The organism is Spongiibacter sp., assembly GCF_984394615.1.
In genome coordinates this window covers 1-113,368 of record NZ_CFHTQA010000002.1, presented here as the reverse complement: position 1 = coordinate 113,368, position 113,368 = coordinate 1, and the positions used below count along the sequence as shown (strand labels likewise).

The following is a 113,368-nucleotide window of genomic DNA, read 5'->3' as shown; positions in this document are numbered from 1 at the left end:
TGGCAATGATGATGTTCTCCTGCATCACCGCCTGAATCTCAACTTCCTCTGGCGGCACTTCCATCGGAAAGGCTCCCTTGAGATTGGAGGAAAACAATTCAGGATGCTGAGATACAAAATCCAGCGCATCGCGTTTAACCACCGCCCAACAGGGCACACCGTTCTCCGGGTCGTCCATGTAAACCATCGAACCCTGCTGACGGACTTTTGCCAGCTCCTCATAGGGCATACCGCCGACATAGGCATCCAAACTCAACAGATTAACGTGGGGACACTGACTCATAACGCTCTCCTCGACATGGGCCTAATCGGGCCATTATTGTTTTTTTAGTGGTCGTAAATCGTGGATATATCACCCTCACAAGCTAGCAGAGACACTCTGCCCCAGCGAGTTCATTTCGGGTCAGGCCACTGGTCGAAGCGGCAACATTCATCGATAATGCGCCCCTTCACGTCCCCTCCTGCGAGCACCGACCATGACCCTGGCTACCCTGCGATTGAACAAGAACGAAGAACGCCGCCTGCGGGGAGGACACCTGTGGATTTACAGCAACGAGGTGGATAAACAGGCCAGCCCGCTGAAGAGTTTCGAACCCGGACAGCAAGTGCTGGTGGAGTCGTCTCAGGGAAAGCCGCTGGGCGTCGCGTATGTGAATCCCCAGTCCCTGATCTGCGCGCGACTGTTGAGTCAGGGGCAAACACCGTTCGCTCAGCGCGATATCGAACAACGACTTCAGCAGGCGCTTGCCTTGCGAGAACAGCTTTTCGAGCACCCTTGCTATCGGCTCGTCTACGGGGAAAGCGATCTGCTTCCCGGCCTGGTCGTCGACCGCTTCGGCGATCATCTGTCGGTTCAATTCAATACGGCGGGAATGGAAGCGCTGCGTGAGCCCGTGCTGGCAGCGCTGGAAACACTGCTTGCTCCCGCCTCCATCCTGCTGCGCAACGACGCCTCGGTTCGCCAGTTGGAAGGCCTGCCCAGTGAGGTGGAGTGCGTGCTCGGTCAGTCGCCGGAGGATGTTGAGCTGGTAGAAAACGGCGTTCGCTTTGTGGCGCCGCTGGCCAGCGGCCAGAAGACCGGCTGGTTCTACGACCAGCGCCCCAACCGCGCCTGGCTGCGGGATATTGTCAAAGGCAAACGTGTACTGGACGTGTTCAGCTATGTGGGCAGCTTCGGCGTACAGGCGGGCGCCTTTGGCGCCAGCGAAGTCTGGTGTAATGATGCCTCTGAACTGGCGCTGGAAAAGGCCCACGAAAACGCTGCGCTGAACGGTATCAGCGACCGTTTTAACACGCTGCACGGCGATGCCTTCGCGGCACTGCGCCAGCTCAAGGAAGACGGTCAGCGCTTCGATGTGATTGTGGTTGATCCTCCCGCCTTTATAAAACGCAAGAAAGATCAGAAAGAAGGCATTCAGGCCTATCGCCGTATCAACGAGCTGGCGATGCGGCTGCTTGAGCCCGGCGGCTACCTGCTGTCGGGCTCCTGTTCGATGCATATGCCAAGAGAGGAACTGCTGGATATCGTTCGCGCGGCATCGAGACATATCGACCGCCACGCCCAGATTTTAGCGGAGGGCATGCAAGGCGCTGATCACCCCGTGCATCCCGCCATTCCCGAAACGCGGTATCTGAAAGCGGTGCTCAGTCGAATCTGTCGCGCCTAGTCACACGCAGCGGAAGACGGTTTTCCGCTGCAATCTACCCAATTCCTCCCATTAAAAACGCGAGTATCGACGTTTAAGCAACGGCCGCTATTTAAACCGTTACTGAGATTGCTTATTATTTGCGCCTTCACTACAAAAACCGACTCTCAGGACACCCCATGCCGCATCGCCCCTACCGCCTCAGTGCCGCCGTACTCGCTGCCAGCCTAAGCCAGCTCGGCCTTGCCGCAACGCCAACCAAGCTGGAAGAAATCCGCGTAACCGGCGAACCGATGCAACGCAGCAGCCTGGAAACCATTTCCAGCATCAGCATTGTGAGCGAGCAGGAGATTGAGGCGCGCAATATTCGCGATCTGTACGACCTGCTGCTGCGCACACCCAATGTGAACGCCGCCAAGGAAGACAAATTCTCGGTGCGCGGCATTTCCAACGAGGGTATCGGCCCCGGCGGTGCCGGACGACCGACCGTCAGCGTATTTATCGATGGTGCCCGTGCGCCGGGCCGGGGTGTAGGTAACACCTGGGATGTGGAGCAAGTGGAATTCTACCGTGGCCCGCAGTCAACAGCTTTCGGCCCCGGCTCACTGGCAGGGGCAATCTTCATCAATACCCGCGATCCCGGCGACGAGCTTAACGGACACGTCAAAGCCGGTGTCTCCAACTACGGTGGACAAGAAGCGGGCATTGCGGTTGGCGGTGCACTGGGTGGCGGCTTTTCGGCGCGCTACGCCGGCGAGACAAACCACAGCGATGGCGAAGTCACCAATACCACGCTCAACGATGACGAGTGGCAGGCCCGCACGCGGTATCTGCAACGCGCCAAACTGGGCTGGAGCAACGACCGCTATCAGGCCATGCTGAATGTGCAATCCACCAAGCTCCGCGAAGGCAATGAGTACATTCCGCCCGCCACCGCAGAGCAGCGTATCTCTACCGATAATGTTGATGGGTATTACCTCGACGACACCTTGCTGGTCAGCCTGAATCAACAGCTGCAAATCGGAGAAACCAGCCGCCTGGAGTGGATTCTTAGCCACTCCGACAGCTACAACCGCCGCAAGGGTGACTACGACGTTTCCGCCGACGATAACGGCTTTTTCGTTAACACCACCGACGCAACAAACAATGCTGCAGAGCTGCGCTTCCATATCGACCGCCCCGGATTGCGGGCCGTGGTTGGCGCTTACTATGCCGAAGACACGCTGGATGGCAGTTCGCGTACTGAAGGGCTGATTTACTCGATAAGTGGCCTTCAGGTGCGCGCCTTCGCCGATCTGCTGGCCAAGCGGGAAGCGGAAACGCAGGCGCTTTACGCTGAAGCAGACATCGACCTCAGCCAGTCGCTGACCTTGACGCTTGGCGCGCGCTATGAGGAAAACGACGCCGATAATCGCAGCGCCTTTATTGTTGACGAGGCCTACCCGGTCGACCCGATCACCGGCACAACGCTGCCCACCAATGTTGGCCCCGTACTGGCAGCGGTGCTGGACAGCGACGCAACCGCCCCCAACGGCGACGAGGTATGGTTGCCCAAACTCGCGCTCAGCTATCAGATTACCGATGTTTTCAGCGCTTTTATTACCCACAGCTACGGTTACCGTGCGGGCTCAGTGGATTTCGTCAGTGATGGACAGTCGCCCACTTACGGCCCCGAGTACACCAAGAACTGGGATCTCGGTCTGAAATATCAGGGCGAGCGCTGGTATGTTCAGGGCAGCTTGTTCCGTGTGGATTACGACGATATGCAGATTGGTGTACGCGTGGATGCCTCCACCTTCCGCACCGACAACGCCGGTGAAGCGCGTGCTCAGGGGATAGAACTGGAGTTCCGTGGCGAGCTGCTGGCCGGGCTGAGCCTGTTTGGCGGCGTCGGCTATACCGACACGGAATTTGTCGACTATATCGATGAAGAGGAAAGTTTTAACGGCAAGCACTTCCCCAATGCACCCCGCCTGACCGCCACGCTGGGATTGAATTACCAACACAACAGCGGCCTGTTTGCCGACCTGAGCTGGTCGCGCAGTGAAAACAGCTTCACCGACCGAGAGAATACGCCGACCCTGATGGCCGATGCCCGCGACCTGTTTTCCGCCCGACTGGGCTGGCAAAACGACAGTTGGCGCGCCGAGCTCTACGGCAAAAACCTGACGGATACCTTTTACGTCACCGACCGCTTCAACAACCCGTCATTGGGTATCGACGCCGTCTTTGTCGGTGACCCGAAAGAATACGGCGCCCGACTCAGCTACCGTTTCTGATCGCACACACTGATCATGGCGCGGGATTAGGATACGCCGTATGCACAGCCTCGATATCGCTTAGCACCGCCTCGCTCAGCGCCAGACCGGCGCTGTCGATATTGCTCTTGAGCTGAGTCAGGCTGGTCGCGCCGATAATATTGCTGGTCACAAATGGCTGGCGATTGATAAAGGCCAGCGACATCTGCGCAAAGTCCAAACCGTGCTTTTCGGCCACTTGCGCATAGGCCTCGGCGGCCGCGACAGCCTGGGGGTTGTTATAGCGCTGAAAACGATCGAACAGCGTCAGGCGTGCCCCCGCCGGTCGCGCCCCGTCACGGTACTTGCCCGCCAACACTCCGAAGGCCAGCGGGGAATAGGCCAGCAAGCCCACCCGCTCTCGCATCGCCATTTCCGCCAAACCCACTTCAAAACTGCGGTTAAGCAGATTGTAGGGGTTCTGAATACTCACCACCCTCGGCAGCGCATAGCGGTCAGCCAGCCTCAGGAAGTTCATCACGCCCCAGGGGGTCTCATTGCTCAGGCCGACCGTTTTAATCTGTCCGGCCGCCACCAGATCTGCCAACGTCGCCAGCAGCTCATGCTGGTTGGCGAGTACATCGTGACTGTCTTCGCTGTATTGATAGCCAAGCTTGCCGAAAAAATTCGTTTCGCGATTGGGCCAATGAATCTGATAGAGGTCGAGATAATCGGTTTGCAGACGCGCCAGACTGCCTTCAAACGCGGCGAGCAGGCTGTCACGCGTCAGCCCGGCTGCCTGTCGAATATGTTCGTGCCCCGGCCCCGTCGCTTTGCTGGCCAGCACAATATCATCGCGCTTGCCACGCTGGCGCAGCCAGTGGCCGATGTACTGCTCGGTACGGCCCTGTGTCTCGGCGACGGGTGGCACCGGATACATCTCAGCAGTGTCGAAAAAATTGACGCCACGAGACCGCGCATAATCCATTTGCGCAAACGCTTCGTCCCGGTTGTTCTGCTCACCCCAGGTCATGGTCCCCAGGCAAATTTCGCTGACCTCGATCGTCGAGTCGCCCAGCAATCGATAACGCATAATTCTTCCCTGTTTTGATCGTAAAGGTTTGGCCGCACGCTGTCGGGACACCCCTACAACGCACCTCCGCAACTGCTGCCCTGCCCGGCCGTGCAGCCAAAACAGTGCCCCGCAACTCGAATTGGCTGCTCATCCAAACTGTCCGTGAGCAAATCGCGCAGATGCCGACGTGAACCGGGAACCGCCAAGCCCAACTGCTGATTGAAATCACAGTCATAAAGGTAGCCCTGCCAATCCACACTGACCAGGCTGCGACACATCACTGAGTGCAGGTTGTCCTCACTGTAGCTGTCCCTGAGCAACTGCAGATAATCACCGAACTGCCCACGGGAAATCAGCGTAGACCCAAAACGCTGAATCGGCATATTCGCCAGCGCAAACAACTGATTGAAGACAATCCCGAAGTGCGCCTGTAACTCCCGACGGTAATCGGCCTCGAGCGCTTGCTGCTGGGGCGGCAGTGACGGCCCCTGCGGGTTGTAGACCAGATTGAGCACCCGCCCCGATCCCGGCTCACCGTAACCCAGCGAATTCAGGGCTTGCAGTGCCGCGATACTTTTGTCGAAGACGCCCTCGCCACGCTGGGCATCGACATTATCCAGAGAATAGCAGGGCAGTGACGCAACCACGTCAACCTCCTGGTCAGCCAGGAACTCTGCCAGTCCCTCCTGCCCCGGCTCAAACAGAATCGTGAGGTTACAGCGGTCGATAACCTTCACCCCCATCGCGGTCGCCTCACTCACCAGATCGCGAAACCCGGGATGCAGCTCCGGGGCGCCACCCGTCAAATCCAGCTGGGCAATATTACGTGCGGCCAAAACCTTGGGGATCAGCGCAAGATGCTCCTCCGTCATCATCTCAGTTCGGGTCGGCCCGGCATTCACATGACAGTGAAGACAGCGCTGATTGCAGCGATAACCGAGGTTCACCTGCAGCGTTTCCAGTGCCCCCCGATTCAGCGACGGAAAGTCGATAAGCTCCAGTAATGGCAGAGTTTCGTGCATGATTCTCCCAGGCGATATGGCGGCGTTGAGTGCAGTGTTCCACATGCGTTTCGCGGATGACAGTACTGCGGTATACGCGCCACAATCCGATGCAGAGCCCGCCGGATCGACTCGCAACAGCCCAAGAAAGCCAAATCCGCTCAATAAACCACCAATTCAGGCGCGCAGCGGCGAAAAATTCCTTTATAATGCGCGGTTTTCACGCGACAGGACCAAAGCGAATGTCAGCAAAAGTCGCCCTGATCATGGGCTCTAAAAGCGATTGGGACACCATGCGCCCCGCCACCGAGATCATGACCGAACTGGGCGTGGAGCATCACGTAGAAGTGGTCTCTGCACACCGCACACCGGATAAACTGATGGCCTTTGCCGAGAGCGCTGTCGATAACGGCTATTCTGTCATTATCGCCGGCGCCGGTGGCGCCGCTCACCTGCCCGGCATGGTGGCCTCCAAAACCCGCCTGCCGGTGCTGGGCGTGCCAGTACAAAGTCGCGCATTGAATGGCATGGACAGCCTGCTGTCGATCGTGCAGATGCCCAAGGGGATCGCCGTGGGCACCCTGGCGATTGGCACGGCTGGCGCATTTAACGCCGGACTGCTGGCCTGCCAGATTCTGGCGACGCACGACACTGAACTCGCCGGACGCCTCGAGCACTTCCGCAAAACCCAGACCGACGCCGTGCTAGACAACCCGGATCCGCGGGAGGCCTGATGCAGACAGTTTGGGTACTGGGCGCCGGTCAACTGGGCGCCATGCTTCAACAGGCGGCCTACCCGCTGGCCCTGCGCGTGATTCCGCTCGACCCTGACGACCGCAATCTGCCGGAAATCGGTGATGGCGATCTGGTCACCGCGGAGCGCGAACAGTGGCCGGAAACCCCGATGACCACGCTGCTCAGCCAGCACCCCAACTTCGTCAACGCCGACGTATTCTGGCGCATCGCCGATCGCTTCCACCAGAAGTCGCTGCTCGACAGCCTTGGCGTTGCCACAGCCCCGTGGCGTGACGTGGAAGCCGAAACGGCATCCCGGGAACTTCACGATGCGCTGGGCGAAAAGGTCCTGCTGAAACGCCGCACCGGCGGCTACGACGGCAAAGGGCAATACTGGCTCGACTGTGTCCAGCCGGAGCCCGTACCCGAAGACTGGCGCGGCACGGCGATTGCCGAGCAGAAAATTCCGTTTATGGAAGAACTGTCGCTGGTCGGCGGGCGCGACCATGATGGAAAGAAAGTCTTCTATCCGCTCACCCTGAATCTGCACAGTGACGGCATTCTGATGGCGTCCGTCGCACCGCTCAGCCGCGTGAACCACCTGCAGGGCCAGGCGGAAGCCATGCTCGGCAAGATCATGGATGCCATGAGCTATGTTGGCGTGATGGCGATGGAATGCTTCCGCGTTGACGATACCCTGATCGTCAATGAGCTGGCACCGCGAGTGCACAACAGTGGCCACTGGACCCAGGCGGGCGCCTGCGTCAGCCAGTTTGAAATGCACCTGCGCGCCGTCGCCGGCCTGCCGCTGAAGGCCCCGGAAGTGCGTGGCCAGAGCGCGATGATTAACCTGATTGGCATGGAGCGGGAAACCCGCTGGCTGGAAGTGCCCGCCTGTCAGGTGTACTGGTACGGCAAAGAGGTGCGCCCCGGCCGCAAGCTCGGCCATATCAATATCAACCACCCGGAAACCGCTCCCCTTCACGAGGCGCTGACCGCGCTGCGCCCCTTGCTCCCCGAGCATTACGGCAAGGCCCTGGATTGGGTGGCCGAGGCGCTCTAAGCGCCTCGCGTCACAACTGCCACTGGGCGTCTTCGGCGGCCAGTTGGCGCAAACCTGCCAGCGCTTCATTGAGCAGTGGTCGATCATCCTCCCGGCGGTATTGCAGATATATCGGATAGCTGAACTGCGGCGCCCCCGCCACGGTATGTAATTCCCCGCTATGGAGATACGGCGCCACCACCCGTTGCCGAAAATAGCCCCGACCGCCCCCGTCGAGCATGGCACGCAACGCCAGCGGCCCCAGCGTGCAGTGACTGGCCCCCTCTCGCTCATGCGGCAGGCTGGCCTCAAACTGCTCGGCGAAGCCCGGCCCCCAATCCACCAGATACAGCGGCCCGTCGCGGTGTGGCGTTTCCACCAGCAACAGCGTTTCCTCCAGCAGCAGCTCCACCTGTAAGGCGCTGTGGTAACGGGGAAGATGGACCAATGCGGCATCGAGCTGCCGCTGTTGCACCGCCTCCCCCAAACGCTCCGCCTCGTCGACCCGCGCATCAAGACGGCAGGCAGATGGCTGCCGGTTCATCCAGGCCAGCCAGCGGCTGAGCAGCGGATTCCACAGACTGGTTTCCGCGCCTACCGCCAGTCGCGGTCGCTCAACATCCACGTCACGCAATGCTTGCTGCGCCTGCTCCCAATGGATCAGGAGCTGACGAGCATGCGGCGCAAAGCGCTCACCTTCCGGCGTCAGTCGGGCACCGCTGCGATTGCGCACAAACAGGCGACAGCCGAGCTGTTCTTCAAGGCTGTGGAGTCTGGCAGTCACGGCTGTTTGGCTGATATGCAGACGTTCGGCGGCGGCCAGCAGACTGCCGGCGCTCATGATTTCCAGAAAGGTTGAGAGCAGTGAGCGATCCATTTTTAATACACAAATAGTGAATTTAAATAACAAAAACATTCATTAAACAGAACTTAATAGCCAGCGTACACTGCGCCGCTCATCACCGCCATGCTGTATCCGGAGTTTCGACGCGTGTCCCGCCTTGCCCTGCTTCATCCCGTTGCCCGCTATCTGGGCGTTGAAACCAATAGCACCTCACATCTGGAAAAGTGGCTGTCGATTGTGGGCAGTGCCTTGGGGATCGGTCTGGCGAGCCTGATGAATCAATGGTTGCTGGGAGACCACTATTTAGCCTGGACGCTGGCGTCGATGGGCGCCTCCGCCGGATTGATCTTTGCCATCCCCGGCGGCGCGCTGTCACAGCCCTGGCCGGTACTGGCCGGACATCTGGCGGCGGGCGCTATCGGCGTGGCGAGTTACCGCTATCTGCCACTGGAATGGGCAGTGATTTCAGCCACCAGTCTGTCCGTTGGCGCGATGTACTACCTGCGCTGCCTGCATCCGCCCGGCATTGCCACGGCCGTGTTTGCCGTGATGGGCGGAGACGCGATCCACGCGCAGGGTTTTGCCCTGTTGCTCAATCCGGTCTTAATCAACGCCACCTTGCTGGTGCTGCTGGGCATGCTGTTCAACAGCGTCTTTCCCTGGCGGCGCTATCCGCGATATCACCAGGCGGAGAGCGCCCCACAGGCCGGTGTCGGCGAGCAGGATATTGCTGCGGCCATGAGCCGTCTCGATACCTTCGTCGACATGAGCCCGGAGGAGTTATTGCGCGTCTATCAACAGGCCGAGCAACTGGCGGCTCAGCGCCGAACGAGCGCCACGGTAGTGCGCTTCCCCAGACGGCGGCAGCCGACGGCGATCAATTCAGATAGTCAATCTGACGGAAACGCTCGCAGAGAAAGTCGATAAACAGACTGACTTTGGCAGACAGATGGCGGTTGTGAGGGTACACCGCCCACACCGCGGTATCGGTCGGTTGATAGTCGTTCATCACCGCCTGCAGCCGCCCAGCTTGCAGGTCGTCGTAGACGTAAAACTCCGGCAACTGTACCAGGCCCAGACCTCGCCGAGCCGCCGCCAACAGTGCGTGACCATTGTTGCTGCGCCAGCGGCCCTCTACTTTTAGCTCGCTGTGCTGGCCGTCGCGTTCGCGAAATCGCCAGGTCGCCAATGATCCCACCAGGCAGCTGTGATTGCGCAGGTCGCGCAGGTTTTGCGGTATGCCGTAACGATCGAAATAGTCCCGGCTGCCACAGATCAATAAGCGTCGCTCGGCGATTCGCCGGGCAATCAACGAGGAATCCCTCAGCGTACCCGCGCGAATCGCCAGGTCGTAGCCCTCCTCGACCAAATCCACATTGCGACTGCTGAAATCGATGTGCATGTTCAGCGCCGGATGCAGGTGCAAGAATTCCGCCGCCGCAGGTGCGACATAGCGCTCGCCAAAGGCCCCGGCAACGCTGATCCGCAGATTGCCGCGCGGGGTGTCCTGCTGCTCCATTACCGCCAGCTCGGTTTCCCGCATCTGGGCAAGAATGCTTTTGCAACGCAGGTAGTAGGCCTCACCGGTTTCCGTCAGCGCCAGCGACCGGGTGCTGCGAGTGAGCAACTGCACACCGAGCTGATTTTCCAGTGCACTCAAACGGCGACTGGCGTGGGATTTGGAAATACCCAGTTGACGTGCCGCCGCCGAAAAGCTGCCGCTATCGACCACCTGCACGAGAATTTCCACCGCATCCCAATGCTTCATCTATTCCTCTCTCAGCACGCCACTGTTGCACCACAGGAACAATGAGTTTACCAAATAACGGATTTTTCTTTGAGGGATACCAATTTAGACTGTGGCAAATTGATTCATTCGAGAGGATGCCCCATGAAAACACGTGCCGCAGTCGCCTTTGGTGCTGGTAAACCCCTGGAAGTGCTGGAAGTCGATCTGGAAGGCCCCCGCGCGGGCGAGGTCATGATTGAGCTTAAGGCCACCGGTATCTGTCACACCGACGCATTTACCCTGTCGGGCGACGACCCCGAAGGCGAATTTCCCACCATTCTCGGCCACGAAGGAGCGGGCATTGTGGTGGAAGTGGGCGCGGGCGTGACCTCAGTGAAGCCGGGTGACCACGTCATTCCCCTCTACACCCCCGAGTGTCGTCAGTGCGAATACTGCCTCAACCCCAAAACCAATCTCTGTCAGTCCATCCGTACGACACAGGGCCAGGGCCTGATGCCCGACGGCACCAGCCGTTTCTCGCTGGATGGCAAACCACTGAAACACTACATGGGCTGCTCAACCTTCTCTAACTACACCGTATTGCCGGAAATCGCCGTAGCCAAAATCCGCGAAGACGCGCCTTTCGACAAGGTCTGCTACATCGGCTGTGGCGTGACCACGGGTATTGGCGCTGTGGCTTTCGACGCCAAAGTAGAGCCCGGCAGCAACGTGGTGGTCTTCGGTCTGGGCGGCATCGGCCTGAACGTGATTCAGGGCGCCCGCATGGTCGGCGCCAACAAAATCATCGGCGTGGACCTGAACCCGGCCAAGGTTGAGCTGGCACGCAAATTCGGCATGACCGATTTCATTAACCCCCGCGATGTCGACAATGTCGTCGAAGCCATCGTGGACATGACCAACGGCGGAGCCGACTACAGCTTTGAGTGTATCGGCAATGTCACCACCATGCGCCAGGCACTCGAGTGCTGCCACAAAGGCTGGGGCGAGTCAGTGATTATCGGTGTAGCCGGTGCCGGGCAGGAAATTTCCACTCGCCCCTTCCAGCTGGTCACCGGTCGCGTATGGCGCGGCAGTGCCTTCGGCGGCGCCCGTGGTCGTACCGATGTCCCCAAAATCGTAGACTGGTACATGGACGGCAAGATCAATATCGATGACCTGATCACCCACACCATGCCACTGGAAGACATCAACAAAGGCTTCGACCTGATGCACGCCGGTGAAAGTATTCGTTCGGTCGTGTTGTACTGAGCCTAAACGAAGGGAGTGACCTATGGAGCAGATTGCCGAAAACAAATGCTTTGGCGGCCTGCAACGCCGCTACACTCATCAGAGCCGCAGTCTGAACTGCCTGATGCATTTCTCCGTGTTTCTGCCACCCCAGGCCGAACACGGCAAGGTGCCCGTGCTGTACTGGCTGTCGGGCCTGACCTGCAGCGACGAAAACTTTGTGCAGAAAGCGGGTGCCCAGCAGTTTGCGGCGCGCTACGGGGTGGCGATTGTCGCCCCGGATACCAGTCCTCGTGGAGAGGGTGTGCCCGACGACCCCGATGCGGCCTATGACTTCGGTCTGGGCGCTGGCTTCTACGTCAATGCCACACAGCAGCCCTGGGCCGGGCACTACCAGATGGAGAGCTATATCAGCGAAGAACTGCCGGAGCTGATCAACGCCCACTTCCCGGTAGATGCCGAGAAGAGCGGCCTGTTCGGACACTCCATGGGTGGCCACGGCGCGCTGACACTGGGGCTGAAATACCCCCAGCGCTTCCGCAGCCTGTCGGCCTTCGCGCCCATCAGTTCACCGATGCATTGCCCCTGGGGCGAGAAAGCACTAGGCAACTACCTGGGCGATGATCGCGAGACATGGAAGCAGGCGGATAGCTGTGAACTGCTGCAACAACACGGACAGCGAGCGCCGAAGATATTGGTGGATCAGGGCAGTGCCGACGCCTTCCTGTCGGAACAGCTCAAGCCGGAGCTATTACAGGCGGCTGCCACCGCCGGTGGCGCAGACCTGACCCTGCGCATGCAGCCCGGCTACGACCACAGCTATTTTTTCATTGCGAGCTTCATGGAAGACCACATTCGCTTCCACTGCGAGCAACTTGCCTGAACCTAGCCAAAACCCAGCAAAGTGACAGCGGCGGACTCAGTCCGCCGTTTTTTCAAACAACAAATCCCACACACCGTGACCCAGGCGCTCACCGCGCTTTTCAAACTTGGTCACCGGCCGGTAATCAGGCCTCGGCGCGAACGCCCCCTCGCCCTGTGTATTGCGAAACCCTTCTGCCCCGCTCATTACCAGCATCATATGCTCGGCGTAATTTTCCCAGTCGGTAGCCAAGTGAATGACCCCACCGGGTTTGAGTTTGCGACGCAGCAGCTGCACAAATTCCGGCTGCACCAAGCGGCGCTTGTGGTGGCGTTTTTTGTGCCAGGGGTCGGGGAAGTAAATCTGCACCCGGCTCAGGCTGTTATCGGCAATACATTGCTCCAGCACCTCAACCGCATCGTCGCAGTAGGCGCGCAGGTTTTCGATCCCCGATTCATCAATCAGATGCATCAGCCGGCCCACACCCGGGCTGTGCACCTCAACCCCGATAAAGTCTTTGTCGGGCTCAGCCGCCGCCATCTGCGCCAGCGAATCGCCCATACCAAAACCGATTTCCAGCACTACGGGCGCGTCGCGACCAAACACCTCGGGCAGCACGATGGCGTCGTTTTTCAGCTCCAGACCTTTGCTGGGCCAGTGCAGATCGTAGGCGCGCTTTTGACCTTCCGTCATCCGCCCGGTGCGCAGCACAAAGCTGCGGATGCGGCGCATTTTCTTCGCAGTCTCACTCATGACAGACTCCGGAAGCCGGTGTAGGCGAGGCAGGCCCAGCCAATCAGGAACAGCACACCACCGATGGGCGTAATCGCGCCCAGAATTTTAACGCCGCTAATCGCCAGTGCGTAGAGGCTGCCACTGAACACCACGATGCCCAGCCCAAACAACCAAACCGACGCACGCAGCGCTGCGCTCTGCACCCCCTGCTGCAACATCACCGCAACCAGCAACAGTGCCAGCGTGTGATAAAAGTGGTACTGTACTGCCGTTTCATACACCGCCATCATGTCGGCAGACAGACGCTGTTTCAGCCCATGGGCACCAAATGCGCCAAGCGCCACTGCAAGAAAACCGGAAATACCCGCCAAGAGAAAAGCCATAGAGATTGATACCCCTGTGAAAACTGGGCGTATTGTAAAGTGCCGGGCGTGCCGCGCAAAGCCAGCGGCGGTCAGAAGGGCTGGCGGTACTCCACCCCTAATGCCAGATTATTCACATCCGAGCGCCGGTATTGGTTAAGGCGATACTCGGCTACCGCATACCAGCCACCGCGTATCCGCCAGCCAAGCTGCGCCTCGGCAACGATCGGGTTCGCCGGAAACCCCTTGGGCAGGGATTCATTAAAGCTGTGATCGATAAATCCAGCCAGATACAGGCGGTCGCTCAGCCAGGGAAAGTCCAGCCGAAAGCTGTGCTCCAACTGCCAGACCGATTCCGGGCGTCGATCCCACTGTTTGGCGTGCAAGGTGAGGGAGTAACGCAGATGCCAGGCACGGAGCCTCTCGCCCAGCAGTGCGCTGTCATTGATCCGCCAGCGGATACCCAAACGACTGCGATCGTTGTCACTGCCGCTGCGAAAATTATGCTGAAAGCTCAGATCAAAGGCTGACTCGGAGTGGAAACGCCAGCGCAAATTCTGCTCGCTGTAATAGCCCGGATTCCCCAATAGCGACCCCCGCCCTTCCTGCTTGTAAAGATTGATAAAACCGAAGTACGACCAGCCTGTCGGCAAGTCACTGGCCAGATTCACCGTCAATGCAGAATCGGTTTCCACATCGCTGAGATAGGGGTAGAGGTTAATATCGAGAACGCCCGCCCTGGCGGGCGACAGCAACATCACCATCGGCAACAGCAGCAGCAGCGCAACATGGCGTATCACCAAGGCAAGCCAGATCGTCATTCACCAAACCCTCTCCCACAGGGCAATGGGAGCCTTGTTATTGTGTTATGAGATCTTTTCTACCCCGCCGCGCGGCGGATCAGTATGCGTAATTGTGCGTGCCGGAGAGAGAAACAAAAACGCCCCGCATTGCGGGGCGTCAGATCAAGCTCCGAAGAGGGCGTTTAGTCCGCGTCTTCCATCGCCATTTTCAATTTTTTCATGGCCGCTTTTTCAAGCTGGCGAATACGCTCGGCAGAGACACCGTAACGATCAGCCAAGTCATGCAGTGTCGCCTTGTTGTCTGTCAGCCAGCGGCTTTGCAGAATATCGCGGCTGCGTTCATCGAGCCCTTCCAGCGCCTGAACCAGACTCTGGTGATTGCTCTCTTCCCAGTTGTCAGCCTCCAGCAGCATTGCCGGATCCTGACTGCGATCTTCGAGGTAGTGAACCGGGGCGACATAGCTGCTGTCGTCATCGGAGTCGCTGGCATCAAAAGCCACATCTACCGAACTCAGCCGACCTTCCATACGACGTACTTCAGTCACGTCGACGCCGAGATCGGCCGCCACGGCGTGCGCTTCGTCGTTGCTCAACCAGGCCAGCTGCTTCTTGGCACTGCGCAGGTTGAAGAACAGTTTTCGCTGTGCCTTGGTGGTCGCCACTTTGACGATGCGCCAGTTGCGCAGCACATATTCGTGGATTTCGGCTTTAATCCAGTGCACGGCGAACGACACCAGTCGCACACCCTTACTGGGATCAAAGCGTTTGACCGCTTTCATCAAGCCGACATTGCCTTCCTGAATCAGGTCAGCCTGTGGCAAGCCGTAGCCACTGTAGCTCTTGGCAATGTGCACAACAAAGCGCAGGTGCGACATAACCAGTTCGCGTGCCGCTTCCAGATTGCCGTGGTCGTGAAGGTCTTCCGCCAGCTCCCGCTCCCGCTCAACGCTGAGTACGGGGATGCTGCCTACCGCCTGAATATATGCAGAGAGATCACCACCCGGCACAAGTTGCTGTACTGGCTGCAGATGGGTGCTCATGCACATCCTCCTTGCTGATTCCGCGCCCTCGGGAGTGAGGGAGCCCAAAAATACCGATCGCTTATTAGATGCCTAAAAAACCAAAAGTTCAAGGCCTGTCAGCCGGGCAGAAACTCCCGAAACACGGGCTCTCCGTCGAAACGCGCATCAAGCTGGGCGATCAGCGCATACACCCCCATCAGCTTGCGCATCACATACAAAAAATCCTTGGGCGGCAAGGCAAAATAGGTACTGATTGACGCCGCCACTGCGCGCTTGGCAATCCGCTTGGGCAGATTGCTCCGCCGCCAGTTATAGAGGCCATCGTCGAGCGCTTCGGCGGGCGCCTCCGCCGCCGGACGCAGCGGTTCGGCAATATCGATGCCGATATCCACGAAGTTGTCGAGCACCGCCTCGGGGAAATCGGCTTTCATAAAACCGAGGTCAATGCTGCATTGCCGGAATGCCTCACGATCCCGGTGAAATGCCGCGACCATCATCTCGCAGAAGCGCTCGGCAAACGTCACCGGCAGCAGACGCATGGCGCCGAAGTCCAGCAGCACCAGCTTATCCCGTTCACCGTCGGGGTCGATACGCACCCGGTAGTTACCAAAGTTGGGGTCCGTCTGCATGCGTCGCCACTGGAACAGCTCAATCAGAAACAGTCGCAGCAGCGCTTTGCCCAGCTCATTGCGACGGCCTTGCGACAGCCCCGCCACTTCCGGCGCGGCCATCGGCAGCGATGCCTCATAACTCATGGTCAGCACTCGCCGAGTGCTGTAGCGAGCATAACTGCGCGACACCACGTAGCGAGGTTCGTTGCAGAGCTGCTCAAAGGCGAAGTCGAGGTCGCGGCGCTCCTGTTCGTAGTCCACCTCTTTATGCAGCAACAGGCGGATATCGCCAAACCAGTCGTCGATATTTCGAGTGGCATCCATCAGGCGCGACAGCTTTAGCAAGGCCATTACCGCCTGAAAATCGGCGTCGATGGTCTGCGCCACCCCCGGGTACTGTACTTTGATGCACAGGGTGTCGCCGGTATTGCGCTGTTCAGCAAGGTGAACCTGCCCCAGCGATGCCGCCGCCAGGGGCGCCTCGTCAATCTCAAGCTCGCTCAGTCGCACCGCGTCCAACTCGGCCTCAAGCACCTTGCGCATGGCGCGCCAGCTCATCGGCGGGGTATTGTCTTCCAGACTGTGCAGCGCCTCGGCCACTTCCGGCGGCAACAGGTAATCAGCATAAGTGGCCATCACCTGGCCTATTTTGACGACACTGCCCTTGAGTTTGCCCAGCTCGTCGATAAAGAACGCAGCATTCTGGCGCCGCTGCGCCAGCGCCGCCTCTTCATCGTGACCAAACCGCTCGCGCAGCGACTGCCGCAGAGCGCGGCTACCGTAGCGCAAACCAACCTTGGACAATTCGAGGCGTCGGGCCAGCCCCCCGGTTTTCAGCCTGTGCAGGGATTTCTCGTCGTTACTACTCATGATGGCACCGTGTCATGGCGGGAAGCGGGCTGTAAAGCGCAAATTCAGGGCCACTCGTCACCGTAGTCATGCAGCAGTTCTTCGCCCACCTGAATATCGCGTAGCGCCACCACGCTGAGGTCATCATAGTAAATCACATTGGCCGGGCGGCCGTGATTGATGTACTTGAGATCGCAGCACACATCGACCTGAGCACCATCGGCCAAGGTCAGCGTATGCAAGCCCGGCTCTCCGGTGGCCTCGGTGTCGCACCAACCGAGTACGGTATCGACCGCTATCGCGTCAGCGGCGAACAGCCCCTTGCCGTGCAAGGAACTCTTGGCCACTTTGTAGAGCCGGGTTTTCGCCACAGGATCAGTGCTCCAGCATACGCATCAGCGCCGCCCAGCTTCGCTGATCTGCCTCAACATCGTAAGCGAGAGGCATACCGTGCTTTTTGCCCAGCGCGGTCGCGCCCGGATTAGTAAAACCATGAACCACTCCGGGGAAGCTCAGTAACTCGAAGTCGACTTCCGCTGCGGACATTTCCTGAACAAACCCCGCTACCTGCTCGGGTGGAACCATGGGGTCAGCACCGCCGGTAGCCACCAGCACATCCGCATTGATATCCCCCGCCTTGGCTGGCGTCTCGGTGCCGAGGCTGCCGTGGAAGCTCGCCACACCGGCCAGCTCCAATCCGCGCCGCGCCTGATTCAGCACTACAGCACCACCGAAGCAGTACCCAATGGCGTAGAGTTTGCCGTCTGTCTGCTTGCGCAACACACTCAACGCCGCATCAAATCGCGCGTTCATTTTCTCCGGTTCCGCCAACGCCGCATTCATAAAAGCAGTCGCGTCTTTGGGGTGCGTCGTGGTTTTTCCGTGGCCGTACATATCAACAGCAATCGCGGTATACCCGGCTTCAGCCAGCATTTTGGCGCGTTTGCGAGCATAATCATTCAGCCCCCACCACTCGTGCACAACTACAACAGCCGGGGCATCCGCGCGCTTCGCTTTATACAGCACCGCACTTCCCAGCTCGTTGGGTAGCGTAATTTTCTGTTCAGTGACGGCTGCCTGCGCAACCCCCGCCACCAGCAGACAGGCCATCATAAAGAGCTGTTTGAGTCGCATAGCTTCACCCCATTGCATTGAAAAAGTGGATTCCTGTGGAGCGTGATTAAAACGCACCACTCCACGTCTGACAAATTTTGTAAGCGGTTAGAGCTACATCATTTCCCGCTCAAGATCCCGCAGTCGCCGGGAATGGTAGCGGCAGTTTTTACGCAACCAGATATCTTTATCGCGGCGGGCCTTTTTCATCGCCGAACCGCTGCTGTAGCCGCTCAGCTTCCTCCCATCCCGCAACGCTTTTTGCAGGCGCACTGATTCGCGCTTCGCATTACGGCACTCAGGCCAGTCCGCCGCCCACGACGTTGGCACCGTGACGACCACTAAGGCCATGCTAAAAAAAATCACCCTAATCATCGCAACCTCCCTGTTGCAAAACTGTGACATAGCCCCTCAAAGCTAGATCAGCATGACCGGCCTGACAAGCCGGGCCGCTGTAACTCACTGCAGGCCGCTGGCATAATAACGCCTTTAAACGACCGCCATGGAAGCCCGCCGATGTCACGCGCCACCCTGTCCGACTACCTTAGCCGCAGCAACACGCCCGCCAGTCTGGCCCAGCTTATCGAGACGCTGGCCGGCGTCAGCGTTGCCATTCGCGAAGACCTGGCCGGAGGCGCGCTCAATGACATCCTCGGGGCCGCTGGCGCCGAGAACGTCCAGGGCGAAGAGCAGAAAAAACTGGATGTGATTGCCAATGATCGCATCAAGCAGGCGCTTGGCGTGCTGCCGAGTGTGCGCGGCATCGCCTCTGAGGAAGAAGATGAGGTCGTGGCCGCCCATCACGATGGCGAGTTTCTGGTGACGTTCGACCCACTGGACGGCTCGTCCAATATCGACATCAACAGCATGGTCGGCACGATCTTTTCGGTGCTGGGCAGCCGGGGCGAAGGGGCCGTCAGCGAAGCAGAGTTTCTGCAACCTGGCCGCGACCAGATTGCCGCGGGCTATATTCTCTACGGCCCCTCGGTGATGCTGGTGCTCACCGTTGGCCAGGGCGTGGTGATGTTTACCTATGACCCACAGTCAGGCCTTTACCTGCTGACCGAAGATCAGGTGCGCATTGCCGAAGAGGCCAAGGAATTCGCCATTAATATGTCCAACCAGCGTCATTGGCACCCTGCCATGCAACGCTACATCGGCGAGTTGCTGCAGGGCGCGGAAGGCCCGCGTGGCAAGAACTACAATATGCGCTGGGTCGCCGCGATGGTGGCCGATGTCCACCGCATTCTCTGTCGTGGCGGCCTGTTCTGCTATCCCTGGGATGCCCGCAAGCCTGATCAGGCAGGCAAGCTGCGACTGATGTACGAAGCCAATCCAATGGGACTGCTGGTCGAGCAGGCCGGCGGGAAAATATGGACGCCGGAAGGCGCCATCCTCGACATTCAGCCGACACATATTCACCAGCGGGTGCCGGTGATTCTCGGCGCCGCCAGTGAGGTCGAGCTCTGCATCGACTACCACCGCGACTAAGCGACGGCTGTGCTCAGTTACCGCCACGGCTTCCATGCCGGTAATCACGCCGATGTGCTTAAACATCTGGTGGAAATTCTGCTGCTGGACTATTTGCAGAAAAAAGAGACGGGACTGCTCTACATCGACACCCATGCCGGCGCAGGCTGCTATTCGCTCGACAGTGGCTTCGCCACCCAGAACCGCGAGTACGACAGCGGCATTGCCCGACTGAAAACCGCTCGGGACCAGCGTCCTCTACCCCAAGCTCTGCAACGATACCTAGCAGTTGTCGAAGACTGCTGCCGGAGGGAAACGACTGCCGCGTATCCAGGCTCGCCGATGATCGCCCTTCAGCTTCTGCGCACACAGGACCGGGCCGCTTTGTTCGAGCTGCACCCCAGCGATTTCAGCCTGCTACAGCAGCGATTTTACCGCCAGGCAAAATTGGCGCAGAGCGACGGCTTTACCGGCCTGCGTGCCCTGCTGCCTCCCCCCAGTCGCCGCGCACTGGTACTGATTGATCCCCCTTACGAAGACAAAACCGACTACGCGACGCTACTGCGCTGTGTGCAGGATGCGGTCAAACGTTTTGCCGGGGGCGTTTACGCACTCTGGTATCCCTTGCTGCCCAGCAGTGAAAGCCGTCAACTGGAAGGCCAGCTGAAGTCGATCGTGCCCGGCAACTATCTGTCGGCGACGCTCAGCATTCGCCCGCTGACAGGCGAGCGCGGTATGGCCGGCAGCGGCATGTTTGTGATCAACCCTCCGTGGACACTGCGGGCCGAGTTGGAGAGCTGCCTGCCCCTGCTGGCCGAGCTGCTCGGCGAGCAGGGACAGGGGCAATTTACCCTGAGCGGCGTGCAGCGCTGATCAAAAACGCTTGAACACCTCGACACCGTAAACGCGGATCGCCAAGCGCCTGTGCGTACGTCCCCAGTGATTCCGCCGTGGCGACCGCCCCGATGTCATAACGCTCGTCGGTAGCATTCTTTACATACGCCGCGACCATCAGGTCATTGTCGAGATTGCTCCACCCCAGCCTCAAGTCGACCAGCACATAGTCGTCGGCATACACCAGCCCCGGATTACGCTTGGCAACGTCCCAGGATGCGTCGTCCAGCCCCATATAGATTTCGCCCTTGTAGCTGAAGTCCACCCGCGGGGTGAACAGTCCCACCGGGGTCGCAAACATATGCTGAATGCCCAATGCGGCGGTCTGCCTTGGCGACACGGCAAATTCCTCATCACTGCGATCTATCGGCACTGCGGTGCCCGATAGCGCCAGCGGTTTCAGCGCGGTGTCTTCAAACTCCACAAAGCTGTAATTATTGTTGCTGTAACTGAGGCTGATCATCGTGTTGGGCGTCGGTAGCCAGGTCAGTTCCAGCTCACCCCCTTCAATAGTGGCCTCGCCCGCGTTTTGCGACGTCACGATCAGCGAGTTAGCCGAATCGACACTGACCGTAATCAACTGCATGTTCTCGAAGACCATTGAATACAGTGCGATGTTGAGGCGCACGGAGCGTTCGAAGGCGTCAATTTTAAAACCGACCTCGCGGTTCTCCAGCAACTCAGGCTCCACCACGGCCAAGCCATCCACCCCACTGGGCTCATGAAAACCCGATTTAAAACCATTACTCCAGGTCGCGTAGACCATCGCAGAATCGAGGAAACTGTCGCTCAGCCATTGTTCCGGCAGAATCCACGACGTAGACGCCATCGGCGTAAATTCCCGAAAGGTACTGCTCTCCTCGTAGTGCGTCGGGGCACCCAGCGGCGCACCGATAATATCGGGATAGGCTTCGCGCAGAATATTCTGGGCGATGCTCAGCGGGTCTTGCGCCCAAGTACCGAGAAAAGTGTGCAAGCCCATAGACGGCTCAAGCTGAACAAAGCGCGGATCGGCGCTGGTAAGTGCCTGACTGACCGCCTCCAGATCCGCCTCGCGGGTATCAAGCTCTGAGTCACGACGCTCTTCGGTGTACCGTCCACCCAAGGTCAGCTCCCAGTCTTCGGTAATGTGCCAGGTTGCCTGGGCGAAGGCGGCCGCCGTCTCACCGTATATCTCGAAATCCTGTACGGTGGCCAGCGGTACCAGCGCGCCGATGACCGGCACCTGAGTGCCCACAGGTAAATTGAGCGAGGGCTCCTGTCCGAGCAGCAATTGCGCCAGTGTCGCCGCATCGGCGCCCACCAGAGGGCTACCCACGAGGAAGCGCTCGTTCTTGTATTCGTCCTGCCAGAACAGTCCCGCCGTATAGTCCACCGCACCATCAAACAGGCGACCGTTGAACTGCAGTTCCAAGGTCAGCGACTCCTGATCGCTGTCGCCGAGCACAATCCCGCGCAGAAACGGTGCTGGACCACCCTCGTCGGCATTGCTCTGCGGGCCACCTTTTACCGCATCGCGGTAGCCGAAGATCGCTTTAATACTGTGGTCAGCACTCAGCTCCCAGTCGAGCGTGGCCCCCAGCAGCAACACATCCTGATCTTTCACCTGATACTGGTCGTCGCCCTGATTCGTCACCAGGTCAGGCAGCGCATCGCGGTTATTGGCCTCACAATTGTCGCGGTAGGCGCTGGGGTTGGCGGAATCGGTATCGCCCGGCCACAGCAGTCCCAGCCCATCGACGAATAGAGCGTCATCGTTAATCAACTTACAGTGATACGTGGGGTAACGTTCGCGAATCTTGCCGAAGAAGGCCAAGGTATCCAGCGTCAGCGATTCACTGGCCAACCAGCGGGTTTGAAAAATCGTAGATAGCCGATCAATGGATTGAGTATCACCAATATCCCGGTCTTCCAGAAAGCCATCCCGGCGCTGGCTGTTGAACGACAAGCGCGTGAGAAAGGTATCGCTGACCGGCACGTCGACCGCCGCACGCAAGCGCTGCTCATTGTAATTTCCCAGCCCTGCCTCAACATAGCCACCCCGCTCTTCACCTGGCTTGCTGAGGGTAAAGACCAGCGCCCCACCGGTGTTGTTCTTGCCGAACAGGGTGCCCTGCGGCCCGCGCAATACCTGCACACTCTCCACGTCGATAGTATCGAGGAGCTGACCATCGGGGCGCGGAATGAAAATACCGTCAAGATAGACACTCACCGAGGGATCAAAGCGCGCCATCGGCGCACGCTGCCCGATACCGCGGATAAAAATCTGCGCCGACGTACTGTCGTTTATCTGCAGACTTGGCACCGATTTGCTCAACTCCGTGGTACTGAGAATCCCCTGAGCACGCAGATCGTCACCGCTGAGCGCGGTGACGGCAACCGGGGTTTCCTGGAGGTTCTCCGCCCGCTTCCGAGCCGTTACCAACACTTCTTCGATAGTGCCGCCACTATACTTTCGCGCAGCCGTCTCGGCCTCAGAGGGCTGGGCTTGAGGGGACTGGGTTTCAAGAGATTGGGCCTCTGCAATGACACTGGGGAACAAAAATATGGCGCCGAGCAAACCGCCCCGACAGATACGGGATACTTTGATATCCATCCAACCACCTATTCGCTGCGTTATTGTTGTTATCGCTTGCACTCAGTGGCGAGCACATATGTAGACTAGCTACATTCCCTCTAAAACACAAAACATCAAAATGAGACACAGCGTTTGCTGCCATAGCCGCAAACAAAAACGGCGCCCACAGGCGCCGTTCGAGGAGGTTTTTCAGACTAGCCTCAGAGCAGGGCCTCTGCCAGAAACTCCATCGTTTCCACGGAGGTGTCGAAATGGTCACGGTGACCGATCATCAGTGTGGTAACCGGCGACTTCTTCCAATCCTGCAAGCGCTCCTTGATACGGTCTTTCGGCCCGACCAGTGAAATTTCATCCACCAGTGCATCCGGCACCGCCTTGATGGCTTCTTCATGCTTGCCGTCGTACCACAAATCCTGCACTTTCTCGGCCTCGTCGCCAAAGCCCATACGGCCCATCAGGTTTTTGTGGAAGTTGTCTTTGCGGGCACCCATGCCGCCGAGGTACAGCGCCATCGTCATTTTACCGGGGAACATGGCCTCTTCGAGATTATCGTTAACGATGCAGTTGACCATGGCATTGATTTCAAAATCATCGGGCTTATTGGCCAGACTTTCATCGAAAATACCCATGCGGTAAGGCGAAACAAATATCGGCATCCAGCCATCAAACCGTTCGGCAGCCAGGGCGATATTCTTCGGGCCTTCAGCGCCCAGGAATACGGGAATTTTCTTGCGCAGCGGGTGCGTAATGCTCTTAAGGGGCTTGCCCAGTCCCAGACTCTCCGCCCCTTGATAAGGCAGTTGATACTGACGCCCCTGATATTCCACCGGCGCTTCGCGAGCAATCACCGCCTGAAAGATATCCAGCCATTCCCTGGTGCGCTCCAGCGGGCGCTTGAACTGCTGACCGTACCAACCTTCAACAACCTGCGGCCCCGATACCCCAACGCCCAAGCTGAGACGGCCATTGGAGATATGGTCCAGCGTCAACGCAGACATCGCGGCACAGACCGGCGTGCGCGCCGAAATCTGCATGACGCCGGTACACAGACGAATTTTAGACGTCGTCGCCGCAATCGCGGCCAGTGGAGTAAAGCAGTCTGAGCCGTAGGCCTCGGCGGTATAAACCGAATCAAACCCCAGCTTCTCAGCCGTTTGCGCCAATTCGATAAAGCGGTCGGTGGGGTGTTTTTGGAAGTACCCCAGATGCAGGCCCAGTTTCATGGTGGTTCCTCACTACCTGTGCAAATGTCGCACAAGTATATGAACCGACCGGGAAGTGACCTATGGCAAAACTGCTCATTTGCCAAATAGGAGGTGGCGAAAAAGATCAGCGCCGGGGCAGTGTGCACCGGCGCGAAGAGGGCCGCTTAGAACAAAAGACGGCAGCGAATGGTATCGGGGATCTCAGACAGTTTCTCCTGTGCCAGCGCACCGGAGGCCTTGTCGATATCGATCACCACGTAGCCGATCTTGTCATTGGTTTGCAGATACTGCCCCGAAATATTGATCTGGTTGTCGGAGAAGATCTGGTTGATGGCGCTGAGAATACCCGGCACGTTGCGGTGCACGTGCAGAATACGGTGCTTGCCCGGATGCGCCGGCAGCGCCACTTCGGGGAAGTTCACCGAGGATGTCGTGGTACCGTTGTCGGAATATTTGACCAGCTTGTCCGCCACTTCAGAACCAATATTCTGCTGCGCTTCCATGGTGGACCCACCGATATGGGGCGTCAGGAACACATTGTCGAACTCGCGCAGCGGCGAAATAAATTCGTCGTTGTTGCCACGCGGCTCTTCCGGGAACACATCGATAGCCGCCCCCGACAGGTGAGCATCGCTCAGCGCGTTGGCCAGCGCGTCAATATCCACCACCGTGCCACGCGAGGCATTGATCAGAATTGAGCCGGGCTTCATCTGCGCCAGTTCTCCCGCGCCAATCATGTCCTGCGTGGACGCGGTTTCCGGCACATGCAGGCTGACAATATCCGAGGTCGCAAGCAACTCACCCAGACTGACCTGAACGGCATTACCCAGTGGCAGCTTGTTCACCACATCGGTGAAACAGACTTCCATCCCAAGGCTTTCTGCAATGACCGACAGCTGCATACCAATCGAGCCGTAACCGATAATCCCCAGACGCTTGCCACGAATTTCGTAGGAACCGACCGCGCTCTTCATCCACTCGCCGCGGTGAGCCGCGGCATTCTTCTCGGCAATGCCGCGCAGCAACAAGATCGCTTCGGCAATCACCAGCTCGGCAACAGAGCGGGTATTGGAGAACGGCGCGTTGAATACGGCAATGCCGCGCTCGGTCGCCGCCTGCAAATTGACCTGGTTGGTACCGATGCAGAAACAGCCCACGGCAATCAGCTTTTTCGCCGCATCAAAAACGTCGTCAGTAAGCTGCGTGCGCGAGCGAATTCCCACAAAGTGGGCATCGGCAATCTTTTGCTTAAGCTCGTCGTCGGGAAGGGCCTTCTGATAGTAGTCGATGTTGCTGTAACCGGCGGCCTGCAGTGCGTCTACGGCGGACTGGTGAACACCTTCAAGCAGAAGGAATTTGATTTTTGCCTTATCGAGGGAGGTTTTTGCCATCGGATTGCGCTCTCGAAGGGGGGATAACGTGAAAGCGCAATATGGTATCATAAAACGCTTTTCCCGTAGTCAATTTCTGAGGCAATCCGCCATGTCATCTGCCCCCGCTCACCCCCACGCAGAGCGCATTATTACTGAGCTGAAAGCCATTGTCGGCGACGACAAGGTCCGCCTCGATGCCGACACCCTGCACAGCCATGGCCGAGACTGGACCAAGGCCTGGGAACCCGCCCCAATGGCCGTGGTGTTTCCGCGCAGCACCGAGCAAGTTCAAGCCATTGTCCAACTCGCCAACACCGAACAGTTGGCAGTGGTACCCAGCGGTGGCCGCACCGGTCTCAGTGGCGGCGCCGTCGCGGCCAATGGTGAGCTGGTGGTGTCGTTTGACTACATGAATCAGATCAGTGACTTCGATCCCATTGACCGCACCGTGCGCTGCCAGGCAGGCGTGATTACCGAGCAACTGCAACACTATGCTGAGGAACAGGGACTGTACTACCCCGTCGACTTTGCCTCTGCAGGCTCCTCACAGATTGGCGGCAATATCGCCACCAATGCCGGAGGCATCAAAGTCTTGCGCTGGGGAATGACCCGCGACTGGGTCGCCGGACTGACCGTAGTCACCGGCAGTGGCGAGATTCTGCACCTCAATAACGGCCTGCTGAAAAACAATGCCGGCTATGATCTCCGCCAGTTGTTTATTGGTGCCGAGGGCACGCTGGGCTTGATTTGCGAAGCGACCATGCAGCTGACCCGACAGCCAAAAAACCTCACAGCGTTTGTACTGGGCGTGGAAAACTTCGACGGTATCATGAGTCTGTTCAACCGCTTTCAGTCGGAAATGGACCTGACGGCCTTTGAATTTTTCTCAGAGCAGGCCCTGCAAAAAGTTATCGAGCACAGCAAGCTGCCTCGCCCCTTCGAATCAACATGCCCTTACTATGCCCTGCTGGAGTTTGAAAAACTTAACGACGAAACCGAAGAACAGGCCATGGCCCTGTTTGAAGCCTGCGTGGAAGAGGGTTGGGTGCTCGACGGCGTCATGAGCCAAAGCCTTGAACAGCTGAAAAACCTGTGGCGCCTGCGCGAGGATATTTCCGAAACCATTTCTCGCTGGACGCCTTACAAGAATGATATTTCAACGGTTATCTCCAAGGTCCCGAACTTCCTCAATGCCGTGGAGGACGTCGTTAATGCGGAATACCCGGATTTTGAAATTATTTGGTTTGGCCATATCGGCGACGGCAACCTGCACCTGAACATTCTAAAGCCGGACGATCTTGATAAAGCCGTATTCTTCGAACAGTGCGGCAAAGTCAGCCTCGCGGTATTCGATATTGTCAAACGCTATGGCGGCAGCGTATCGGCAGAACACGGAGTTGGCCTGCTTAAGAAGGATTACTTGCAGTACTCCCGAAGCCCCGAAGAAATTGCTTTGATGCGACAACTGAAACAGATCTTCGACCCCAAGGGCTTGATGAACCCCGGCAAAATATTCGACTGAGGAATATGCAGGATGCTCTACCAGCACCGCTTTAGCGATGACCGCCCCTGCGAATTACCCAACGGTAAAATCGTCTGTGTCGGGCGCAACTATGCCGAGCACGCAAGGGAGCTGAATAACCCAATCCCGAAGCAACCGCTGTTATTTATCAAACCCAGTACGGCTCTCGCAGCGCTTGATCAACCGCTGGCGATTCCCCGCGACCGCGGTGAATGCCATCACGAACTGGAACTGGCCTTACTGATCGGCCAGCCGCTCAGTGAAGCCCGCGCGGAGGAAACGCTGGCAGCGATTGCCGGTTATGGTCTGGCTCTGGACTTAACACTGCGTGAGCTGCAATCCCAATTAAAAGAAAAAGGCCAGCCCTGGGAGCGCGCCAAAGCCTTCGACGGTGCCTGCCCGGTATCCGCGTTTGTGCCAGCGGCAGCTGTTGGCGACTGGAAAGCCTTGCGCCTGCAATTACAGCGCAACGGCGCATTGCAACAGGACGGGCAATGCCGTGACATGCTGTTCCCCATTGAGGCACTGCTGGCAGATATCAGCCAGAGTTTTACCTTGCTGCCCGGCGATATCGTGCTCACCGGCACTCCGGCTGGCGTCGGGCCATTAAACCCGGGCGACCGGCTACGCTGCGAACTCGATGGCCTGCTGACCGTGGAAACCACTGTCGGATAAGCCCCCTGAAACGCCACCCATTAAAAAACCGCCCCTGGAGGCGGTTTTTTTATCACTTGCGACAAGCTTAAACTTCCAGCTTGCGCCAATCGAGCTTGGATTCAGCCGCCCACGCCTTAATGGTTTTATTAACCTGCGGTGCGCGAGTTTCTGTGATCTCGCCAGTCTTGGGGTTCTTGAACTTACGCAGCGGACGCGCTGCCTGCTTTTTACGCGGCTTTTTGGCTGCGGCCTTCGGTGCCGCTTTAGCAGCGACTTTTGAACCCGGCTTGCGACCGCGCTTCTTGGGAGCTGCTTCAACTGACTCGCCCAGAATTTCTTTCAGGCTTTCCGTGGTCTGGCCATGCTTTTTCATCAAGGCCTGCAGATCAGAAATAAATTTGAATTTCTGGTCCAGCGCTTTGTGCTCTTCTTCGAGTTGTTTTTGCAGCTTAGAAATGTCCATAACAGTCCTTAAATTATCGGGATAACACATTGAATGAAATTTACTGCACCATCCTGATTTAACAACATCACGATGGCTAAAAACATTTAGCATCCATTGCCAGTCATTTAAGACTTATCAATCCGTATTATCGTTCACTAATTCAGATAAATAAACTCAGCACATTGAAAAAGGCCGCATTTACCAGTAATTAGCCGACAATTTTCGCCAAATTCACAATTTTCTATACGCACTTTTCGTCGTTTTTCAGAAAACTACAACCAGCGTTTATATCTAAAGTAAACCAGCATCAATGCCGCCAGCCCCACCAGCATCGCAATAAAGATCATAAATGCCTGATCATTATCCGCGCCGGGAATCCCCCCCACGTTGATTCCCAACAACCCCGTGGCAAAACCCAACGGCAGGAATACAGCAGACACTATCGAAAGAATATACATACGCGCATTGGATTCTTCCGAAATCTGGTTAATCAGCTCCTCCTGCGTCACCGCCGCACGCTCCCTCACGCTGTCGAGCGTTTCAATATATTGCGCAAGCCGATCCCCGGCCTCCCTGACCCGCGCCCGATCTTCGGCTTCAAACCAGGCGACCCGCTCACTCAATATCCAGTTAAGCGCCTCACGTTGCGGCGCCAGATAGCGGCGCAGCGCAATCGCCTGACGCCGCAAGTCACTCAACTGACTTCGCAGCTTTACCCGCGCCGTACTCAACAGGGATTCTTCCAGTAAATCCACCTGATCTTCGGCTTCATCAATAGGGCCCGACATTCTCGACACCAGACGATCACAGAGCAAGGCGACGAACTCAGCGCTGTTACAGGGGCCCTCGCACTTGCCAAAGCGGCTGATAATGTCGTCCACTGACAACAGCTTGCGCTTGCGAGAACTGATAATGTGATATTGGTCGGCAAACAAGCGGATGGACACCATATCCTCGGGATCCGCATTGGGGTTCATATTGACGCCCCTCAGGGCCATCAGCAGCCCGCCATTGTGCGCCGCCGCACGAGGCCGGGTATCTTCCGCCAACAGCGCCGACACCGAGATATCATCCAGCGCACTGTCACTGCGCTGACTGAATTTCTGCAACCAGGGGCGAGTCTCGGGATGACTGTAGTCAAGGTGGACCCACAGCACGCCCTGCTCCGGAGTCCATGCCGACAGGGCTTTTTCATCCAACACGCTAGCACCACCCTCACCATCGAACAGATAGGCGTAAATAATGAACTGACTCATGGCATTCCCTTTTTTATGCGACCGCCGCGATCATCGCACGGTGTGCGCAACTGGCCTAGTTTTATTGGTATACGAAAATATCGCCTTTCTGGGTGAGTGTAGAACGCGGGGAAATCTCTACAATCTCTAATTAAAAATAATGTGAGTGCTGTTATGAAAATTGGTGTTTGCCTGCCGTATATGAAACGCGGTCTGAATCGTCAGACCTTTCAGGACTGGTGTCGTATTATCGATCAAGGACCGTTCTCCAGCCTGTCCTGTGGTGAGCGCGTTACCGGCTACAGCATGGAAATGCGTAATATCCTCGCCTTTGCCGCCGCCAGCACCGAGCGGGTTCGGATTATTCCCTCTCTCTATGTGCTGCCCATGCACAGTGCGGTGCAGGCGGCCAAGGAAATTGCCACCCTGGACATTCTCTCCAATGGCCGCGTAACCGTGACCGTAGGCGTTGGCGGGCGCGAGAAAGACTATCAGGCGCTGGGGGCAGAAATGAAAGGCCGCTTCCAGCGTATGGACGAACAGATCGCCTTGATGAAACGCATCTGGCGCGGCGAACAAATCGACGACTTTGACGAAATCGGCCCCGACCCGGTGCAAGCCGGTGGCCCGCCCATTCTTGTCGGCGCCATGGGGCCGAAAAGTATTCAGCGTGTATCCAAGTGGGCAGACGGCCTCTACGGTTTTGCGATGGACGGCGATGCTGGACTCATCAATCACTTTTTCAGCAGCGCCGATCGCGCCTGGGCGGAAAGCGGCCGCAAGGAAAAACCCTACCGCATGGGCGGCTTCTGGTACTCCCTCGCCGACAACAGTCAGCAGGCACTGCGCGACTATGTGTTTGATTACCTGAAAGTGTTCGGTGATGATGAAGCAGAGAAAGTCGCACGCACCATGCGCATGCATGACCCCCAAGCTATTCTCGACGGTATTGCAGCCATTGAAGAACTGGGCTGCGACGAACTGCAGCTTGTGCCCGCCAGTAGCGACATCGCCGAAGTCGATCGGCTGGCCAATTTGCTGGCGGGGCGATAAACCATCTAAAAAGCTGATTAATAGAGGCGAATAAATGCGCTTTTCTATCGATCAGCTTCTCCTATACTCAGCTCATCGATCTTGCGCAGCGGGGCAATAATGCCTCGGGTATAGGAGTTACCGGCATGCCGATGAAAAACACCCACGACCGCTACGGCTGGCTTAGTGTTGCCCTCCACTGGTCAATGGCACTGGCGGTATTCGGCATGTTTGCCTTGGGCGTGTGGATGCGCGACCTCAGCTATTACGACCCCTGGTATCGTCAGGGGCCATTTATCCATAAGAGCATCGGCATACTCCTGCTTGGCTTGCTGCTCTTCCGCCTGTTCTGGCGCGCGATCAACCCTCGTCCACAGGATGCGCCCGGCATGAAAGCCTGGGAGCGCATCACTGCTCACCTGACACACTACGCCCTTTACGCACTGCTGCTGGTCTTGATGCTGGCCGGCTATCTGATTTCGACCGCAGATGGCCGAGCCATCGACGTCTTCGGATGGTTCAGTGTCCCGGCGACCTTGCACGGGCTGGAAAATCAGGAAGATATTGCCGGCGAAATCCACGAATTCCTTGCTTGGATACTGATTATTCTCGCTGGCGTGCACGCTGCCGCTGCACTCAAACACCATTTTTACAACCGCGATAACACCCTGCTGAAAATGCTCAGTTTATCGCGCCAGCCGCGCCGCGACTAGCGGCGCAGCCACACTACCAACAAGCCACGTACTATCAATGCACCATTCATCACGACAAAGGAAACGATCATGATCAGAGCATTTGCCCTTACCCTGAGCCTGTTACTGGGCTTGAGTGGTCAGCTCCACGCCACCGAGTACAAAATCGACACTGCCGGCGCTCACGCCTTCATCCAGTTCAAAATCAAACACCTTGGCTATAGCTGGCTATACGGTCGCTTCGACGAATTTAGCGGTCGTTTCAATTACGATGCTGACAAGCCGGAAGCGTCCAGCGTCAATGTGGAAATTAACACCGCCAGCCTGAACAGCAATCACGCTGAACGTGACAAGCACCTGCGTGGCAAGGACTTCCTGAACGTAGACAAGTACCCCAAAGCCACGTTTGTCAGCACCAGCTTTACTCCCAAAGGTGACGGCAAAGCGGAGCTAAAAGGCAAGCTGACCCTGCATGGCGTGACGAAAGAAATCAGCATTGATGTCACCGAAATTGGCGGCGGCAAAGATCCCTGGGGCGGCTACCGTCAAGGCTTCCACGGCACCACTGAGTTTGCACTGAAGGACTTTGGTATCGACTACGACCTGGGACCGGCTTCGCGCACCGTGCAGCTGATCCTCGACGTGGAAGGTATCGCCCAAAGCATGATGTAACACCGGGAACTTTTGCTTACCACCCCAGTCTCAATTATCGACCTATCTCGATACCCTCTTTAGGAGCCCAACAGTGGCTCCTTTTTTTATGCGGGCGTTTTCAGGCTGGGTGCGGCCTCACCCAGTTGCAGAAAATCATCCATCGCCTGCCAGAGCTGTGCCCGATACTGCTCCCCCTCTTTGACCAGATGATGGCGCGCCCCGGCAATCATCACCTCGTGAAGCTGGCGGTACTTGCCACGCAGCACTGGCAGGTTATAGCGCCAGTCGACCGTTGCATCGGCATCCCCCTGAAGAATCAATACCGGGGTATCACAGGCCGGCTGATCGACAAACCAGCGCAGCCAGTCTTTCAGCGCGCCCACCCAGCTCAACGGCAAAATACGCGGCTGCAGCGGGTCTCGCTCACGCAGAAACTCGAGAAAAGCCTGATCATCAGAGTTGTCAGCAAAGCGCCGTGGAATGCTGTGCAAAAAGTATTTCAGCACCGCATGCAGCGGTCGCCCCCAAGAGAAATCACAGGGCCGAACCAGCGGCGCCAGCAGCACGACGTTCTCGAAGTCCTCACTCCCACCACCCAGCAAATGGGAGCCGACAATGGCGCAGCCGGTACTTTGAGCGATCGCCACTTTACGCGCTGGCAGGCTGAACTCGCCAACCGCCTCGAAGGCATTGCGCAATACACTGCGGTAGCGGAAAAAGCTGTCGATGGCTGCGCGCTCTCCCGAGGACAGGCCGTGGCCCGGCAGATCAAACGCCACAACCGATAGACCATGCTTTAAGCAGTAATTGATGACGTTATTGAACAGGCCCACGTGATCGTAGTAGCCGTGATAGACCCAGGCAGTGCGCGTCGCATTGGGCAAGCGAAACACCTGCGTGGCAATGCGCTCGCCTTCGGCGGTGAAATAACCGATAAAATGCTCGAGACCGGGGTAGTGTTGCTCGAAATCAATATCGTAGTAGGCGCAGTACTCACGGAGCCACGGCTGACTGTCCAGCGTCGCGTCCAGTCCCAGCGGCGACAGCTCCGGCAAGTGCTGTTGATCGACATTATCCGGCCAGAACATGGCTCTCTCCTTTGCGGCGACATTTCGGTGAATCAGCGATCGACAAGTTTGCCGCCTCGACGTGGAAAAAGCCAAACCCTCTGCAAGCAGCGATCATCGGGCAATAAAAAACCCGGCACAGGGCCGGGCTTTGTCGTGTCACCAAGGCTATGCTCAGCGGACTTTGGGGTCCAGCTTGCCGGCCTCGTAATCCGCGAACATCGCATCCAGGCTCACTGGCTTGATCTTGGAGGCATTGCCTGCGGTGCCAAAGGCCTCGTAGCGCGCCACACAAATTGCCTTCATTTCCTTGATGGTTTCTTTCAGATATTTGCGCGGGTCGAACTCGCTGGGGTTCTGTGCAAGGAAACGACGAATTGCACCGGTAGACGCCAGACGCAGGTCGGTGTCGATATTCACCTTGCGCACGCCGTATTTGATACCTTCCACAATCTGCTCAACCGGCACACCGTAGGTTTCCGGGATTTCACCACCAAACTCGTTGATGATCGCCAGCCAGTCCTGAGGCACACTGGAGCTGCCGTGCATTACCAGATGGGTGTCGGGAATGCGGGCGTGAATTGCCTTGATGCGGTCAATCGCGAGAATATCGCCCGTCGGCGGGCGGGTAAATTTGTAAGCGCCGTGGCTGGTACCACAGGCAATGGCCAGGGCATCAACACCGGTCTTCGCCACAAAGTCCGCAGCTTCTTCCGGGTCAGTCAGCATCTGGTCGTGAGACAGCGTACCCTCGGCACCCACACCGTCTTCCTCACCTGCTTGCCCGGTTTCCAGCGAGCCCAGGCAACCTAGCTCACCTTCCACCGACACGCCGCAAGCGTGGGCCATGTCGACAACCGTGCGCGTTACGTCGACGTTGTAGTCGTAATCCGATGGCGTTTTGCCGTCTTCGCGCAGTGAGCCGTCCATCATGACCGAGCTGAAACCCAGTTGAATAGAACGCTGACACACTGCCGGGCTGGTACCGTGATCCTGGTGCATCACCACCGGGATTTCCGGGAATTCTTCGATGGCCGCCAGAATCATGTGACGCAGGAACGGCGCGCCAGCATATTTGCGGGCGCCTGCAGAGGCCTGCATGATAACCGGGCTGTTGGTTTCACGAGCCGCTTCCATAATGGCGCGGGTCTGCTCAAGATTGTTAACGTTAAACGCCGGGACGCCGTAACCAAATTCTGCGGCGTGATCCAGCATTTGACGCATGCTGATAAGAGCCATAGTGAACTTCCTTTTTAGTCTTTAAAAACTGTGTAATCCGCCCTGCGACATCCAGCGCAGGCCCCGCGCATTAGCCGTTGGCGCGGGCTTCCAGAACAGCCACCGCTGGCAACTCCTTACCTTCCACATACTCGAGGAAGGCGCCGCCGCCGGTAGAGATATAAGACACCTTATCGGTAATACCGAATTTATCAACGGCCGCCAGGGTATCGCCGCCGCCTGCAATAGAGAAGGCATCGGACTCGGCAATCGCACGGGCAATATCTTCCGTACCGTCGGCAAACTGGTCGAATTCAAACACGCCGACCGGACCGTTCCAGATAATGGTGCCAGCATCGCGCAGAATCTCTGCCAATACCGCGGCTGACACCGGGCCGATGTCGAAGATCATATCGTCGTCGCCGATGTTTTCCACCGGACGCAGTGTCGCCGGCTCATTTTCATCGAATTTCTTGCCGGTCATCACATCTGTGGGCAATGGGATATCGCATTTTTCCATCAGCGCCTTGGCCTGAGGAATCAAGTCCTCCTCACACAGAGACTTGCCAACGTTATAGCCGGCCGCCGCAAGGAAGGTGTTGGCAATACCACCACCGACAATGAGCTGATCGACTTTGTCGGACAGCGTTTCGAGCACGGTGAGTTTGGTCGACACCTTGGAACCACCGACAATCGCCACCATTGGTCGCGCCGGGTTGGCCAGGGCTTTTTCGAGATTTTCCAGCTCGGCCGCCAACAATGGGCCCGCACAGGCAGTGGGTGCAAACTTGGCCACACCATGGGTCGATGCCTGGGCCCGATGAGCCGTACCGAAGGCATCCATCACAAAAATATCACAGAGCGCGGCATAGGCTTTTGCCAGCGCCTCGTCGTCTTTTTTCTCACCGGGATTAAAACGCACGTTTTCCAGCAGCACCAACTGTCCGCTTTCCAGCTCGACACCCTCGCGCCATTCAGCCACAACCGGCACTGACTGACCCAGCGCTTCGCTGAGGTAATCCGCCACTGGCTGCATCGAAAACTGCTGCTCGAACTCGCCTTCCGTGGGGCGTCCAAGGTGAGACATCACGATCACTTTGGCGCCCTGTTCCAGGGCCAGTTTCAGCGTGGGCAGTGCCGCACGCAGGCGGGCATCGGAGCTGACTTTGCCATCCTTGATTGGCACGTTGAGATCTTCGCGGATCAGCAGGCGCTTGCCAGCCAGGTCCAGATCGCGCATTTTCAGTACGTTCATAGTGCTTCCCGTGTTTTCGCTTGTTTATCCTGTCCGTGCGAGAGCCGCACGCCATCGTGTTATGTCAGTGGACGCCGTTCTCAAGGCCGACCACCGCCGCCAAAATCAATGCAACCAGTGGACCACCATGTCGAGCATGCGGTTGGAATAGCCCCACTCGTTATCGAACCACGTCAGTACGCTGGCCAGTTCATCGGCAACACGCGTCTGTCCGGCATCGACAATCCCCGAGCGCGGATCGTGGTTAAAATCACAGGACGCCAGCGGCTCCTCGGTAATGCCCAGCACCTTGCGCAGCCGCCCCCGCGCCGCCATTTGCAACGCCGCATTGATATCGGCTGCACTCACCCGCGACTGCAGCGTCACGCTCATCTCCATCGCCGACACATTATGGGTGGGAATGCGCACCGCCCGCGCGGCAAAGCGGCCATCCAGCTCGGGCAGAATACGGCCGATGCCCGCCGCCAGACCGGTATCGATGGGGATCATCGACATACCCGCCGCCCGCGTCTTGCGCAGATCCGTGTTGTGATAGGCATCGAGTACGGGCTGGTCATTCATCGCCGAATGAATCGTGGTAATACACCCCGAACGCACACCAAAAGCGCGGTGCAAAACATCAATGACCGGCGCGATGCCGTTGGTCGTACAGGAGGCGTTGGAAACGATGCGCTGCTCGCTGTCCAATGACTCGTGATTCAGACCGTAAACATAGGTGGGAATACTGGCCTCGCCGGGATTGGACAGCAGCACATGACGGGCGCCGTTTTCCAGATGCATCTCCAGCTCGCGATGACTCAGGAACTGCCCGCTGCACTCAAGCACCACATCAATATTGTGGCGACTCCAGTCCAGTTCGCGCAGCGAACTGTGGTGGGTAACCACAATTTCATCGCCATTGATATGCAGGCTATCGACGCCTTTTTCCACCGTACCAACAAAGCGCCCGTGGGTGCTGTCATAACGGGTCAGGTGGGCGATGGTGTCCAGGTCAGCAGGCTCGTTAATGGCAACAATGCGCAACTGCTCTCGCAGGGGCGACTCATAGAGCGCCCGCAGTACACAGCGGCCAATACGGCCATAACCATTGATCGCCAGTCGGATCATCAGTCGATGCAGTCTTCAACCGCGGCGACCACCGCCTCGGCGGTAATGCCGAAGAACTTGAACAGCTCACCGGCGGGTGCCGACTCACCAAAGCTGTCCATACCCACAATGCGACCATCGAGGCCAACATACTTGTACCAGTAGTCTTTATGAGCCGCTTCCACAGCGACGCGTGCCAGCACATTGCTGGGCAGCACCGATTCGCGGTAGTAGGCATCCTGCTGTTCAAATACATCCGTGCTGGGCATGGAGACCACACGAACCTTACGACCGGACTGAGCCAGTTGTTCCTGCGCCGCCATCGCCAGTTTCACTTCAGAGCCCGTGGCGATAATAATGGCCTCCGGCTCGCCATCGCAGTCACTCAGCACATAGCCACCGCGGGCAATCGCCGCCACCTGTGCGCTGCTGCGATTCTGGTGGGGCAAGCCCTGACGGGTAAAGATCAATGAAGTCGGGCCATCGGCACGCTCAATCGCCGCACGCCAGGCAACGGCAGATTCCACCATATCGCAGGGGCGCCACAGTGACATATTCGGGGTGCCGCGCAGTGAAGCAATTTGCTCGATAGGCTGGTGAGTCGGGCCGTCTTCGCCCAGACCGATAGAATCGTGGGTGTACACAAAAATGCTGCGCTGCTTCATCAGCGCCGCCATGCGCACCGCGTTGCGGGCGTATTCCATAAACACCAAGAAGGTGGCACCGTAGTTGATAAAGCCGCCGTGCAGGGCGATGCCGTTCATCATCGCCGACATACCAAACTCGCGCACCCCGTAGTGCAGGTAGTTGCCGCTGGCATCGTCGGCCGTTATCGCCTTGGAGCCTTTCCACCAAGTCAGGTTGGAACCGGCCAAGTCAGCAGAGCCGCCCAGCAGCTCCGGCAGCATCTCACCAAAGGCATCCAGGCAGAGTTGCGAGGCCTTGCGGGTTGCGACTTCCTTGCCTTCGTCCTGACACTGATAGATAAACGCTTCGGCCTGACGGGAAAAATCGGCAGGCAGTTCGCCACCAACGCGACGTTTGAATTCGGCAGCCAGCTCCGGGTGCGCCCCGGCGTAGGCCTCAAACTTTTCGTTCCAGGCCTGTTCGGCGGCCGCGCCACTGTCGCGGGCGCTCCACTCCGCGTAGATATCGTCGGGGATTTCAAAGCTGCCGTAGTTCCAGCCCAGCGCTTCGCGCGTCAGGGCGATTTCCTCGTCGCCCAGTGGCGCGCCGTGACACTCTTCTTTACCGGCTTTATTGGGCGACCCCATGCCGATCACGGTCTTGCAGCAGATCAGCGTCGGCTTGCCCGTCTCGGCGCGCGCCGCCTCGATGGCCGCAGTAATGGCATCGCTGTCGTGGCCATCAACCGCCGGAATCACCTGCCAGCCGTAGGCCTCGAAACGTTTCGGGGTGTCGTCGCTGAACCAGCCTTCCACTTCGCCATCGATGGAAATGCCGTTGTCATCGTAGAAAGCAATCAGCTTGCCCAGACCCAAGGTTCCCGCCAGCGAGCAGACTTCGTGGGAGATGCCTTCCATCATGCAACCGTCGCCGAGGAAGGTGTAGGTGTAGTGATCGACCACGTCGTGGCCGTCGCGGTTAAACTGGGCCGCCAGGATTTTTTCGGCCGTTGCCATGCCCACGGCGTTGGCAATGCCCTGCCCCAATGGGCCAGTGGTGGTTTCTACACCGGGTGCATAGCCGTATTCGGGGTGGCCGGGAGTTTTGCTGTGCAGCTGACGGAAGTTTTGCAGATCGTCGATCGTCAGCTCATAACCGCTGAGGTGCAGCAGCGAGTAAATCAGCATGGAGCCGTGACCATTCGACAGCACAAAGCGGTCGCGGTTGGCCCAGTTCGGGTTGGCCGGATTGTGCTGGAGATAGTCCCGCCACAGCACTTCTGCAATGTCCGCCATTCCCATTGGCGCACCGGGGTGACCGGAGTTGGCTTTCTGGACGGCGTCCATGCTCAGGGCACGGATAGCGTTGGCAAGGTCGCGGCGAGAGGGCATCGGGAGCTCCTGATACTGTGGTGGCGGCAAAGAGGGCGCTATTTTCCCTTACCCCGGGCCATACAGCAAACCTCTGGAATGTAAAAATGGCCGTGCGGGGCAACAAATCTGCGGATTTGCACACCGACGGCCATCTGCGGAACGCGTTTGGCGGCAATTCGCCGCCGCCCGCTTATTTGAGCTTCTTGTACTTCATACGCTTGGGCGCCGCATTGTTGCCTTTGCGGGCCACGAAGTCTTCGTGATACTCGGTGTAGTTACCCTCGAAGAACACCACCTCGCTGTCGCCCTCATAGGCGAGAATGTGGGTCGCGATCCGGTCGAGGAACCAGCGGTCGTGCGAGATCACCAGCGCGCAGCCGGGGAAGTCCAGCAGGGCGTCTTCCAGTGCCCGCAAGGTTTCCACGTCGAGGTCGTTGGAGGGTTCGTCGAGCAGCAGCACATTGCCGCCTTCCTTCAAGGTGCAGGCCAGTTGCAGACGACCACGTTCACCGCCCGACAGTTCGCCAACGCGTTTCTGCTGATCGCTGCCTTTAAAATTGAAGCGACCGATGTAGGCCCGCGACGGGATTTCATAGCTGCCGATACGCAGCATATCCAGCCCATCAGACACTGCTTCCCAGACGGTTTTATTATCGTCCAGGGCATCGCGCATCTGCTCTACAGACACCAGCTTGACGGTTTCACCCAGCTCGACGCTGCCGCTGTCGGGCTGTTCCTTGCCGCTGATCATGCGGAACAAGGTCGATTTACCCGCGCCATTCCCCCCCACAATGCCGACAATCGCCCCCTTGGGGATACTGAAGCTCAGGTCGTTGATCAGCATGCGGTCGCCGTAACCTTTGCTGACATTGTTCAGCTCGATCACCTTGTCGCCCAGACGGGGGCCAGGCGGAATGTAAATCTCGTTGGTCTCGCTGCGGCTCTGGAACTCCTGAGACTGCATTTCTTCAAAGCGGGCCAGACGCGCCTTGCTCTTACTCTGGCGTCCCTTGGCATTGCTGCGCACCCACTCCAGCTCGGTGGCAATGGCGCGCTTGCGCGAGGCCTCGGCTTTGGCTTCCTGAGCCAGTCGCTGCTCCTTGGCTTCCAGCCAGTCGGAGTAGTTACCCTCGTAGGGAATGCCGCGGCCGCGGTCCAGTTCCAGAATCCAGTTGGCGGCGTTATCGAGGAAGTAGCGGTCGTGGGTAATCGCCACCACTGTGCCGGGGAAATCGCAGAGGAAGCGCTCCAGCCAGGCCACCGATTCCGCATCCAGGTGGTTGGTGGGCTCGTCGAGCAGCAGCATGTCGGGGTTGGACATCAGCAGGCGACACAGCGCCACACGGCGACGCTCACCGCCCGAGAGCTTGGTGACGTCGGCATCCCAGGGCGGCAAACGCAGGGCATCGGCGGCCACTTCCAGCTTGTGGTCGAGGTTGTGGGCGTCGGTGGCCTGAATAATATCTTCCAGCTCAGCCTGGCGCTTGGCCAGCGCGTCAAAATCGGCATCCGGCTCGGCATAGGCCGCATAGACCTGATCCAACTCTGTCAGCGCGCCTTTGGCTTCGGCAACACCGTCTTCAACATTACCGCGCACATCCTTGGCGGGATCCAGCTCGGGCTCCTGTGACAGGTAACCGATTTTGATGCCCGGCTGCGGGCGCGCCTCGCCGTTAAATTCGGTATCGACCCCCGCCATGATACGCAGCAGCGTGGATTTACCCGCGCCATTCAGGCCGAGTACGCCGATCTTGGCACCGGGGAAAAACGAAAGGGAAATATCGCTGAGAATTTCGCGCTTGGGCGGCACGACCTTACTCACGCGGTTCATGGTGTAAACGAATTGCGCCACGATCACTCCTGATACAGAAACGCCGCGTCAAGCGGCATGAAAACTGAGCGAACGGTACCTAAAGGGCGCCTCAGGCGCAATTCTTTTACCGGCAAAGCGCGCCTTTCACCCCCGGACAGAATCCTAGCAGTGGGATTCCATCGCTATCAGACAGTCCTGCTCCTGCAGTCGCTGGCGCACCACCGGCTCCAGACGCGTCATACCCCAGCGCCGCCCCTCAGCAATCGCGGACTCCTCATCCTGCCCTTGCATGGCCGCCCGCAGTGCCATCAGCGCACCGACACGATTGCCGCTGGCGCAGTGCAACAGCACCGGCTCGTCGCCGATATCGGTCAGCAGCGCATCCAGCGCCTGAGCGTTGGCAAAGCTGATATCCGCCGCCCCGGCGACCGGCAAATTATGGTATTGCATCCCCTCTGCCGTCACGGCTGCCGACTCGTCGTAACCGGCCTGCTCGGCGGCCGGACGCAGATTGATCACATGGCGCACTCCCGACGCCGCAAGGCGCTGCAAGTCTGCCGCCGAAGGCTGGCCGCCCACATAGCGATTCTCCGCGGGCATCTCATTCGCGCCCCAGCTCAGGGGCGCCACAAGCACTACCAACAGTGCCATCCACATTTTCATTGCAATCTCTCCGCCCGCTCCCGTTGATCAGGTCATTTTAGCAACGAGGCGCAAGGGCAGCAGCTTCATCGCCCAACCCACAGGCACCCACGGCCAAGCGGGCACCTTGGCCTCACCGGGCTCTTTTTCGATGGCTTTCACCAGAGCGCGACAGCCGGTTTCCAGGTCCACCCGCAGCGGCGCTTTTTTCATCTCTTCATTAATCGGCGTGAGAATAAAACCGGGCAGGATACAGCTCACTTTAATCGGCGTACCCAACACATCGGCGCGCAGCCCTTCACTCAGCGTGCGCAGTCCGGCCTTGGTGGCCGCATAGATATTCACCGCGCGAGGCAGGCCGCGCAGCGCGCTCATTGAGGAAATCGTCACCAGGTGTCCGGCATTTTGCTCCCGGAATATCTCCATGGCCGCCTCGCACTGGGCAATGGCACCAATGAAATTGGTCTCGGCGGTGCGGCGATTGGCATGGAAATACCCGGTGCCCATCGACGCGCCCTTCCCCATCCCGGCATTCACGATCACTCGGTCAAGACTGCCCAATTCTTCACGGAATTCACGGAACACGGTGAACACCTGATCGTAGTCGCACACGTCCAGCGCCTTGATCAGCACGGTGACATTGGGATGCGCCTTTTCAATATCGGCCTTGATGGCCTCCAGATTCTCCACCCGGCGTGCGCACAGGGCCAGATTACTGCCCTTCGCGGCGAACGCCCGCGCCATTCCCTCACCCAGACCGGAGCTGGCACCGGTGATCAAAATATTTTTTCTAAACATCGCGTCCTCGTTGTGTGGTTATGTCGATGCGGCTGCTATATTTCCCTCACCCTGACACATAGACGATAAAACAGGAAATACGCATGAGTGCATCCCCTCTTTTTCTTCCCGTCATTACGCTGGTGCTTTGGAGCTTGGTGATGCTTGCCTGGATGGCCTTAACGCGACTGCCCGCCATCCACAAAGCCGGGCTGCCGCCCTCGGCGGGAGAACGCACTGCCGAGCTGGCCACCCTGATGGATAAACGCATTCAGTGGAAGGCCGACAATTACAATCATCTGATGGAGCAGCCCACCCTGTTCTACGCTACCGCGCTGACACTGGCCATGATGGGCTTGGGCGACGGTATCAACCTGACATTGGCCTGGACCTACGTTGTCGCCCGCGTGCTGCACAGCATTGTGCAGAGCACCAATAACTACGTGCCGCTGCGCTTTAGCATTTTCGCCATCAGTACCCTCGCTCTGCTGGCAATGGCGATTAACGCTCTGCGCGCACTGCTGTAATCTTCTCAGGCGCGCTTTTTAGCCATGCGCGACGTGCCTTTCAGCATCACACGACGGTACCAGCTGAAAGGCACGAGACGTTTCAGACGGAACAATCGACGGCTTTCCGCGTGTGTGAGGATATAGTGGTCGCCGCGCTGCACAGCCTCGAACACGTAATTGGCAATCTCTTCGGCGCCGATTTTGGCTTTGTTCACCAGGCGATTCGTCATACCGGCAGAATCGGCATCTGACGCCCTCGCTGACTCGGCAAGATTCGTCCGGAAGAACGCCGGACAGACCACCGATACGCCAATATTGTCGTCGGCCAACTCTAGGCTCATGCTCTCGGAGATCGCCACCACCGCCGCCTTGGAAGCGCAGTAAGCAGCCATCTTCGGCGGATGAATCAAGCCGGCGAGTGACGCGATATTCACAATGTGACCGTGTCCTTGCTCCTTCATCAGCGCCGTAAACACCTTGCTGCCACGCACCACACCCAGCACATTGATATCCATGACCCACTGCCAATCCTCCAGCGGCAGCGCATCGATATTTCCGGCAGCGGCCACCCCCGCATTGTTGACGACAATATCCACGCCTCCCCAATGCTCGCGAAGCCAGTCTGCCGCGGCCTGCAAATCCTCTTCACGCTGGACATTGCAAGCGAGAAAGTGCGCCGCCGTTTTCTGCTGCAGCGCCGCCAGGGTTTCCTCCCCGCGCTCAGCATGAATATCGCCGATGCACACCGCATAGCCCGCTGCGGCAAAACGCTCGGCCAGCGCGCGCCCCAGACCCGACGCACCACCGGTGATAAAAATGCGCGACTGACCCATCTTATAGTTATTGCTCATCAAGCGTCTCCTAGCGGTATTTGGCAAATTCAAGGCGGGCGATCAAACTGCGGTGCACGGCATCGGGGCCATCGGCCAGGCGCAGCACCCGCGCCATGGCAAACAGGGCCGCCAGCGGCGTGTCATTACTCACACCGGCACCCCCGAACAGTTGAATAGCCTCGTCGACCACCTGCTGCATCACGTTCGGGGCAACAACCTTGATCGCGGAGATTTCGCTGAGCGCCTGCATGGCACCCACCTCGTCGATTTTCCAGGCGGCGTACTGAGTCAACAGCCGCGCTTGATCGATCGCAATGCGCAGCTCAGCCACTCGCTCGGGATTGCCACCGAGTTTAATCAAGGGCTTGCCGAAGGCTTCACGGCTCATGCCACGCTGAATCATCAGCTCCAGCGCGCGCTCAGAGGCGCCGATGGCGCGCATGCAATGGTGGATGCGGCCGGGGCCGAGGCGCCCCTGAGCGATGTCAAAGCCACGCCCCAGGCCGTGAATGAGGTTATCCATCGGCACCCGAACATTTTCAAACCACACTTCACCGTGGCCACTGGGCTCATCAAAGCCGCCAAACACCGGCAGCATCCGCTTGATGGTCACGCCCGGGGTATTCATCGGCACCAATACCATCGAGTGACGACTGTGACGAGGCGCCTCAGGATCACTCAGGCCCATAAAGATACCCACTTCGCAGCGCGGGTCGCCCACACCGGTGGACCACCATTTTTTCCCGTTCAATACCAGTTCGTCGCCATCGACGGTAATCGTCGCCTGCATATTGGTGGCATCGGAGGACGCCACGTCGGGCTCGGTCATGAAAAATACCGAGCGAATCTCGGCATTGAGCAAGGGCGTCAGCCACTGGGCCTTTTGTGCCTCGCTGCCGTATTTCCACAACACTTCCATATTGCCGGTATCGGGCGCGTTGCAGTTAAACACCTCCGGCGCAAAATGCGAGCGCCCCATCTGCTCAGCCAGTACCGCGTATTCCACCACTGACAAACCCGCCCCCAGTTCCGGATCGGGCAAAAACAGGTTCCATAAGCCCTGGGCTTTGGCTTTTTCTTTCAGGGCTTCGACTTCCGGAAGCACCTGCCACTGTGTCCAGTCTGCACCACGGGGGCTTTCCAGCAGACCGGGCAACAAGGCCGCTTCCACCGGGGCAATCTCGGTATCGATAAATTGGCGAATCTGATCGCGCAGCGCCTGACAGCGCGGGCTGAGGCTGAAATCCATAGGGTATCCTCCACACAAACTCCACATACCATAGTCCGCGGCAAAACATCAGTCTAATTTATTTTATAAATCCTTTATTATTCATAACGAAAATATATTTTACGCCCCGAGAGAAGCCAATGGACCTGAATCTGTTCCGCGTTTTTGACGCCATCTACCGCGCGGGCTCTCTGACCGAAGCGGCTCGCGACCTGCATCTGAGCCAGCCCGCCGTCAGCAATGCCCTCGCCCGCCTGCGCCAACATTTCGACGACCCACTGTTCGTGCGCCGCGGCCGCCAGATCGCGCCAACCCCCCTCGCAGACAGCATAGCCGACGACGTGCAAGCTGCGCTGAGCACACTGCAAGACAGCGTTTATCGAGGGCAACATTTTGACGCCGGCGACTCCCAGCGGCGGTTTGTTCTCGGCTTGGGCGACACCATGGAGTTTTTGCTCCTGCCACCGCTTGCCGGTCACCTGAGCACGGTCGCACCGGGCATTCGCCTTCAAAGCCGACGGCTGCGTCGGGATCAGCTCAGCCGCCACCTGGCCCTGGGCGAGCTGTCACTGGCTGTCGATGTCCCCCAGCCCGTCGACGACAGCATTGAGCACGTCCCACTGCGCAGCGAGCCCCTGTGTGTGCTGATGCGGGCCGATCACCCACTGACAGCAGCGTTGACGCTGGAGGCGTATCTCGCGGCGATTCATGTCGGGGTATCCGGGCGCGGAGAGGGCGTGTTATTTGAAGACCGGCAGCTCTTGCAGAGGGGGCTGAAGCGAGATGTACGCATACGCGGGCAGAGTTACCACGCCGCCAGTCACGTGGTTGCCGCTTCACATTTGTTGCTCACGCTACCGCGACAGCTGGGCGAGCGCTACGCCAAACTATTGGGGCTGAGGCTCCATCCACTGCCGCTGGAACTGCCCGCACTCGACATGCATATCTACTGGCACCGCAGTGCTAATGCCGATGCAGGTCATCGCTGGCTGAGGGAACAAATCATGGAGAGAGTGGCGGCGCTTGATGAAGATCGTTAAGCACCGCCATAGGAGAAGCCTTATTTAGTATTCAAGTTGCAGACCAATACTAACCCCGTCGACTTCGTAACTATCTTTATCAAATAAGCGCATATATTCCACACTCAATTGCACATCACTGGAGGGAAAAGCAAAGTTGGCGCCCAGCCCGTAACTAAAATCACTACTGTCTTCTTCAACGGAAACACCAGATACGCGCGCTTCCAGCTCACCCTTGCTACGCCCCAACACGAGATAAGGGTATACCTTGTCAGCCACCGGCATCCCCACACGCAGATACCCCCCCATCAGACTGGAAACCTTTACGTCCACACCATAGAGCGAGTCATCCTCAATACCAACTCCATAACGCAGCTCAAGCGCCAAGTATTCGTTGATGATGGCCCCAAATTTACCGGACACAACGCCAAAATCCAGATCTGCGTTATCTTCGGAATAATCAATTTGTGAGAAAGACGCGCCGACATAAACTACCGGCTCAGGTTCGTAAGCGTAAACTGCATGGGAAAGCAGACATAGACAGGCGATAGGAGCGAGTCCTTTCATGGTTCAATTCCTTTTTTACAAGCTGACAGAATAGTGCTGAGACATAGCCTAGCGACTATGGCTCAGAAACCTATTGGCATTAATACGTAGGACTGCGCGAGCGCTTTTGCCTGCTTCGCTGACGGGAGAGACTAGCCTCTCAGAATTTCGATATACAACTGCGAAGGCCCCGACAGCGAATTCGCCACCAGACAGTTGCGCTCGGCTTTTTCCAGCAACTGCGTGGCTTGCTCTTCGTCGACGTCTGCCGCCACCGTCAGGCTGACAAACACTTCAAATTCGGTGAAGCAGACCTTGCGCTCCTGCTTGTCCAGTTTGCCCTCGGCCCGGCAGTCCAGCGCCAACCAGTCAAACTTGGCCGCCTTGGCAACCGCTTTAAAGCTCAGTACAAAACAATCGGCCACCGCAGCCATCAACAGGGTTTCCGGCGACCACTTGTCACCGGGACCTCCGAACTCAGCAGGTGCATCCGAGGAGATATTGCTGAGCCCGTCGGATTTGAGGGTAACGTCCCCCTCGCTTTCGGCGCTCGCGCAAACATAGTAACGATGGGGAAGTGCTTGCATGAATGAATCCTCCTTTTCCTTCATTACAGCCCGGATTGAGCTGGCAAACCTTGCGCTGGATCAAAGACCTGCGCGCTGCTCAGTGTGCGGGCACCAAGCCGCCGCAAATCTGCGCCGATAACCAACGGCGGCGCACTTCTCGATCGGCCAATCGGTCGCTGGGATAGCGTAGCAGGCTGTGGTTGTTGCGATGAACCCACTCGGCCAATTGATAGGCGTCCAAGCCATTGCTGAGCCGCCCCTGAGCATCCGCCAGCGGATTGAAGAGATGCTCAAACTGGCAAATAGCCGCCTGCAGGCCAACCTCCGTCTGCGACACCGCGAGGCCGTCATCGAATGCCCCGAGGTCCAGATACAGCTGCACCCGCGGGTCGCTGGCAATGTCAAACTGATAGAGGAGCATGCCCTCAATCAACCACTCGTCCAAGCGCTCAACATGGGTCAGCTGCGCGGCAATCTCGGCCCAGTGCCGACGAATATTGCGCAGTGAAGCACCGTCGAACAACGCCTTGCGGTCCTTGAAATGACGGTACACGGTCATCCTCGACACACCCGCCCGCTCGGCCACATCAGCGAGGGTGGTTTTTTGCAGTCCGTACTGTGCAAAGCACTGTTCTACGGCATCAAGGATGGCTTCCCTGAGATGCTGGTTTGACACATTTCTCTCCCCTAGAAGACCGCGCAAATTAGCAGCCCCCGCAGTATTTCTCAAACATCAGCTGATGCAGAACATCAACAACGTTAGTTACATGTTACACATATTGTATTATGTAACAAGCTCGCTTATGCTGGCTCTGCTCAACGAGGTTTGCCAATGCCCGATACTGGCGCCACGGGCGTGGCAAGCACTGACTGGCGCCATAGAGAGATAAGAAAAATGACGAAGCACCCCTACCGCATGCTGACATTGGGACTGTTACTCAGCCCAGCCACCACCACACTGGCCGCGACGGCACAGATTGAAGAAGTCGTCGTCACCGCACAAAAGCGCAGTGAATCGGCCCAGGAAATTCCGATTGCCATCAACGCCTATGGCAGCGACGCACTGGAAATGAAGGGCGCCAACGATATCAGCGGACTGGCCACCACCGTTCCCGCGCTGACCTTTGCCCCCTACCCCTCCTCCAGTGGCGCGCTGATTCTGTTCATGCGCGGCCAAGGCGCAAACGACGTCGGCCAGATCACCAAGGAAGGCGCTATCGGTATGTACATCGATGGCGTTTACATGGCGCGCCCGCAGTCCTCGAGCATGGATCTCGCAGACATTGAGCGTATCGAAGTGCTGCGCGGCCCCCAGGGTACGCTCTACGGACGCAACACCACGGGCGGCGCCATCAATATTCACACCCGCAAACCCAGCGGGGAATTCGCCTTCAAAGAGCAGCTCACCATCGGCAACCAGGGGCGTCTGCGCAGCCTGACCACTATCGACCTTCCCGCGGTGGGCGATGTCTCCGCCAAACTGTCCTATGTGCGCAGCAGCAAGGACGGCTACGTCCGCAACCGGGGCGGCAATGACTATGGTGAACAGGATCAACAGGGGGCTCGCCTCGCCCTGCGCTGGGATATCAGCGACACGCTGAGTGCCGACTATGCGTTTGAAATAGGCGATTCGGAAGATACCCCCATTTATTACCAGAACGACCTGCTAGCAGGCCCGAACTACCCCACCAGCCCTCACACCAAAACACCGCGCCGGGCGAACCTGCCCACCAGCACCACCGACTTCAACGGCCACTCACTGACCCTGAGCTGGGACCTGAGCGAGAATGTCTCTGTGAAGTCGATCTCCGGCTACCGGGAGCTGGATACCCGCTATTTCCAGGACTATCTGGACGCCGCCTTTGTTGTCGGCTACTACGAAACCGATGACTCTATCGACAGCCACCAGTGGTCGCAGGAATTCCAGATCGTCGGCTCGGCCCTGGATGCTCGCCTGGAGTATGTCGCGGGCGTGTACTACTTCGAAGAAAAAGCCAACCACCGCCAGCGTATCTGGCTGCAGGACTTGCAGGACGATTTCGATCCCGGCAACAACTTTCCCGCACCTCACGATATGCTGTACGACCGCTACGTGAACGCCGACACCAACTCCCAGGCGGTGTACAGCCAGGTCAGCTACACACCCATGATTCTGGAAGACCGGCTCACGCTGACCGCAGGTCTGCGCTACACCGAGGATGAGCGCGACGGTATCCGCGACTATCAGGCCACCATTCTCAATTTCAACACGGTAGTCCCGATTGAAAACGGCACCCGCAACGCCGTTTCTTACAGCAGCACCGACCCGATGCTGTCCGCCAATTACCAGTTAACCGATGACGCCAGCGTCTACGCCAAAGTCGTTACCGCTTACAAATCCGGCGGTTTTGCCGAGTCCAGCGGCGACTTCACGATCGACTATAACCCCGAGGAAATCACCTCCTACGAACTGGGACTGAAGTCCTACTGGCTGGATCGCCGCCTGCGCGTCAACGTGGCGGCATTCAGCTCTGACTACGAAGAAATGCAGCTAGACCTCTCACCGGACCCGGCGCAAATTGCGGTAGTGAATACCTACAATGCAGGCACCGCCGAGGTCAGCGGCCTGGAGCTGGATATTCTCGCCCAGCTTACCGCGCAGCTATCTGTCTCGCTGGACTACGCCTACCTCGACTGGAGCATTGATGAGGTTAACCATCCGGTCAGTGGCCAGGATATTTCCGAGCAGTTTGTGCTGCCCTATGCGCCGGAAAATGCCTACACCGCCAGCCTCGATTACCAGTTTGGCGAAAGCTCGCTGGGGGATTTCTGGCTGAACCTGAGCTATAGCTGGCAGGACAGCCACTATGCCACCGCCGGCACTGGTGCCAGCGCGCAGCAGAAAGCGCTTTGGGAAATCGACAGCTACGGCCTGCTTAATGCCCGGCTCACGCTGACCGCCGCAGCCGTAAAAACCGGCGAGCTGCGACTGGCCCTCTGGGGTAAAAACATTCAGGACAAGGACTATGTCAGCCACCGCTTCACGGCGGGCGCCGGCTCCACCATTGCCTACAATGAACCCCGTAGCTTTGGGCTGGACATCATCTACGAATTTTAAGGGGCGCCAACAATATGGATAGCAAAGAACTGAAACGACGCAGTCTGCTGAAAGGCAGCCTGCTCGGCGGCCTCGCCGCTGCCAGCGGTGCTCCGGCGCTGGCGGCCAGCAAGGTTCCTTCCGACGAGCACTGGGACGACGAGTACGATGTAATTGTCATCGGCTCGGGCACCGGTCTGCTGGCCGCGCTGATGGCGGCCAAGACCGGCAAACGCGTACTGATTGTGGAAAAAAACAGCGCCCCCGGCGGAAACAGTATCGTCTCCGGCGGCGTACTGTGGATCCCCAATAACCGCGTGATGCAGCGCGAGGGGCTTCGCGATAGCCGCGACGCCGCGCGGCGCTACATTGAAAAACTCAGCCAGGGGCAGTCCAGCGACGAACTGATCGATGCTTTCATTGATAACGGCCCAGACATGCTGGACTACCTGGAAGCCAACACCGCCATGACCTTTCGGGTCTCGAAGCTGATGGGCGACGTCGCCGACTACCACCCCGAGTGGCCCGGCGCGCTGCGCAAAGGTCGCTCCGTGGAACCGGTCCAGCCGCAAGTCGCGCTGGCAGGAGGCATTCTGGTCGGCGATATGCTGCAGGCCGCGCTCGCCGCCGGCGCGACCCTGCTCACCGACTGTCCCGCCGAGGCGCTGCACAGCGTACAGCAGGAAGAGGGTCAACGCCGGGTTACCGGCGTCAGTATTCGCCGCGACGGTCGCCCACAGAACGTGCGCGCCAGGGAGGCCGTGCTGATGGCCAGCGGTGGCTTCGAACGCAACTGGGAAATGAAAAAACACTTCCTGCGCGGCCCCTCACCTTACACACTCGGCACCGAAACCAATACCGGTGACGGCATCCGTATGGGTATGGCACTGGGCGCAGCACTCAGCAACATGAATGAAGCCTGGGGGCTGAGTGTGTACAAGGGCGACGCCGAGGCCAATGGCCAGAGCCGCGGCGGCATTTCCCTGTCAGCCCAGATCGAGCGGCGTAACGCCGGCTGCATTGTGGTCAACCGTCACGGTCAGCGCTTCTGCAATGAAGCCGCCGACTACGACGTCACATGGCGCAGCTATCACGATTGGGAAAACTGGGGCGACCTGGGCTACCGCAACTTGCCTGCGTTCCAGCTGTTTGACCAGGGCTATCGCGAACACTATCCACTCGCCGGACGCACTGCTGACGAGGCCCTGCCGGACTGGGTTCAGCAAGCGGATACGCTTGAGGCACTGGCTGACAAGCTGGGTATAGATGCCGGTGGCCTGACGGCGACGGTCGAACGCTTTAACCGCTTTGCCGCCGAGGGTAAAGACCCGGATTTCCATCGCGGCGAAAGCGCTTACGATACCTACGGCTCCGGTGATCCGCGCAGTACACTGGGCCCTCTCAGCAAAGGCCCGTTCTACGGTGCAGAGGTTTCACCGGCCGATATCGGCACCTGCGGGGGCTTGAAAGTGAACGGCAAGGCGGAGGTTCTGGATGTTTTCGACCAGCCCATTGCCGGGCTGTACGCCTCGGGCAATACGACCGGCGTCGGCTCACCCGGCGCACTCTACGGCGGCGGTGGCGGCACCCTTGGCCCGGCGCTGACCTTTGCCTATATTGCCGGCCGGCAGCTTAGCGGCTAAGACCGGCAAAACCCCGTCCCCTAAAACGAAAAAGCCGCGCAATTGCGCGGCTTTTTAACATCTACTCACTGAAGATTAGCTCAGCGGGTAGTGCTCCGGATACGGCAACAATGCCACACCGCTGTCGACAGCAGCGCGGGCAACTGCAGCGGCCACCTGTCCCAGCAGACGGCGATCTACAGGTTTAGGAATAATGTATTCGGGGCCGAAGCTCAGTTCACCACAGTTACAGGCGTCCACCACGACCTGCGGAACATCTTCTTTCGCCAGTTCGCGAATGGCGTGCACCGCCGCCACTTTCATTGCTTCGTTAATCTCGGTGGCACGCACATCCAATGCACCACGGAAAATAAACGGGAAGCCCAATACATTGTTGACCTGATTGGGGTAGTCGGAACGGCCCGTTGCCATAATCAGATCGTCGCGTACGGCTTTTGCCAGCTCCGGCTTGATCTCCGGATCCGGGTTTGAACAGGCAAACACGATGGGGTTTGGCGCCATCGCCCGAAGATTGGCTTCGCTCAGCAAGTCTGCGCCAGACAGGCCGACAAAGACATCGGCGTACAGAATAGCGTCTTCCAGGGTGGTCGGGCCGCTGCCGTTGGCAAACTCTTCCTTGTACTCGTTCAAGCCTTCACGCCCCGGAGTAATCACACCCCGACGGTCGAGCATAAACAGATTGGCCTTGTCCGCCCCCAGGCTCACCAGCAGACGCATACAGGCGATGGCCGCCGAACCGGCACCCAGACAAACAATGCGAGCTGTCTCGATGGATTTACCCTGAATTTCCAGTGCGTTCAGCATACCCGCTGCGGTCACGATAGCCGTGCCGTGCTGGTCGTCGTGGAAGACGGGGATATTGCACTGCTCGATCAGAATCCGCTCAATTTCAAAGCACTCAGGCGCCTTGATATCTTCAAGATTAATACCGCCGAAGGTGTCGGCAATACGGCGCACGGTGTCAATAAACGCCTGCGGATCTTCTGCATCCACTTCGATGTCGATGGAGTCGATATCAGCGAAACGCTTGAACAGCAGCGCCTTGCCTTCCATTACCGGCTTGCTCGCTGCCGGGCCAAGATCACCCAAACCGAGAATGGCACTGCCATTGGAGATGACCGCGACCAGATTGCCCTTGCTGGTGTACTTGTAGGCGTTGAGTGGGTCTTTAGCGATCTCGCGCACCGGCTCCGCAACGCCCGGGCTGTAGGCCAGCGACAGGTCGTATTGGGTTTCGGCGGGCTTCGTCAGGCTGATGCCGATCTTGCCTGGCGTTGGAATGGAGTGATAATCCAGAGCCGCCTGCTTAACATCTTTAGACATCGTCATGCTCTCGGTTTGTGCTTAAAAAGGGGGGCGGAACGCTTTTCTGTTGTTGTGCTGCGCTCTCGAAGGCGAGAAATCATATAGAAAACTCCCTGTACTCACAAGCCGGACGCCCCGACAAAGCCTGCAAGTTCAGTCTATTCAGCGAGAGTATTTACTTCGCCCGTCCTCGCTCAAACGGGGCATCCAGCGCATCATCGCCGGATGGCGCAGATCCATCTTCAGCGATGCAAACCCCGGCTTGGCCCGACGGCTGCGCAGCCAGCCCCGAAGCTCTACCTCTCGGCCAGGCCACTGCTGCCAATCCTCATTGCCGAAATACGGCCAGTCCGACTCGGCAATTTTGATGACCACATCGCCATCTAAATCTACCCATACTGCGTGACGGCTGTGCGACACGGACTCGACTCGCCCCGTCATCACCACAAAGCCCTGGTCCTTTGCCGTGGCTGCCTGCGATGGCAGCGGCGGTGTACTCCAGAGTCCCCGCGACTGCTCTCTGGCCGCTTCCTCAGTACGCCACAGGCAGTCGTCTGACCGCCAGCGGGGCGGCACCACAACCGCACGCGCCAGACCTTTGCTCAGCAAGGTCTCTCCCACATGGCCGCCATCCTGCCGGGTAAAAACTTCGGCAAGCACACGGCCATAACGGTCGTGACCATAAGCCTGTAAGTAAACGACCTCCCGGTCCTTCAACTGCGCCTGCAATGCCTGCCTGGCTTCTTCAGCCAATGGCTCGGCGGGGCGACCGTCCCGCCCCAGCTCCGGGGCGTTGATACCCAGCAGCCGCACACGCTGACCGTTGCTGAGACGCAGGCTGTCACCGTCCGTCACCGCAGCCAGCCCCACACTCCGCACGTCGCCGAGCGGTTTGCAGTCGGCAGCCAGACCGCCCGTGAACAGCAGGCCCAATACAAAAATGCCCGGACGCAAAGGCCCGGGCATTTTTTTTGTGGCTGGCGTTGTAGCTGGCACTGCCACTGTCGGCCTACCCAATCCGGGCAAGCGACTCAAGCGCTTAGCTTTTAACGCCACCGCGATTGCCAAAACGCTTGCGGAAACGATCAACACGGCCGCCGGTATCCAGCATTTTTTGCTTGCCGGTGTAGAACGGGTGGCAGGCTGAACACACGTCAACGTGCAGGTCTTCGGCCAGAGTGGAACGTGTCTGGAAGCTGTTACCACAGCTGCAAGTCACGTTGATGTCTTCGTACTTCGGATGGATATCGGCTTTCATCAATGAATCCTCTTCAGGCGCCGCCACCCGATCTCTTGCCGGGCACCGCGCTGGGCTGATGCTGGGTGGTTGTCATACGCGCCCCTATTGGCATCGCACAACTGAACAAAAAACCACCGAAAAACAGGCCGCGCATATTAGCAGAACTGGGCGCATAAGCAAGCACCGCCGGGCATTGCGGCGAAATTACTGCCCCCACACCGTCGCAATTCTTATACACTGGCGCTTTTGCCTTCAGAGAACCATGGCCGACACGCTGGTTTCCATCGCCATCCCCTGCCCTCTGCGCCGCCATTTCGATTATCTGTGGCCCGACACATTGGGCTGCGCGCCGCAACCCGGACTGCGAGTACGGCTACCGTTTGGTCGTCGCGAGCTTGTGGGCGTGGTCCTGGGCGAAAGCGAGGGCAGCCAGGTAGATACCGCCAAGCTCCGCGCTGTCAGCGAGGTGCTGGACGACAGTCCCAGCCTGTCGGCGGAGCTGCTGGCACTGGGACGCTGGGCGGCGCGCTACTATCACCACCCCATCGGCGATTGCCTGCATCAGATGCTGCCCGTAGCCCTGCGCCGAAACACGTCGCCCGCCGACGCCAAGCCACAGTACTGGCAATTGGCCGACGGTGCCGAACTCGAACACATCCCCGCCCGCGCTGCAAAGCAGCGCACCCTCTTCACTGCCTTTATCGAACAACCGGTCCTGAGCCGGGACGACATTCGCGAGCGGGGTTTCAGCGACGCGGTTTTTCGCGCACTTCGGGAGCAGGGCTTACTGGTCGCCGCCGCAAACCCATCGCCGGCCAACCCGGAACAGCCACCAACACTCAACGAGGAACAGCGCGACGCCCTCGCCAGCATTCGCGACCAGCAAGACCAGTTCAGCCGCTTCTTGCTGGACGGTATAACCGGCAGCGGCAAGACCGAGGTCTACCTTCAAGCCATCGCCGCCACGCTGGCACGGGGGCAGCAGTGCCTGGTACTGGTACCGGAAATTGGGCTTACCCCGCAAACCTTGCGGCGCTTCGAGCGCCGTTTCCCCGGCCGGGTCGTTGCCATGCATTCGGGGATGAGCGACGGCGATCGGCTGCGCCACTGGCAGGCCGCCCGTCGCGGCGATTGCGACATTGTGCTGGGCACCCGCTCGGCGATTTTTGCCGAACTGCCAAGACTGGGACTGGTAATCGTCGACGAGGAACACGACAGCTCCTACAAACAGCAGGACGGCTGGCGCTACAGTGCCCGCGACATTGCGGTAAAACGCGCCGCCGACCACCAATGTCCGGTCATTCTGGGCAGCGCCACCCCCAGTTTCGACAGCCTGCACAATGCCGATCTGGGGCGCTACCAACTCCTGCGCCTGACCCAGCGCGCCGGCAACGCCCAACAGGCACCGATTCGGCTGCTGGATATCCGCCAACAGCCGCTGCATGAAGGATTGAGCGATGCTCTGCTCCACGCCTGCGAGCAGACCCTTGCGGCGGGCAATCAGGTACTGCTGTTCCTCAATCGCCGCGGCTTCGCTCCCACGCTGCAATGCCACTGCTGCGGCTGGATTGCCGACTGCACTGCCTGTGATGCACGCATGACCGTGCACTACCGTCGGCGCCAGTTGCGCTGCCACCACTGCGAAGCGGTGCGCGCGATGCCCGATAGCTGCCCGGACTGCGGCAATAGTCAATGGATTTACGACGGACCGGGTACCGAGCGGCTGGAATTATTTTTGCAAAAACGCTTCTCTCAGCCGGTATTGCGCATCGATCGCGACACCACGGCCAATCGCGGCGCCATGGCAGACCTGGTGGAAGAAGTGAATGCCGGCGAGCCCTGCATTCTGGTGGGCACTCAGATGCTCGCCAAAGGCCATCATTTTCCGGCAGTCACGCTGGTGGGCATTATCGACATGGATGCGGGACTGTTCAGCAGCGACTACCGCGCCATCGAAAACAGTGCGCAACTGCTGTTACAGGTCGCGGGCCGGGCCGGGCGGGCCGACCGCCCCGGCGAAGTCCTGCTGCAAACCCACTGCCCTGCTCATCCGGTATTGCAGAGCCTGAGCCAGCAGGGCTATCGCGCCTTTGCGGCAACACAGCTCGCCGAGAGACGATTGCTGGAACTGCCGCCCTTCAGTTTCGGTGCGGTGATTCGCTGCGACGCGCCCCATTTGCACGACGCGGAGCAGTTCCTGCAACAACTGCGCGGAGCACTGTCGCCGCCGGAACCCGGCTGGCAGCTGATCGGCCCGCTGCCGGCACCCATGACTCGTCGCGCCGGCCGCTACCGCGCCTCGCTGATCTTACAGGCCGAGCAGCGGGGACAACTGCACCGCCAGTTACAGCACGCCTGCACGGTAGCCGAAGCGCTGGGCCAGCGCTCGCTGCGCTGGTCGGTAGACGTGGATCCCATCGAACTGTTCTGACGGTGGCAGACTGCCGCCGGAACAGCGATAATACGCGACCCTGTTTCCCCCATATTCCAAGAGAGCTCGAACCGACATGAAAGATATCGTCGCCGCGTTGATTGATCAGGCGCTTACTACTTTGCGCAGCACGGCCGACTGGCCGGCAGATTTGCAGCCGGCGATTCAGATCGAGCGATGCAAGGATAAAAGCCACGGCGACCTGGCCTGTAATGTCGCGATGATGCTGGCCAAGCCACTGCGCAGCAATCCCCGCGCTATCGCCCAGCAAATTGTCGACGCCCTGCCCGCCAGCGACGACGTGGTGAAAGTGGAAATCGCCGGTCCCGGCTTTATCAATTTCTTTATGGATGAAGCGGCCAACTTCAAAGTCATTCGCGACATTCTCAGTCAGGGTGAACATTACGGCCGCGGCGCGCCGAAAAAATCGCGGGTGCAAGTGGAATTTGTGTCCGCCAACCCCACCGGACCACTGCATGTGGGCCACGGTCGCGGCGCCGCCTATGGCGCCAGCGTCGCCGACATGCTGGAAGCGGCGGGTTATACCGTGGAGCGGGAATACTATGTGAACGATGCAGGCCGCCAGATGGACATCCTCGGCACCAGCGTCTGGCTGCGCTACCTCGAGGCCTGCGGCGAAACCCTCACTTTCCCCAGCAACGGCTACCAGGGTGACTACATTGCCGACTACGGCCGCGAGCTGCTGGCCGAACACGGCGAACGTCTGCGCCACTCGGCAACCGACGTGTTTGACGGCGTTTGCGACGACGCACCTGCCGGTGGCGACAAAGAAAAGCACATCGACGACCTGATCAACCGCGCCAAAACCCTGCTCGGCGACGATTACCAGATCGCCTTCGACAAAGGCCTGAACGCCATTCTCGGCGATATTCGCGAAGACCTGGCCGAATTCGGCGTGCATTATCAACAGTGGTTCTCTGAGCGCAGCCTGACCACCGATCCGGATCAGGTCAGCCGCGCCATCGCCCGCCTGCAGGACAACGGTTTTATTGAAGAGCGCGACGGTGCGCTGTGGTTCCTGTCCACCCGCTTCGGCGACGACAAGGACCGCGTAGTGCGCCGCGACAATGGGCAGACCACTTACTTTGCGTCAGATATCGCCTATCACCTGAACAAATTCGAGCGCGGCTTTGATCGCGTCATCAACATCTGGGGCGCCGACCACCACGGCTACATCGCTCGTGTGAAAGCCGCCCTGCAAGCGCTGGAGATCGACCCCGAGCGCCTGGTGGTAAGGCTGGTGCAGTTTGTCTCACTCTTTCGCGGCAATGAACAGGTGCAGATGTCCACCCGCTCCGGGTCTTTTGTTACCCTGCGCGAACTGCGTGACGATGTAGGCAACGACGCGGCGCGCTTTTTCTACATCATGCGCAAAGCCGATCAGGCCACGGATTTCGACCTAGAGCTGGCGAAGTCAGAAAGCAAAGACAACCCGGTGTATTACATTCAGTACGCCCACGCCCGCGTCTCCAGCATTTTGCGCAAACTGACCGAGTCCGGTGATCAGTGGCAGGCGGAGAACGGCCTCGCCAATCTTTCGCGACTGGATCAGGACGTGGAACGCGAGCTGCTGGTCAAACTGACCCGCTACCCGGAAGTACTTGCCAGCTCGGCCGAGCAGTTTGAGCCACATACGCTGGCACACTACCTGCGTGAACTGGCAGGCGACTTCCACAGCTACTACAACGCCCATAAAATGCTGGGCGAGGATGCCACCCTGCGCGACGCAAGACTCGCACTGTCGGTTGCCGTGCAGCAGGTACTGCGCAATGGATTGCAACTGCTGGGCGTTTCGGCCCCCGAGGAAATGTAAGCATGGCCACCGCCAAGAAAAAACGTCCCACCCGAGGCGCAACGCGGAGCCCTGAGAAGAAGGGCATGCCCGCCTCAGTGATGCTCGGTACGGGCTTTATCGCCGGGGTATTGAGCACCGTACTGGTGTTCAACATGATGAACGAGCGCAGCCCAAACGCACCGGAACAGAATACGCGCGCGGAAAAAGTCGAGCCGGCACCGCCTGCTGAAAAGACCACCACGACCAAGTTTGACTTCTTTACCGTGTTGCCGGAGCGCGAGGTCATTGTTCCCGACGAAACCCCGCAACCTGCTCGCAAACCCAAAGTGGTCGCCAATGAAGCGCCACCACCCGAAGACGACAGCAAGCGCTTCCAGACTGGCGAACGCTATATTCTTCAGGCGGGCTCGTTCCGCAATAACGAAGATGCCGACCGTCGCCGCGCGCAGATTCTATTGCTGGGGCTGGATGCCAAAGTCGAACTCGTGGAAGCCAATGGCGACCGCTGGCACCGGGTCTACGTCGGCCCGTTCCTGACCCACAATACGCTGTCCAGCGCTCGTTCCAAGCTGATCAACGAGAGCATCGATACCCTCGTCATCCGTCAGAAGACGCCCTGACCACACCTTTTGCCACTCCTTGATCGGCAGCGTCGCCTTGAAATTTAAAGGCGGCGCCCTCATTGATAGCCATCCAAGCCGGTCCAGCATCGGCCAAGCCGTTTTCATCTCAAAGAAGGAGTCCCGCGTGGAACAGTTTCGCGGCACCACTATTCTCTCCGTGCGTCGGGGCAACTGCGTAGTTGTCGGTGGCGATGGACAAGTCACCATGGGCAATACCGTTATGAAGGGCAACGCCCGAAAGGTGCGGCGCCTGTACAACGATCAGGTGCTGGCGGGTTTTGCTGGCGGCACCGCCGATGCCTTTACCCTGTTCGAACTGTTTGAAGCGCAACTGGAGAAATACCAAGGCAAGCTGGTTCGCGCTGCCGTAGAGCTGGCCAAGGCCTGGCGCAGCGAACGCTCGCTGCGCCAGTTGGAAGCCCTGCTGATTGTTGCCGACAAGGAAACCACGCTGGTGATCAGTGGCAACGGCGATGTCATTGAACCCGAAGACAATATGATCGCCATTGGCAGCGGCGGCTCTTTCGCCACCGCCGCCGCCCGCGCACTGATGGATAACACCGAGCTGGGCGCCCGGGACATTGTCGAAAAAGGCCTGGATATCGCCGGCGACATTTGCATTTACACCAACCACAATCGCCGCATCGAAACCCTGGAATACTGAGGCCGGATAACCGGCGCATGGAGTCATCATGTCAGTCATGACACCCCGAGAAATCGTTCACGAACTCGATAAACATATCGTCGGCCAGCAAGACGCCAAGCGCGCTGTGGCCATTGCCCTGCGCAACCGCTGGCGCCGTATGCAGCTCAGCGATGATCTACGCAGCGAAATCACCCCCAAAAATATCCTGATGATTGGCCCCACCGGGGTGGGCAAAACCGAAATCGCCCGCCGCCTGGCCAAGCTCGCTAACGCCCCCTTTATTAAAGTGGAAGCCACCAAGTTCACCGAGGTGGGCTACGTGGGCCGGGATGTGGAATCTATCATTCGCGACCTGGTCGACGTCTCATTGAAGCTGCACCGCGAGCAGGCGATGGAGCAAGTCTCTCACCGGGCACAAGATGCTACCGAAGAACGCATTCTCGATGCCCTGCTGCCGCCCGCACGCGGCGAGGGCGAGACCGACCGCGACAGTTCGACCCGGCAGATATTCCGCAAGAAACTGCGCGAGGGGGAGCTGGACGACAAGGAAATTGAGGTCGAGATAAGCGCGACACCCATGGGCGTGGAGATCATGGCCCCTCCCGGCATGGAGGAGATGACCAACCAGTTGCAGGGGATGTTCTCGCGTATGGGCGGCGACCGCAAAAAGACCCGCCGCATGACTGTAAAAGCCGCATACAAGCAGATTCAGGACGAAGAAGCCGCCAAACTGGTGAATGAGGACGAGCTCAAAGCCCGCGCGATCGAGGCCGCCGAGCAGAACGGTATCGTCTTCATCGACGAGATCGACAAGGTCGCCAAACGTCAGGAAAGCGGCGGCGCCGACGTCAGCCGCGAAGGTGTACAGCGCGATCTGCTGCCATTGATAGAAGGCTGCACGGTCAGCACCAAGCACGGCATGATCCGCAGCGACCATATTCTGTTCGTGGCCTCAGGCGCCTTCCACCTCAGTAAACCGTCCGACCTGATTCCGGAGTTGCAGGGCCGTCTGCCGATACGTGTAGAACTGTCAGCCCTCACCCCGGATGACTTCGAGCGCATTCTCAGCGAACCTCGCGCCTCCATTACCGAGCAATATCAGGCGCTGCTGGCCACCGAGGGGCTGAAAGTAGAGTTCACCGCAGACGGTATTCGCCGCATTGCCGAAACGGCTTGGGAAGTGAACGAGCGCACCGAGAATATCGGCGCTCGCCGCCTGCACACCGTAATGGAGCGACTGCTGGAAGAAGTCTCTTTCAGCGCAGGAGACAGTGGCGACAGCCTGACTATTGACGGCGCCTATGTCGACAAGCAGCTCGGCGAGCTATCTCAAGATGAAGACCTGAGCCGCTTCATTCTATAAGCCAACGAGGTCGACATGGCGAACGTGCCGCAGCAGATCAAGCTACATCGCAAATCCCGCGAGCTATCCCTGCACTACAAGGATGGCCGCGAACACCGGCTGCCTGCCGAATTCCTGCGGGTATATTCCCCTTCGGCAGAAGTTCGGGGGCACGGTCGCGGCCAGGAAGTGCTGCAAACGGGCAAGCTGAACGTGGAGATTATCGATGTGAAGGCGGTGGGGAACTATGCCCTGCAGCTGATTTTCGACGACGGTCACGACAGCGGCATTTATTCCTGGGACTATCTGGAAGAACTGGCCGACCAGCAGTCAGTACTGTGGGAAACCTATCTGCAGAGACTTAATGAGGCGGGCGCCAGTCGCGATCCGGACGAACAGATTGTTACCCTGTTCGACCCGGCCGCCAAACCCCATTAATCGCGCAAACAGATGGCTGGACGCAGGTTAACGCCGCCATCTTCTTCGAGCACACCAACATTCATACCGGTCGTGTTTTCTACCACCACCAGTGGCGGCTGAAAGCGCGGACGGCGAATAAATTTGATTTGCCAGCCGAAGTTTTCGATACGACGAAGGGCTGCCCGCTGCGAATCGGTCAGCAGCTCTTCGAGATTAGCTGGCACGGGCTCAACACCAATGCGCTTCTCTTCCATCATGGCAACTCCTGTCAAAGAACGGTTCTCTTACTGCGCCCACATTACACCGGCTCAAACCAGTGCAGCAGCAGGGATAAACCCTATTGACAGGTGTTAGACGATGGCTCAGAGGTTCTCCTCGGCGAATGCAGCCAAGCGCGAACGCTCAATACCATTCACATGCATAATGCCCGCGTGGGGGAAGTTTTTACTCTTTTCAACCAGATAGGTCAGGCCCGAGGTCAGCGGGGAGATGTACTTGTTATCGATCTGAGCAAGGTTGCCCAACACGACAATCTTCGAGTTGGCCCCGACCCGGGTAATGATCGACTTCAACTGAAACTGCGTCAGCCCCTGCGCTTCGTCAATCACGATATAGGCATTATTGAATGAGCGACCGCGCATGAAGTTAAGCGATTTAAACTGGATATTGGCCTTATCTTTAACGTAATCGATACTGCTAAACGGCGACTCATCCGTACCATGCAGCACCTCCAGGTTATCGTCAAACGCCGCCAGCCAAGGCGCCATTTTCTCTTCTTCGGTACCCGGCAGGAAGCCGATATCTTCAGCAATCGGCGGCGTCGATCTCGCCACAATCAGCTTGTCATAACGCTTCTCTTCAAGGATGGCATGCAGTCCGTAGGCCAGAGCAATCAGGGTTTTACCCGAACCGGCCGGCCCGGTCAGCACCGTCATATCAATACTGGGTTGAGAAATCAGGAAAAAGGCCATGGCCTGTTCCATATTGCGAGGCTGCAAGCCCCACATACTCTGGTGCATCAGTTGATCGCGACAGAGATCCAGCAAGGTAAGGCGATCGCCGTCCAGACTCTTCACCAATCCGACAAAGCCTTGATCGTCGTAGATAAACTGATTCACATGAGCCGCAGGCAGTAACGAGCGATCCAGAATATGTATCGTCTGGCTGCCTTCACGCTGGGTGTCGACGCTCTCGACCTTACTCCAGAAGTTGCCCGGAATGTGTTCATAGCCCTTGGCCATAAACTGAATATCGTCCAGTACGCGGTCGCGGCGATAATCCTCAACATTCTCCAAGCCCGAGCCTTTGGCCTTGAGCCGCATATTGATGTCTTTGGTCACCAGGCAAACATAGGCTTCGGGATTTTTGAGCTGCAAATGCAGCGCCACATTAATAATGCGATTGTCGTTGGCTTGCTGCTGGCTGCCATCCAGATAAGGGGCCGCAGTATCGTGGTTAATTAACTGGTCGGGGAATATCGCCAGGGTGCCCGCCCTGTCGCCCTCACGCATAGTGGGAATCTCCACCCCTTCCTGAATCTGTTTGGGATTGGCATTAAACAGAATTTTGTCGATGGCATTGATTGCAATACGCGCCTCGCGACTGACGTCCTTATCACGGCGATCCTTAATGTGATCCAACTCTTCCAGCACGGTCATGGGAATGACCACGCGATGTTCATGGAAGGCACTGAGTGCCATCGGGTCGTGCAGCAGGACGTTGGTATCCAGTACGTAGATTTTTTCCATCAGCGACTCTCTACAGGCAGGGGGAGGGAAAAACGGCAAAACGATTGGGTGAAAACCGGGGAAAAGCGGACAGTAAGAAGATGCGAACATTGGCTGTGTCGCGGGCCTGCTGCCAGAGGGGTACGGCAGCATTGAGAAGAAACTGGTGTCGGGCCGGGGGCCACTTCACGACGGGGCAAACGCGCGCTCCATGAACAACATCCACGCTTTCGATAGTTCACGTCGCCGCTCGGAATGTCAACCACTTATCATCGGACTCCGGATTCAGGGCGCAGCCCGGCAACGCTGTCACTGAGCTACGCAAGACGTCGGCGGCGATTTCGGCTACTCTATGGCCCCTTTGCTATCAGCCAATCCAAGGTACGCCCTCACCATGCTCGACCAGAACACCCTGCAACAGCTGCGCCAGCTGAAAAAAGACATTGAAGATAATAAAGATCAGGGCGAGGGCGAAGTGCGTGGCAGCCAGCGCCGCTTCGGCTTTGTCCGACTGGATGATGGCCGCGACGTTTTCCTGCCACCGGAAACCATGCAGCGCGTCTTCCCTGGCGATCGGGTGAAGGTGAATGTACTGACCGATGATAAAGGCAAATTCAAAGGCGAGCTGGAAAAGCTGATCGACAGCCCGCTGAAGGAATTTACCGGGCGCTATGTCGTGCGCGGCCAGGGCCACTTCGTCGAGCCCGATCTGCCCCGCTTTAACAAGCTGCTGTTTATTCCGCCCTCGGAGCGCAAGAAGGCACAGCCCGGTGACTACCTGCACTGCAAAGTGCAACGGCACCCTTGGCGCGACGGCAAGTCTCAGGTCAAGGTGCTGGCCCGTATCGGTGCACCTGACGACGCCGGCGTGGAAGGCAAGTATATCCTCTGTAAATTCGGCATCGACAGCCAGTGGCCCAAAGGGGCAGAAGCCGCTGCCGACAGCCGCAAAGAAAAGCGCGACGATCTTCGCGAGCACGGCTTTGTCACCATCGATTCGCCGGAAACCCGCGACATTGACGATGCCCTCTACGCCGAAGCCAATGCTCAGGGCTGGCGCCTGGATGTCGCAGTTGCCGACCCCGGTGCGTTCATTCCCGAGGATAGTGAACTCGACAAGGCCGCCCGCCAACGCGCCAGCACGGTTTATCTGCCCGGCTGCACCCAGCCTATGCTGCCGGAATCCCTCAGCCAACAGGCCTGCTCTCTGGTGGCCGACGAAGACCGCGCCGCCCTACTGTGCAGTCTTCAGGTCAGCCCCACGGGGGAGATCAGCGACGTTCAGTTTCGCGAGGTCCTCATTCGCTCAAAAGCCAAGCTGAGTTACGCCGACGTCGCCGAGCACTTGGCGGGCAACAACGCACTGCCGTATCCACAGCTCGATGCACTGAAAGCCGTCAGCGATGCACTGCGGCAGTGGCGCGACGCGAACAGTCTGATCATGCCCGAACAGGCGGACTTTCATTACACGCTTGACGACAAGGGCCACATCACCGCGATTGCGCGCCAGGATCGCAATGACGCCCACCGACTGGTGGAAGAATGCATGCTGGCCGCCAACCGCAGCGCCGCAGAATGGCTGATGGATCAACGCCCGGAGGGTCGCGCACTGTATAACGCTCACGCGGGCTTCCGGGAAGAGCGCCTCGACAGTGTACGCAAGCTGCTGCAACAGGCCCTGCCCGAATTAGCCGAGGCCAATATCGACACCCTCGATGACTACCGCAAGGTATTGCGCGCTGCCGCCAATGGCGACCATGCTTTGCCGCTGCGCAGCATCATGGCGCGCATGCTGCAGCCCGGCGAGCTCAGTGCAACCGCCAAGCCGCATTTTGGGCTGGGCTTCGACGCCTACAGCACCTTTACCTCGCCGCTGCGCAAATACAGCGATCTGATTGTGCAACGCTGCATCCGCGCCTGCCTTGACGGCAACAATGGCGGCGCCGCGAGCGATGAAGTACTGAGCACCATGCAGGAAAAATTGCGCAGCCTGCGTCAGGCCACCCGCGATATGGAGCAATGGCTGCTCTGCGAGTATTTGAGCAAGCAAGACAAAGATACGGTATATGAAGGACGCATCGCCCACCTGAATGGCGGCGGCTTTACCGTTGAGCTGAACGACACCGGCATCAGTGGCTTTGTTGAAGCGCGTTCCATTCCCGAAAAACTCAGCTTTGATGCCGACACCCTGCGGCTATTCAACGACAAGCAGCAGTTCCAGCTGGAACAGGCGGTGCAGGTCAAAGTGGCAGACGTCGACCCCTTCCAACGCAAACTGATGTTTGCGCTGGCCGAGTCGCCCGCCGCTTAAAAGTCTGCGTGCCGCGGCGTGCGCGGAAACGGTATCGCGTCGCGGATATTCTCCATACCGGTGATGTAGTTGAGCAGGCGTTCAAAGCCCAGCCCAAAACCGGCGTGAGGGACCGTGCCATAGCGACGCAGATCGCGGTACCACTCCAGCCCGTCCAAGCCCTGCTCTGCCATACGCTGGTCGAGCACATCCAGCCTCTCCTCGCGCTGGCTGCCGCCGATGATCTCGCCGATGCCCGGCGCCAGCACATCCATCGCCGCCACGGTTTTGCCATCGTCATTGAGACGCATGTAAAAGGCTTTAATGTCTTTGGGGTAGTTGCAAACGATCACCGGCCCGCCAACATACTCCTCGCAAAGATAACGCTCGTGCTCCGACTGCAAATCCAGCCCCCAGCTCACCGGATACTCAAACTTGCGCTTGGCGGACGACAACACCTTGATCGCTTCGCTGTAGTCCAGCCGAACGAACTCACTGCCCGACACCGATTGCAATCGCGCCAATACACCCTGGTCGACAAACTGGTTGAAAAAGGCAAGGTCATCTTCACAGTGCTCCAGCACCTGAGAGATCAAGTAGCGCAGGAAATCCTCGGCCAGTGCAGCGTCATCATTCAGATCGGCAAAGGCGACTTCCGGCTCCACCATCCAGAACTCCGCCAGGTGGCGACTGGTATTGGAGTTCTCTGCGCGGAAGGTCGGCCCAAAGGTGTAGACCTTGCTCATGGCGAGACAGTAAGCCTCGGCATTTAACTGCCCCGAGACGGTCAGGAAGGCCTCGCGACCGAAAAAATCCTCGCCAAAATCCACCCGCCCGTCATCCCTGCGAGGCAGGTTCGCCATGTCGAGAGTGCTGACCCGAAACATTTCACCCGCGCCCTCGCAATCGCTGGCAGTGATCAGCGGCGTGTTAATCCACTGAAAACCCCGCTCAAAAAAGTAGCGGTGTACTGCATTGGCCAGCACGGTACGCACCCTGGTCACCGCGCCAAACGTATTGGTGCGTGGCCGCAGGTGAGCCACACTGCGCAGGTATTCAAAGCTGTGCCGCTTTTTGGCAATCGGATAACTGTCGGGGTCATCCACCCAGCCGTAAACCTCGATTTCCGATGCCTGAATTTCAACCGACTGCCCCTTCCCCTGAGACGCTACCAGCTCACCACGCACCCGCAGGGAGCAGCCCGCCGTCAACCGCAGTACATCGCCTTCGTAATTCTCCAGTTCGCCGGGGGCGACGACCTGAATTGCCGCCTGGGCAGAGCCGTCATGTACGGCCAGAAAAGAGAATCCGCCCTTGGAGTCCCGGCGACTGCGCAACCAGCCCCGCACTTCAATCTGCTCGCCGATTTGCGCGTCCGACGCCGTCAGTAAAGCCTTGATGGATGTTGCCTGCATGGTGTCTCCCCAGTTGAGCGCTGGCTGATTAAAACAAGGGTGTATTGTGCATCACCCGGCTTTTTCCTGTCAGCAACACAAGCTACAGTGGATACTATTCAGCGGCACGAGGGTGTGCTGCTGGCGATCAGGAAAACACTATGCAAGCCGATAATTTTGTCGCCCACCGAGGCTGGCGCCAGCGCTACCCCGAAAACACCTTGCTGGCCCTGCGCGAAGCTGTATTGGCCGGTGCGGTGAATATCGAGTTGGACGTCCAGCTCAGCGCTGACGGCGAGGCATTCATCTTTCACGACCCCACACTCAACCGTCTCTGCGACCGGGAGGGTCTGATCTGGGACTATCCCGCAGACGCCCTCGCCAAGCTTTCCGCCCATGAGCCTTGCCGACTTGGCGACCAGTTTGAGGGCACACCACTGAGCCGTCTCCGTGAACTGGCATCGCTGTTGCAGGACCATCCCGGTGTGGACGCCTACGTCGAGCTCAAGGGCGAGAGCCTGATGCAATTTGGCTGCGGCCCGATGTTGGATGCCACGCTCAGCGCGCTGGCAGGCATTGAAGAGCGCTGCGTGCTGATCAGTTTCGAGCTGGAGGCTCTGCTGGAAGCCAAAACACGAGGCTGGCAACGCTGCGGTGCGGTTTTCGATTATTGGCCTGACTGGCAACTGGCATCACTGGCTGAACTTGCACCCGAGGTCGTCTTTATTGACAGTCACTGCATTCCCGTGGAGGCCAACCTTCGGCAATTGCCTTTTCCACTCGTGGTCTACGAGGTGGGCAGTCTGCTGGAAGCGAAGGATTGGCTGGCTCGCGGCGCGGCGGGCATAGAAACTTTTCTGATTGGCGAACTGCTTGAGGAGGCCAAACTTGTCTGACCCTTTCGACACGGAGATCGCCATTATTGGCGGCGGCATTCACGGCGCGGGCATCGCCCAGGCCGCCGCTGCGGCAGGCTATCGGGTCAGTCTATTTGAACGCGATCGCTGGGCGGCGGGCACCTCCCAGCGTTCCAGCAAGCTGATTCATGGCGGTTTACGCTACCTTGAGACAGGCCAACTTCCCTTGGTCTACCACAGCTTGCAAGAGCGAAAATTTCTGCTCCGCAATGCGCCCGATCTCGTCAAGGCCGTGCCGTTTTATATTCCTGTCTATCGCGACAGCAGTCGGCGACCTTGGCAGATCTTTGCCGGACTGAGCCTGTATTGCCTGTTGAGTGGCGGCAGCAAGCTGGGACGCTTCCGGCGCCTCTCCCGCCAGAGCTGGTCCAACCTTCCGGGCTTGAAAACCGAAGGACTGCAAGCCGTTTTTCAATACTGGGATGGCCAGACTGACGACCGTTTGTTAACGGAGGCTGTCGTTAGGACTGCTCAGTCACTCGGCGCCGAACCACTGAGTGGCTGGGAGTTAGTCTCGGCAAAACGCCTTGACGACGGCTATCAGATGGAGCTGCGCAACCAAGCGGGGGAACAGCGGCAGGGCCGGTGTCGGTGCCTGATCAACGCAGCCGGCCCCTGGATCAATGACTGTGCCCATCGCATCGAGGGTGCCCCGCAACTGGGCATCGATCTGGTGCGGGGCAGCCACATTGTGCTCACTCCCAAACTGAGTACAGGCATACTCTATCTAGAGTCACCATTGGACCAGCGCCCGTTATTCGTGATGCCCTGGGGAGAACACAGCTTGGTTGGTACTACCGAGCAATTGCACACCACCAGCGCCGATCAGGTTTCCGCAAGCGACGAAGAAATTGCCTACTTGCTTCAGGCTGTGGAGCACTATTTTCCGAATACCGAGACAACGCTTTTGGATGCCTGGGCCGGTCTGCGCGTCCTTCCCAAAGCTGACGGCTCAGCCAACAAACGACCGCGCGATACGATTCTGCTCTGCGACGACGATCGCGCCCCCAATGTCATTGCCGTCTACGGCGGGAAACTCACCGCCTACCGCCACACCGCCGAGCGCTGCATTCAACTGGCCAGCCGAAAACTGGGGGGGCGAGAGGCCATCGCTGACACCCGAAAACAGCCTCTGTCGAAGGCCTGAACCCTAGTGACAGCGGCATTTTTCCTTGTATTACAACAATTTAAGCAAAGTGCCATGATTGCAGGACCTTTACCGCATTGTGAACTTTTGCTTAGAAAACCACTAACCAACTGTTTTTATTGATTTTTTATAAAAAATCCCAGCTTAAATTTCGTCATATTTCGTCGCTGACGCGCGAGATTGATCAACTTGCCTGTAACCCCGTTTATGGCCTGTTCTCCCTATACTGACCCCGTCATCAAGACAAACACAGGAGAAACACCATGAGCCACAGCATTAGCATTCAAGAAGTAAACAAAGCCGAAGCCATTGCCGACGTTGCCGCACGTGTTGCCATGGCCGCCATTGTTGCCGCCGGCTTCATTGCCTGCCTGGTTGCACTGTAAGCAAACGAAATCCGCAACTCCATAGGAGAGAGACCATGAGCCACAAGATTGAAGTCGCTGCCGACATCGGTGCACGCCTTGGCCTGTTAGGCATTGTTACTGCTGGCCTTAGCGTCTGCCTGATGGCACTGTAAACCGTAATCACCACTGACGCTAAGTCATCACTATCGACAGGCAACAAACTGTGCACACCGTTCATCCAGTACCGCACAGTGATCACCGCTAAACAGGACCGACTACCCATCCTGCGGCAAGGCTACTGAACATCGTCATCACGCCGAGCCATCCGCCCGCTATTGCACAGCGGGCGGCTTTCTGTTTTTCTCTTCGCTTCACAAGAGGCGAGCCATGCAGACACTCCACACGCAGTCCTACCTTTTACTCAGCACCCGCAAACGCGATGGCAGCTGGGTCGCCACACCCGTATGGGCCGCGGGCGACGCTCATCAACTCTTTGTCGTCTCAGAAGGTAAGGCGGGAAAAATCAAACGACTCCGCAACTTTGCCGACATCAGACTGGCTCCCTGTACCGTCACCGGGAAGCCCTTGGGGCCTGAAATTGCTGCGCAGGGCTTTGTCCTTGACGACACAGACGCCGGAGAAGCCCATCGTCAGCTGTTGAAAAAATATGGCTTACAGATGCGTTTATTGGACTTGGCCGCCTGGCTGAGCGGAAAAATACGCAAACGCCGCTACATTCGCATTGATTTGCCCAAGGACTGACCCCAGCGCCACACAAAAGGGTGTCAGTGCAGTCATTGCCAACAGCAATGCACAGTTTGTATGGTTGTGTGTTGTAATCATTTGCGACGAGAGATTCCCATGCGCACTCTGGAACAGTGGCTCGATGAATATAGCGATGCCCACCAAAATCCCCGCAACAAACAAATACACTACTGGTGTGTACCCGCCATTGCGGTAACCACAGTAGCGCTGCTCTGGCTTGTCCCCATTCCGGGCACACCGGCCAATCTCGGGCAATTGACGCTGATTGCCGCGATGTTTTTCTACGGCTACCTGTCAAGCAAGCTGGCACTGGGTATGTTACCTCTGGTGCTGGCGATGGCCGCAGGGATTGTCGCCTACCAACAGCATGTAGCGCTGGCGATGTGGATTCCCGCGGCGATCATCTGGATTGTTGCCTGGTTCCTGCAGTTTGTCGGACATAAAGCTGAAGCACAAAAGCCCTCATTCTTTACCGATGTTCTGTTTCTGCTGATTGGCCCACTTTGGATTCTCGGCGCGGTCTTCGACAAGCTCGGCATCCGCTACCGCCACTGAGTTTCAGGCGCGTCGGCATAACAGGTGCACGTAGCGCCCGAGAGCCCAGAATGGCTCGCGGGCGCCGTATTGCCAATCAATAGCGAGCATATCGTCAACACTGCGCTCCGCCCTCAGGCTTCTCGACATCATGTCGTAACTTAGACGCACACCCCGACGCGCGACAATTTCCAACCCCCGTGCCTGCAATGCATTAATCACCTCTACCGGATCTCTTGGCTTTGGAGGGGTCAGCCCACCGGGATGCCCGGCAAAGTCTTCGTCTCGCAGCTTGTAGAGATTACCCTTGATCATATTCCCCATAATCAAGGCATTGAGATTGTAGAACATCAACGACATATAACCGTCAGGCGCCATTCCATCGGTGAGAGCGTCCAGCACCGCCTCCATATCGCCCACCCATTCCAGCACGGCGTGACAAATCACCAGGTCAAACGGCGCATCGATGGCTAACGCCTGAATGGGCGACTGAACCAGTGACAACTGGCCACTGTCGGAGTATGCCGCGAGTTCCGTCGCGGCCAGTGCCAGCATATCGCCCGACACGTCATTGAGTACTACCGACTGCCCTCGCTCCAGACAGTCGGCCGACATCTGACCGATCCCTCCGCCGGCATCCCAAACCCGGATATCAGGCGCCAGCAGGCGTTCCGGCAATTGCTCCTGCAGTTCCCGGCGACAACTGGCCAAACGCAGCTCACCTTTTGGGCTGTGATAAATATTGCGGTGGAAGCGCTGGGCAATACCGTCGAAATTGCGGTCAGACATGGTGATAAACAATCTTGCGAGGAATCGCGAGTGTAAGGGCTCGCTTGGCGCGGAGCAACGCTGGTGCACGAGGGCCAGAAACAGAAAAGCCGGTGCGTGGCACCGGCTTTAGAATATTTGACATCCACTGTCGCACTCAATCCGTTGAATGCCGACGTCGTCCTGACGTTTTTAATTAGACCACTACTAGAAAAATCAAAACAGTCGCTATAAGCACCACGATTTGTGAGAGATATCTCACAAACATCAGGCATCCATGTCGGGAATCAAGCCGCTCTTCATCCGCTCAATGGTATCGCGCAACATCAGCTTCTCTTTTTTCAGGCGGCGCAACAGCAACTGGTTTTGCCAGGGGTTTTCCGACAACTGAGTGATCTCATCATCCAATGCCCGATGGCGGCGTTGAAGGAGCAGCAAACGTCCGGCGGGAGACAGACAGTTATCCATAGTTGTGGGCCAGATCCTGTGGCTGGAGAGGCAGCGGAATGTCTATTTTTACTCTGGCATCACCCGTAAAACAAGCGCGGCCAGCGTGTCCTCTGATCTTTTTCGTCACTGGGCATTGATAGCTTAGGCCATTGTTGGCGCTCACGCGCTTGGCAATACTGTCGGCCACTATCAACAGACCTGCGCGGTGCAGGTACAACAAGTACGTTCAGACAGAGGTTACATCATGCAAACGGAACTTTGTAAGAAACTGGGTATTGAATACCCTATCTTTGCTTTTACCCACTGCCGTGACGTGGTGGTGGCCGTCAGCAAGGCCGGCGGCATTGGTGTACTCGGTGCGGTAGGTTTTTCTCCCGAAGAGTTGAAAGAAGAACTGGACTGGATTGACGAGCACATTGGCGACCTGCCCTACGGCGTCGATATTGTTATCCCGCAAAAATACGAAGGCATGGGCGACATGAGCCCGGAAGACCTTGAGAAACAACTGTGGGACATGGTGCCGGAAGAGCACGTCGAATTCGCACAAAAACTGCTGGCTGATCACGGCGTACCCGAGTGGCCAGACGGCACCAAGAGCATGGGGCTGCTGGGCTGGACTGAAGCCACCGCCACCCCACTGCTGGAAGAAGCACTGCGCCGCCCGAAGTGTAAGCTGATCGCCAATGCACTGGGCACTCCGCCGGCTGAGAAAGTTAAACAAATCCAAGACAGCGGCCGCCTGGTAGGCGCGCTGTGCGGCAAGGTAAAACAGGTCAAATCACACGTTGCTGCGGGTCTCGACTTCATCATCGCGCAGGGTGGCGAGGGTGGCGGTCACACCGGTGACGTCGGCTCGATCGTGTTCTGGCCACAAGCCGTTGCAGCGGCTGAAGGCATTCCCGTACTGGCGGCCGGCGGTATCGGCAACGGCAAACAAATGCTGGCAGCGATGGCGATGGGCTGTGCTGGCGCCTGGACCGGCTCTCTGTGGCTGACCGTGGAAGAAGCACACGCTGAACCCGCGCAGAAAGAATCTCTGCTCAAGGCCACCAGCGAAGACACCGTGCGTTCACGCTCCTGGACTGGCAAGCCCTGCCGCATGCTGAAGAACGAATGGACCAACGCCTGGGCGACCCCCGGCAACCCGGAGCCCCTCGGCATGCCGCTGCAGGGTCTGGTAACGGGTGACGGTATTCGACGCACCGCAAAATATGCGGCCGTAGGCGAGTGCCAGAAGGTCGCATTTAACCCCGTTGGCCAGGTGGTTGGCCAGATCAACGAAGTGGAATCTACCCGCAACGTGATCTTCCGCCTGATCACCGAGTATGTTGACGCGCTGGAGCACGTTAACAGCCTGATGCCCGAGGCCTAATAAGCTTCGCTGCGGCGGCGCAGAGCTTACTGCGCCGCCTCTCTTTCTGCCAATACCCGCTCGACCGTATCAACAATTACCTGCGTCTGGCGATCCACTTCGATGTTCACTTCTGCCCCCACCGACAGCGCGCCGAGATTGGTACTGCGCAAGGTTTCCGGGATCAGGCATACCGAAAATACCCCGCGACTACTGTCCATGCTCGCCACGGTAAGGCTGCAGCCGTGCAGTCCGATAAAGCCCTTGCGAAACACATATTTCACCAGCGTTTTCGGCAGCTGGAAAAACAGCGTCAGATTATTTTCACTGCGCTCCACAGCCGTCACAACGGCTCGGCCATCCACATGCCCCGAAATCAGGTGCCCCCCGATCTCCGCCCCCTGTTTGGCGGATCGCTCCACGTTCACCAGATCGCCGACGGCAAGCTGCCCAAGCGTGGTCAAAGACAGGGTCTCCTGCATCGCATCAAAGTGGACACGATCATTTTCAATGCGTGTCACCGTCATGCACACGCCGTTCAGCCCCACGCTGGCACCGATCTCCAGCCCATCGCGCAGCACCTCTGGCAGCGCCATAACAAAGCGTCGCAGCCCCGGCTCTTCAGTCAAACCACTGAGCGGATACGCCCCATGAACAATACCGGTATACATCGCTGGCCCCCTGTGCAGTAAAACGGCAAAATACCTCAGCCCTGCATTATGCGCGGCCAGCCAACAAGAACAATACTGAATACGAGGCAAGTATGGGACTACGTATCATGAACGCCGTCACTCTGCTCTTCTGGGTGGCATTCGTCGTCAATTTCTTCCAACCGCTAGTCGGCGAAAACAGCCACTGGATCAGCTGGGTAGGCTATGCACTCCTGGCGGCCCATTTTGGTGAGTGTCTGTTTTTCCGCAAAGAGCTACACCGAGACTACCAAGGCAAGCTCGCCGCGGGTTATATCACCGTGCTGCTGCTTGGCTTTGGTCGCACTTCACACTGGCTCAACGAGCGCAAAAGCGCCGCCTGAGTACAGAGTCGTAGCCCGCTTTACGCAGAGCTGCTAGCATTAATGACTCCAGTCAATGTGCAATAGGGCCAGACAATGAAGCGGGTGATTTTCAATCAGAAAGGCGGTGTTGGTAAAACCAGTATCAGCTGCAACCTTGCGGCAATCAGCGCGTGGAAAGGCGCCAAAACACTGCTGATTGATCTCGATATTCAAGGGAATAGCAGCGAATACCTGGTCGGCGAGCAATTCCGAGACCTGGAAGACAACGCTGCCAGTTTCTTTAAGCAGAAACTGAGCCTGTTCGGTAAAAAGAGCAAGGACGCGGGCGACTGCGTTTACGAAACCGAATTTGAAAACCTTTATCTGATGCCCGCCAGCCCCGAGCTGGCCGTGATTGAGCGCGAGCTGGAAAGCCGGCACAAGATATACAAGCTGCGCGATGCACTGGCCGAGCTGGAAAAAGAGTATGAGTACATCTACATCGACACGCCGCCAGCGCTCAACTTCTACAGTCGATCCGCGTTGATTGCCGCAGACAGCCTACTGATTCCTTTTGATTGCGACAGCTTCTCACAGGGCGCGCTGATGGGCCTGCTGGAGACTGTTGAGGAAATTCGTGAGGACCACAATCCCGGGCTGACGCTGGAAGGTATTGTGGTTAACCAGTTCCAAAGTCAGGCGAGCCTGCCCACGCAACTGGTTGAGAAACTGAAGGCCGATGGCCTGCCGGTTTTTGAGCCCCATCTGAGCAGCTCGGTCAAAATGAAGGAATCACGCAATCGGCAGCTGCCGCTGATCCACATGGCGCCGTCACACAAGTTAACGCAACAGCTGGTGGCACTTCACGACAGCCTGACACCCAACAAAGGGCGCCGCAAACGCCGCTAGGCTATTTGGCGGGGGCGGTACCGATATTGACCACCCCGCTTTTCACCAAACTGACATCACCAAAGCCGAAATTGCCCACGTCCGCACTCAGATTAAGCGTGTACTCCAGTTCATCGCTGGCGCTGGTCATCAGGGTTTTCAGAAAACCCAGGCCACTGAGCAGATTGATGCCCACCGGAACTTCGATAACGGTTTGCCCATTAGCCGGCACCGAAATGGCCTCATTGAAGCGCCCGGATGCCAGCTTACTCCCCGCGATCTGCATGTCGTAGCGCAGGCGCCCCAGTTTCAAATCAAAGGCATTGGGGTTGTCCAGCTGCAAGCCAATCAACAGCTGCTGCTGCAAACCATTCGACGGACCGAGATTAATGCTGGTAATTGCCACTTCAGGCTTGCTGACGGGATTAAAAGTCGCACAGGCAGCCAGCAGCCATGTCGCCAGGAAAAGAGACAGTTTTTTCACAACAAGACCTTGTGGAATGGAATATCAGGTGGGGAAACGGGGCGCCGGGAGGCGCCCCTGCCGGAGCATTACTGCTGCATGGGCAGCATTTCAATTTCTACGCGGCGGTTCTGCGAACGGCCAGACGCCGTGCTGTTATCGGCAATCGGATCACGTGGACCATAGCCGGTTGAGCGGATACGACTGGCAGGAATACCCTGATTCATGAAGTATCTCGCCACACTGCCCGCACGCTGCTCAGAGAGCGACTGGTTGGTCTGGAAGCTACCGGTAGAGTCGGTGTAGCCGTTGATTTGCATCAGCGTCTTGTCGAACTCTTTGGCCACCATCACGACGCTGTCAAGCACGCTGGTAAAGCCGCCCTGAATCGCAGAGCTGCCGGTATCAAACGTAATGTTGCCGGGCATAATCAGCTTGATGCTGTCGCCTACACGCTGGACACCAACGCCTGTACCTTCAAGACGGGCACGCAATTTGGCTTCTTGGCGGTCCATATAGTAACCGTAACCACCACCCGCGGCCGCGCCCGCCGCGGCACCTATCCAGGCGCCTTGCTCGCGGTGATCCTTATCGGAAACCGCTGCACCCAGAATGGCACCACCGAGAGCACCCCAACCCGCCCCTTTCGCGGTGTTGCTGGCTTTTTCCTCGCCGGTGTACGGATCGATACTACACGCGGCCATAAATAATGCCGCACTCATCAGCGCCGCCAGGCGCACTGGTTTAGTCAAACGAATCATGATTCCCCCTGCTTGTTTTTACTGTTTCTACAGATATATAGCCTTTGACGAGATAATGGCACAGTGATTCCCGTAAAAAACAGCCACTATTCACATGCTGAAGTATTGTCCGAACTAATGACAAATGTATAGCTGGCTCAGTTCCCCAGCGGCTGCCAACGTCCGTTGCTGTCCGCATCGATATAGATGGGATTGCTCAGCGCCAGTGGCGATAAGCCCGGCAACATCTGCTGATAGCGCTCTCCTGCGGGTCCCTTCAACTCAACGACCACCCAAGCGTCATTCTCAACATGCAGCTCGATGGTTTTGTGATCGTTGCCACGGCAGGGTAGCTGTCGATAAATACGACCGTTTACCCACACCGTCATGCGGTCCACCGTCACCCAGGGTGCCGCGCGGACCTGCACATGCAGTTCGCCGCGCCGTCCTTCAAATCGCTCCCCGAGCCCCCGCTGCTGCTCACCATGACGGAGGGTGACGTCCATGAACGGCCCGGTTGTCATATAGCTGCGCCCCGCCGCCAGTGCCTCTACGAAGGACGCTTCACTGACAGGCAGAGGCCCCGACTCCGGCAAATAAATATAATTGCGTGGCGCCGCGGCCAACTGAGCCAGACCGTGGGTATCACTGTTACCCGTTGCACTACGACGCGCTCCCTGATTTAACAGTGAGAACCAGTCATCGCGCACTGCTTCGTATACGTCAAATTCGCTGCCGTTGAGCACTTCGAGCAAATCAAAATCGATATCGCGAGCACCACTGACCGGATCCACCGCCAGCAGGCTTTCGTTAGCAGGGCTGTTTAACAGTTCTCTGCGATCATATTCCCGCCCCACGGAAAGGTGTTCGAAGAACGCCAGATCTTTGTCCAGTGGCGCGGTAGAACGGGGGTGATTTAGCTGGAACAAGGCACCTGGATCACGACTTTTCACGTCGGCAATCACTTCACGCAGTGCCCGCCCCTCGACTTTGACCAGCCCGCCGGCGAACTCTTTTGGACGCGCACGCAGCGGAAAAGCATTGCTGTGGCCTATAGTGAACGGCGCTGCAGGGCTGTGAGAAAGCCCGGTGATTTCCGACCCTACAATCACCTGCACACGGTCACTCAAGCCCATCTTGGCCACGGTTCGGCGCGGGTCGACGATCCGGTTGTGCTCGCTCGCCACCAGTAACTCCGCACCCTGCGCGACAAAACTGCGCAAACGTTCAGGGAAGGGCAGTGCCGAATCGAAGCTGGCGCCGCTGTGAACATGAAGGTCAGCGCTGCGCCAGTCTTCACCAAACCAGACACGCCGCGGCGGACGAACAGGGAGCTGGCTTTGTTCCCCAGCCACCACGGTGAGCAGGTATTCGTCGACGTCATACTCGATCCCCCGCCCTACCAGCACCCGGTAATTACCCGCTGGCAATGCCACCGTTTCAGGATCCGAATCCACGCCGGCAAGATCAATACGATTGCTCTGGTCACTGCCTGGCAAGGGCTCACCGTCAAGCCGGAAACCCAGAAGGTCATCGCGGAACTCGGGGTCAGCGGTCTCCCCGAGGCCGTAGAAGTACAGACTCATCGGCGCACTGCGCGGCAATTTGAAGCTGCCCTTGCGATCAAACATCCAACGGCCACTGTCATTGCGGTTGTCGACTACCGACAGTTCCCGGGCCAGCATTTGCCCCCCCGGGCTGACGCCTTCAACACGCACCCGCATCGCCCGGTCTGGCAGACGTACCGTAAAGCTGCCATCGGCATCAGGCCGAACCTGCGTCACGGGAATCTGATCTTCATCGCGAATACTGAAGGAAACATCGGGGTGATTGCTGTAACCGCGCAACACCGGTCCACGATAAATCTGGTCCGTCACCGCCGCAACATCGCTGCGCTTGCCCACCACAATTCGAAAGCGAGCCAACAGCCGCTCATTTTTGTCGAGATCCATAAACTGGTTCTGAATCATCGACAGCCAGTTGAGACGCTCGCTTTGCAACCACAGCGGGCGGCTCATCCAGCCGTGCAGGCTGTAGTCGGGAAATACGGCCAGAAAGCGCGGCAGCGCCAGTCTCGTTCCACTCGCTTTAATTAATTCTGCGGACTGTAACTGCACCCCGTAGCTGATTCCGCTGGGATATTGCTCACTGCCGACCAGAATATTCCAGTCAGCCGGCATCAGTCCGGAAATCAAAGAGCCGGTATCGTGACGATCAATTTTACGGTGCTCAAACCCCAGGGTCGCCGACGGCGCATAGCTGGAATAGCTGAATGGCGACAACGAGCGCTGAGAATAGAGTGTAAACAAGCCGCTCATGCGAAGCGGCGCCCCGTCCGCTGTCCGGCGAATCTCCACCTCCATCTCCAGCGCGGTGCTGTCGGGAGTCAGGCGAAAACGCATAAGCTGTTGCAGGCCATCGCGCTGTCCCAGCGTGGTGATCTCCGCCTTAACCGCAGAAAGCTCTGCCTTGACGCGCTGCACGGGAATCGCCGTATCTTTGCTCAGGCCGGTGAGCAGGTTGGCATATGTCCACTGATCGTCGTCGCGGTCACAATAGCCGAGATCCACGAGACTGCCACCTCCGCGAACGATGCCCGCATCGTGCTCAACATCGCTCACCACGGCGCAGATCACACCATTCGACAGCCACCAATCGCCCACGCCACCAATGGCATCCGGGCCTCCACGAGGATAACTGTCCATGCGGTCGGCGTTCATACGCTCCGCCCGCAAAAGCGATTTGCGGACAGGCTCGCTCCCCATTTCCGGCGGGGGGAAAAATTCCGCCAGCGGCTCCTGCGCGAAAACCTTGCTCACAGAAAATCCTGCCGCCAATACACAAGCCAAACCGATTAGACGCAACGTCAATCCCTTATGCTGCACCACTGTACTCCGTCCGCTCAGGGTACACGCGGAGAGCTGAAGCGCACATGCACATCAGCTTGTTCCGACGGAAACTGTTGGCGGAGAAACTGCGAGGCATCCAGACGACGCTGCTCGCCGAGCGCAAACTGCTCCTCCAGAAAGGCAAACACCGCCGCGCGGGTCAACCAATGCTGGCGAATGGGGTTCATTGCAGAAGGCAGCGGGTCCAGCTCGCAGAGCCTCGGCTGCCGGTTGTAGAGGATTCCCTCTTCCACACTGCCAATTTCCGCGCTCCAGTCGTCGCCCTCGCTCTTCTCCAGCCCCTGCTTGACCTGATGGCAGCCAATGCTGTCCGGGTTATCCAGCCAGCGCAACCATTTCGCCATATCAGCAAAACCAGTGTGTGAGGCTTTATCAATACTCACCAAGGTAGCCCCGGGCACCTGCTCAGGCAGGTGTTGCGCGTTGTCTTCATAGTTCACCAGCGCATCGATTGGCGACGCAATCATCATGTAGGGCAGCGAGCGCTGGCGATAGAAATCTGGCGCAAACACATAACTTGGCCCGGCAATGGAAATCGCGGCGGCTATTCGAGGGTCGCGCATCCGGGGATGAAAAGCGGCCATTGTGGAGGTCATTCCGCCCAGCGACAGCCCCATCACCGCGATACGGTTGCTGTCTATGGCCTCGTAAAAGTCATGCCCTTTTTCCTGATCCCAGCTCAGAAACTGGTCGAGCAGAAAACGGATATCTCCCGGCTGATTGACGACATCCTTCACCAACGGGCCGCCGGGCGCGTTGAAATTAGTAAGGGGGTAATCCATGGCCGCAACAATGTAACCGTGACTGGCAAGCTGCTCAGCGAGGTAGGTGCCACCCGTGCGCGTCGACATAAAACCGTGGCTGTAAATAATCAGCGGCGCACGGCTGTGAATCGGATTGGGATGCCAGATGCGCGTCTTCAGTAACCGCTGATCGCTGCCGGCAAAATCACCATTCGCCTGGGTAACACGCGTGTCATCGGTAAGCGTGACATCAAAATAGCTGACGTCATAACTGCCGGGCATCAGCCATTGTGCTGTGACCGACTCGGCCGGCAATGGCTCCGGTCGCTCCGTGTAACGGAGCACGATCGCTGCAGCAACGATCAGAATAACAAGCGCAATCAGGATTTTCTTAAGCATACGACCACGGTCTTAGGCGAATAGAAAGCCGTAACTTAGCAAGAGCCGCAGCCTGACTCCACCAGCAGCGCGTGACATCCTAAAAAAAATGGCCCGATTCCGTCGAAATCAGGCCATAGATGCTTCGATACCCGGCAATCAGTGCTCAACAAACGCCCGCTCAATCACGTAGTGTCCGTACTCACCCGCGCGGGTTTCGCGAAAGCCCAAGCTATCCAGCAGGGTGCAGCTGTCTTTCAACATGGCCGGACTGCCACAGAGCATGAAACGGTCATGCTCGGGATTGAGTGCGGGCAGACCGATGTCCGCCATCAACTTGCCACTGCGAATAAGATCCGTCAGACGCCCCTGATTCTCGTATTTCTCACGGGTGACGGTGGGGTAGTAAGTCAACTTGTCACGGACTACCTCGCCAAAGTATTCGTGCTGAGGCAGATGGTCGCGAATGAAGGACTGATACGCCAGCTCACTCTCGTAGCGCACACCATGAGTCAAAATAATCCGGTCAAACTGTTCGTAAATATCCGGATCTTTGATAATGCTCATAAACGGCGCCAGCCCGGTCCCGGTTGCCAGCAGATAGAGATTCCGGCCCGGCAACAGGTTATCGGCAATTAGGGTTCCGGTTGGCTTGCGGCTGATCAGCACCTCGTCACCGACGGCAATCTTCTGCAAACGCGAGGTCAGTGGCCCGTTCGGCACTTTGATACTGAAAAACTCCAGCTCGTCCTCGTAGTTGGCGCTAACAATGCTGTAGGCACGCATCAGCGGGCGGCCATCCTGCGGCAAGCCAATCATGGTGAAATGGCCGTTTTTAAAGCGAAACGAGGGGTCGCGGCTGGTTTTGAAGCTGAACAGCGTGTCGTTCCAGTGGTGAACGCTGATCACTCGCTCGGCAATGATATTGCTCATCTCTCGCTCCTTTCTTCAGTCTCTGCACCCTGCACTTTCACCAAGGCAGGTGTTTGTCGTTGCAGTCACTGTACGGCGGAACTATTATATCGGCAAAACAACTTATATTGATTTTAATTATCGGCGATACAGATATGCACTACACCCTACGACAGCTCCAGGTGTTTCTCGCAGCAGCTCATACCGAAAATATCACCCGCGCCGCTGAACAGCTCGCCATGTCACAGTCGGCAGCGTCGAGCGCCCTGAAAGACCTGGAAACCCAGTTCTCTATCCAATTGTTCGATCGCATCGGTAAGCGACTGCAAATCAATGAACTGGGGCGGGCCCTTCGCCCACAGGCAGAAGCACTGCTTGATCAGGCAGAAGCACTGGAACGCGCGCTGCGCCAGCACGACCGGATCGGCGAACTGAATATCGGTGCAACGCTGACCATTGGTAACTACCTGGCCGTGGACCTGATGGCCGAATTTATCCAGCGCTATCCCAGCGCCAGCGTGAAACTCAATGTGGCGAACACCGAGACCATCAGTCAGCAAGTGCTGAACTTCAAACTGGATATGGGGCTGGTGGAGGGCGAACTGCAACATCCCGACCTTGAGGTCAGCAAGTGGCGAGAGGATGAACTGCAGGTGTTTTGCAGCCCGCGTCACCCACTGGCAACGAAAACCCTGCTGACTGACGACGACTTGCGCGGCGCTCAGTGGATTCTTCGGGAACCCGGTTCAGGCACGCGACAAGCCTTTGATCGTGCGATGTATGAATTGCTTCCCAGTATGGATATTCGTCTCGAGCTTCAGCATACCGAAGCCATCAAGCGGGCAGTGGAAAACGGCCTGGGCATCGGCTGCCTGTCTCAGGTATCACTGGAAGGCGCTATCGCCAGCGGCCGCCTTGTGGCGCTTAAAACCCCCGGAAGAGATCTGCGGCGCAATTTTTACTTTATTCTTCACCGCCAGAAATACCTCAGCGAGGGCATTATCCGCTGGCTTGAACTCTGCAAAACAAGCTAAGCCCTAGGCCGCCGAATGCTCCTTTTCCAGGATCTGTTCGAAGCGGCTGGGCCTTGGCAATGACAGCAACGCCAACAGGGCGCAAGCCACCATGGCAATACTCATTGGCCAGATCAATTCGCTGACAAAACGCGTGGAAATACCGCTGAGCACCGCACCAATCAGGTATTGCGCACTACCCAGCAGTGCCGAAGCGATGCCACTGTGGTGGGGAAAGAAGTGAAGGCAGCAAGCCTGAGAATTCCCCATCGCGCCACCCAGCGCTCCAATACTCAGCATCACCAGCATAACCACCAGCCAGAGCGGCGGATCAAAGGGCGTGGCGATAAGCAGCGCCACACAGGCACCACTCTGCAACAGCAGTGCCCCGAACAGAATTCTCGCTGGCGAGACCGTATTCAACAGGTAGGCATTGATGCGATTGCCCACTCCCAGCGTGATGATGTTGGCGGCAAACAGCAGTGAGAACATCGATTCACTCTGCCCATAGTGTTCAATGTAAACCAGTGACGAGTTCACCAGAAAACTCATCATCACAGCGAAACTCAAGCCCTGCGCCAGCAAATAACGCATGGCCATGCCGTGCCCCAGCACATGGCGATACCGCTGTAGGAGACTTTGTGGCGCCGCGCCCACGGCCACGTGTGGTCTCGCCGGACTGTGCAAAAAACGCCAGGTTGCCGCCAGCACAACCAGGGCGTACACCGTCAACACCACAAACACCGCCCGCCAGCCCGATAGGCTGAAAATCAACGTTCCCAATGCCGGCGCAATCCCCGGCGCAAAAATTGTAATCAGCGCGATCAGGGAAAACAGCTTCGCCGTCGCCTGGCCTTCCGTGTTGTCACGGATCATCGCCGGCACCACAACCGCGGCAAATCCACCACCAATGGCTTGCAACACTCTTGCGCCCCAGAAAACTTCCAGGGTATTCGCCCAGGCCAAGACCAGGCTGGCAGCAGCAAAAACGGCCAAACCAAGAAACAGTACCTGACGGCGCCCCCAGTAATCACTGAGTGGCCCGCCGAAAAATTGCCCCACACTCAAGCCGAGAATATACAGGCTGACGGTAATCGCGAGCTGCTGCACCGGCGCACCGAAATCCTCCGCAATGCTGGGAATCGTTGGCAAATACAGATCGATAGCCAACGGCGACATGGCGAATACTGCAGCCAGCAAAAAAATGAATGACAGAGAAACGGGGCGCGTGTTCATGGAAGCTCCAACAGCTAAGGAGCAGCATGGTAGCTAGGATTTATCTTTCCAGCAAGATAATATAGCTCGCCTCCCCGCTGACAAAGTTACCTCTGCAATGGACGATCGCCGCATAAGTATCCGCGAACTTAGAGAACATCAGCGCCACAACTGGCCCGCTGCCTACCGCAATAATCACCCAGCGGTACTGCGCCTACTCCGGGTTGCGGATGACTACCGGCGCCTCAGCGGCGAGCTGCTGAGTTCACTGTCGCTTCAGCATGGCGAGTTCAACGTGCTTGCCGCACTCAAGCGCCAGCCCTACCCTCACCGCGTGACGCCCACTGCACTGTGCAAAGCGCTGCTCATCAGCTCGGGTGGCCTGACCAAATTACTGAAACGCCTGGAAGCGGCGGGCTTAATTGAACGCCCGGAGAACCCGGAAGATGGCCGTAGCCAACTGGTTCAGCTGCGTCCGGAAGGAGCCCGGCTGGCCGAAGCCGCAATGACGAAGTTGTGCGATCTGCAAGCCACCTGGCTGGCCCCCCTCAACGAGGAGCAGCGGGGACAACTGGACCAATTATTGGAGTTGCTGGAAGACCGGCACTGACGCTTAAAGCTGCCAGCGCAGGGTCCAGAAAAAGTCAGCTTCCTGCTGACTGAGGCGCGCTTCATCGCTGACATCCTCATGAATTGACGTCGCCACCAGCAGTCGGCTCTGCAGCCCAAAATCGGTATCCAGTGTTAAGCCAACGCCCGCATCGGCCAGCGACTGCCAGTCGCCCAGCTCGTTGTTGTTGTCACTGAAGCGGGCACTGCCGTATTCCACAAAAATCGAGCTGACTAGCCGCCAACGTCCCCACTCATAGCGGCGCTGCAAGGCCACACTACTCAAGTAGCCATCATCACCAATCAAGGTGCCCGGCAGCCATGCCGACAGACTCTGGCTACCGCCTAATACCCACTGTTGTTGCTGAGGGAGCTGTACATCGTCAACCCATTGCCCCTGAAATGACAGCCGCAACTCACTGCGTTCTGCCACCGACAGGTTCAGAGCCGCTGCGGGCTTGGCGATCAAAAACTCTGCGCTGCGGCGGCCAATTGCGACGTCGTTGCCCTGTTCCCTGCCAAAGCTTCCGTCATCATCAGACAGCCCCGCCTTCGCCGCCAGTTCAATGCGTGCAACCGCCGGTTTCCCGAACAGTGTCTCGCGCATGGTGTAACGCGCCCCGACTTCAAGCGCAGCGTACTTCTCATCCAGCAAAGCGTCGCCACCTTGTTCTGGCGAGATTTCAGAGTCCACATAACTTAAACGCTCGAAAAGGTTCAGTCGTCGCAGTGGATTACTGTACAGGAGCTGCTCCCCCTGCAAAGTCACTTCGCTGATCTCGGCTTCGAGTGGCAGCACCTGTGTTTGTGTGACAGGGGTACAGGGGATCAACGGTGGCAAACAGAAACCACCCCCCGTTACGTTTTCCACCTCAAAGCGGCGCTTGTACTGAATATGTGACGCCTCGATGCCATAGACCCCATAGCGCAGCGGCTGATCGACACCCAGCGAGAACTGGTGGTAATCATCGCCATCCCGGGCCTCCCCCCAGTCGCTCACCACGGTGCGGTAGGCGCCGCGCAATTCCGTCCCCGTGGAAAAACGCCGCGCACCGTCAAGCTGGGCGAAATAGCGACCCAGAAAACGGCTACCCTGATTGTTCACTTCAACACCCAGATCGCCGGCATCCAGCTCGGCCGCAGGCTGCTCGATAAAATCCAGAATCACCGCCTGATCGGGGTGATGCTCGTAGCTGATCTGGTAGTCCAGCCCCGCCCGCTGAGAGTAGATATTGGCCGGGACACGGGCACGGTCAAACTCATGGAGCTGAAGATCGGCATCGCCGACCAAACCGCCAAAGAAATGCGTCACTCTGGGATTACCGCGCAAGCCCTGCACCCGGCTCTGGTCGACCATCACCGTAACCGTGTCACCAATACGGTAGTACTGCAGCGATACCAGCAACTGCCCCATACTGTAGTAACGACGACCCAGTGCCGTAATGGCGGCGGAGGGGCTATCGGCCTCGGCCAACAGCGCTTGCAGCTGCTCTGCAGAGAGATACGGCGCGTTCATCACCCGCAGCAACACACCATTAATCCGTCGCTCAACCACGGCACCCTCAAAGCGCTCGGCCTGCTGAATCTGTTCCTGTGTAGCCAGTTGTGGGGGCATGACCGGAGGCAGGTCAATCGCCATGTGCGTGCTCCTTATTCGGGGACTCATTGAACATTGGTGTGGGATTAGCGGGGCTGCAGGCGCAGTTCAACACGGCGGTTAGCCGCATAACTGCTCGCATCATTACCGCTGCGCAGGGGCTGTGACTCGCCGTAGCCGCGAGCGCGCAGACGCTGGGCGGGAATGCCCGCCTCAATCAGATAACGACGCACAGCCTCAGCGCGCTTTTCCGACAGCGCCAGATTGTATTGCGCACTGCCACGGGCGTCGGTATGCCCGGCAATTTCAACAGCGCCTGGACCGGTATCCTTCAAAATGGCGATGACCTGCTGAAGCTCTCGATGAGCCGCGCTGTCCAGCGTCCAGCGGTTATTGGCAAAGTGGACACCGTCCAGCCGCAAGGGCGCGGCTGCATCAAGGTGGCAGCCATTGGCCATGACCCGCTGCCCCGGTGGCGTGCTGCGACACTGATCATCACGATCACAGACTCCATCGGCATCGCTGTCGACACAGCGCTGACCGGCCGTTTGCGCATAGGCAAGTTCCAGAGTGGGGCTGAGCGGCTGCGGGGTGTGCAAGGCAGGTTGGTCACCGGCATTGGCCAGTGGGCTGTCCACCGCCGCAGAAAGCGCCGCTAACTCCCCGGCAGACAATGTGGCCGGTTCATCCATGGCGGCAAGGTCTGCCATCTGCGCGGAACTCATTCCCATATCGGCAGGCGCCAAGGGCATCGCTGTCATATCCGCACCCGGAACCGACAGGGCGGCATCCAGACCGAGCACGATATCGTCCAGAGCCAGACCCGTGGTGTCGCTGAGGCCTTCCACCACCGGCATCAGCCCCAGACGTTCAGTCAAATCCAGCAGCAAGCCTGCCCGGGCAAGGTTGACCGGCATCAGGCTCGCGGCCGCAAGCAACAGTACGGCCTGGCAATGTGGGCGAAGGCGTTGCATGTAACGAGTCATCCTTGGTCTGCGGCAGAGGTAGCCGCTATTTTTACAGCGCCGCCCGCCGATTACTGCGCAGCAACGAGGTGATCGTCACATTATGTGATTAATGTCACACCATCCGTCAACTGTTCAACAACCGTCGCTTAGCCTGGGCAAATTCCTCGTCGGTCAGACTGCCCTCTCGATGCATACGCTCCACTTGCTGCAGCTCCTCGGTGAATGCCGCGGCTTCCTCCGGTCCCGGATTGATTTCCTCGCGCATCACATCAGTCAGCCCCAGCCATTGCCCGATCTTGCGCAACAGCCGGGCGATGCCACGCCACAGCTTCGGCAGCAGCCAAATAAGCAGCAACAGAAACAGTACAAACAGCGCCAAAAACAGCATGGGGTGATTTAACGCCAGCCACAGGCCGCCGAATACGGCGAGATCCTCACTGATGGACGCCGCCCAGTTCGTAACCGGCTCGGGTGAGGTATTGATCATCACCCGCGTGCTGGCCTTGGCGGCGTGGGTAACCGAGCTGACCGATCCCCCGACAATGCCCGCCGCCAGTTGCAGTGCCGGGCTGACATCACCCACGCTGTTTGCGGCCAACAAGGCGCCGGCGGGAATGCGAATAAACGTATGCAGGGCATCCCAGCCAGTATCCACACCGGGAATCTTGTCGGCAAAGAACTCAACAGCGAACATCAATCCCGCTGCCATAATCACCGGGGGGCTCTGTACGATATCCAGACTCTCAGGCAGAGCAATGCCGCCGCTGGCACCACCGAGCCCCAACACGAGAATTGCTGCATAGAGGTTGATACCACTGGCCCAGGCCACGCCCATAGTCAGGGAAATGACGCTGACCAACTGTTGATATTCGTCCATCTCAAGTCTCCTGAGCGGGCTGAACCTTGCGCAGCAAGAGGATAGAAATCAGCGCCGAGCCCACTTCAAAGCTCAGCGCACCATAGGTATACGGGGATCCGGCATCATCCAGAAACAGGCCCGCAAGGCGACCTCCGACCAAACCGACACACAACACCGCGTGCATAAACAGTACCGGAAATTGCCAGCAGGCTCGGATCAACGCCATCGACGTCGCCATGGCAACCGCCAGACTCAGACCGCCATACATGGCACGCAACTCGGCCTTGGCCACACCACTCTCCGCTCGCACGCCGGCATAGCCCTCCAGGGCCTCCGGCATCACCAATAACACCAGACCAATTCCCGCCCAAACGAGCGCCAGAAAGCCCAGATATCCTCGCAACATGCCATTTCCTCTTATTTGTGCATTCTTCGCTGACCCCAAGCGTCAACCAAAAAGACCGAAACGGTCAATCGCTTTCCACCGGAAGCGATTAGTATCTGACAGTCTAGTGTGGAGGAGCAGCATGTCGACATTTAACGATTACCCACTGAACCCGGAGTACGGCGAGGGCTGTTTCCGTCGCCATATTCGCTTGCGGGCCAGTGAGTCAGAGGTGTTGGCAGAGTTGGAAGACCATCACCACGCCTTTCGTCTCACACTGCAGCACGATGGCCAGCAGCTTACGGCGATTCACGCCGAAACGCTGCGCATCCCCTTCAGCACCTGCCCCGGTGCAGTCGAGCCATTACAGGCATTACGCGGTCTGCCCATCAGTGATGACAGCGATCTGCTGATCGCCAACAGCAATCCGACCGCTAACTGCACACATCTCTACGACCTGGCACTGCTGGCGATCGCCCAAGCGGTGAGGGGGCCGGGAGAGCGAAACTATGAAATCCGTATCGACGATGAACAGGGGGATGCCCCCAATGCCGCGGAAATCTTTGTAGATGGTGAGCTGGTACACCGCTGGCTGTGTCGCGACTGGGTGATTCAGGCCCCGGAAGCGCTGGCGGGAAACGTGCTGTTCAAAGGCTTCACTAAATGGGCCGGCACGACCTTCAGTGGCGACGCCAAACGCGCCGCCTTTGCGCTGCAAAAAGGCTATTTTGTCGCCAGTGCCCGCCGCTACAATCTCAACGCCATTGCCGGCGAAGCGGCCAATGACGCCCGCGACTATATGTATGGCGCCTGCTATACCTACACCTCACCACAAATCGAGAAAGCCGTTCGACTGCCCGATACCGTGTTCGATTTCAACCGTGCACCGGAGCAGTTACTTCGCTTTCGCGACAAACTCTGAGCGGGGTCTCGGTCAGTGATTACGGCGCTAGGCACATTTACGAATATTGTGACATGAGGGGTCGCACTATGATGGAACCATGTTTGAAAAGAGCGGCGCACCCCGTCCCTCGACGCAACCGTCTCCATAGTAGCACCCCCGCTTGGCACCCAGAATCTGGGTGCTTTTTTTATGCCCACTCAATCCAGAGTGAACACCAGCGACACCCGTGCAGAGATGGTCTCTTTCCCCAGCAGCATTGGCGCATCGGCCGCCTTGGCCTCCATCATCATGACCGCGCGATCAGCGCGAGGCTGAATCGGCGTCGCATTGGCATTGATGCTGTAGATTTTATCGAGCTTGCTGCCCAGTTCCCCAGCCAGCAGCGCCGCCCGCTCGCGACCATCGGCCACCGCCGCCTTGAGAGCCTGCGCGGCCAACGCCTCGCGCTGGGATACCAGGAAACGAACATTCCCCAGCTGGTCGATACCCGCCTCCACCAGCGCATCCACCAACGCGCCGTAGCGTTCCAGGTCAGCCAATTCAATCACCACCTCGCGCTCAACGCGCTGCCCCTTGAGCTGACGCGTGCCGTCTTCCCACTGGTAATCAGGTGCAACACGAATCTGCGAGGCGCGAATCGCGTCATCCGTAATATTTTGACCCCGTGCCGCCGCCAGTACCTTGGCAACACGGCGGTCGACGTCAGCCTTAGCGTCCGCCGCAGAATCGCGGGTAGCGACAATCTGCAAACTCAGCTCAGCACTGTCAGGCAACGCCTCAACTTCGGCATATCCCTGCACCGCAACATGGGGCTTCTCGGGCGTCTCGCCAGCGCAGGCGAGCAGCGGCGTGGTTAACGACAGGCAAAGCAAAATTCTGGAAATAGCATTCATGGGCATATAGTCCTTGTGAGCGATGTTCCTGAGCCTCCTTACCCATAACCATGGGTGGGGAGACAACCAAGACGGGCAGCGTCCCGTCAATAACAATACAGACTGACAACCAACAAGTTTAAGCGGGAGAAACACTATGAACAGCCAGGTTGATAATAATGCCGCTGATATGATTCAGCGCCTCCTCAACGCACAACGCAATGCCTACCTTGCCGAAGGCGCGGTCAGCGCAGAAACGCGTATCGACCGACTGCAGCGCGCCATTGATCTTGTTTTCGACAACCGCGATGCCATTGTTGATGCGCTCAGCGCTGACTTCGGTCACCGCAGCAGCCACCAGTCACTGATGTCTGACATCTACGCCACTATTGAGTGCCTGAAATACAGCAAAAAGCACCTGAAAAAGTGGATGAAGACGGAAAAGCGTAAAGCACCGTTTCCGATGAACCTGCTGGGCGCCAAGGCCCGCGTGGAATTCCAGCCCAAGGGTGTGATCGGCATTATCGGCACCTGGAACTTCCCCGTTAACACCATCTTCGCCCCGCTCGCCGGCATTTTTGCGGCCGGTAACCGCGCCATGATCAAGTGCTCGGAAGTCACCCCTCAAACCGGCGAACTGATGGAGCAGTTAATTGCCAAGTATTTCAAGCCCGAAGAACTGGTTGCCATCAACGGCGGTCCGGACGTGGGCGCCAGCTTCTCGGCGGCCCCCTTCGACCACATTATTTTTACCGGCGCGACATCCATTGCCCGCCACATTATGCGCGCCGCTGCCGACAACCTCACGCCGGTGACGCTGGAGCTGGGCGGCAAGTCGCCGGTGATTATCAGCGACAGTTACCCGATGAACGAGGCCATTGAGCGTATTGTCAACGGCAAAATCCTCAACGTCGGTCAGGTCTGCCTGTCGCCCGATTACATTCTGGTGCCAGAGGCCAAGCTGGAGGAATTTGTCAGCGGCACCATGAGTTATCTCGGCACCTTGTTCAGCTCACTGCTGAACAACCCCGATTACAGCTCCGTGGTTAATGCCCGCCACTATCAGCGCCTGCAAAGCTATCTGGCCGATGCCCGTGAGCAGGGGGCGGATATCCGCGAGTTCAACCCCGCCAATGAAGATTTCAGCCAGCAAAGCGGCACCCACAAATTGCCGCTGACACTGGTCGTGAACCCCAGTGATGAGCTGAAGGTAATGCAGGAAGAGCTGTTTGGTCCGATTGTCTGCGTGAAGAGCTACCGCAGTGTCGACGACTGTCTGGACTATATCAATGCCCGTCCGCGGCCGCTGGCTCTGTACTATTTTGGCAAGAACGAGGCGGAACAACGCCGCATTCTCGATCGCAGCACCAGCGGCGCGGTGACCATCAACGACGTCATTTTCCACGTGAGCTGTGAAGACCTGCCCTTTGGCGGCATCGGCCCCAGCGGCATGGGCTACTATCACGGCAAAGATGGCTTCCTTACCTTCAGCCACGCCAAGGCGGTGTACAAACAGAGCGGCGTCAACTTCCAGAAACTGGGTGGCATGCTGCCTCCCTATGGGGAAAAAGCCGAGAAAACCCTCAACACCATGATCCGTAAGTAAGCCCCTCAGGCAGCCGCCCCCCAGGCGGCTGCCCTTCTTTAAAATTTCACTTCTCCCGTTTCCCCCGTTCACGCATAATCGCCGCCCCTGTGCTACTGTCATTGGCACAGAGGTTTATGCATTCAGCCGTGACAGGAACAGATTTTGACAACATCACCATCTACACAAACCGTGCTGGGCTGGCGCGAGTGGGTATGTCTGCCAGAATTAGGCATAGCGCGACTCAAGGCCAAAGTGGATACCGGCGCCCGCAGCTCTTCGCTGCACGCCTTCGACATTCAAACCGAAGACATCGACGGTCAGCTCTGGGTGAACTTCAAAATCCATCCCCATCAGCACGACAACGACGAGACAATCTGCTGCCGGGCAAAAGTTAAAGACTACCGGCAGGTCACCGATTCCGGCGGCCATCGCAGCATGCGCTATGTGATTGAAACGGCATTGCAACTCGGCGACGAACACATTGTCGCAGAGGTGACGCTGGCCGACCGTTCCGACATGTTGTTTCGCATGTTAATCGGTCGCACAGCAATGTCCGGACGCTATGTTGTGGATCCCAGCCGGTCCTACTGCGTCAGCCAGGCCCAATAATCATTCAGCAGCAAACAGGCGCAATGCGCCGAGAGAGAGTCAGCATGAAAATCGCCATACTGTCGCGCAACAGCCGTCTTTACTCCACCAGCCGTCTGGTGGAAGCCTGCAAGGAACGCGGGCATGAAGTGCGCGTGCTCGACACCTTGAAATGCTATATGGAACTCAGCTCCAACGAGCCGGCCATCTGGTATAAGGGCGAAAAGCTGGAAGGCTTCGACGCCGTCATCCCCCGCATTGGCGCGTCCATCACGACCTATGGCCTGGCCGTTATCCGCCAGTTTGAAATGATGGGCACTTACAGCCTGACCGAGTCGGTCGCTCTCGGCCGTTCCCGCGACAAGCTGCGGGCACTGCAACTGTTATCTCGCAAGAATATCGGTATGCCGGTTACCAGTTTTGCTCACGATGTTCACAACACCAAGGAGCTGATCAAATTGGTGGGCGGCGCGCCGGTCGTCGTTAAACTGCTGGCCGGCACCCAGGGCCGTGGTGTGGTGCTCGCAGAAACCGCCAAAGCCGCAGAGAGTGTTATCGATGCCTTCCGGGAATTGAAGGCGGACTTTCTGGTTCAAGAGTTCATCAAGGAAGCGGGGGGCTCCGATGTACGCTGCCTGGTGATTGGCCGCCGCGTCGTTGCCGCCATGCAACGCACGGCCTCCAATGGCGAGTTTCGCTCTAACCTGCACCGTGGCGGCACCGCCGAGCTGACCAAACTCACTCCGGCAGAGCGGGCCACCGCCGTCAAAGCCGCCCAAATCATGGGGCTGAATGTGGCGGGGGTCGATATTCTGCGCTCCTCCCGCGGTCCGCTGGTAATGGAGGTCAACTCCTCGCCGGGGCTCGAAGGCATCGAAAATGCCAGCCGCAAAAACGTCGCGGGCGAGATCATTAAATTTATTGAAGAAAATGCCGCGCCCTATAAAAACAAAACCCGCGGCAAGGGCTGATCTGAGACAAAAGCAGTGTAGAATCAATCGGTCACGTCCCAGGAGAGCTAATGAGTGACCGAACCGCGAGGCACTAAGTCCACACGCCGCCGACAGGCCACCAAAGCCAAAAAACTGATGATTGCCGGGACAGAGATCCTGCCCGGCACACGACAGCAGATCGAACTGCCTGTCGCCAAGCTCTATACCCATACCGAACTGTCCATCACCATCAAGGCGGTGCGCAGTAAACGAGAAGGCCCCACGCTGTTTGTCAGTGCGGCCATTCACGGCGATGAAATCAACGGGGTAGAAATCGTCAGGCGGCTACTGCAACACCGTGCGCTGCGGTCTTTGCGCGGCACGCTGGTCGCCATTCCCATTGTCAATGTTCACGGCTTTCTGAACAATAACCGCTACCTGCCGGATGGGCGCGACCTCAACCGTTCCTTTCCCGGCTCGCCAAAAAGCTCTCTGGCCGGCCGCGTTGCGCACAGTTTTTACAATGAGGTGGTTGCTCAATGCGACTACGGTATCGACCTGCATACCGGCGCTCGCCATCGCGGCAATCTTCCTCAGATTCGTGCCGACCTTCAGGACGAAACAACCCGCGGTATGGCCGAAGCCTTTGCGGCACCGGTCATGCTGCACGCCAAAACCCGCGATGGCTCGCTGCGCGCAGTAGCCAGCGAGCAGGATATTCCCGTGCTGCTCTACGAGGCTGGCGAAGCGCTGCGCTTCGATGAAGTGGCCATTCGCGCCGGGGTCTCGGGGATTATTAATGTGATGCGTCACATCGGCATGTTGCCCGCCTCACGCAGTAAAAAACCGCGCCGCACACCGATGGTCACCAACCAGTCCTACTGGGTTCGCGCGACGGTCAGCGGGGTACTCCGCGCGCTGGTCCCGCTGGGCGCCTTCGTCAAAGCCGGTGAAGTGATAGGCGTGATTTCCGACCCCATCAGCGACAGCGGTGGCGATGTGGAAATCTGTGCCAATGAGGCCGGCATTGTGATTGGCCGGAGTTATTTGCCGTTAATTTACGAAGGCGACGCGCTGTTCCACATTGCCAAGTACAAAGCCGACATCGAAGAAGCACTGCAACACTACAGCGAATTCCTGGAAGAGTTTGAACCAGAGTCGTACCCGCCCGCGCCGGGAGAAGATCCGCCGATTGCCAGCTGATTTACGCCAGGCCGCGCTCCTGCAACGTCGCGCCCTGGCAGTGGCTGTCCATAAATGACAGCATCAGCTGCAAGTATTGCTGGCGACCAAAATGCAGTAAGTGGTTGCCCGGAAACCAGTGCAGGTAGCTATCGGGCCAGTGGGCATGCAGCAGCCGGACAAATCGCGGCGGTGTGAAGCGATCCCCCGCACCGCCGATAATCATCACTCGCTCCGGGTTGAGTACCGGCTGGTAGCTCAGCGGGCTGTGAACCGCCATGCCCCGACGCAGATCCTGAGCAGACAGGCCTGAGCGCTGTTGGATCAATTCCATAAAGCTCCTGGTCGGCTGCCAACTGCGAATAGTGTCGACGGGCGCCACCAGTGGCGAGTTAGGAATACAGAACGCGAGACGCGGTTCTACAACAGCTAGCAGAGCACTGAGATACCCCCCCAAGCTGAGGCCGGAAATCCCCACATGCGGTGCGCCCCGCGCAACCAGATAATCAAACAGCACGCGCAAGTCACAGATCGACTGCAACATTCCCTCAGCGAGCTGCGAGAAACCACCGCTAAACAGCCCCTGACCACTGAACAGCGAACGTCGCTCTGCCCGGCTTCCGTGGAAGGGAATGGTGAACAGGGCGATATCGTAGCCGCGCTCATAGAACCACGGCAGCGAGAAAAAGCGACTGTTAAAACGATAATCGCTGGCAACCACACCGTGCACAAAAATTAATGTGGGGCGCGGCCCTTCCGGATGACTCCAGAGCTGCACCTCAGCACGCCGGTTCCGCCGATTCGCCAAGTAGCGATCGGTCATCTCCGGATTTAACGGCTCGAATGGACTGTCGAAGCTGAGCAGTGAGGTAGGAGCCGGCTCTCGCCAACGCTGCCAGCGCGATGGCGACTGCGCACAGACATTGACCGCGGGCGGCACAGGGAAAACCCGATCCGCATCCCGCTGTTCTGCCAGTGCGGCATAAAAATCCATGGCCTGCCGCTCATCCGACAACAGCCGAGGCTGCAGCGCCAGTTTAGGTAGCAGCGACGCGCTGATCGCGCAGCCCAGCACACTGCGCAATGCACGATCCGCGGCGGCAGTGCTGTATACCTGAATGGGGGACTCGCCATCCAGCTCTGTGCCATCCGATTGACAGTAGAAGTCTTCCGGCAGGGTCCGCCACCAGGGAGGTGATTCGTGAATCTGCGGCATACGTGGAGCGCTCATAGGCTTCTCTATTGTGTTTATTGTCTTCACAGCCATCGTTTCTGTTTGTACCACAATGACGCCGGATTGGAAGCCGGAATGCATCGCATAGTTCGATGCCAGCTTGCCGTTCTTCCCGCACAGCCCTAAGCTGTGCGCATCCTTCAGACAAGATCGCACCATGCCATTGCAGGAACAGGTTCAAGAGTTTCTCCGCTACCAGGCCAATGTTCGCCGCTTGTCTCCACACACGCTGGAGGCCTACCGACGCGACCTGGTGACGCTGGAAAGCTTTTGCGCTCAACACCATTTTACAGACAGCGCACAGCTCGACAGCGGACACATCCGCCAGCTTGTTGCCGCAGAGCGCAGTCACAAGGCCTCGCCAGCCAGTATCCAGCGGCTACTGTCTTCACTGCGCAGCTTTTACAAGCATCAAATGCGTTACCACGGCGCCAAACGCAACCCTGCCGAAGGTATCGCGGCGCCCAAACGTGGTCGCCCCTTACCCAAAACGCTGGACGCGGACCGGGTCAACCAGCTACTCGCTTTTCCCGGTGACGAGCCCATCGACCTTCGCGATCGCGCCATACTGGAGCTGTTTTATTCCTCCGGACTGCGTCTCGCTGAACTGGCTTCGCTGGATTTGGGTGATCTAGACCTACGCGAAGGCCTTGTCCTGGTCACGGGCAAAGGCAGGAAAAGTCGCCACCTGCCGGTGGGACGAATGGCCGTACGCGCGCTGAATGCCTGGCTGCGCATTCGGCCACACAGTGACAACGAGGCACTGTTCACCAGCCTGCAAGGGCGGCGGCTGGGGCATCGCGCTATCCAGCAGCGCTTGAAATACCGGGCCCGACAACAGGGTATCCCCGAAAATCTTCACCCGCACATGCTGAGGCACTCCTTTGCCAGTCACTTGTTGGAATCCAGCAGCGACCTGCGTGGCGTACAGGAATTACTCGGGCACGCCAATCTGTCGACGACGCAGGTGTACACCCATCTCGATTTTCAACATCTGTCGCGGGTGTATGACCAAGCCCACCCCCGCGCTGGACGACGGAGAAAAAAGGATTAAGCATGGGCCGCATCCACGCCATCAGCTTCGACCTCGACGATACCTTCTGGCCAAGCCGACCGGTCTTGGAGCACGCCGAAGCCGTTTTCTACCGTGAGCTGGAGAGGCAAGCGCCCCGGTTGGTAGCCCGCTATACACCGGACGACCTCCGTCAGCAGCGTATCGCCTTGCTGCAGCACCGACCCGAGCTGCGGCACCACATCAGTGACTGGCGGCGTATCAGCCTGATCCAGGCGCTGCAGAGCTGCGACTATGGGGAACAGAGCGAAGCCATCGCCAACGCGGTATTCGCCGACTTCCTCGACGCGCGCCAGCGAGTCTCGCTATTCGACGATGTGGAAGCCGTTCTGGAAGTGCTTAGCCAACGATACGTGCTGGTGAGTTTAACGAATGGCAATGCCGACCTGAGCTGCCTGCCTTGCAGCCGCTTTTTCAAAGCCAGCCTGAAGGCCGAGGATATCGGGATCAGCAAACCCCACGAGGCGGCTTTTGAGGCGGCCTGCGACGCAGCAGGATATGCGCCAGGCCATGTGCTGCACATCGGCGATCACCCAAAGGACGATGTTCACGGCGCGCTCAACGCAGGGTTAAGAGCAGTGCAAGCCTTGATGCCCGGTGTGGACCGCCCCCGACATGAAGGCGCCGAGGGCTACTTTGACGATTGGCGCCAGCTACCCGCGCTGCTCGATGAACTGCAGCAGCTCCGCTGATCAGAAGCCGTCCTGATCACCGTCGTTGAGATAGCCGCTACGCACATGGGGCTCAAGGTGAGTGATATGGCCGCCCTGGGAGAGAAAACTCTCCACATCGCGAGCGAGTTGCTCACGCATACGGTCATGGTTGGTCATCGCTGGAACAGCGCTGTTCACATGGTGCTTTTTGCTTTCGACTTCACGGACTTTCGATCCCATCTCACTACCCTCCGAGCGTGAAGAAATCACCGTTTGCGGCATTTATACTGCGGAGAAATATCGTCTGACAAGCGAGTCGTTAGGCTTTTTTGTTATGAGAAAAACATCCGAAGAAAAATAGAAATATATTGAAAATACCCCGCCACAGCAGGCATAAAAAATGGCGCCGCAGCGCCATCTCGAAAGTCCCGTTAGCCGGGAATTAAATCGCTTCTTCGCCCGTCTCGCCCGTGCGAATCCGGATCACTTGCTCCAGCGGGCTAACAAAAATTTTGCCGTCGCCAATTTTGCCGGTGTTGGCCGCCTTGGTGATCGAATCGATCACTTTATCAACCTGCTCATCACCGATCGCAATTTCCAGCTTAACCTTGGGCAGGAAGTCCACAACATACTCAGCCCCACGATACAGCTCGGTGTGCCCTTTCTGGCGGCCAAAGCCCTTTACCTCGGTCACGGTCACGCCCTGAACCCCGATTTCGGAAAGCGCCGCACGAACATCGTCGAGCTTGAACGGTTTAATGATTGCACTGACCAATTTCATGGCGAAACATACTCCAAATTTGACTCAATGGCGGCTAACTTAGCCCAGCCCCGCAGCCAAGGCAAGCCGAGCCGTTCATCGTTCGCAAACGCCACGCAAAAAAAAGGGCGCTCATTGAGCGCCCTCTGCAAGACCTGAGTGGTTACGCGTTTTTGGTAAACTCGGGGTACGCTTCCATGCCACACTCGGACAGGTCGACACCCTCGTATTCTTCCTCTTCGGTCACACGCAGACCCATGATCGCTTTGATGATCAGCCACACGACTGAGCTTGCGATGAAGGTCCAGGCGAAGATGACAACCGCGCCATAGATCTGGGCACCGAAGCTGGCGTCGCTGTTAGTCAGCGGCACAGCCATCACACCCCAGAGACCTACCACACCGTGCACAGAGATCGCACCGACGGGGTCGTCGATTTTTACTTTGTCCAGCGCCAGGATGGAGAACACAACCAGTACACCACCAACAGCACCGATCAGAGTCGCGACAAGCGGTCCGGGAGACAGCGGATCAGCGGTGATGGCAACCAGGCCAGCCAGTGCGCCGTTCAGAGCCATGGTCAAGTCAGCTTTACCGAACAGAACCCGGGCAACCAGCAGAGCAGCAATCAGACCACCACTTGCCGCCGCATTGGTGTTCACGAACACCTGCGCAGTTGCGTTAGCTTCGTCGATGTTGGACACCATCAGCTCAGAACCGCCGTTGAAGCCGAACCAACCCATCCACAGGATAAAGGTACCCAGTGTTGCCAGCGGCAGGTTTGCACCGGGAATCGCGTTGGTTTGACCATTCGGGCCGTATTTGCCTTTACGAGCGCCCAGGAAGACCACACCGGCCAGTGCTGCAGCAGCACCACACATGTGAACAATGCCCGAACCTGCGAAGTCAGAGAAGCCCGCTTCAGACAGGAAGCCACCGCCCCAGCTCCAAGAGCCTTGCAGCGGGTAGATGACGCCAGTCATCACAATCGCGAAGGCCAGGAAAGCCCACAGCTTCATACGCTCAGCGACGGCGCCAGAGACGATCGACATCGCAGTCGCCACGAAGACAACCTGGAAGAAGAAGTCAGAAGAACCGGAATAGTAAATCTCGCCGTCAGACGCCAGCACTTCTTCGACAGACGCATCAGAGATGCTGTTACCGAACCAGCTGTCAGGCAGGATACCGCTCTCGGAACCACCGTACATGATGGTGTAGCCGCACAGCAGGTACATGGTACATGCGATGGCGAACAGAGAGATGTTCTTGGTGAGAATTTCAGTCGTGTTTTTAGAGCGGACGAGGCCCGACTCCAGCATGGCGAAACCAGCCGCCATCCACATTACCAACGCGCCACAGACAAGAAAATAGAATGTGTCCAGGGCGTATTTGACTTGTATGATGTCTTCCATCACGTGCCCTCCAAAGGGAAAGAGAAATCTGTATTAATTTGTTGTCGGCAGCGCCATCAGCTCTACCTTAAAAACTTAAATCGCTTCTTCGCCGGTCTCGCCGGTACGGATACGGATCACTTGTTCCAGTGCAGAAACAAAGATCTTGCCGTCACCGATTTTGCCGGTGTTAGCGGATTTGCTGATGGCCTCAATGGTTGAATCCACGGCGCCGTCAGCAACGGCAACTTCAATTTTTACTTTGGGCAGAAAGTCGACAACATATTCCGCGCCACGATACAGCTCGGTGTGCCCTTTCTGGCGACCAAAGCCCTTAACTTCCGTGACAGTGATGCCGTGCACACCGATGTCGGAAAGCGATTCCCGCACATCGTCAAGTTTGAAGGGTTTAATAATCGCTGTGATTAATTTCATGGTTATCTCCTGCTGAAAACCGGTTAAGTGCGGGCGGCAGGCGCCCGCAAGGTGTGTTTACAGGCTTTTTGAGATGGTGAAGATGGCGCGATCTTCGTCGTTGTCGCTACCACTGCCGATGTCTGTGCCAACGTAGGCCAGAGACAGTGTGACACCCGCAACATCGTAGTTCAGGCCGATCAGGTAATCCACGTAGCTGTCATCGCCGTCTACGATGCCATCTTCTTCAGTCGTGGTTTGGCCAACATGGAAATCCATGCTCATGTTCTCTTGCAGCGCCAAACTGTAGTCAACGCTAATTACCGTCGCAGAACCATTACCTCCGTCAATAATGCCCTCGCCGAAGTAATCAGGTGAGTAAACCAGGCCGAAAGTGAAGTCTGCGACTGACACCGACGCAACATACTCTTGGTAGTTAGACGCGGACTCAGCACCGGGATAGGTGAACTGCCATACAGACAGATCCACACTTACTGACTCTGAAGCATTGAAGGCATAGCCAACATAGTAGTCAGTTTCAGTGCTGTTCTGTTCTACAGAGCTTTTGCCGTCAGAGAAGTTAACGTTCGATGCCCAAACGCCTACATAGGCACCGCTTTCAAAGCCATAATCAAAGCCGCCTTGTACGGCCATTTTCTCGTTGGTTTGTGATACACCGCGGAAGGAGTAGTCGGTTGTCCAGGCAACATTACCGCTGATTTCTCCCGCCGAGGCAGCCATCGGAGCAGTGGTTACCACAGCAACACCAAGCATTTTTTTCCAAGCGTTCATGTTCTAGTCTCCAAATATTGTCTTCAGTCTTCTTTAGATATGCGGTTTAGGGGAGCGCCCTGAACTTCACATGCACTACCACTATGCACAGGGTGTGCCAGAAAAAATCACTGCTAAAAAAGGGCATTTTTTGGAGATTTCTTGGCTAAAAAGGCGCTTTGCGCACCAAAAAAACCCATACCAAATGAAAGGAGGCCACAAAACGCACACAAATAGTGCAAAAAATAACCACCTTGCACTTGCCTACGTCTGCAATCTCTACCCCAAGGCAGAAGCACGCCCCATTTTGGCCCCACATAAGAAATTCGTTATTCATCACATCTCCCAGGCCCGCCCTTCGCAGGACAGTTGCGTAGCGTTAACGCCACAGCCGCCTGCTATCGAACCGCTAAATACGCTAAACTTCCGGCATCGCAGTGAGGAATCTCAGATGGCAAAACCCGACTTCATTTCTCAACTGGCCGAACAGGCCAGCCGCCTGATCAGCCAAGGTCCGGACATACAGCAGGATATGGAAGCCAAGCTCCAGGTACTGTTGCAGAGTGGCTTCAGCAAGATGAATGTGGTTTCCCGCGATGAATTCGATGCCCAAGTGGCGGTTCTTCAGCGGACCCGCGCTCGAGTGGAAGCGCTCGAAAAACAACTTGCAGAACTTACCGCACAGATCGATGCCGAACAGACCGGCCAATAATCCGCTAACGATTCCGCAGGATGCAGAATCGTCATACGCAGGGATGCTGCCATGCCACTTGCCACCGTTCTCAGCCGTGCACGACTCGGTATTGATGCACCGCTCATCACGATAGAAGTTCACCTTTCCGCCGGACTGCCCGCTTTTAATATCGTCGGACTCCCCGAGGCGACCGTGCGCGAAGCCAAGGACCGGGTGCGATCTGCACTGATTAATTCCCGCTTTGAGTTTCCCGTCAGTCGCATTACCGTCAACCTCGCCCCAGCCGACTTACCCAAGGAGGGCGGTCGCTTTGACCTGCCGATCGCCATCGGTATTCTGCTCGCCACCGGCCAGCTGAAGCAGGCTCAAACCGACGGGTTCGAGTTCATCGGGGAACTGGGGCTGAGCGGCGAGTTGCGTCAGGTTCACGCTGCCCTGCCCGCCGCCTTAGCCTGTGCCGACGCGGGACACCAACTGGTTCTGCCCACGGCCAACAGCGGTCTCGATGCACTGATCGCCGCGGACACATTAAAAGAAGCGCCAGACTTGTTGGCGGTTGTGGCCTTCCTGAGTGGACAGCTACCTTTGCCCGACGCAGAAACACCCGCCATCGGGACACCGGGAGAGGCACCCTACCCGGACTTGAGTGATGTAAGAGGGCAACTGCTGGCAAGGCGCGCGCTGGAAATTGCCGCAGCAGGGGGACACAGCCTGCTGTTCAGCGGCCCTCCCGGTACGGGAAAAACACTGCTCGCCAACAGGCTTCAAGGCATTCTACCGCCACTCACTGAACATGAGCAGCGGGATATTGCGATCATGCAATCGATCGTCGGCAAGCCGCTTAGCCTGCAGCGCCCGTTTCGCGCACCTCATCACACGGCGTCAGCGGTCGCCTTGGTGGGTGGTGGCAGCAATCCGCGCCCCGGCGAAATCAGCCTGGCGGATCGCGGCATTTTGTTTCTCGACGAACTCCCGGAATACCCGCGAAAAGTATTGGAAGTCCTGCGCGAACCGATGGAATCCGGCGAAGTGATGATCTCCCGAGCCAGTCAGCAGCTGCGTTTCCCGGCTCGATTTCAGCTCATTACGGCAATGAACCCCTGCCCCTGTGGCTACGATGGCGATCCCCAGCAGGCCTGTCGCTGCACACCGGACCAGATTCAGCGTTATCGGGGCCGGATTTCCGGCCCGCTGCTGGACAGGATTGACCTGCGTCTGCGCATTCATCGTATGCCAATCGGCGAGCTACAAGACGCACCGCCGGGAGAATCCAGTGCCACAGTGCGGGCGCGTGTTTGCGCTGCCCGGCGACGACAGGCAGCAAGGCAACACACCGTCAACGCGCAACTCTCCGCTGCGGATGTGGCGCGGCACTGCACACTGGATCAGCCTGGAAAACAATTTATGCGGCAGGCGGAAGAGCGACTTAAACTCAGTGCCCGCGCCCACCATCGCCTGCTGAAAGTCGCACGCAGCATCGCCGATCTGAGCGGCGACGCCAGGATTGACGCTACCCACCTTCAGGAAGCGGTGGCCTACCGGGGAGACCTTTAAGCGCGATCAGCTTGCTGTTGACGCCGCCACGCTCGGGGCGAGACACCCTGCCAGCGCTTGAAAGCACGACTGAATACGGCCAACTCGGCGTAACCAAGATTCAAGGCCAGTGTCGTCAGATCGATATCACTGTGCGCAAGGTGCTCCTTGGCGAGGCGCAGGCGCCGACTCTCCAGCAATGCGCTGAAACTGCTGCCTTGCGCCGCCAATCGCTGCTGTAGCACTCGCGGGTGCAAGTCTACAATTCTCGCCACCATCGCAAGATTGCACTCCCCTGTTGGCAGCAACGCAGTAATCGCCTTCTCCAGCTGTTGTTGTAAGTCGCGCTCCGGTCGCTGACGACTACTCTGCCACTGCTGACTCAATCGCGCCCGAAGATCCGCAGCGACGAGCACCGGTTCGGCTAATAATTCAATGGGGTAGATGAGGCAGTTTCGACGTGTATCGACCACTGGCTCACAACCAAAAAGCTCTCTATATACGCCCGGCTCAGCAGTACCATTCCTTAACTCAAGTGCTGCTGGAGAACTGGGCACGCCCTGCAGTTGCTGAAGACAGCGACATAATAACGCCAGACTGAGCCCCGCCAGCTGGTCACAGTCCTCCTCTGTGGCAAAAGCAAAGTCCATGGAGAGCTCCAGCCAACGCTCGCTCTGATTAACCGCGATCAGCACACCGCGCGCATGAAACTCCAGGTTACGCTGCATTAGCCTAAGCGCATCGCCCAGGTTTGCCTGCAAGCACATCGCCGAGCCCAGCGCACCCACAGCCTCCAAGCCTTGGCGCATTCCCAGACGAATACCGAAGTCCTCTCGCTGACACCGCTGTGCTGACACAGTCATCAACCGCGCCAATGCCAGGTAGGGTATATACAAGTCGCTGTCATACAAGGCAGCGGGGCTCAGCCCAACTTCTGCCATGAGCATATTGGGATTTTCGCCGTTATCACGAACCCACTCGCTGAACCCGAGCAGACCGCCGCTGCGAACAAAATAGCTCACTCCCATCCTCGTGATTTATCAAGCAATAATTCGCAATATATCAAGTATTGCATGCAAAGTGCCGCTACTGTGCAAGCAATAACAACAAACATCACAAGGAAATACGCATGATACCGACCCCTGCCGTTGCACACGACGAACTGCTCACCCTCAATACCCACGATCTGCCGATGTACAAAGATGCCCTTCCCGGCGTTCCCGGCGTCGATGCCCAGCCACTTTTCCTTGACCCCCACCAAGGAGTTTGGGTGTTGCGCGCCGTTTTCCACCCCGGTGTTGTACTCCCACTCCACTATCACACTGGCACCGTTCATCTATTCACACTCTCTGGAAGCTGGCATTACGCGGAATACCCCGATCAGCCACAAACCGCAGGCAGCTACCTCTATGAACCCGGCGGCTCAATTCATCAATTTATGGTGCCCGCTGATGCCACGGAACCCGCCGTGGCGGTGATGGTGGTCTACGGTGCCAATGTCAATTTCGATAATGACGGCAATTACCTCGGGATCATGGATGCCAGCGACATCATGAACATGTTTGATGCACTGGTAGAAGAACGCGGTATGGAGCCGGCACGCTATATTCGTCCCGCAGCGGCCGATTACAGCCATCGCGCCAGATGAGTCTCGGCCACTTACCCAAGCGGGTATTTATTACCGGAGCCAGTGGGTTTATCGGCCAGCATTTGATGCAGCGATACCGCGCACTTGGCTGTGAAGTTCGCGGTATGGATCTGCTTGCCGACCCCTCCCAATCGATTGTCGGCGCCGACCTTTGCCAACCAGAGCAGTGGGCGCCTCACGCCAAAGACTGTGAGCTGTTCATCCACACCGCCGCCGTCGTCTCTCTGGCTGCAGATTGGGAGGAATACCGTCGTATCTCCGTGCAGGGTGTAAGTCATGCTCTCGATGTTGCGCAGCGGGCAGGGTGTCGGCGTTTTGTGCACTTCTCATCAATTCTCGCCATGGGCTGCAACTACCCCGACGGCGCTGACGAGACCTGGCCCGTCGTGATTGGCAAGCACTGCCGCTATGGCGTTGCCAAGGGTGCCAGCGAACACCTCGTACTCGCCGCCCACGCACAGGGCCGCCTCGATTGCTGCATTATCCGACCGGGCGACGTCTACGGCCCCGGCTCCCGCGCCTGGTTGCTGGAACCGCTGAAGATGGCGCGAGCGGGCCGTCTGCTGCTTCCCGATGGCGGCAATGGGGTTTTTACGCCGGTCTATATCGACGATCTGGTCGACGGCACCTTGCTCGCGGCACACAGTGAGATCGCCAGCGGGCAGATCTATATTCTCTGGGGAGAAGAGGCCGTCAGTTGTCGCAGGTTTTTCGGCCACCATTGGCGCTGGGCGGGCCGCAAAGGGAACCCGCCCAGCTTGCCCAGCAGCGTGGCTCTACCTCTGGCAAGGCTGGTTCAAGCGCTGAATCACCTTAGAGGGAAGCACGATGAAACCTGCCCGGACACCATACGGATGTTCAATCGCGGTGGCGGTTTCGATGGCAGCAAGGCACGTGATCAACTGGGCTACCGCCCCAAAATATCCCTCGCCGAGGGAATGCGCCGGTCGGAACAATGGCTGCGCGATAGCGGCCAACTCTAGGCTGAGATATCTACTATTGGGGACAAATCACCATGACCACACACAGTCACTGCGTTGTCTCAGGCGCCGGAAGCGGACTGGGACTTGGACTGGCAATACGTCTGTTACGGCGTGGGCATCGCCTGTCACTGATCGACCTAGGCTTCGACGACAACGCTCGGCAGCAACTTGCTGACGCTGCACGCACGGAGGATCAATGGCAGGCCTATCCGCTGGACATCCGCGATACGCAAGCACTCAAGCAGGCAGTTAGCAACGGGGCGTCGGCCTTCGGTCCCGTTGCGCTGGCAATTAACTGCGCGGGCATCATCCTGAATCGCCGCTTCACGGATATGACGCCCGAGGACTTTGCGCAGGTTGTGGACATCAACCTCAACGGCAGCATGTATTTTGCCAAAGCCGTCTTGCCTCACATGCAGGCTGGCAGCCGGCTAGGGCTCATCGCGTCGATGGCCGGACTGGTCAGCAACTACGCCTATGCGGCCTACGGCGCCTCAAAATTTGGAGTTGTCGGGCTGGCTACTACCCTGCGCTACGAGTACGAGCCGCTGGGCATTGGCATCTCCTGCATCTGCCCGCCCGAGGTCAGAACCCCAATGGTGGTGGCTGAACGCCAAGACGGCGACCCGGTATCACTTCAGCTCAAGGACATTGCGGGCTCAATGGAGGCGCCACAGGCCATCGACAGTATCATCCGGGGACTGGACGCCGGACGCTGGATGATTATCCCCGGTATTCGCAGCCGCCTTACCGCAGGCTTTGCCCGGCACTGCCCCGCACTCTTTCACTTTTTTATGCAGCGCATTATTCGCCATCTGCTGCAACGCCCCCCGACTCAGGAGACGAGGCCGTGATGCCCGAACGCCACTTTTTCACACACCGCCACCTCCGGCTCTCTTACCTTGACTCTGCACCGGACGACCTTGATCGCCCCGCCGTACTGCTGTTGCACGGCTTTCCGGATCAGGCGACGATGTGGATGCCGCAAATTCAGGCCCTGCATCAGGCCGGATTTCGCTGCATCGCCCCCGACACTGTCGGCTGCGGCCAATCCGATATGGCTCCGAAGAAGGCCGACTATCACGTCGACCACATCATCGCCGACCATTTGGCACTGCTGACAGAGCTCGGTATTCGCCGCAGCCATGTCGTCGGGCACGACTGGGGCGCTGTTATCGCATGGGTGTTGGCAGGTACCGCACCAGACCAATGCCAGCAACTCGCAGTGATGTCCGTCGGGCACCCCACTGCCTATGCCAGAGCGGGATGGGGCCAAAAACGCGCAGGCTGGTACACCCTGTTCTTCCAACTCGGCGGCGTTGCAGACCGACTATTGGCCGGGCGGGGGCGGTTCTCGCTGCGCCGCATTTTCGGCTCACACCCCGACATGGACGAGGTGATGACACGCTTCGCTGAGCCAGGGCGCCTTCAGGCAGCGGTGCGCATCTACCGTGCGAATATGGCCGCCATGCTGCTGACCCCATTGCCGAGGGTTAGCGCCAACACGCTAGCCCTATGGAGCACGGCAGACCCCTTTCTGACGGAAGACCAGATGCTCAACTCGCGGCGCTGGGTCGACGGAAGCTGGCAGTACCAGCGCCTTGAAGGCGGGCACTGGATGAGCCTTGAAAAACCCGATCACATTAACTCACTGCTCGTTGCTCACTTGCGATAGGCGCAGCGGCAAGCCGTTTTTTCTGATCCTTTTTTGCGCACGCCGTTATCCACTGCTACTTTTACTAAAACTATAAAAACGGCAGTCATCACGCCCCTAGCGTGACAAGAGTAGAGAGGAGATCATCGATGCACTCGACACGAAGAAGCGCAGGCCGTTCGGCTGCGCTGAGCCTAATGCTGTCTGCAGCGCTTGCCGCCTGCGGCGGTGGAGGGGGTGGCGGCAGCTCATCCCGATCAAGTAGTGACCTGTCAGGGTCTCCGGTCAAAGGACCCATGGCCAATGCCGTGGTCCAGATATTCAGTGTCGACGGTAGCGCGGCACAGGCAAAAGGCGACGTGCTCTCGACCGGCAGCACGAACGCTCAGGCAGCCATTACCGGCATCAATATTCCCGCGTCCCATAGCGGTGCGCTGATTGTTGAAATCACGGCCCATGACGACACGGTTGACCTGGCCAGCAATGCCGCACCGGCCGTCACGGTCTTCCGCACGCTTTTGAGTAATCGCGATGCGGCGGACGCCCCCATTTATCCCTCGCCGCTGACGACACTGGCCTATGACCTGGCCGTTGCGAAAGCCGACAGCAGTAGCGGTGGCTTTTCCGGCAATAACGATGGCAGCATCAGCGAAGCCGAACTGATTGCGGCATTTACCATCGCCTCGGCGAAAGTCTCCAGCAGCTTGGGCTTTGGCCTGGCGGCAGGTACGAACCTCAACACGACACCGCCGCTGGTCACCAGCGCGACGACAACAACCGCGTCGCTGGCCGAGGTTGCCGCCTACCGACAAGCGATCGAAGCCGTCAGCGCCATCTTGGTAAACATGCAAGACGCCGCGCAAAGCAGTAATGCCTCAACCACGGCGACGACCGACTCGCTGCTCACCGCGCTGGCCTCTGACCTGTCAGATGGCGAGGTCGACGGTCTGGCAAACGGCGACCCGATTGCCGAATTTGCCGATGTTGGCGACGTTGCCAGCCAAGTGAATGTCGACCCATCAAGCCTCACCATTCCGGGTACGGACACGCTGGTTAGCGATGTCGAGTCAATACTCGTCAGCGAGCAAGCAGCCACTGGCGTCGACACCAATAGCGACGCCCTGGCAAACGGCAGTGCGAGCGCAGATCCAAGCCCCGCACAAACCACGCCGGACATCGACGAAGATGGCATCGCCGATAACGATGACAATTGCCCCAACACCGCCAATGCCAACCAGGCCGACTTTGACAACGACGGCCAAGGCAATGCCTGCGATAACGACGATGACAACGACGGTGTTAACGACAACGAAGATGCCTTTCCCCGCAACCCAGATGAAACTGTCGACAGCGACGACGACGGTGTGGGCGACAATGGCGACAACTGTCCGAATACGGCCAACGCCGACCAACTGAACAGCGACGACGACAGCCTCGGCAACGCCTGTGATAACGATGACGACGGAGACGGCGTAGACGATGTTAATGATGCCTTCCCACTAGATCCCGGCGAAGACACCGACACTGATGGAAATGGTGTGGGCAATAATGCCGACCCTGATGACGACGGCGACGGTGTCAACGACGGTCAGGACGCCTTTCCGTTAGACCCCAGTGAAAGCGCGGACTCAGATAGTGACGGCATCGGAGACAATAGTGACGCGTTTCCAAATGATCCGTCGGAGACCCTCGACTCCGATAACGACGGTGTCGGGGATAACAGTGATGCCTTCCCGAATGACCCGAATGAATCCAGCGATGCTGACAGCGACGGCGTCGGCGATAACGCAGACAACTGCCCGAATAACGCCAACGCAGACCAGGCCGATGACGACAATGACGGTATCGGTGATGTCTGTGACAGCCCGGACGGCGCTGTTTGGGACAACTTTAACTGGGATGAAGCTAACTGGCAGTAGTGCCAGTTAGCCACGAAGAATTAGAGACACGAATCAACACCGAATACAGATATGTTCTCAGGAGGACATCATGAAAAACGTACTCGCTATCGCAACCGCTCTCACGCTGTCCAGCTCACTACTTATTGCAGGCCCCGTGAATAACGAAAACATCACCACATTTACCGCAGGCTCACCAGCGGTCGCCGCCGACGTTAACAGCACTATCCAGGCACTGGTAAGCGCCATTAACGACAACGCCAGCCGGATTGCCGCACTGGAAGACAGCGCACCCGACAACAGCGTTGCCGGGAACAGCTACCAGCTGCGCAGTATCAACAGCATGGTTGCCGTGGGTGATACGGAGAGTTACAGCAGCGCTGGGCCGAATGACTTTGCCAATATCAGTAACGGTACTCTCAGTGCCACGCTGACCTTCGATAGCACCGGCTCTAACGGAACGCTGACCATCGACGCGGGTAACGACGAATCCTATGAGGTTAATGTACCCACCAACAAGCTTGAAAACTTCACCGACGACGCCAGCGATAACAGCACCTTTACGTTCACTCAGACAGGCAATACCGTTTCCGCGACCTTTGATGAAGGCGGTGATGAATTCTTTACGCTGGAGTTTCTGGTGAGCGCTGACGGCTCGCTGCTGGTAACGGCAACCTCCGACGTGGGATCAACCACCTTCAATGACGGCTCTAACGGCGAAGAAGCCTTTGTAGAGCTGGTGATTGGTGTCCGCAGCCAGTAGGCGCCACCCTTTCCTATCAAGCCCCGCCAGCGCGGGGCTTTTTTATGTCTGAACGCAGCGGCGCGCGACGCGAGCCAGTGTCGATCCGCCAACAGCGCTGCTACAATTGCCGGCCATTTCTCCGGCCTTTGGGCAAAGCGTGAACAAACTCAACGATCGACAACGCGAAGCGGTGCTGTACATCGACGGCCCTCTACTGGTGCTGGCAGGTGCTGGCAGTGGCAAGACCAGCGTGATTACCCGCAAAATGGCGTACCTGATCGAAAAGTGCGGTATCCCGGCGCGCCATATTGCAGCGGTGACCTTTACCAACAAGGCCGCCCGGGAGATGAAAGAGCGCGTCGGCGCACTGGTCAAAGGCAAAGCCGCGCACGGTTTGACGGTCTCGACCTTTCACAACCTCGGCATGAACATTCTTCGCCGGGAATACGCTGCCCTCAGCTACAAATCCGGCTTTTCTATTTTCGATGGACAGGACGCCCAGGCACTGATCCGCGACTTGCTGATTCAGGAACACGGCAGCGACGGCGATCAGGCCGATCGCATCCAGCAGCGGATCTCCCACTGGAAAAACGAATTTGTGCTGCCGGAACAGGCCGTCGCCGAGGCAGAAGGCCCCGCCGACATGCTCTGCGCGCAAGCCTATATCCGCTATCAGAAAGCCCTGAAAGCCTACAATGCACTAGATTTCGACGACCTGATCCTGCTGCCTGCGCTGCTGTTTGAACAGCGGCCGGATATTCTCGACAAATGGCAGCACCGTATCCGTTACATGCTGGTAGACGAATATCAAGACACCAACGGCGCCCAGTACAAGCTGGTCAAGCAACTGGTTGGCAATCGCCAAGGCCTGACCGTGGTCGGTGACGATGACCAGTCCATATACGCCTGGCGTGGTGCCAAACCGGAAAACCTGTCACTGCTAGGCAAGGATTACCCTCACCTGAAAGTGGTCAAGCTGGAGCAGAACTACCGCTCCACCGCGCGCATTCTCAAAGCCGCCAACACCGTGATCGCCAACAACCCTCACGACCTGAACAAAGCGCTGTGGTCCGATCTGGGTTACGGCGAGCACATTCGGATTCTGCGCTGCCGCAACGAAGACGCCGAAACCGAGCGCGTTGCCGTGGAAATCCTCGACCACAAAATTCGCACGGGCGGGCGCTTCGGCAACTACGCCGTGTTGTACCGGGGCAATCACCAATCGCGACTGCTGGAACTCAAACTCCAGGCCCACCAGGTTCCCTACAAACTCAGTGGCGGCACCTCGTTTTTCGGGCGTAACGAGATCAAAGACATCATGGCCTATCTGCGGCTAGTGATTAATCAGGACGACGACAATGCCTTTCTTCGCATTGTGAATGTACCCCGCAGGAAGATTGGCACCTCTACCCTCGAAGCCCTGGGCAACTATGCGACGCAGCGTGAAATCAGCTTGTACTCGGCCTGCGAGGAAATGGGCCTGCAGCAACAGCTACCCGAGGCAGCGGTCAGTCGTCTTCGCGAGTTCACCCAATGGCTGGACGGCCTGCGCCGCCGCTGTTACGGAGATGACGCGATTGCCGCGATCAAGCAACTGGTCAGCGACATCGACTATTTCGACTGGCTGGTACAGAACTCCTCGTCCATCGCCGTCGCCGAACGCCGCTTCGCCAACGTCAACACACTGATCGCCTCTATCGAGCAAAGCCTCAACAATGAGGAGCGGGACGACGGTGTTGAAGAAGCCATCAGCCGCCTGGTGCTGCGCGATTTGATGGAGCGTCAGGCCGACGAAGAGGAAAGTGATGACCAAGTCCAGCTCATGACCCTGCACGCAGCGAAAGGCCTGGAGTTTCCCCACGTGTTCATGATCGGCATGGAAGAAGGGTTGCTGCCGCACCAGAACAGTATCGACGACGACATGGTCGAGGAGGAACGCCGTCTCTGTTATGTGGGGATCACCCGCGCCCAGCAAACACTCACCATGACTTACTGTGCCAAGCGAAAAAGCTTTGGGGAATTTACTACCTGTGAACCCAGCCGCTTTCTCGCCGAGCTGCCACAGGATGATGTGGAGTGGGAGGGCCGGGCCGACGCCGACCCCGCCGTGAATCAGAAGCGCGGCGGAGAAACCCTTGCCAGCCTGCGCGATATGTTGGGCTGACGCCCGCTAAACATCCAAGCAGATTAAAGCCCGCCGCTCGGATCCAGCTCAGCCCAGGTCATCAGCTGCACGTCCTGATGAATAAACCCATTGTCCTTGGCATAGCGCAGTGCGCGCGCAAGGTTCGTCACGCTGTTGCGCACCGGCGTTAAACTCAACGATACCGACAGCGCACTCGTCACCGCCAGCGCTCTCCCCTGGCTGTCCAGAACGGGGCCGCCGCTGTCACCGGAAATAGCAGGCGTATCGGTTAACACATCGTAAGCCCAACCCTCTGGAGCGATACCGATCACGCTGCCATTCATCGCTTCCAGCTCTCGCACGCCAAAGTGGAAAGGCGATTGGCCGTAAACAAAGACCGCTTCGCCCTCCGAAGCCAGCTGGCTAGCCAGTGCCGTTGGTCCACCGAAGGCGATCGTGGCGGGGTGAATATTGGCGAGGTCATCGGGACTGAGCTTAACCAGCGCAAAATCGTTATGCGTGCATGCCGCAGAGCCCGCTGATTCGCCAACTTCCTGCATAGCCTGCCAGCTACTGTAGGCCAGCTCGCCCGGCTGAGCCGCGTTCTGGATTTGAACAGGCGTACCTAGCGGCAAATTCGCCGCCTCGCAGGGGTCCACGCCCTGATTGGTATCCGGACTGAAACAGTGCGCCGCAACACCCAGATACACCGTCGTATCATTCAATTGATACAGGAAATTGCTGGTACAGCTTGCGCCATCGGCAACCACCTCTACCCCGGGTCGAATCTGGCTGCTTAAAGGTTCGCCAAAACTCTCAGCGACCGTTGGCGTTTCGCCGCCCGCTGATTCACCCGGCACCTCGCCATCCACTTGCCCAGAGCCTGCCGAATCGCCACTACTGCCAGACGTCGACGATGAACCACAGGCGCCAAGCAAAACCGTCGACAAAAAGACAAGCCAGACCGTGCTACGCATTACCCACCCCGCTATTTCTTATTCTTCACTTAATGTATCCCAGCATCTGCTCATTTACTACGCAGCACTGCCGGATACGGTGCACGAGCATTTTCTCCAGCGCAAAAAAAAAGCCGCGCAATGCGCGGCTTTCTGAACGACCTCGTCGTCCCTTGTTACTTGCTGTGCTCAATCATGTAATCAACAGCGGCAATTACTTCGTCGTCAGAGCAGCTCATGCACAGCCCTTTAGCGGGCATCATACCAATGTTGCTGAAACCGTTAATCGCATTGGCGTAAACAGCGTCCAAACCTTTCTCGGTGCGCGCGGCCCAGTCTGCAGCATCACCCAGCTTCGGCGCACCGCCTGCACCAACCGCATGACAGCCTTGGCAACTTCCTTTATAAACTTCTTCACCGGACTTAGCTGCACCGCCTGCGGCGGCAACCACTGCACCACAGCTGCTGTCGCCTTCCAGACACACCTGGCCTTCCGGCGCGATGCGCGCTTCCACTTCCGCGCGCTGCTTGTCGGTCAGCGCCCACGCAGACATAGCCGCCAGCAACGCTGCAACCACTACCAGCATTTTAACCATCTGATTCTTCACCGTTTTTCACCCTCTCGGAAATTGCGGCTGCACAGCCTGAAAATTCTGGCGCGCATTATAGCCGGATGCCCTCGATTACTCCACTCCAGGCCTGCCAATCCAGCGCAGGCCGCCTATTCTGTACGCGACGCCAGCCTGAAAAGATCGCACATCGGCAGCCCTCAAGGCAATTGAGCCGACTCGGGGCCTCTGCTATAGTGCGCGCTCTTTTCACCCGCCCGTAGCTCAGCTGGATAGAGCGTTGCCCTCCGGAGGCAAAGGTCAGAGGTTCGAATCCTCTCGGGCGGGCCATTACTAAGAAAGCGAGCGCCAACTGCTTTTTTACGAACTGCCTGACTGCTGAACCCCACCTAGATATACCGAACGCCGCTGACAGCGACTTTCAAACTGCTCGTAACGCATCAGGCGACCGAAACGACCGCTCTCAAGCAACTCATCTTGTTGCCTTCTCCAACAGCCAACTGAAGCCACGAAAAGCTACCCCCCTGAATACGGCCCCCCATCGCAGCCGAAGCCCCGGTACACTTTTCCTTTAAGACCCCATACTGCCTGTAGGCAATTTGCTGCCAGCCAGCGATGACAGACGACAAGGATTGGGAAGATGCCGTTTAAAACCCTCTGGATAACACTGACACTCCTTGTTTCGTCGGTATTGTGGAGCAATACATCACTGGCATTCACCGGCACCGCGGAAACGATCAATAATGGCTTTGTTGAGAGCCCTGAGTGCCCGATTCGCTACGAGCACTGGCTAGTCTCAGAATGGCGCCCCATTCCTTTTCTGAACTTACCCAAGCTCTACGGCAATGATGCGCGATCACATGCCATACTCACGTGGTTCTACGGCGGTGCAGCTGCCGTATATGAGCGCGAATATGCGAGAGAAACACTAAGCAAGTGCCTGGAAAGCGGCTCTTGTGGCTTAGAGAAAAATCGGAAAATCGCAAAAATTCTTAAAAAAGATCGCGGTGACTGGTCCGACCGGGATCTCCGCCGTTTCAACGACTATTTCTCGCAGTCTCCTCC

At 58.0% G+C, this 113,368-nt stretch carries 112 protein-coding genes and 1 tRNA gene (1 of these 113 cut by a window edge); 53 read left to right on the top strand and 60 right to left on the bottom strand.

All coding sequences use genetic code 11. The features are described from left to right. Nucleotides 1–283, bottom strand: the beginning of a protein-coding gene (locus tag AC5DB9_RS01640; protein ID WP_272994515.1) for a cytochrome P450. The gene continues 965 nt to the left of window position 1, outside the view; the window shows 283 of its 1,248 coding nt (coding positions 1–283); the start codon lies at nucleotides 281–283; its stop codon lies off the left edge, out of view. A 193-nt stretch (nucleotides 284–476) separates the two neighbouring features. Here AC5DB9_RS01640 and AC5DB9_RS01635 point away from each other — a divergent pair, with 193 nt between their 5' ends. Both AC5DB9_RS01635 and AC5DB9_RS01630 read left to right on the top strand, forming a co-directional pair. Further along, the gene (locus tag AC5DB9_RS01635; RefSeq protein ID WP_272994514.1) at nucleotides 477–1,667 is read left to right on the top strand and encodes a class I SAM-dependent rRNA methyltransferase; all 1,191 of its coding nucleotides are present in this window, start codon (nucleotides 477–479) and stop codon (nucleotides 1,665–1,667) included. Nucleotides 1,668–1,825: 158 nt separating this feature from the next. Next, nucleotides 1,826–3,925 carry a TonB-dependent receptor gene (locus AC5DB9_RS01630; protein WP_272994513.1) on the top strand — a complete coding sequence of 700 codons (2,100 nt, stop codon included), beginning with the start codon at nucleotides 1,826–1,828 and terminating at the stop codon, nucleotides 3,923–3,925. Between the two features lie 13 nt (nucleotides 3,926–3,938). On the opposite strand, the gene AC5DB9_RS01625 is transcribed toward AC5DB9_RS01630, so the two are convergent. Together AC5DB9_RS01625 and arsS are read right to left on the bottom strand one after the other, a co-directional pair. After that, complete coding sequence (locus AC5DB9_RS01625) at nucleotides 3,939–4,976, bottom strand: NADP(H)-dependent aldo-keto reductase (protein ID WP_272994512.1); 1,038 nt, start codon at nucleotides 4,974–4,976, stop codon at nucleotides 3,939–3,941. A gap of 53 nt (nucleotides 4,977–5,029) precedes the next feature. Next, complete coding sequence (gene arsS / locus AC5DB9_RS01620) at nucleotides 5,030–5,980, bottom strand: arsenosugar biosynthesis radical SAM (seleno)protein ArsS (RefSeq protein WP_272994510.1); 951 nt, start codon at nucleotides 5,978–5,980, stop codon at nucleotides 5,030–5,032. Between the two features lie 221 nt (nucleotides 5,981–6,201). On the opposite strand from arsS, the gene purE reads away from it, so the two are divergent. Both purE and purK read left to right on the top strand, forming a co-directional pair. Continuing rightward, nucleotides 6,202–6,693, top strand: a complete 492-nt coding sequence (gene purE, locus AC5DB9_RS01615; protein ID WP_022959260.1) for a 5-(carboxyamino)imidazole ribonucleotide mutase — start codon at nucleotides 6,202–6,204, stop codon at nucleotides 6,691–6,693. Continuing rightward, entirely contained in the window at nucleotides 6,693–7,757 is a 1,065-nt protein-coding gene (gene purK, locus AC5DB9_RS01610; protein ID WP_272994506.1) for a 5-(carboxyamino)imidazole ribonucleotide synthase, read from the top strand. The genes purE and purK overlap by 1 nt, the downstream gene beginning before the upstream one ends. Before the next feature lie 10 nt (nucleotides 7,758–7,767). Here purK and AC5DB9_RS01605 read toward each other — a convergent pair whose 3' ends face one another. Continuing rightward, on the bottom strand, nucleotides 7,768–8,613 hold the full coding sequence (locus AC5DB9_RS01605) for a LysR family transcriptional regulator (RefSeq protein WP_272994505.1): 846 nt from the start codon (nucleotides 8,611–8,613) through the stop codon (nucleotides 7,768–7,770). A gap of 114 nt (nucleotides 8,614–8,727) precedes the next feature. Here AC5DB9_RS01605 and AC5DB9_RS01600 point away from each other — a divergent pair, with 114 nt between their 5' ends. Further along, nucleotides 8,728–9,507, top strand: a complete 780-nt coding sequence (locus AC5DB9_RS01600) for an HPP family protein (RefSeq protein ID WP_272994503.1) — start codon at nucleotides 8,728–8,730, stop codon at nucleotides 9,505–9,507. Here the strand turns inward: AC5DB9_RS01600 and AC5DB9_RS01595 are convergent. Beyond that, nucleotides 9,458–10,348 carry a LysR family transcriptional regulator gene (locus AC5DB9_RS01595; RefSeq protein ID WP_272994501.1) on the bottom strand — a complete coding sequence of 297 codons (891 nt, stop codon included), beginning with the start codon at nucleotides 10,346–10,348 and terminating at the stop codon, nucleotides 9,458–9,460. The genes AC5DB9_RS01600 and AC5DB9_RS01595 overlap by 50 nt on opposite strands. Nucleotides 10,349–10,471: 123 nt before the next feature. Between AC5DB9_RS01595 and AC5DB9_RS01590 the strand changes: the two genes are divergently transcribed. Both AC5DB9_RS01590 and fghA read left to right on the top strand, forming a co-directional pair. Beyond that, entirely contained in the window at nucleotides 10,472–11,578 is a 1,107-nt protein-coding gene (locus AC5DB9_RS01590) for an S-(hydroxymethyl)glutathione dehydrogenase/class III alcohol dehydrogenase (RefSeq protein ID WP_022959255.1), read from the top strand. 22 nt (nucleotides 11,579–11,600) lie between these two features. Then, a complete protein-coding gene (gene fghA / locus AC5DB9_RS01585) occupies nucleotides 11,601–12,440 on the top strand; it encodes an S-formylglutathione hydrolase (protein WP_022959254.1) in 840 nt (279 codons plus the stop codon). A gap of 36 nt (nucleotides 12,441–12,476) precedes the next feature. Here the strand turns inward: fghA and trmB are convergent, their stop codons facing one another. The 8 genes from trmB to AC5DB9_RS01545 all read right to left on the bottom strand — a co-directional run bounded on the left by trmB (nucleotide 12,477) and on the right by AC5DB9_RS01545 (nucleotide 18,289). Next, on the bottom strand, nucleotides 12,477–13,172 hold the full coding sequence (gene trmB / locus AC5DB9_RS01580; RefSeq protein WP_272994498.1) for a tRNA (guanosine(46)-N7)-methyltransferase TrmB: 696 nt from the start codon (nucleotides 13,170–13,172) through the stop codon (nucleotides 12,477–12,479). Beyond that, entirely contained in the window at nucleotides 13,169–13,537 is a 369-nt protein-coding gene (locus AC5DB9_RS01575) for a DUF423 domain-containing protein (RefSeq protein WP_022959252.1), read from the bottom strand. The genes trmB and AC5DB9_RS01575 overlap by 4 nt, the downstream gene beginning before the upstream one ends. 71 nt (nucleotides 13,538–13,608) lie before the next feature. Next, nucleotides 13,609–14,337: a hypothetical protein gene (locus tag AC5DB9_RS01570; RefSeq protein ID WP_272994495.1), complete on the bottom strand. Its 729-nt coding sequence runs from the start codon at nucleotides 14,335–14,337 to the stop codon at nucleotides 13,609–13,611. A gap of 164 nt (nucleotides 14,338–14,501) precedes the next feature. Continuing rightward, a complete protein-coding gene (gene rpoH / locus AC5DB9_RS01565) occupies nucleotides 14,502–15,359 on the bottom strand; it encodes an RNA polymerase sigma factor RpoH (RefSeq protein ID WP_272994492.1) in 858 nt (285 codons plus the stop codon). A gap of 98 nt (nucleotides 15,360–15,457) precedes the next feature. Beyond that, nucleotides 15,458–16,822, bottom strand: coding sequence for an ABC1 kinase family protein (locus AC5DB9_RS01560; RefSeq protein WP_272994490.1), 1,365 nt, complete (start codon nucleotides 16,820–16,822; stop codon nucleotides 15,458–15,460). A 44-nt stretch (nucleotides 16,823–16,866) separates the two neighbouring features. Further along, the gene (locus AC5DB9_RS01555) at nucleotides 16,867–17,172 is read right to left on the bottom strand and encodes an SET domain-containing protein-lysine N-methyltransferase (protein ID WP_272994488.1); all 306 of its coding nucleotides are present in this window, start codon (nucleotides 17,170–17,172) and stop codon (nucleotides 16,867–16,869) included. 4 nt (nucleotides 17,173–17,176) lie between these two features. Then, nucleotides 17,177–17,935 (bottom strand): dienelactone hydrolase family protein, encoded by a 759-nt coding sequence (locus tag AC5DB9_RS01550; RefSeq protein ID WP_273009703.1) that lies wholly within the window; start codon nucleotides 17,933–17,935, stop codon nucleotides 17,177–17,179. A gap of 93 nt (nucleotides 17,936–18,028) precedes the next feature. After that, nucleotides 18,029–18,289: a hypothetical protein gene (locus AC5DB9_RS01545; protein ID WP_022959246.1), complete on the bottom strand. Its 261-nt coding sequence runs from the start codon at nucleotides 18,287–18,289 to the stop codon at nucleotides 18,029–18,031. Between the two features lie 141 nt (nucleotides 18,290–18,430). Here AC5DB9_RS01545 and AC5DB9_RS01540 point away from each other — a divergent pair, with 141 nt between their 5' ends. Together AC5DB9_RS01540 and AC5DB9_RS01535 are read left to right on the top strand one after the other, a co-directional pair. Beyond that, complete coding sequence (locus AC5DB9_RS01540) at nucleotides 18,431–19,405, top strand: class 1 fructose-bisphosphatase (RefSeq protein ID WP_022959245.1); 975 nt, start codon at nucleotides 18,431–18,433, stop codon at nucleotides 19,403–19,405. Between the two features lie 9 nt (nucleotides 19,406–19,414). Then, nucleotides 19,415–20,257, top strand: a complete 843-nt coding sequence (locus tag AC5DB9_RS01535) for a 23S rRNA (adenine(2030)-N(6))-methyltransferase RlmJ (RefSeq protein ID WP_272993750.1) — start codon at nucleotides 19,415–19,417, stop codon at nucleotides 20,255–20,257. On the opposite strand, the gene AC5DB9_RS01530 is transcribed toward AC5DB9_RS01535, so the two are convergent. The 3 genes from AC5DB9_RS01530 to serA all read right to left on the bottom strand — a co-directional run bounded on the left by AC5DB9_RS01530 (nucleotide 20,232) and on the right by serA (nucleotide 25,452). Next, complete coding sequence (locus tag AC5DB9_RS01530) at nucleotides 20,232–22,874, bottom strand: TonB-dependent receptor (protein WP_272993752.1); 2,643 nt, start codon at nucleotides 22,872–22,874, stop codon at nucleotides 20,232–20,234. The genes AC5DB9_RS01535 and AC5DB9_RS01530 overlap by 26 nt on opposite strands. A 182-nt stretch (nucleotides 22,875–23,056) precedes the next feature. Beyond that, complete coding sequence (locus tag AC5DB9_RS01525) at nucleotides 23,057–24,079, bottom strand: LLM class F420-dependent oxidoreductase (protein ID WP_272993754.1); 1,023 nt, start codon at nucleotides 24,077–24,079, stop codon at nucleotides 23,057–23,059. A 146-nt stretch (nucleotides 24,080–24,225) separates the two neighbouring features. Next, the gene (gene serA / locus AC5DB9_RS01520; protein WP_022959241.1) at nucleotides 24,226–25,452 is read right to left on the bottom strand and encodes a phosphoglycerate dehydrogenase; all 1,227 of its coding nucleotides are present in this window, start codon (nucleotides 25,450–25,452) and stop codon (nucleotides 24,226–24,228) included. Between the two features lie 91 nt (nucleotides 25,453–25,543). Here serA and AC5DB9_RS01515 point away from each other — a divergent pair, with 91 nt between their 5' ends. Both AC5DB9_RS01515 and AC5DB9_RS01510 read left to right on the top strand, forming a co-directional pair. Further along, the gene (locus tag AC5DB9_RS01515; RefSeq protein WP_272993758.1) at nucleotides 25,544–26,956 is read left to right on the top strand and encodes an FAD-binding oxidoreductase; all 1,413 of its coding nucleotides are present in this window, start codon (nucleotides 25,544–25,546) and stop codon (nucleotides 26,954–26,956) included. Nucleotides 26,957–26,968: 12 nt separating this feature from the next. Then, nucleotides 26,969–27,631, top strand: a complete 663-nt coding sequence (locus tag AC5DB9_RS01510) for a fumarylacetoacetate hydrolase family protein (RefSeq protein ID WP_272993759.1) — start codon at nucleotides 26,969–26,971, stop codon at nucleotides 27,629–27,631. Between the two features lie 67 nt (nucleotides 27,632–27,698). On the opposite strand, the gene AC5DB9_RS01505 is transcribed toward AC5DB9_RS01510, so the two are convergent. After that, nucleotides 27,699–28,076 (bottom strand): hypothetical protein, encoded by a 378-nt coding sequence (locus AC5DB9_RS01505; RefSeq protein WP_022959238.1) that lies wholly within the window; start codon nucleotides 28,074–28,076, stop codon nucleotides 27,699–27,701. Nucleotides 28,077–28,330: 254 nt separating this feature from the next. Continuing rightward, a complete protein-coding gene (locus tag AC5DB9_RS01500; RefSeq protein WP_272993761.1) occupies nucleotides 28,331–29,314 on the bottom strand; it encodes a zinc transporter ZntB in 984 nt (327 codons plus the stop codon). 153 nt (nucleotides 29,315–29,467) lie between these two features. Here AC5DB9_RS01500 and AC5DB9_RS01495 point away from each other — a divergent pair, with 153 nt between their 5' ends. From AC5DB9_RS01495 to AC5DB9_RS01485, 3 genes are all read left to right on the top strand, one after another. After that, complete coding sequence (locus tag AC5DB9_RS01495) at nucleotides 29,468–30,346, top strand: LLM class flavin-dependent oxidoreductase (protein WP_272993763.1); 879 nt, start codon at nucleotides 29,468–29,470, stop codon at nucleotides 30,344–30,346. Between the two features lie 125 nt (nucleotides 30,347–30,471). Continuing rightward, a complete protein-coding gene (locus AC5DB9_RS01490) occupies nucleotides 30,472–31,038 on the top strand; it encodes a cytochrome b (RefSeq protein ID WP_272993766.1) in 567 nt (188 codons plus the stop codon). Between the two features lie 69 nt (nucleotides 31,039–31,107). Further along, nucleotides 31,108–31,689 carry a YceI family protein gene (locus AC5DB9_RS01485; protein ID WP_022959234.1) on the top strand — a complete coding sequence of 194 codons (582 nt, stop codon included), beginning with the start codon at nucleotides 31,108–31,110 and terminating at the stop codon, nucleotides 31,687–31,689. 86 nt (nucleotides 31,690–31,775) lie between these two features. Here the strand turns inward: AC5DB9_RS01485 and AC5DB9_RS01480 are convergent, their stop codons facing one another. The 8 genes from AC5DB9_RS01480 to AC5DB9_RS01445 form a co-directional block, all read right to left on the bottom strand. Beyond that, entirely contained in the window at nucleotides 31,776–32,759 is a 984-nt protein-coding gene (locus AC5DB9_RS01480) for an alpha/beta hydrolase (RefSeq protein ID WP_272993769.1), read from the bottom strand. Between the two features lie 153 nt (nucleotides 32,760–32,912). Then, nucleotides 32,913–33,977 (bottom strand): class II fructose-bisphosphate aldolase, encoded by a 1,065-nt coding sequence (gene fba / locus AC5DB9_RS01475; protein WP_022959232.1) that lies wholly within the window; start codon nucleotides 33,975–33,977, stop codon nucleotides 32,913–32,915. Between the two features lie 70 nt (nucleotides 33,978–34,047). Continuing rightward, nucleotides 34,048–35,211, bottom strand: coding sequence for a phosphoglycerate kinase (locus tag AC5DB9_RS01470; protein ID WP_272993772.1), 1,164 nt, complete (start codon nucleotides 35,209–35,211; stop codon nucleotides 34,048–34,050). A gap of 105 nt (nucleotides 35,212–35,316) precedes the next feature. Continuing rightward, on the bottom strand, nucleotides 35,317–36,318 hold the full coding sequence (locus tag AC5DB9_RS01465) for a type I glyceraldehyde-3-phosphate dehydrogenase (protein WP_022959230.1): 1,002 nt from the start codon (nucleotides 36,316–36,318) through the stop codon (nucleotides 35,317–35,319). Beyond that, complete coding sequence (gene tkt, locus AC5DB9_RS01460; RefSeq protein WP_272993775.1) at nucleotides 36,318–38,315, bottom strand: transketolase; 1,998 nt, start codon at nucleotides 38,313–38,315, stop codon at nucleotides 36,318–36,320. The genes AC5DB9_RS01465 and tkt overlap by 1 nt, the downstream gene beginning before the upstream one ends. 172 nt (nucleotides 38,316–38,487) lie before the next feature. After that, nucleotides 38,488–40,149 (bottom strand): energy-dependent translational throttle protein EttA, encoded by a 1,662-nt coding sequence (gene ettA / locus AC5DB9_RS01455; protein ID WP_022959228.1) that lies wholly within the window; start codon nucleotides 40,147–40,149, stop codon nucleotides 38,488–38,490. A gap of 123 nt (nucleotides 40,150–40,272) precedes the next feature. Beyond that, nucleotides 40,273–40,773, bottom strand: coding sequence for a protein tyrosine phosphatase family protein (locus tag AC5DB9_RS01450; RefSeq protein ID WP_272993779.1), 501 nt, complete (start codon nucleotides 40,771–40,773; stop codon nucleotides 40,273–40,275). Nucleotides 40,774–40,800: 27 nt separating this feature from the next. Further along, nucleotides 40,801–41,550, bottom strand: a complete 750-nt coding sequence (locus AC5DB9_RS01445; protein WP_022959226.1) for an SDR family oxidoreductase — start codon at nucleotides 41,548–41,550, stop codon at nucleotides 40,801–40,803. 83 nt (nucleotides 41,551–41,633) lie between these two features. Between AC5DB9_RS01445 and AC5DB9_RS01440 the strand changes: the two genes are divergently transcribed. Further along, a complete protein-coding gene (locus AC5DB9_RS01440) occupies nucleotides 41,634–42,056 on the top strand; it encodes an MAPEG family protein (protein ID WP_022959225.1) in 423 nt (140 codons plus the stop codon). Between the two features lie 5 nt (nucleotides 42,057–42,061). Here AC5DB9_RS01440 and AC5DB9_RS01435 read toward each other — a convergent pair whose 3' ends face one another. Continuing rightward, nucleotides 42,062–42,889 (bottom strand): SDR family oxidoreductase, encoded by an 828-nt coding sequence (locus AC5DB9_RS01435; RefSeq protein ID WP_272993782.1) that lies wholly within the window; start codon nucleotides 42,887–42,889, stop codon nucleotides 42,062–42,064. A gap of 10 nt (nucleotides 42,890–42,899) precedes the next feature. Continuing rightward, nucleotides 42,900–44,120: an acyl-CoA dehydrogenase family protein gene (locus tag AC5DB9_RS01430; protein WP_272993785.1), complete on the bottom strand. Its 1,221-nt coding sequence runs from the start codon at nucleotides 44,118–44,120 to the stop codon at nucleotides 42,900–42,902. A gap of 119 nt (nucleotides 44,121–44,239) precedes the next feature. Between AC5DB9_RS01430 and AC5DB9_RS01425 the strand changes: the two genes are divergently transcribed. After that, nucleotides 44,240–45,139: a LysR family transcriptional regulator gene (locus AC5DB9_RS01425; RefSeq protein WP_272993787.1), complete on the top strand. Its 900-nt coding sequence runs from the start codon at nucleotides 44,240–44,242 to the stop codon at nucleotides 45,137–45,139. A 24-nt stretch (nucleotides 45,140–45,163) separates the two neighbouring features. Here AC5DB9_RS01425 and AC5DB9_RS01420 read toward each other — a convergent pair whose 3' ends face one another. The 3 genes from AC5DB9_RS01420 to AC5DB9_RS01410 form a co-directional block, all read right to left on the bottom strand. Further along, nucleotides 45,164–45,685 (bottom strand): porin family protein, encoded by a 522-nt coding sequence (locus tag AC5DB9_RS01420; protein WP_272993789.1) that lies wholly within the window; start codon nucleotides 45,683–45,685, stop codon nucleotides 45,164–45,166. A 131-nt stretch (nucleotides 45,686–45,816) separates the two neighbouring features. Beyond that, complete coding sequence (locus AC5DB9_RS01415; protein ID WP_022959220.1) at nucleotides 45,817–46,251, bottom strand: OsmC family protein; 435 nt, start codon at nucleotides 46,249–46,251, stop codon at nucleotides 45,817–45,819. Between the two features lie 79 nt (nucleotides 46,252–46,330). After that, a complete protein-coding gene (locus AC5DB9_RS01410; RefSeq protein WP_022959219.1) occupies nucleotides 46,331–46,909 on the bottom strand; it encodes a TetR/AcrR family transcriptional regulator in 579 nt (192 codons plus the stop codon). 219 nt (nucleotides 46,910–47,128) lie between these two features. Here AC5DB9_RS01410 and AC5DB9_RS01405 point away from each other — a divergent pair, with 219 nt between their 5' ends. Then, nucleotides 47,129–49,330 (top strand): TonB-dependent receptor, encoded by a 2,202-nt coding sequence (locus AC5DB9_RS01405; RefSeq protein WP_272993793.1) that lies wholly within the window; start codon nucleotides 47,129–47,131, stop codon nucleotides 49,328–49,330. Between the two features lie 14 nt (nucleotides 49,331–49,344). Continuing rightward, the gene (locus tag AC5DB9_RS01400) at nucleotides 49,345–50,952 is read left to right on the top strand and encodes an FAD-dependent oxidoreductase (RefSeq protein WP_272993795.1); all 1,608 of its coding nucleotides are present in this window, start codon (nucleotides 49,345–49,347) and stop codon (nucleotides 50,950–50,952) included. A gap of 75 nt (nucleotides 50,953–51,027) precedes the next feature. Here the strand turns inward: AC5DB9_RS01400 and AC5DB9_RS01395 are convergent, their stop codons facing one another. The 3 genes from AC5DB9_RS01395 to rpmE form a co-directional block, all read right to left on the bottom strand. Further along, nucleotides 51,028–52,275, bottom strand: a complete 1,248-nt coding sequence (locus tag AC5DB9_RS01395; protein ID WP_272993798.1) for a malic enzyme-like NAD(P)-binding protein — start codon at nucleotides 52,273–52,275, stop codon at nucleotides 51,028–51,030. 144 nt (nucleotides 52,276–52,419) lie between these two features. Beyond that, nucleotides 52,420–53,223, bottom strand: a complete 804-nt coding sequence (locus AC5DB9_RS01390) for a thermonuclease family protein (RefSeq protein WP_272993800.1) — start codon at nucleotides 53,221–53,223, stop codon at nucleotides 52,420–52,422. A 73-nt stretch (nucleotides 53,224–53,296) separates the two neighbouring features. Then, entirely contained in the window at nucleotides 53,297–53,515 is a 219-nt protein-coding gene (gene rpmE / locus AC5DB9_RS01385) for a 50S ribosomal protein L31 (protein WP_028968347.1), read from the bottom strand. A 244-nt stretch (nucleotides 53,516–53,759) separates the two neighbouring features. On the opposite strand from rpmE, the gene AC5DB9_RS01380 reads away from it, so the two are divergent. From AC5DB9_RS01380 to AC5DB9_RS01355, 6 genes are all read left to right on the top strand, one after another. Next, nucleotides 53,760–55,928, top strand: coding sequence for a primosomal protein N' (locus AC5DB9_RS01380; protein ID WP_272993803.1), 2,169 nt, complete (start codon nucleotides 53,760–53,762; stop codon nucleotides 55,926–55,928). A gap of 76 nt (nucleotides 55,929–56,004) precedes the next feature. Then, entirely contained in the window at nucleotides 56,005–57,762 is a 1,758-nt protein-coding gene (argS, locus tag AC5DB9_RS01375; protein WP_272993805.1) for an arginine--tRNA ligase, read from the top strand. Nucleotides 57,763–57,764: 2 nt separating this feature from the next. After that, nucleotides 57,765–58,364 (top strand): SPOR domain-containing protein, encoded by a 600-nt coding sequence (locus AC5DB9_RS01370; RefSeq protein WP_272993807.1) that lies wholly within the window; start codon nucleotides 57,765–57,767, stop codon nucleotides 58,362–58,364. A 127-nt stretch (nucleotides 58,365–58,491) separates the two neighbouring features. Beyond that, a complete protein-coding gene (gene hslV / locus AC5DB9_RS01365) occupies nucleotides 58,492–59,031 on the top strand; it encodes an ATP-dependent protease subunit HslV (RefSeq protein ID WP_022959209.1) in 540 nt (179 codons plus the stop codon). 28 nt (nucleotides 59,032–59,059) lie between these two features. Continuing rightward, complete coding sequence (gene hslU / locus AC5DB9_RS01360; protein ID WP_272993809.1) at nucleotides 59,060–60,376, top strand: ATP-dependent protease ATPase subunit HslU; 1,317 nt, start codon at nucleotides 59,060–59,062, stop codon at nucleotides 60,374–60,376. A 15-nt stretch (nucleotides 60,377–60,391) separates the two neighbouring features. Beyond that, nucleotides 60,392–60,793: a gamma-butyrobetaine hydroxylase family protein gene (locus tag AC5DB9_RS01355; protein ID WP_272993810.1), complete on the top strand. Its 402-nt coding sequence runs from the start codon at nucleotides 60,392–60,394 to the stop codon at nucleotides 60,791–60,793. Here AC5DB9_RS01355 and AC5DB9_RS01350 read toward each other — a convergent pair. Then, a complete protein-coding gene (locus AC5DB9_RS01350) occupies nucleotides 60,790–61,032 on the bottom strand; it encodes a hypothetical protein (protein WP_022959206.1) in 243 nt (80 codons plus the stop codon). The genes AC5DB9_RS01355 and AC5DB9_RS01350 overlap by 4 nt on opposite strands. Nucleotides 61,033–61,137: 105 nt before the next feature. Next, nucleotides 61,138–62,523 carry a PhoH family protein gene (locus AC5DB9_RS01345; protein WP_022959205.1) on the bottom strand — a complete coding sequence of 462 codons (1,386 nt, stop codon included), beginning with the start codon at nucleotides 62,521–62,523 and terminating at the stop codon, nucleotides 61,138–61,140. 373 nt (nucleotides 62,524–62,896) lie between these two features. On the opposite strand from AC5DB9_RS01345, the gene AC5DB9_RS01340 reads away from it, so the two are divergent. Then, nucleotides 62,897–64,813 carry a VacB/RNase II family 3'-5' exoribonuclease gene (locus tag AC5DB9_RS01340; protein WP_272993811.1) on the top strand — a complete coding sequence of 639 codons (1,917 nt, stop codon included), beginning with the start codon at nucleotides 62,897–62,899 and terminating at the stop codon, nucleotides 64,811–64,813. Here the strand turns inward: AC5DB9_RS01340 and asnS are convergent. Continuing rightward, nucleotides 64,810–66,207: an asparagine--tRNA ligase gene (gene asnS / locus AC5DB9_RS01335; protein ID WP_272993812.1), complete on the bottom strand. Its 1,398-nt coding sequence runs from the start codon at nucleotides 66,205–66,207 to the stop codon at nucleotides 64,810–64,812. The genes AC5DB9_RS01340 and asnS overlap by 4 nt on opposite strands. A 140-nt stretch (nucleotides 66,208–66,347) precedes the next feature. Here asnS and AC5DB9_RS01330 point away from each other — a divergent pair, with 140 nt between their 5' ends. The 5 genes from AC5DB9_RS01330 to AC5DB9_RS01310 all read left to right on the top strand — a co-directional run bounded on the left by AC5DB9_RS01330 (nucleotide 66,348) and on the right by AC5DB9_RS01310 (nucleotide 69,917). Beyond that, on the top strand, nucleotides 66,348–67,082 hold the full coding sequence (locus AC5DB9_RS01330) for a glycerophosphodiester phosphodiesterase family protein (RefSeq protein ID WP_272993814.1): 735 nt from the start codon (nucleotides 66,348–66,350) through the stop codon (nucleotides 67,080–67,082). After that, nucleotides 67,075–68,250: a glycerol-3-phosphate dehydrogenase/oxidase gene (locus tag AC5DB9_RS01325; RefSeq protein ID WP_272993816.1), complete on the top strand. Its 1,176-nt coding sequence runs from the start codon at nucleotides 67,075–67,077 to the stop codon at nucleotides 68,248–68,250. Before AC5DB9_RS01330 ends, AC5DB9_RS01325 begins: the two co-directional genes overlap by 8 nt. A 263-nt stretch (nucleotides 68,251–68,513) precedes the next feature. Next, the gene (locus AC5DB9_RS01320; RefSeq protein ID WP_022959200.1) at nucleotides 68,514–68,636 is read left to right on the top strand and encodes a hypothetical protein; all 123 of its coding nucleotides are present in this window, start codon (nucleotides 68,514–68,516) and stop codon (nucleotides 68,634–68,636) included. Nucleotides 68,637–68,984: 348 nt separating this feature from the next. Then, on the top strand, nucleotides 68,985–69,359 hold the full coding sequence (locus tag AC5DB9_RS01315; protein ID WP_022959198.1) for a PPOX class F420-dependent oxidoreductase: 375 nt from the start codon (nucleotides 68,985–68,987) through the stop codon (nucleotides 69,357–69,359). A gap of 99 nt (nucleotides 69,360–69,458) precedes the next feature. Further along, entirely contained in the window at nucleotides 69,459–69,917 is a 459-nt protein-coding gene (locus AC5DB9_RS01310) for an Mpo1 family 2-hydroxy fatty acid dioxygenase (protein ID WP_022959197.1), read from the top strand. A gap of 3 nt (nucleotides 69,918–69,920) precedes the next feature. Here AC5DB9_RS01310 and AC5DB9_RS01305 read toward each other — a convergent pair whose 3' ends face one another. Both AC5DB9_RS01305 and AC5DB9_RS01300 read right to left on the bottom strand, forming a co-directional pair. Continuing rightward, nucleotides 69,921–70,685 carry a methyltransferase gene (locus AC5DB9_RS01305; protein WP_374961798.1) on the bottom strand — a complete coding sequence of 255 codons (765 nt, stop codon included), beginning with the start codon at nucleotides 70,683–70,685 and terminating at the stop codon, nucleotides 69,921–69,923. A 246-nt stretch (nucleotides 70,686–70,931) separates the two neighbouring features. After that, on the bottom strand, nucleotides 70,932–71,132 hold the full coding sequence (locus AC5DB9_RS01300; protein ID WP_022959195.1) for a YdcH family protein: 201 nt from the start codon (nucleotides 71,130–71,132) through the stop codon (nucleotides 70,932–70,934). A gap of 226 nt (nucleotides 71,133–71,358) precedes the next feature. Here AC5DB9_RS01300 and AC5DB9_RS01295 point away from each other — a divergent pair, with 226 nt between their 5' ends. Beyond that, nucleotides 71,359–72,486, top strand: coding sequence for a nitronate monooxygenase (locus tag AC5DB9_RS01295; protein ID WP_022959194.1), 1,128 nt, complete (start codon nucleotides 71,359–71,361; stop codon nucleotides 72,484–72,486). A 26-nt stretch (nucleotides 72,487–72,512) separates the two neighbouring features. Here the strand turns inward: AC5DB9_RS01295 and AC5DB9_RS01290 are convergent, their stop codons facing one another. Further along, nucleotides 72,513–73,136 (bottom strand): riboflavin synthase, encoded by a 624-nt coding sequence (locus tag AC5DB9_RS01290; protein ID WP_022959193.1) that lies wholly within the window; start codon nucleotides 73,134–73,136, stop codon nucleotides 72,513–72,515. Nucleotides 73,137–73,243: 107 nt separating this feature from the next. Here AC5DB9_RS01290 and AC5DB9_RS01285 point away from each other — a divergent pair, with 107 nt between their 5' ends. Together AC5DB9_RS01285 and AC5DB9_RS01280 are read left to right on the top strand one after the other, a co-directional pair. Further along, nucleotides 73,244–73,498 carry a DUF1145 domain-containing protein gene (locus tag AC5DB9_RS01285; RefSeq protein ID WP_022959192.1) on the top strand — a complete coding sequence of 85 codons (255 nt, stop codon included), beginning with the start codon at nucleotides 73,244–73,246 and terminating at the stop codon, nucleotides 73,496–73,498. Nucleotides 73,499–73,573: 75 nt separating this feature from the next. Continuing rightward, the gene (locus AC5DB9_RS01280) at nucleotides 73,574–74,368 is read left to right on the top strand and encodes a ParA family protein (protein WP_022959191.1); all 795 of its coding nucleotides are present in this window, start codon (nucleotides 73,574–73,576) and stop codon (nucleotides 74,366–74,368) included. A 1-nt stretch (nucleotide 74,369) separates the two neighbouring features. Here the strand turns inward: AC5DB9_RS01280 and AC5DB9_RS01275 are convergent, their stop codons facing one another. From AC5DB9_RS01275 to AC5DB9_RS01255, 5 genes are all read right to left on the bottom strand, one after another. Next, complete coding sequence (locus AC5DB9_RS01275; protein WP_272991403.1) at nucleotides 74,370–74,831, bottom strand: LEA/WHy family protein; 462 nt, start codon at nucleotides 74,829–74,831, stop codon at nucleotides 74,370–74,372. 68 nt (nucleotides 74,832–74,899) lie between these two features. Next, entirely contained in the window at nucleotides 74,900–75,571 is a 672-nt protein-coding gene (locus tag AC5DB9_RS01270) for a YiaD family glycine zipper/OmpA-like lipoprotein (protein WP_414711319.1), read from the bottom strand. 137 nt (nucleotides 75,572–75,708) lie between these two features. Continuing rightward, complete coding sequence (locus tag AC5DB9_RS01265) at nucleotides 75,709–78,369, bottom strand: CehA/McbA family metallohydrolase (RefSeq protein ID WP_272991404.1); 2,661 nt, start codon at nucleotides 78,367–78,369, stop codon at nucleotides 75,709–75,711. Nucleotides 78,370–78,452: 83 nt separating this feature from the next. Then, nucleotides 78,453–79,601: an alpha/beta hydrolase family protein gene (locus AC5DB9_RS01260; protein WP_272991405.1), complete on the bottom strand. Its 1,149-nt coding sequence runs from the start codon at nucleotides 79,599–79,601 to the stop codon at nucleotides 78,453–78,455. Between the two features lie 138 nt (nucleotides 79,602–79,739). Beyond that, nucleotides 79,740–80,513 carry a ferredoxin--NADP reductase gene (locus tag AC5DB9_RS01255; RefSeq protein WP_272991406.1) on the bottom strand — a complete coding sequence of 258 codons (774 nt, stop codon included), beginning with the start codon at nucleotides 80,511–80,513 and terminating at the stop codon, nucleotides 79,740–79,742. Between the two features lie 134 nt (nucleotides 80,514–80,647). On the opposite strand from AC5DB9_RS01255, the gene AC5DB9_RS01250 reads away from it, so the two are divergent. Continuing rightward, nucleotides 80,648–81,526: a LysR family transcriptional regulator gene (locus tag AC5DB9_RS01250; RefSeq protein ID WP_028968343.1), complete on the top strand. Its 879-nt coding sequence runs from the start codon at nucleotides 80,648–80,650 to the stop codon at nucleotides 81,524–81,526. Nucleotides 81,527–81,529: 3 nt separating this feature from the next. Here AC5DB9_RS01250 and AC5DB9_RS01245 read toward each other — a convergent pair whose 3' ends face one another. Next, a complete protein-coding gene (locus AC5DB9_RS01245; protein ID WP_022959184.1) occupies nucleotides 81,530–82,741 on the bottom strand; it encodes a multidrug effflux MFS transporter in 1,212 nt (403 codons plus the stop codon). A 97-nt stretch (nucleotides 82,742–82,838) separates the two neighbouring features. On the opposite strand from AC5DB9_RS01245, the gene AC5DB9_RS01240 reads away from it, so the two are divergent. After that, entirely contained in the window at nucleotides 82,839–83,330 is a 492-nt protein-coding gene (locus AC5DB9_RS01240; protein WP_022959183.1) for a MarR family winged helix-turn-helix transcriptional regulator, read from the top strand. A 3-nt stretch (nucleotides 83,331–83,333) separates the two neighbouring features. Here AC5DB9_RS01240 and AC5DB9_RS01235 read toward each other — a convergent pair whose 3' ends face one another. From AC5DB9_RS01235 to AC5DB9_RS01220, 4 genes are all read right to left on the bottom strand, one after another. Continuing rightward, nucleotides 83,334–84,968 (bottom strand): ShlB/FhaC/HecB family protein, encoded by a 1,635-nt coding sequence (locus AC5DB9_RS01235; protein WP_272991408.1) that lies wholly within the window; start codon nucleotides 84,966–84,968, stop codon nucleotides 83,334–83,336. A gap of 44 nt (nucleotides 84,969–85,012) precedes the next feature. Then, a complete protein-coding gene (locus AC5DB9_RS01230) occupies nucleotides 85,013–85,900 on the bottom strand; it encodes an OmpA family protein (protein WP_272991409.1) in 888 nt (295 codons plus the stop codon). A gap of 118 nt (nucleotides 85,901–86,018) precedes the next feature. Further along, entirely contained in the window at nucleotides 86,019–86,771 is a 753-nt protein-coding gene (locus AC5DB9_RS01225) for a DUF4126 family protein (RefSeq protein ID WP_022959180.1), read from the bottom strand. 1 nt (nucleotide 86,772) lies between these two features. Then, nucleotides 86,773–87,159: a DUF4345 family protein gene (locus tag AC5DB9_RS01220; RefSeq protein ID WP_272991410.1), complete on the bottom strand. Its 387-nt coding sequence runs from the start codon at nucleotides 87,157–87,159 to the stop codon at nucleotides 86,773–86,775. A 121-nt stretch (nucleotides 87,160–87,280) separates the two neighbouring features. Between AC5DB9_RS01220 and AC5DB9_RS01215 the strand changes: the two genes are divergently transcribed. After that, entirely contained in the window at nucleotides 87,281–88,060 is a 780-nt protein-coding gene (locus tag AC5DB9_RS01215; protein WP_272991411.1) for a DUF2889 domain-containing protein, read from the top strand. A 179-nt stretch (nucleotides 88,061–88,239) separates the two neighbouring features. On the opposite strand, the gene AC5DB9_RS01210 is transcribed toward AC5DB9_RS01215, so the two are convergent. Next, a complete protein-coding gene (locus AC5DB9_RS01210; protein ID WP_272991412.1) occupies nucleotides 88,240–88,935 on the bottom strand; it encodes an SIMPL domain-containing protein in 696 nt (231 codons plus the stop codon). Nucleotides 88,936–89,071: 136 nt separating this feature from the next. Between AC5DB9_RS01210 and AC5DB9_RS01205 the strand changes: the two genes are divergently transcribed. The 4 genes from AC5DB9_RS01205 (at nucleotide 89,072) to AC5DB9_RS01190 (ending at nucleotide 93,225) form a co-directional block, all read left to right on the top strand. After that, complete coding sequence (locus AC5DB9_RS01205; RefSeq protein WP_272991414.1) at nucleotides 89,072–90,520, top strand: coniferyl aldehyde dehydrogenase; 1,449 nt, start codon at nucleotides 89,072–89,074, stop codon at nucleotides 90,518–90,520. 144 nt (nucleotides 90,521–90,664) lie between these two features. Then, on the top strand, nucleotides 90,665–91,111 hold the full coding sequence (locus tag AC5DB9_RS01200) for an ATP-dependent zinc protease family protein (RefSeq protein ID WP_211218303.1): 447 nt from the start codon (nucleotides 90,665–90,667) through the stop codon (nucleotides 91,109–91,111). 44 nt (nucleotides 91,112–91,155) lie between these two features. Beyond that, nucleotides 91,156–92,061 (top strand): 30S ribosomal protein S6--L-glutamate ligase, encoded by a 906-nt coding sequence (gene rimK / locus AC5DB9_RS01195; protein WP_022959174.1) that lies wholly within the window; start codon nucleotides 91,156–91,158, stop codon nucleotides 92,059–92,061. A 54-nt stretch (nucleotides 92,062–92,115) separates the two neighbouring features. After that, nucleotides 92,116–93,225 carry a succinylglutamate desuccinylase/aspartoacylase family protein gene (locus tag AC5DB9_RS01190; RefSeq protein WP_272991415.1) on the top strand — a complete coding sequence of 370 codons (1,110 nt, stop codon included), beginning with the start codon at nucleotides 92,116–92,118 and terminating at the stop codon, nucleotides 93,223–93,225. 1 nt (nucleotide 93,226) lies between these two features. On the opposite strand, the gene AC5DB9_RS01185 is transcribed toward AC5DB9_RS01190, so the two are convergent. After that, a complete protein-coding gene (locus AC5DB9_RS01185; protein WP_272991416.1) occupies nucleotides 93,227–94,435 on the bottom strand; it encodes an alpha/beta hydrolase family protein in 1,209 nt (402 codons plus the stop codon). Nucleotides 94,436–94,595: 160 nt separating this feature from the next. Between AC5DB9_RS01185 and xerC the strand changes: the two genes are divergently transcribed. Both xerC and AC5DB9_RS01175 read left to right on the top strand, forming a co-directional pair. Continuing rightward, entirely contained in the window at nucleotides 94,596–95,492 is an 897-nt protein-coding gene (gene xerC, locus AC5DB9_RS01180) for a tyrosine recombinase XerC (protein WP_272991417.1), read from the top strand. Between the two features lie 2 nt (nucleotides 95,493–95,494). Continuing rightward, a complete protein-coding gene (locus tag AC5DB9_RS01175; RefSeq protein WP_272991419.1) occupies nucleotides 95,495–96,202 on the top strand; it encodes an HAD-IA family hydrolase in 708 nt (235 codons plus the stop codon). On the opposite strand, the gene AC5DB9_RS01170 is transcribed toward AC5DB9_RS01175, so the two are convergent. The 5 genes from AC5DB9_RS01170 to AC5DB9_RS01150 form a co-directional block, all read right to left on the bottom strand. Beyond that, nucleotides 96,203–96,403, bottom strand: coding sequence for a hypothetical protein (locus AC5DB9_RS01170; RefSeq protein WP_022959169.1), 201 nt, complete (start codon nucleotides 96,401–96,403; stop codon nucleotides 96,203–96,205). A 202-nt stretch (nucleotides 96,404–96,605) separates the two neighbouring features. Continuing rightward, complete coding sequence (gene glnK, locus AC5DB9_RS01165; RefSeq protein WP_022959168.1) at nucleotides 96,606–96,944, bottom strand: P-II family nitrogen regulator; 339 nt, start codon at nucleotides 96,942–96,944, stop codon at nucleotides 96,606–96,608. A 142-nt stretch (nucleotides 96,945–97,086) separates the two neighbouring features. Continuing rightward, nucleotides 97,087–98,334, bottom strand: coding sequence for an ammonium transporter (locus AC5DB9_RS01160; protein WP_022959167.1), 1,248 nt, complete (start codon nucleotides 98,332–98,334; stop codon nucleotides 97,087–97,089). 75 nt (nucleotides 98,335–98,409) lie between these two features. Beyond that, nucleotides 98,410–98,748: a P-II family nitrogen regulator gene (gene glnK, locus AC5DB9_RS01155; protein ID WP_022959166.1), complete on the bottom strand. Its 339-nt coding sequence runs from the start codon at nucleotides 98,746–98,748 to the stop codon at nucleotides 98,410–98,412. Nucleotides 98,749–98,805: 57 nt separating this feature from the next. Next, complete coding sequence (locus AC5DB9_RS01150) at nucleotides 98,806–99,519, bottom strand: TorF family putative porin (protein WP_022959165.1); 714 nt, start codon at nucleotides 99,517–99,519, stop codon at nucleotides 98,806–98,808. A gap of 70 nt (nucleotides 99,520–99,589) precedes the next feature. On the opposite strand from AC5DB9_RS01150, the gene AC5DB9_RS01145 reads away from it, so the two are divergent. Both AC5DB9_RS01145 and AC5DB9_RS01140 read left to right on the top strand, forming a co-directional pair. After that, the gene (locus AC5DB9_RS01145; RefSeq protein WP_272991420.1) at nucleotides 99,590–100,210 is read left to right on the top strand and encodes an accessory factor UbiK family protein; all 621 of its coding nucleotides are present in this window, start codon (nucleotides 99,590–99,592) and stop codon (nucleotides 100,208–100,210) included. Nucleotides 100,211–100,261: 51 nt separating this feature from the next. Beyond that, on the top strand, nucleotides 100,262–101,746 hold the full coding sequence (locus AC5DB9_RS01140) for a YifB family Mg chelatase-like AAA ATPase (RefSeq protein ID WP_272991421.1): 1,485 nt from the start codon (nucleotides 100,262–100,264) through the stop codon (nucleotides 101,744–101,746). On the opposite strand, the gene AC5DB9_RS01135 is transcribed toward AC5DB9_RS01140, so the two are convergent. Next, nucleotides 101,743–102,747, bottom strand: a complete 1,005-nt coding sequence (locus AC5DB9_RS01135; protein WP_272991422.1) for an AraC family transcriptional regulator — start codon at nucleotides 102,745–102,747, stop codon at nucleotides 101,743–101,745. The two genes, AC5DB9_RS01140 and AC5DB9_RS01135, sit on opposite strands and share 4 nt — an antisense overlap. A gap of 107 nt (nucleotides 102,748–102,854) precedes the next feature. On the opposite strand from AC5DB9_RS01135, the gene AC5DB9_RS01130 reads away from it, so the two are divergent. The 7 genes from AC5DB9_RS01130 to rep all read left to right on the top strand — a co-directional run bounded on the left by AC5DB9_RS01130 (nucleotide 102,855) and on the right by rep (nucleotide 110,817). Then, nucleotides 102,855–103,373: a 2,4'-dihydroxyacetophenone dioxygenase family protein gene (locus AC5DB9_RS01130; RefSeq protein WP_272991423.1), complete on the top strand. Its 519-nt coding sequence runs from the start codon at nucleotides 102,855–102,857 to the stop codon at nucleotides 103,371–103,373. After that, nucleotides 103,370–104,356: an NAD-dependent epimerase/dehydratase family protein gene (locus AC5DB9_RS01125; protein WP_272991424.1), complete on the top strand. Its 987-nt coding sequence runs from the start codon at nucleotides 103,370–103,372 to the stop codon at nucleotides 104,354–104,356. Before AC5DB9_RS01130 ends, AC5DB9_RS01125 begins: the two co-directional genes overlap by 4 nt. Before the next feature lie 32 nt (nucleotides 104,357–104,388). Further along, nucleotides 104,389–105,210, top strand: a complete 822-nt coding sequence (locus AC5DB9_RS01120; protein WP_272991425.1) for an SDR family NAD(P)-dependent oxidoreductase — start codon at nucleotides 104,389–104,391, stop codon at nucleotides 105,208–105,210. Then, complete coding sequence (locus tag AC5DB9_RS01115; RefSeq protein ID WP_272991429.1) at nucleotides 105,210–106,031, top strand: alpha/beta fold hydrolase; 822 nt, start codon at nucleotides 105,210–105,212, stop codon at nucleotides 106,029–106,031. Before AC5DB9_RS01120 ends, AC5DB9_RS01115 begins: the two co-directional genes overlap by 1 nt. A 128-nt stretch (nucleotides 106,032–106,159) precedes the next feature. Next, the gene (locus AC5DB9_RS01110; RefSeq protein ID WP_273009156.1) at nucleotides 106,160–107,929 is read left to right on the top strand and encodes a thrombospondin type 3 repeat-containing protein; all 1,770 of its coding nucleotides are present in this window, start codon (nucleotides 106,160–106,162) and stop codon (nucleotides 107,927–107,929) included. A gap of 70 nt (nucleotides 107,930–107,999) precedes the next feature. Further along, nucleotides 108,000–108,671, top strand: a complete 672-nt coding sequence (locus tag AC5DB9_RS01105; protein ID WP_272991380.1) for a hypothetical protein — start codon at nucleotides 108,000–108,002, stop codon at nucleotides 108,669–108,671. Between the two features lie 139 nt (nucleotides 108,672–108,810). Continuing rightward, nucleotides 108,811–110,817 (top strand): DNA helicase Rep, encoded by a 2,007-nt coding sequence (rep, locus tag AC5DB9_RS01100; protein WP_272991378.1) that lies wholly within the window; start codon nucleotides 108,811–108,813, stop codon nucleotides 110,815–110,817. Between the two features lie 23 nt (nucleotides 110,818–110,840). Here rep and AC5DB9_RS01095 read toward each other — a convergent pair whose 3' ends face one another. After that, on the bottom strand, nucleotides 110,841–111,755 hold the full coding sequence (locus tag AC5DB9_RS01095) for a S1 family peptidase (protein WP_272991376.1): 915 nt from the start codon (nucleotides 111,753–111,755) through the stop codon (nucleotides 110,841–110,843). Between the two features lie 155 nt (nucleotides 111,756–111,910). After that, nucleotides 111,911–112,342, bottom strand: a complete 432-nt coding sequence (locus AC5DB9_RS01090; RefSeq protein WP_335986309.1) for a c-type cytochrome — start codon at nucleotides 112,340–112,342, stop codon at nucleotides 111,911–111,913. Between the two features lie 214 nt (nucleotides 112,343–112,556). Here AC5DB9_RS01090 and AC5DB9_RS01085 point away from each other — a divergent pair. Both AC5DB9_RS01085 and AC5DB9_RS01080 read left to right on the top strand, forming a co-directional pair. Beyond that, nucleotides 112,557–112,633, top strand: a tRNA-Arg gene (locus AC5DB9_RS01085). A gap of 310 nt (nucleotides 112,634–112,943) precedes the next feature. Next, nucleotides 112,944–113,368 (top strand): hypothetical protein (locus AC5DB9_RS01080; protein ID WP_491732022.1); only part of this gene is annotated, 425 nt, incomplete at its 3' end.

Coding starts and splice junctions, on each gene's coding strand:
- AC5DB9_RS01105 (WP_272991380.1), top strand. CDS start 108,000: ATGAAAAACGTACTCGCTATCGCAACCGCTCTCACGCTGTCCAGCTCA.
- AC5DB9_RS01595 (WP_272994501.1), bottom strand. CDS start 10,348: ATGAAGCATTGGGATGCGGTGGAAATTCTCGTGCAGGTGGTCGATAGC.
- AC5DB9_RS01370 (WP_272993807.1), top strand. CDS start 57,765: ATGGCCACCGCCAAGAAAAAACGTCCCACCCGAGGCGCAACGCGGAGC.
- rimK (WP_022959174.1), top strand. CDS start 91,156: ATGAAAATCGCCATACTGTCGCGCAACAGCCGTCTTTACTCCACCAGC.
- AC5DB9_RS01255 (WP_272991406.1), bottom strand. CDS start 80,513: ATGAGCAATATCATTGCCGAGCGAGTGATCAGCGTTCACCACTGGAAC.
- AC5DB9_RS01300 (WP_022959195.1), bottom strand. CDS start 71,132: ATGGATAACTGTCTGTCTCCCGCCGGACGTTTGCTGCTCCTTCAACGC.
- AC5DB9_RS01545 (WP_022959246.1), bottom strand. CDS start 18,289: ATGATTAGGGTGATTTTTTTTAGCATGGCCTTAGTGGTCGTCACGGTG.
- AC5DB9_RS01210 (WP_272991412.1), bottom strand. CDS start 88,935: ATGAATGCTATTTCCAGAATTTTGCTTTGCCTGTCGTTAACCACGCCG.
- AC5DB9_RS01285 (WP_022959192.1), top strand. CDS start 73,244: ATGAACGCCGTCACTCTGCTCTTCTGGGTGGCATTCGTCGTCAATTTC.
- AC5DB9_RS01540 (WP_022959245.1), top strand. CDS start 18,431: ATGTCACGCGCCACCCTGTCCGACTACCTTAGCCGCAGCAACACGCCC.
- AC5DB9_RS01630 (WP_272994513.1), top strand. CDS start 1,826: ATGCCGCATCGCCCCTACCGCCTCAGTGCCGCCGTACTCGCTGCCAGC.
- AC5DB9_RS01590 (WP_022959255.1), top strand. CDS start 10,472: ATGAAAACACGTGCCGCAGTCGCCTTTGGTGCTGGTAAACCCCTGGAA.
- AC5DB9_RS01230 (WP_272991409.1), bottom strand. CDS start 85,900: ATGCAACGCCTTCGCCCACATTGCCAGGCCGTACTGTTGCTTGCGGCC.
- AC5DB9_RS01305 (WP_374961798.1), bottom strand. CDS start 70,685: ATGTCTGACCGCAATTTCGACGGTATTGCCCAGCGCTTCCACCGCAAT.
- fghA (WP_022959254.1), top strand. CDS start 11,601: ATGGAGCAGATTGCCGAAAACAAATGCTTTGGCGGCCTGCAACGCCGC.
- AC5DB9_RS01470 (WP_272993772.1), bottom strand. CDS start 35,211: ATGAACGTACTGAAAATGCGCGATCTGGACCTGGCTGGCAAGCGCCTG.
- serA (WP_022959241.1), bottom strand. CDS start 25,452: ATGGCAAAAACCTCCCTCGATAAGGCAAAAATCAAATTCCTTCTGCTT.
- AC5DB9_RS01160 (WP_022959167.1), bottom strand. CDS start 98,334: ATGGAAGACATCATACAAGTCAAATACGCCCTGGACACATTCTATTTT.
- AC5DB9_RS01245 (WP_022959184.1), bottom strand. CDS start 82,741: ATGAACACGCGCCCCGTTTCTCTGTCATTCATTTTTTTGCTGGCTGCA.
- AC5DB9_RS01500 (WP_272993761.1), bottom strand. CDS start 29,314: ATGAGTCAGTTCATTATTTACGCCTATCTGTTCGATGGTGAGGGTGGT.
- AC5DB9_RS01405 (WP_272993793.1), top strand. CDS start 47,129: ATGACGAAGCACCCCTACCGCATGCTGACATTGGGACTGTTACTCAGC.
- AC5DB9_RS01395 (WP_272993798.1), bottom strand. CDS start 52,275: ATGTCTAAAGATGTTAAGCAGGCGGCTCTGGATTATCACTCCATTCCA.
- AC5DB9_RS01350 (WP_022959206.1), bottom strand. CDS start 61,032: ATGATGGAAGAGAAGCGCATTGGTGTTGAGCCCGTGCCAGCTAATCTC.
- AC5DB9_RS01480 (WP_272993769.1), bottom strand. CDS start 32,759: ATGTTCTGGCCGGATAATGTCGATCAACAGCACTTGCCGGAGCTGTCG.
- AC5DB9_RS01205 (WP_272991414.1), top strand. CDS start 89,072: ATGAACAGCCAGGTTGATAATAATGCCGCTGATATGATTCAGCGCCTC.
- AC5DB9_RS01605 (WP_272994505.1), bottom strand. CDS start 8,613: ATGGATCGCTCACTGCTCTCAACCTTTCTGGAAATCATGAGCGCCGGC.
- fba (WP_022959232.1), bottom strand. CDS start 33,977: ATGGCTCTTATCAGCATGCGTCAAATGCTGGATCACGCCGCAGAATTT.
- AC5DB9_RS01185 (WP_272991416.1), bottom strand. CDS start 94,435: ATGAGCGCTCCACGTATGCCGCAGATTCACGAATCACCTCCCTGGTGG.
- AC5DB9_RS01505 (WP_022959238.1), bottom strand. CDS start 28,076: ATGGACATTTCTAAGCTGCAAAAACAACTCGAAGAAGAGCACAAAGCG.
- AC5DB9_RS01345 (WP_022959205.1), bottom strand. CDS start 62,523: ATGGAAAAAATCTACGTACTGGATACCAACGTCCTGCTGCACGACCCG.
- AC5DB9_RS01280 (WP_022959191.1), top strand. CDS start 73,574: ATGAAGCGGGTGATTTTCAATCAGAAAGGCGGTGTTGGTAAAACCAGT.
- AC5DB9_RS01530 (WP_272993752.1), bottom strand. CDS start 22,874: ATGGATATCAAAGTATCCCGTATCTGTCGGGGCGGTTTGCTCGGCGCC.
- AC5DB9_RS01485 (WP_022959234.1), top strand. CDS start 31,108: ATGATCAGAGCATTTGCCCTTACCCTGAGCCTGTTACTGGGCTTGAGT.
- AC5DB9_RS01270 (WP_414711319.1), bottom strand. CDS start 75,571: ATGATTCGTTTGACTAAACCAGTGCGCCTGGCGGCGCTGATGAGTGCG.
- AC5DB9_RS01260 (WP_272991405.1), bottom strand. CDS start 79,601: ATGCTTAAGAAAATCCTGATTGCGCTTGTTATTCTGATCGTTGCTGCA.
- AC5DB9_RS01220 (WP_272991410.1), bottom strand. CDS start 87,159: ATGTTGCGAGGATATCTGGGCTTTCTGGCGCTCGTTTGGGCGGGAATT.
- AC5DB9_RS01515 (WP_272993758.1), top strand. CDS start 25,544: ATGTCATCTGCCCCCGCTCACCCCCACGCAGAGCGCATTATTACTGAG.
- tkt (WP_272993775.1), bottom strand. CDS start 38,315: ATGCCCTCTCGCCGCGACCTTGCCAACGCTATCCGTGCCCTGAGCATG.
- AC5DB9_RS01130 (WP_272991423.1), top strand. CDS start 102,855: ATGATACCGACCCCTGCCGTTGCACACGACGAACTGCTCACCCTCAAT.
- AC5DB9_RS01525 (WP_272993754.1), bottom strand. CDS start 24,079: ATGAAACTGGGCCTGCATCTGGGGTACTTCCAAAAACACCCCACCGAC.
- AC5DB9_RS01330 (WP_272993814.1), top strand. CDS start 66,348: ATGCAAGCCGATAATTTTGTCGCCCACCGAGGCTGGCGCCAGCGCTAC.
- AC5DB9_RS01240 (WP_022959183.1), top strand. CDS start 82,839: ATGGACGATCGCCGCATAAGTATCCGCGAACTTAGAGAACATCAGCGC.
- AC5DB9_RS01635 (WP_272994514.1), top strand. CDS start 477: ATGACCCTGGCTACCCTGCGATTGAACAAGAACGAAGAACGCCGCCTG.
- purK (WP_272994506.1), top strand. CDS start 6,693: ATGCAGACAGTTTGGGTACTGGGCGCCGGTCAACTGGGCGCCATGCTT.
- AC5DB9_RS01115 (WP_272991429.1), top strand. CDS start 105,210: ATGCCCGAACGCCACTTTTTCACACACCGCCACCTCCGGCTCTCTTAC.
- AC5DB9_RS01450 (WP_272993779.1), bottom strand. CDS start 40,773: ATGAAAATGTGGATGGCACTGTTGGTAGTGCTTGTGGCGCCCCTGAGC.
- AC5DB9_RS01225 (WP_022959180.1), bottom strand. CDS start 86,771: ATGGACGAATATCAACAGTTGGTCAGCGTCATTTCCCTGACTATGGGC.
- AC5DB9_RS01340 (WP_272993811.1), top strand. CDS start 62,897: ATGCTCGACCAGAACACCCTGCAACAGCTGCGCCAGCTGAAAAAAGAC.
- AC5DB9_RS01575 (WP_022959252.1), bottom strand. CDS start 13,537: ATGGCTTTTCTCTTGGCGGGTATTTCCGGTTTTCTTGCAGTGGCGCTT.
- AC5DB9_RS01235 (WP_272991408.1), bottom strand. CDS start 84,968: ATGGCGATTGACCTGCCTCCGGTCATGCCCCCACAACTGGCTACACAG.
- AC5DB9_RS01570 (WP_272994495.1), bottom strand. CDS start 14,337: ATGACGATCTGGCTTGCCTTGGTGATACGCCATGTTGCGCTGCTGCTG.
- AC5DB9_RS01120 (WP_272991425.1), top strand. CDS start 104,389: ATGACCACACACAGTCACTGCGTTGTCTCAGGCGCCGGAAGCGGACTG.
- xerC (WP_272991417.1), top strand. CDS start 94,596: ATGCCATTGCAGGAACAGGTTCAAGAGTTTCTCCGCTACCAGGCCAAT.
- glnK (WP_022959168.1), bottom strand. CDS start 96,944: ATGAAATTGGTCAGTGCAATCATTAAACCGTTCAAGCTCGACGATGTT.
- glnK (WP_022959166.1), bottom strand. CDS start 98,748: ATGAAATTAATCACAGCGATTATTAAACCCTTCAAACTTGACGATGTG.
- argS (WP_272993805.1), top strand. CDS start 56,005: ATGAAAGATATCGTCGCCGCGTTGATTGATCAGGCGCTTACTACTTTG.
- asnS (WP_272993812.1), bottom strand. CDS start 66,207: ATGCAGGCAACATCCATCAAGGCTTTACTGACGGCGTCGGACGCGCAA.
- AC5DB9_RS01420 (WP_272993789.1), bottom strand. CDS start 45,685: ATGAAAGGACTCGCTCCTATCGCCTGTCTATGTCTGCTTTCCCATGCA.
- AC5DB9_RS01250 (WP_028968343.1), top strand. CDS start 80,648: ATGCACTACACCCTACGACAGCTCCAGGTGTTTCTCGCAGCAGCTCAT.
- AC5DB9_RS01400 (WP_272993795.1), top strand. CDS start 49,345: ATGGATAGCAAAGAACTGAAACGACGCAGTCTGCTGAAAGGCAGCCTG.
- AC5DB9_RS01550 (WP_273009703.1), bottom strand. CDS start 17,935: ATGCGACTCAAACAGCTCTTTATGATGGCCTGTCTGCTGGTGGCGGGG.
- AC5DB9_RS01445 (WP_022959226.1), bottom strand. CDS start 41,550: ATGTTTAGAAAAAATATTTTGATCACCGGTGCCAGCTCCGGTCTGGGT.
- AC5DB9_RS01320 (WP_022959200.1), top strand. CDS start 68,514: ATGAGCCACAGCATTAGCATTCAAGAAGTAAACAAAGCCGAAGCCATT.
- AC5DB9_RS01215 (WP_272991411.1), top strand. CDS start 87,281: ATGTCGACATTTAACGATTACCCACTGAACCCGGAGTACGGCGAGGGC.
- rpoH (WP_272994492.1), bottom strand. CDS start 15,359: ATGAGCACCCATCTGCAGCCAGTACAGCAACTTGTGCCGGGTGGTGAT.
- AC5DB9_RS01415 (WP_022959220.1), bottom strand. CDS start 46,251: ATGCAAGCACTTCCCCATCGTTACTATGTTTGCGCGAGCGCCGAAAGC.
- AC5DB9_RS01125 (WP_272991424.1), top strand. CDS start 103,370: ATGAGTCTCGGCCACTTACCCAAGCGGGTATTTATTACCGGAGCCAGT.
- AC5DB9_RS01380 (WP_272993803.1), top strand. CDS start 53,760: ATGGCCGACACGCTGGTTTCCATCGCCATCCCCTGCCCTCTGCGCCGC.
- AC5DB9_RS01175 (WP_272991419.1), top strand. CDS start 95,495: ATGGGCCGCATCCACGCCATCAGCTTCGACCTCGACGATACCTTCTGG.
- AC5DB9_RS01465 (WP_022959230.1), bottom strand. CDS start 36,318: ATGATCCGACTGGCGATCAATGGTTATGGCCGTATTGGCCGCTGTGTA.
- AC5DB9_RS01490 (WP_272993766.1), top strand. CDS start 30,472: ATGCCGATGAAAAACACCCACGACCGCTACGGCTGGCTTAGTGTTGCC.
- hslU (WP_272993809.1), top strand. CDS start 59,060: ATGTCAGTCATGACACCCCGAGAAATCGTTCACGAACTCGATAAACAT.
- AC5DB9_RS01560 (WP_272994490.1), bottom strand. CDS start 16,822: ATGAGTAGTAACGACGAGAAATCCCTGCACAGGCTGAAAACCGGGGGG.
- AC5DB9_RS01440 (WP_022959225.1), top strand. CDS start 41,634: ATGAGTGCATCCCCTCTTTTTCTTCCCGTCATTACGCTGGTGCTTTGG.
- AC5DB9_RS01625 (WP_272994512.1), bottom strand. CDS start 4,976: ATGCGTTATCGATTGCTGGGCGACTCGACGATCGAGGTCAGCGAAATT.
- AC5DB9_RS01170 (WP_022959169.1), bottom strand. CDS start 96,403: ATGGGATCGAAAGTCCGTGAAGTCGAAAGCAAAAAGCACCATGTGAAC.
- AC5DB9_RS01495 (WP_272993763.1), top strand. CDS start 29,468: ATGAAAATTGGTGTTTGCCTGCCGTATATGAAACGCGGTCTGAATCGT.
- AC5DB9_RS01140 (WP_272991421.1), top strand. CDS start 100,262: ATGCCACTTGCCACCGTTCTCAGCCGTGCACGACTCGGTATTGATGCA.
- AC5DB9_RS01145 (WP_272991420.1), top strand. CDS start 99,590: ATGCACTACCACTATGCACAGGGTGTGCCAGAAAAAATCACTGCTAAA.
- AC5DB9_RS01290 (WP_022959193.1), bottom strand. CDS start 73,136: ATGTATACCGGTATTGTTCATGGGGCGTATCCGCTCAGTGGTTTGACT.
- rpmE (WP_028968347.1), bottom strand. CDS start 53,515: ATGAAAGCCGATATCCATCCGAAGTACGAAGACATCAACGTGACTTGC.
- AC5DB9_RS01425 (WP_272993787.1), top strand. CDS start 44,240: ATGGACCTGAATCTGTTCCGCGTTTTTGACGCCATCTACCGCGCGGGC.
- AC5DB9_RS01295 (WP_022959194.1), top strand. CDS start 71,359: ATGCAAACGGAACTTTGTAAGAAACTGGGTATTGAATACCCTATCTTT.
- trmB (WP_272994498.1), bottom strand. CDS start 13,172: ATGAGTGAGACTGCGAAGAAAATGCGCCGCATCCGCAGCTTTGTGCTG.
- AC5DB9_RS01110 (WP_273009156.1), top strand. CDS start 106,160: ATGCACTCGACACGAAGAAGCGCAGGCCGTTCGGCTGCGCTGAGCCTA.
- AC5DB9_RS01390 (WP_272993800.1), bottom strand. CDS start 53,223: ATGCCCGGGCCTTTGCGTCCGGGCATTTTTGTATTGGGCCTGCTGTTC.
- AC5DB9_RS01355 (WP_272993810.1), top strand. CDS start 60,392: ATGGCGAACGTGCCGCAGCAGATCAAGCTACATCGCAAATCCCGCGAG.
- AC5DB9_RS01095 (WP_272991376.1), bottom strand. CDS start 111,755: ATGCGTAGCACGGTCTGGCTTGTCTTTTTGTCGACGGTTTTGCTTGGC.
- arsS (WP_272994510.1), bottom strand. CDS start 5,980: ATGCACGAAACTCTGCCATTACTGGAGCTTATCGACTTTCCGTCGCTG.
- AC5DB9_RS01315 (WP_022959198.1), top strand. CDS start 68,985: ATGCAGACACTCCACACGCAGTCCTACCTTTTACTCAGCACCCGCAAA.
- AC5DB9_RS01435 (WP_272993782.1), bottom strand. CDS start 42,889: ATGAGCAATAACTATAAGATGGGTCAGTCGCGCATTTTTATCACCGGT.
- AC5DB9_RS01150 (WP_022959165.1), bottom strand. CDS start 99,519: ATGAACGCTTGGAAAAAAATGCTTGGTGTTGCTGTGGTAACCACTGCT.
- AC5DB9_RS01430 (WP_272993785.1), bottom strand. CDS start 44,120: ATGGATTTCAGCCTCAGCCCGCGCTGTCAGGCGCTGCGCGATCAGATT.
- AC5DB9_RS01510 (WP_272993759.1), top strand. CDS start 26,969: ATGCTCTACCAGCACCGCTTTAGCGATGACCGCCCCTGCGAATTACCC.
- purE (WP_022959260.1), top strand. CDS start 6,202: ATGTCAGCAAAAGTCGCCCTGATCATGGGCTCTAAAAGCGATTGGGAC.
- AC5DB9_RS01310 (WP_022959197.1), top strand. CDS start 69,459: ATGCGCACTCTGGAACAGTGGCTCGATGAATATAGCGATGCCCACCAA.